Annotated in this window: 96 protein-coding genes and 1 tRNA gene; 47 read left to right on the forward strand and 50 right to left on the reverse strand. The window is 62.9% G+C overall.

Annotated elements, in window-relative coordinates:
* The 3 genes from hisH to hisB all read right to left on the reverse strand — a co-directional run.
* Window positions 1-515: imidazole glycerol phosphate synthase subunit HisH (gene hisH, locus Q8O80_RS10170; protein WP_305579355.1), on the reverse strand; the 515-nt coding region annotated here is incomplete at its 3' end.
* Complete coding sequence (locus tag Q8O80_RS10175; RefSeq protein ID WP_305579356.1) at window positions 512-859, reverse strand: DUF2628 domain-containing protein; 348 nt, start codon at window positions 857-859, stop codon at window positions 512-514. The genes Q8O80_RS10175 and hisH, both read right to left, overlap by 4 nt.
* Window positions 860-1023: 164 nt before the next feature.
* A complete protein-coding gene (gene hisB / locus Q8O80_RS10180; RefSeq protein WP_305579357.1) occupies window positions 1024-1611 on the reverse strand; it encodes an imidazoleglycerol-phosphate dehydratase HisB in 588 nt (195 codons plus the stop codon).
* 514 nt (window positions 1612-2125) lie between these two features.
* Here hisB and hslV point away from each other — a divergent pair.
* The 3 genes from hslV to hslU are packed head-to-tail and all read left to right on the forward strand — an operon-like array spanning window position 2126 to window position 4513.
* Entirely contained in the window at window positions 2126-2686 is a 561-nt protein-coding gene (gene hslV, locus Q8O80_RS10185; protein WP_305579358.1) for an ATP-dependent protease subunit HslV, read from the forward strand.
* The gene (locus Q8O80_RS10190; RefSeq protein WP_305579359.1) at window positions 2683-3201 is read left to right on the forward strand and encodes a GNAT family N-acetyltransferase; all 519 of its coding nucleotides are present in this window, start codon (window positions 2683-2685) and stop codon (window positions 3199-3201) included. The genes hslV and Q8O80_RS10190 overlap by 4 nt, the downstream gene beginning before the upstream one ends.
* Before the next feature lies 1 nt (window position 3202).
* On the forward strand, window positions 3203-4513 hold the full coding sequence (gene hslU, locus Q8O80_RS10195; protein WP_305579360.1) for an ATP-dependent protease ATPase subunit HslU: 1311 nt from the start codon (window positions 3203-3205) through the stop codon (window positions 4511-4513).
* Between the two features lie 83 nt (window positions 4514-4596).
* On the opposite strand, the gene Q8O80_RS10200 is transcribed toward hslU, so the two are convergent.
* The 3 genes from Q8O80_RS10200 to Q8O80_RS10210 are packed head-to-tail and all read right to left on the reverse strand — an operon-like array spanning window position 4597 to window position 6305.
* Window positions 4597-4965 carry a helix-turn-helix domain-containing protein gene (locus Q8O80_RS10200; protein WP_305579361.1) on the reverse strand — a complete coding sequence of 123 codons (369 nt, stop codon included), beginning with the start codon at window positions 4963-4965 and terminating at the stop codon, window positions 4597-4599.
* Entirely contained in the window at window positions 4962-5561 is a 600-nt protein-coding gene (locus tag Q8O80_RS10205) for a Smr/MutS family protein (RefSeq protein ID WP_305579362.1), read from the reverse strand. Before Q8O80_RS10205 ends, Q8O80_RS10200 begins: the two co-directional genes overlap by 4 nt.
* Window positions 5562-5591: 30 nt before the next feature.
* Complete coding sequence (locus tag Q8O80_RS10210; RefSeq protein WP_305579363.1) at window positions 5592-6305, reverse strand: Tim44/TimA family putative adaptor protein; 714 nt, start codon at window positions 6303-6305, stop codon at window positions 5592-5594.
* Between the two features lie 159 nt (window positions 6306-6464).
* Here Q8O80_RS10210 and Q8O80_RS10215 point away from each other — a divergent pair, with 159 nt between their 5' ends.
* Both Q8O80_RS10215 and secB read left to right on the forward strand, forming a co-directional pair.
* Entirely contained in the window at window positions 6465-6923 is a 459-nt protein-coding gene (locus Q8O80_RS10215; protein WP_305579364.1) for an FxsA family protein, read from the forward strand.
* A gap of 81 nt (window positions 6924-7004) precedes the next feature.
* Window positions 7005-7520, forward strand: a complete 516-nt coding sequence (gene secB, locus Q8O80_RS10220) for a protein-export chaperone SecB (RefSeq protein ID WP_305579365.1) — start codon at window positions 7005-7007, stop codon at window positions 7518-7520.
* Window positions 7521-7584: 64 nt separating this feature from the next.
* Here the strand turns inward: secB and dnaQ are convergent, their stop codons facing one another.
* From dnaQ to Q8O80_RS10240, 4 genes are read right to left on the reverse strand one after another with little or no spacing between them, the layout of a single operon-like run.
* Window positions 7585-8313, reverse strand: coding sequence for a DNA polymerase III subunit epsilon (gene dnaQ, locus Q8O80_RS10225; protein ID WP_305579366.1), 729 nt, complete (start codon window positions 8311-8313; stop codon window positions 7585-7587).
* The gene (coaE, locus tag Q8O80_RS10230) at window positions 8310-8906 is read right to left on the reverse strand and encodes a dephospho-CoA kinase (protein WP_305579367.1); all 597 of its coding nucleotides are present in this window, start codon (window positions 8904-8906) and stop codon (window positions 8310-8312) included. Before coaE ends, dnaQ begins: the two co-directional genes overlap by 4 nt.
* Window positions 8907-8908: 2 nt before the next feature.
* Window positions 8909-9736: a shikimate dehydrogenase gene (locus tag Q8O80_RS10235; RefSeq protein ID WP_305579368.1), complete on the reverse strand. Its 828-nt coding sequence runs from the start codon at window positions 9734-9736 to the stop codon at window positions 8909-8911.
* Complete coding sequence (locus Q8O80_RS10240; protein WP_305579369.1) at window positions 9733-10326, reverse strand: Maf family protein; 594 nt, start codon at window positions 10324-10326, stop codon at window positions 9733-9735. The genes Q8O80_RS10235 and Q8O80_RS10240 overlap by 4 nt, the downstream gene beginning before the upstream one ends.
* Window positions 10327-10765: 439 nt before the next feature.
* Here Q8O80_RS10240 and hemE point away from each other — a divergent pair, with 439 nt between their 5' ends.
* The 8 genes from hemE to Q8O80_RS10280 all read left to right on the forward strand — a co-directional run bounded on the left by hemE (window position 10766) and on the right by Q8O80_RS10280 (window position 19409).
* Entirely contained in the window at window positions 10766-11791 is a 1026-nt protein-coding gene (gene hemE / locus Q8O80_RS10245; protein WP_305579370.1) for a uroporphyrinogen decarboxylase, read from the forward strand.
* 30 nt (window positions 11792-11821) lie between these two features.
* Window positions 11822-12247 (forward strand): protoporphyrinogen oxidase HemJ, encoded by a 426-nt coding sequence (hemJ, locus tag Q8O80_RS10250; protein ID WP_305579445.1) that lies wholly within the window; start codon window positions 11822-11824, stop codon window positions 12245-12247.
* A 251-nt stretch (window positions 12248-12498) separates the two neighbouring features.
* Window positions 12499-13764, forward strand: a complete 1266-nt coding sequence (gene rho, locus Q8O80_RS10255; RefSeq protein WP_305579371.1) for a transcription termination factor Rho — start codon at window positions 12499-12501, stop codon at window positions 13762-13764.
* A gap of 51 nt (window positions 13765-13815) precedes the next feature.
* Complete coding sequence (gene mnmE, locus Q8O80_RS10260; protein ID WP_371136161.1) at window positions 13816-15108, forward strand: tRNA uridine-5-carboxymethylaminomethyl(34) synthesis GTPase MnmE; 1293 nt, start codon at window positions 13816-13818, stop codon at window positions 15106-15108.
* Window positions 15109-15191: 83 nt separating this feature from the next.
* On the forward strand, window positions 15192-17054 hold the full coding sequence (gene mnmG / locus Q8O80_RS10265) for a tRNA uridine-5-carboxymethylaminomethyl(34) synthesis enzyme MnmG (protein ID WP_305579372.1): 1863 nt from the start codon (window positions 15192-15194) through the stop codon (window positions 17052-17054).
* On the forward strand, window positions 17054-17701 hold the full coding sequence (rsmG, locus tag Q8O80_RS10270; RefSeq protein ID WP_305579373.1) for a 16S rRNA (guanine(527)-N(7))-methyltransferase RsmG: 648 nt from the start codon (window positions 17054-17056) through the stop codon (window positions 17699-17701). Before mnmG ends, rsmG begins: the two co-directional genes overlap by 1 nt.
* Before the next feature lie 24 nt (window positions 17702-17725).
* Window positions 17726-18526, forward strand: a complete 801-nt coding sequence (locus Q8O80_RS10275; protein ID WP_305579374.1) for a ParA family protein — start codon at window positions 17726-17728, stop codon at window positions 18524-18526.
* Window positions 18527-18536: 10 nt separating this feature from the next.
* Complete coding sequence (locus tag Q8O80_RS10280) at window positions 18537-19409, forward strand: ParB/RepB/Spo0J family partition protein (RefSeq protein WP_305579375.1); 873 nt, start codon at window positions 18537-18539, stop codon at window positions 19407-19409.
* Between the two features lie 91 nt (window positions 19410-19500).
* Here Q8O80_RS10280 and holA read toward each other — a convergent pair whose 3' ends face one another.
* From holA to leuS, 3 genes are read right to left on the reverse strand one after another with little or no spacing between them, the layout of a single operon-like run.
* Entirely contained in the window at window positions 19501-20523 is a 1023-nt protein-coding gene (gene holA / locus Q8O80_RS10285) for a DNA polymerase III subunit delta (protein ID WP_305579376.1), read from the reverse strand.
* Window positions 20523-21029 carry a hypothetical protein gene (locus Q8O80_RS10290; RefSeq protein WP_305579377.1) on the reverse strand — a complete coding sequence of 169 codons (507 nt, stop codon included), beginning with the start codon at window positions 21027-21029 and terminating at the stop codon, window positions 20523-20525. Before Q8O80_RS10290 ends, holA begins: the two co-directional genes overlap by 1 nt.
* A complete protein-coding gene (leuS, locus tag Q8O80_RS10295) occupies window positions 21016-23634 on the reverse strand; it encodes a leucine--tRNA ligase (RefSeq protein ID WP_305579378.1) in 2619 nt (872 codons plus the stop codon). Before leuS ends, Q8O80_RS10290 begins: the two co-directional genes overlap by 14 nt.
* A 130-nt stretch (window positions 23635-23764) precedes the next feature.
* On the opposite strand from leuS, the gene Q8O80_RS10300 reads away from it, so the two are divergent.
* The 3 genes from Q8O80_RS10300 to Q8O80_RS10310 all read left to right on the forward strand — a co-directional run bounded on the left by Q8O80_RS10300 (window position 23765) and on the right by Q8O80_RS10310 (window position 25866).
* Complete coding sequence (locus tag Q8O80_RS10300) at window positions 23765-24442, forward strand: YggS family pyridoxal phosphate-dependent enzyme (RefSeq protein WP_305579379.1); 678 nt, start codon at window positions 23765-23767, stop codon at window positions 24440-24442.
* 161 nt (window positions 24443-24603) lie between these two features.
* The gene (locus Q8O80_RS10305; protein WP_305579380.1) at window positions 24604-25287 is read left to right on the forward strand and encodes a response regulator transcription factor; all 684 of its coding nucleotides are present in this window, start codon (window positions 24604-24606) and stop codon (window positions 25285-25287) included.
* 114 nt (window positions 25288-25401) lie between these two features.
* Entirely contained in the window at window positions 25402-25866 is a 465-nt protein-coding gene (locus Q8O80_RS10310) for a cyclic nucleotide-binding domain-containing protein (protein WP_305579381.1), read from the forward strand.
* 7 nt (window positions 25867-25873) lie between these two features.
* Here Q8O80_RS10310 and Q8O80_RS10315 read toward each other — a convergent pair whose 3' ends face one another.
* From Q8O80_RS10315 to rimM, 4 genes are all read right to left on the reverse strand, one after another.
* Window positions 25874-26686, reverse strand: coding sequence for an exodeoxyribonuclease III (locus Q8O80_RS10315; protein WP_305579382.1), 813 nt, complete (start codon window positions 26684-26686; stop codon window positions 25874-25876).
* 186 nt (window positions 26687-26872) lie between these two features.
* A complete protein-coding gene (gene rplS / locus Q8O80_RS10320) occupies window positions 26873-27427 on the reverse strand; it encodes a 50S ribosomal protein L19 (RefSeq protein ID WP_305579383.1) in 555 nt (184 codons plus the stop codon).
* Window positions 27428-27616: 189 nt separating this feature from the next.
* The gene (gene trmD / locus Q8O80_RS10325; protein ID WP_305579384.1) at window positions 27617-28309 is read right to left on the reverse strand and encodes a tRNA (guanosine(37)-N1)-methyltransferase TrmD; all 693 of its coding nucleotides are present in this window, start codon (window positions 28307-28309) and stop codon (window positions 27617-27619) included.
* A complete protein-coding gene (gene rimM, locus Q8O80_RS10330) occupies window positions 28306-28845 on the reverse strand; it encodes a ribosome maturation factor RimM (protein ID WP_305579385.1) in 540 nt (179 codons plus the stop codon). Before rimM ends, trmD begins: the two co-directional genes overlap by 4 nt.
* A 116-nt stretch (window positions 28846-28961) precedes the next feature.
* Here rimM and Q8O80_RS10335 point away from each other — a divergent pair, with 116 nt between their 5' ends.
* Entirely contained in the window at window positions 28962-29261 is a 300-nt protein-coding gene (locus tag Q8O80_RS10335) for a hypothetical protein (RefSeq protein ID WP_305579386.1), read from the forward strand.
* A gap of 81 nt (window positions 29262-29342) precedes the next feature.
* On the opposite strand, the gene Q8O80_RS10340 is transcribed toward Q8O80_RS10335, so the two are convergent.
* The 10 genes from Q8O80_RS10340 to htpX form a co-directional block, all read right to left on the reverse strand.
* Complete coding sequence (locus tag Q8O80_RS10340) at window positions 29343-29648, reverse strand: hypothetical protein (protein ID WP_305579387.1); 306 nt, start codon at window positions 29646-29648, stop codon at window positions 29343-29345.
* A 179-nt stretch (window positions 29649-29827) separates the two neighbouring features.
* A complete protein-coding gene (locus Q8O80_RS10345; protein WP_305579388.1) occupies window positions 29828-30256 on the reverse strand; it encodes a metallopeptidase family protein in 429 nt (142 codons plus the stop codon).
* On the reverse strand, window positions 30247-31653 hold the full coding sequence (leuC, locus tag Q8O80_RS10350; RefSeq protein ID WP_305579389.1) for a 3-isopropylmalate dehydratase large subunit: 1407 nt from the start codon (window positions 31651-31653) through the stop codon (window positions 30247-30249). The genes Q8O80_RS10345 and leuC overlap by 10 nt, the downstream gene beginning before the upstream one ends.
* A gap of 89 nt (window positions 31654-31742) precedes the next feature.
* Window positions 31743-33098: a lipopolysaccharide biosynthesis protein gene (locus Q8O80_RS10355; RefSeq protein ID WP_305579390.1), complete on the reverse strand. Its 1356-nt coding sequence runs from the start codon at window positions 33096-33098 to the stop codon at window positions 31743-31745.
* A gap of 122 nt (window positions 33099-33220) precedes the next feature.
* Window positions 33221-34186, reverse strand: coding sequence for an endonuclease/exonuclease/phosphatase family protein (locus Q8O80_RS10360; protein WP_305579391.1), 966 nt, complete (start codon window positions 34184-34186; stop codon window positions 33221-33223).
* A gap of 74 nt (window positions 34187-34260) precedes the next feature.
* Entirely contained in the window at window positions 34261-35328 is a 1068-nt protein-coding gene (locus Q8O80_RS10365) for a hypothetical protein (protein ID WP_305579392.1), read from the reverse strand.
* 60 nt (window positions 35329-35388) lie between these two features.
* Window positions 35389-36975 (reverse strand): bifunctional phosphoribosylaminoimidazolecarboxamide formyltransferase/IMP cyclohydrolase, encoded by a 1587-nt coding sequence (gene purH, locus Q8O80_RS10370; RefSeq protein ID WP_305579393.1) that lies wholly within the window; start codon window positions 36973-36975, stop codon window positions 35389-35391.
* 68 nt (window positions 36976-37043) lie between these two features.
* Window positions 37044-38642: a heparinase II/III family protein gene (locus tag Q8O80_RS10375; protein ID WP_305579394.1), complete on the reverse strand. Its 1599-nt coding sequence runs from the start codon at window positions 38640-38642 to the stop codon at window positions 37044-37046.
* Between the two features lie 101 nt (window positions 38643-38743).
* Window positions 38744-40051 (reverse strand): RsmB/NOP family class I SAM-dependent RNA methyltransferase, encoded by a 1308-nt coding sequence (locus Q8O80_RS10380; protein ID WP_305579395.1) that lies wholly within the window; start codon window positions 40049-40051, stop codon window positions 38744-38746.
* 8 nt (window positions 40052-40059) lie between these two features.
* Window positions 40060-41043 (reverse strand): zinc metalloprotease HtpX, encoded by a 984-nt coding sequence (gene htpX, locus Q8O80_RS10385; RefSeq protein WP_305579396.1) that lies wholly within the window; start codon window positions 41041-41043, stop codon window positions 40060-40062.
* A gap of 94 nt (window positions 41044-41137) precedes the next feature.
* Here htpX and Q8O80_RS10390 point away from each other — a divergent pair, with 94 nt between their 5' ends.
* Window positions 41138-41341 carry a DUF1674 domain-containing protein gene (locus Q8O80_RS10390; protein WP_305579397.1) on the forward strand — a complete coding sequence of 68 codons (204 nt, stop codon included), beginning with the start codon at window positions 41138-41140 and terminating at the stop codon, window positions 41339-41341.
* A 7-nt stretch (window positions 41342-41348) separates the two neighbouring features.
* Here the strand turns inward: Q8O80_RS10390 and Q8O80_RS10395 are convergent, their stop codons facing one another.
* The 6 genes from Q8O80_RS10395 to ccmA all read right to left on the reverse strand — a co-directional run bounded on the left by Q8O80_RS10395 (window position 41349) and on the right by ccmA (window position 44323).
* A complete protein-coding gene (locus tag Q8O80_RS10395; RefSeq protein ID WP_305579398.1) occupies window positions 41349-41507 on the reverse strand; it encodes a Flp family type IVb pilin in 159 nt (52 codons plus the stop codon).
* A 73-nt stretch (window positions 41508-41580) separates the two neighbouring features.
* Window positions 41581-42117, reverse strand: a complete 537-nt coding sequence (locus Q8O80_RS10400) for a DsbE family thiol:disulfide interchange protein (RefSeq protein ID WP_305579399.1) — start codon at window positions 42115-42117, stop codon at window positions 41581-41583.
* Window positions 42114-42287 carry a heme exporter protein CcmD gene (gene ccmD / locus Q8O80_RS10405; RefSeq protein ID WP_305579400.1) on the reverse strand — a complete coding sequence of 58 codons (174 nt, stop codon included), beginning with the start codon at window positions 42285-42287 and terminating at the stop codon, window positions 42114-42116. Before ccmD ends, Q8O80_RS10400 begins: the two co-directional genes overlap by 4 nt.
* Window positions 42284-43045 (reverse strand): heme ABC transporter permease, encoded by a 762-nt coding sequence (locus tag Q8O80_RS10410; RefSeq protein ID WP_305579401.1) that lies wholly within the window; start codon window positions 43043-43045, stop codon window positions 42284-42286. Before Q8O80_RS10410 ends, ccmD begins: the two co-directional genes overlap by 4 nt.
* A gap of 22 nt (window positions 43046-43067) precedes the next feature.
* On the reverse strand, window positions 43068-43721 hold the full coding sequence (gene ccmB / locus Q8O80_RS10415) for a heme exporter protein CcmB (RefSeq protein WP_305579402.1): 654 nt from the start codon (window positions 43719-43721) through the stop codon (window positions 43068-43070).
* A complete protein-coding gene (ccmA, locus tag Q8O80_RS10420) occupies window positions 43718-44323 on the reverse strand; it encodes a heme ABC exporter ATP-binding protein CcmA (RefSeq protein ID WP_371136163.1) in 606 nt (201 codons plus the stop codon). Before ccmA ends, ccmB begins: the two co-directional genes overlap by 4 nt.
* A gap of 195 nt (window positions 44324-44518) precedes the next feature.
* Between ccmA and acnA the strand changes: the two genes are divergently transcribed.
* The 3 genes from acnA (at window position 44519) to Q8O80_RS10435 (ending at window position 48731) form a co-directional block, all read left to right on the forward strand.
* The gene (gene acnA / locus Q8O80_RS10425) at window positions 44519-47191 is read left to right on the forward strand and encodes an aconitate hydratase AcnA (RefSeq protein WP_371136162.1); all 2673 of its coding nucleotides are present in this window, start codon (window positions 44519-44521) and stop codon (window positions 47189-47191) included.
* A 130-nt stretch (window positions 47192-47321) separates the two neighbouring features.
* Entirely contained in the window at window positions 47322-48059 is a 738-nt protein-coding gene (locus Q8O80_RS10430) for a thioredoxin family protein (RefSeq protein WP_305579448.1), read from the forward strand.
* A 282-nt stretch (window positions 48060-48341) separates the two neighbouring features.
* Window positions 48342-48731: a DUF2794 domain-containing protein gene (locus tag Q8O80_RS10435; protein ID WP_305579404.1), complete on the forward strand. Its 390-nt coding sequence runs from the start codon at window positions 48342-48344 to the stop codon at window positions 48729-48731.
* A gap of 30 nt (window positions 48732-48761) precedes the next feature.
* Here the strand turns inward: Q8O80_RS10435 and Q8O80_RS10440 are convergent, their stop codons facing one another.
* Window positions 48762-49262: a GNAT family N-acetyltransferase gene (locus Q8O80_RS10440; protein WP_305579405.1), complete on the reverse strand. Its 501-nt coding sequence runs from the start codon at window positions 49260-49262 to the stop codon at window positions 48762-48764.
* A gap of 102 nt (window positions 49263-49364) precedes the next feature.
* Window positions 49365-50135 carry a Bax inhibitor-1/YccA family protein gene (locus Q8O80_RS10445; protein ID WP_305579406.1) on the reverse strand — a complete coding sequence of 257 codons (771 nt, stop codon included), beginning with the start codon at window positions 50133-50135 and terminating at the stop codon, window positions 49365-49367.
* A 200-nt stretch (window positions 50136-50335) separates the two neighbouring features.
* Here Q8O80_RS10445 and thpR point away from each other — a divergent pair, with 200 nt between their 5' ends.
* From thpR to Q8O80_RS10475, 6 genes are all read left to right on the forward strand, one after another.
* The gene (gene thpR, locus Q8O80_RS10450; protein WP_305579407.1) at window positions 50336-50875 is read left to right on the forward strand and encodes an RNA 2',3'-cyclic phosphodiesterase; all 540 of its coding nucleotides are present in this window, start codon (window positions 50336-50338) and stop codon (window positions 50873-50875) included.
* 219 nt (window positions 50876-51094) lie between these two features.
* A complete protein-coding gene (locus Q8O80_RS10455; protein WP_305579408.1) occupies window positions 51095-51616 on the forward strand; it encodes an invasion associated locus B family protein in 522 nt (173 codons plus the stop codon).
* Window positions 51617-51708: 92 nt separating this feature from the next.
* On the forward strand, window positions 51709-52212 hold the full coding sequence (locus tag Q8O80_RS10460; protein ID WP_305579409.1) for an invasion associated locus B family protein: 504 nt from the start codon (window positions 51709-51711) through the stop codon (window positions 52210-52212).
* Between the two features lie 123 nt (window positions 52213-52335).
* Window positions 52336-53541 carry a 23S rRNA (adenine(2503)-C(2))-methyltransferase RlmN gene (gene rlmN / locus Q8O80_RS10465; protein ID WP_305579410.1) on the forward strand — a complete coding sequence of 402 codons (1206 nt, stop codon included), beginning with the start codon at window positions 52336-52338 and terminating at the stop codon, window positions 53539-53541.
* Between the two features lie 64 nt (window positions 53542-53605).
* Window positions 53606-54283, forward strand: a complete 678-nt coding sequence (locus Q8O80_RS10470) for a DUF433 domain-containing protein (protein ID WP_305579411.1) — start codon at window positions 53606-53608, stop codon at window positions 54281-54283.
* Window positions 54280-54678: a hypothetical protein gene (locus Q8O80_RS10475; RefSeq protein WP_305579412.1), complete on the forward strand. Its 399-nt coding sequence runs from the start codon at window positions 54280-54282 to the stop codon at window positions 54676-54678. The genes Q8O80_RS10470 and Q8O80_RS10475 overlap by 4 nt, the downstream gene beginning before the upstream one ends.
* Before the next feature lie 6 nt (window positions 54679-54684).
* On the opposite strand, the gene Q8O80_RS10480 is transcribed toward Q8O80_RS10475, so the two are convergent.
* Window positions 54685-55332: a LysE family translocator gene (locus Q8O80_RS10480; protein WP_305579413.1), complete on the reverse strand. Its 648-nt coding sequence runs from the start codon at window positions 55330-55332 to the stop codon at window positions 54685-54687.
* Window positions 55333-55406: 74 nt separating this feature from the next.
* Window positions 55407-55874, reverse strand: a complete 468-nt coding sequence (locus Q8O80_RS10485) for an Lrp/AsnC family transcriptional regulator (RefSeq protein WP_305579414.1) — start codon at window positions 55872-55874, stop codon at window positions 55407-55409.
* A 130-nt stretch (window positions 55875-56004) separates the two neighbouring features.
* Here Q8O80_RS10485 and Q8O80_RS10490 point away from each other — a divergent pair, with 130 nt between their 5' ends.
* The 8 genes from Q8O80_RS10490 (at window position 56005) to Q8O80_RS10525 (ending at window position 64455) form a co-directional block, all read left to right on the forward strand.
* The gene (locus Q8O80_RS10490; protein WP_305579415.1) at window positions 56005-57231 is read left to right on the forward strand and encodes an argininosuccinate synthase; all 1227 of its coding nucleotides are present in this window, start codon (window positions 56005-56007) and stop codon (window positions 57229-57231) included.
* A gap of 169 nt (window positions 57232-57400) precedes the next feature.
* The gene (locus Q8O80_RS10495; protein ID WP_305579449.1) at window positions 57401-59539 is read left to right on the forward strand and encodes a bifunctional diguanylate cyclase/phosphodiesterase; all 2139 of its coding nucleotides are present in this window, start codon (window positions 57401-57403) and stop codon (window positions 59537-59539) included.
* Window positions 59540-59748: 209 nt separating this feature from the next.
* On the forward strand, window positions 59749-61563 hold the full coding sequence (gene typA, locus Q8O80_RS10500) for a translational GTPase TypA (protein ID WP_305579416.1): 1815 nt from the start codon (window positions 59749-59751) through the stop codon (window positions 61561-61563).
* A 92-nt stretch (window positions 61564-61655) separates the two neighbouring features.
* Complete coding sequence (locus Q8O80_RS10505) at window positions 61656-62264, forward strand: DedA family protein (protein ID WP_305579417.1); 609 nt, start codon at window positions 61656-61658, stop codon at window positions 62262-62264.
* A gap of 95 nt (window positions 62265-62359) precedes the next feature.
* On the forward strand, window positions 62360-62965 hold the full coding sequence (leuD, locus tag Q8O80_RS10510; protein WP_305579418.1) for a 3-isopropylmalate dehydratase small subunit: 606 nt from the start codon (window positions 62360-62362) through the stop codon (window positions 62963-62965).
* Window positions 62966-62969: 4 nt separating this feature from the next.
* Window positions 62970-63395, forward strand: a complete 426-nt coding sequence (locus tag Q8O80_RS10515; protein ID WP_305579419.1) for an N-acetyltransferase — start codon at window positions 62970-62972, stop codon at window positions 63393-63395.
* Between the two features lie 4 nt (window positions 63396-63399).
* On the forward strand, window positions 63400-63795 hold the full coding sequence (locus Q8O80_RS10520; RefSeq protein ID WP_305579420.1) for a RidA family protein: 396 nt from the start codon (window positions 63400-63402) through the stop codon (window positions 63793-63795).
* Window positions 63796-63810: 15 nt separating this feature from the next.
* On the forward strand, window positions 63811-64455 hold the full coding sequence (locus Q8O80_RS10525; RefSeq protein ID WP_305579421.1) for a type II CAAX prenyl endopeptidase Rce1 family protein: 645 nt from the start codon (window positions 63811-63813) through the stop codon (window positions 64453-64455).
* Between the two features lie 23 nt (window positions 64456-64478).
* Here Q8O80_RS10525 and Q8O80_RS10530 read toward each other — a convergent pair whose 3' ends face one another.
* Together Q8O80_RS10530 and Q8O80_RS10535 are read right to left on the reverse strand one after the other, a co-directional pair.
* The gene (locus Q8O80_RS10530) at window positions 64479-64748 is read right to left on the reverse strand and encodes a DUF1127 domain-containing protein (RefSeq protein WP_305579422.1); all 270 of its coding nucleotides are present in this window, start codon (window positions 64746-64748) and stop codon (window positions 64479-64481) included.
* Complete coding sequence (locus Q8O80_RS10535) at window positions 64723-65712, reverse strand: homocysteine S-methyltransferase family protein (protein WP_305579423.1); 990 nt, start codon at window positions 65710-65712, stop codon at window positions 64723-64725. The genes Q8O80_RS10530 and Q8O80_RS10535 overlap by 26 nt, the downstream gene beginning before the upstream one ends.
* A gap of 244 nt (window positions 65713-65956) precedes the next feature.
* On the opposite strand from Q8O80_RS10535, the gene Q8O80_RS10540 reads away from it, so the two are divergent.
* Window positions 65957-66598 carry a TetR/AcrR family transcriptional regulator gene (locus Q8O80_RS10540; protein WP_305579424.1) on the forward strand — a complete coding sequence of 214 codons (642 nt, stop codon included), beginning with the start codon at window positions 65957-65959 and terminating at the stop codon, window positions 66596-66598.
* 108 nt (window positions 66599-66706) lie between these two features.
* Window positions 66707-67807, forward strand: a complete 1101-nt coding sequence (gene leuB / locus Q8O80_RS10545; protein ID WP_305579425.1) for a 3-isopropylmalate dehydrogenase — start codon at window positions 66707-66709, stop codon at window positions 67805-67807.
* Window positions 67808-67864: 57 nt separating this feature from the next.
* Here the strand turns inward: leuB and Q8O80_RS10550 are convergent, their stop codons facing one another.
* The 6 genes from Q8O80_RS10550 to Q8O80_RS10575 all read right to left on the reverse strand — a co-directional run bounded on the left by Q8O80_RS10550 (window position 67865) and on the right by Q8O80_RS10575 (window position 74476).
* The gene (locus tag Q8O80_RS10550; protein WP_305579426.1) at window positions 67865-68212 is read right to left on the reverse strand and encodes a hypothetical protein; all 348 of its coding nucleotides are present in this window, start codon (window positions 68210-68212) and stop codon (window positions 67865-67867) included.
* A 301-nt stretch (window positions 68213-68513) separates the two neighbouring features.
* Window positions 68514-68954: a 30S ribosomal protein S16 gene (gene rpsP / locus Q8O80_RS10555; RefSeq protein ID WP_305579427.1), complete on the reverse strand. Its 441-nt coding sequence runs from the start codon at window positions 68952-68954 to the stop codon at window positions 68514-68516.
* 29 nt (window positions 68955-68983) lie between these two features.
* On the reverse strand, window positions 68984-70573 hold the full coding sequence (ffh, locus tag Q8O80_RS10560) for a signal recognition particle protein (protein ID WP_305579428.1): 1590 nt from the start codon (window positions 70571-70573) through the stop codon (window positions 68984-68986).
* Between the two features lie 215 nt (window positions 70574-70788).
* A complete protein-coding gene (locus Q8O80_RS10565) occupies window positions 70789-72216 on the reverse strand; it encodes a methyl-accepting chemotaxis protein (RefSeq protein ID WP_305579429.1) in 1428 nt (475 codons plus the stop codon).
* An 86-nt stretch (window positions 72217-72302) separates the two neighbouring features.
* On the reverse strand, window positions 72303-73523 hold the full coding sequence (locus Q8O80_RS10570) for a GNAT family N-acetyltransferase (RefSeq protein ID WP_305579430.1): 1221 nt from the start codon (window positions 73521-73523) through the stop codon (window positions 72303-72305).
* Window positions 73520-74476 (reverse strand): hypothetical protein, encoded by a 957-nt coding sequence (locus tag Q8O80_RS10575; protein WP_305579431.1) that lies wholly within the window; start codon window positions 74474-74476, stop codon window positions 73520-73522. Before Q8O80_RS10575 ends, Q8O80_RS10570 begins: the two co-directional genes overlap by 4 nt.
* 294 nt (window positions 74477-74770) lie before the next feature.
* Between Q8O80_RS10575 and dapF the strand changes: the two genes are divergently transcribed.
* The 4 genes from dapF (at window position 74771) to Q8O80_RS10595 (ending at window position 78871) form a co-directional block, all read left to right on the forward strand.
* The gene (gene dapF, locus Q8O80_RS10580) at window positions 74771-75622 is read left to right on the forward strand and encodes a diaminopimelate epimerase (RefSeq protein WP_305579450.1); all 852 of its coding nucleotides are present in this window, start codon (window positions 74771-74773) and stop codon (window positions 75620-75622) included.
* Complete coding sequence (mtaB, locus tag Q8O80_RS10585) at window positions 75622-76887, forward strand: tRNA (N(6)-L-threonylcarbamoyladenosine(37)-C(2))-methylthiotransferase MtaB (RefSeq protein WP_305579432.1); 1266 nt, start codon at window positions 75622-75624, stop codon at window positions 76885-76887. The genes dapF and mtaB overlap by 1 nt, the downstream gene beginning before the upstream one ends.
* 18 nt (window positions 76888-76905) lie before the next feature.
* Window positions 76906-78147: a signal recognition particle-docking protein FtsY gene (gene ftsY, locus Q8O80_RS10590; RefSeq protein ID WP_305579433.1), complete on the forward strand. Its 1242-nt coding sequence runs from the start codon at window positions 76906-76908 to the stop codon at window positions 78145-78147.
* A 91-nt stretch (window positions 78148-78238) separates the two neighbouring features.
* Window positions 78239-78871 (forward strand): septation protein A, encoded by a 633-nt coding sequence (locus Q8O80_RS10595; RefSeq protein WP_305579434.1) that lies wholly within the window; start codon window positions 78239-78241, stop codon window positions 78869-78871.
* Window positions 78872-78894: 23 nt separating this feature from the next.
* Here the strand turns inward: Q8O80_RS10595 and Q8O80_RS10600 are convergent, their stop codons facing one another.
* The 5 genes from Q8O80_RS10600 to tsaD form a co-directional block, all read right to left on the reverse strand.
* Window positions 78895-79299: a DUF1761 domain-containing protein gene (locus tag Q8O80_RS10600; protein ID WP_305579435.1), complete on the reverse strand. Its 405-nt coding sequence runs from the start codon at window positions 79297-79299 to the stop codon at window positions 78895-78897.
* 68 nt (window positions 79300-79367) lie between these two features.
* Window positions 79368-79802 (reverse strand): EVE domain-containing protein, encoded by a 435-nt coding sequence (locus tag Q8O80_RS10605; RefSeq protein WP_305579436.1) that lies wholly within the window; start codon window positions 79800-79802, stop codon window positions 79368-79370.
* Between the two features lie 4 nt (window positions 79803-79806).
* A complete protein-coding gene (locus Q8O80_RS10610; RefSeq protein WP_305579437.1) occupies window positions 79807-80100 on the reverse strand; it encodes a YciI family protein in 294 nt (97 codons plus the stop codon).
* A 7-nt stretch (window positions 80101-80107) separates the two neighbouring features.
* Window positions 80108-81094, reverse strand: a complete 987-nt coding sequence (locus Q8O80_RS10615; RefSeq protein WP_305579438.1) for an NAD(P)H-dependent glycerol-3-phosphate dehydrogenase — start codon at window positions 81092-81094, stop codon at window positions 80108-80110.
* The gene (gene tsaD / locus Q8O80_RS10620; RefSeq protein ID WP_371136164.1) at window positions 81084-82139 is read right to left on the reverse strand and encodes a tRNA (adenosine(37)-N6)-threonylcarbamoyltransferase complex transferase subunit TsaD; all 1056 of its coding nucleotides are present in this window, start codon (window positions 82137-82139) and stop codon (window positions 81084-81086) included. Before tsaD ends, Q8O80_RS10615 begins: the two co-directional genes overlap by 11 nt.
* A 70-nt stretch (window positions 82140-82209) precedes the next feature.
* Between tsaD and hemC the strand changes: the two genes are divergently transcribed.
* The 6 genes from hemC (at window position 82210) to Q8O80_RS10650 (ending at window position 87618) form a co-directional block, all read left to right on the forward strand.
* The gene (gene hemC, locus Q8O80_RS10625; protein WP_347944640.1) at window positions 82210-83157 is read left to right on the forward strand and encodes a hydroxymethylbilane synthase; all 948 of its coding nucleotides are present in this window, start codon (window positions 82210-82212) and stop codon (window positions 83155-83157) included.
* Window positions 83154-83885: a uroporphyrinogen-III synthase gene (locus Q8O80_RS10630; RefSeq protein WP_305579441.1), complete on the forward strand. Its 732-nt coding sequence runs from the start codon at window positions 83154-83156 to the stop codon at window positions 83883-83885. The genes hemC and Q8O80_RS10630 overlap by 4 nt, the downstream gene beginning before the upstream one ends.
* Before the next feature lie 28 nt (window positions 83886-83913).
* A complete protein-coding gene (locus tag Q8O80_RS10635) occupies window positions 83914-85245 on the forward strand; it encodes a COG4223 family protein (RefSeq protein WP_305579442.1) in 1332 nt (443 codons plus the stop codon).
* Entirely contained in the window at window positions 85242-86618 is a 1377-nt protein-coding gene (locus Q8O80_RS10640) for a heme biosynthesis protein HemY (protein ID WP_305579443.1), read from the forward strand. The genes Q8O80_RS10635 and Q8O80_RS10640 overlap by 4 nt, the downstream gene beginning before the upstream one ends.
* Window positions 86619-86631: 13 nt before the next feature.
* Window positions 86632-86704: transfer RNA gene (locus tag Q8O80_RS10645), tRNA-Thr, on the forward strand.
* 80 nt (window positions 86705-86784) lie between these two features.
* The gene (locus tag Q8O80_RS10650; RefSeq protein WP_305579444.1) at window positions 86785-87618 is read left to right on the forward strand and encodes a PCRF domain-containing protein; all 834 of its coding nucleotides are present in this window, start codon (window positions 86785-86787) and stop codon (window positions 87616-87618) included.
* The last annotated feature ends 38 nt before the right edge of the window (window positions 87619-87656 follow it).

An 87656-nucleotide genomic window follows, 5' to 3' on the forward strand; every position in this document is an offset into this window, starting at 1 on the left:
AGCAGCGTGTCCGGGCTGTCGGTGACCAGGTGATAGGAGTGCACGAAATAGGCGTGCAGCCCGTCGGGGCCATCGGGGATATTGTCGAACAGCTTGTGGGCCCTGGTGATGGAAATGGTGTTCCAGCCCATATGCGGCACCTTGAGCGCCGGGTCGGACGGGACAATCGCCTCCACCGCGCCGGGGATCCAGCCGAGGCCCGGGGTCACGGTCTTTTCGCGCCCTTCACTGGCCATCAGCTGCATGCCGACGCAGACGCCCAGAAATGGCGTGCCGCCGGCGATGACGGCCTCATCAAGCACCTCGACCATGCCGGGCACGGCGTCGAGCCCGGCCTTGCAGTCGGCAAAGGCGCCGACGCCGGGCAGCATGATGCGGTCGGCCCGGCGCACGCGCTCGGGGTCGGCGGTCACCTCGATGGTGATGCCGCCCAGCCCCTGGGCCATGCGCTCGAACGCCTTGGCCGCCGAGTGCAGATTGCCGGCGCCGTAATCGATAATCGTCACCAGGCTCATTGCATTGCCTCCAATTGGGCGAGATCGGCACTGGCGGCGACGCGGTCACCGCGATGGCGCCAGCCGCGCCAGGCCAGGCCATGGCGGCGCAGGCCGGGGGCGGCAAAGCCGAGCCAGAGGACCAGCAGCCCATAGAGCAGGAAGGCAGCGCCATCGCCGATGAACGGCGCGAGCAGGATCAGCGCGACCAGCTTGACGCAGAACACCACCAGCTCAAGCCAGAGCCCGTGGCACAGCAGAAACACCGGCGGCAGCAGGGCGGCCAGCCAGGAGAAGCGTTCCGGGATCGCCGCCGGCAAGGCGGGCTTGCCGGGCCTGGGATCGAAGATGGCGTAAAGGGTCACACTTTTCTCCAGCACCGCGATGTCATTCCGGCGCAGCCGGAATCCATCTTGAGATCTCGGGATGGCCCCGGCCTTGGCCTGTCTTTATGCATCACGCGACAGGCGGGCCCGGGGTGCCACCCTGGATGGGGACGATCTAGTGCAAAAGGCGCGAAAACAAAAGCCTAGAGCGTGCCCTTGGTGCTCGGCACCCGATCGGCCGCGCGGGAATCGATTTCCACGGCCTGGCGCAGCGCCCGGGCCACCGCCTTGAACATCGACTCGGCCAGATGGTGGTTGTTGTCGGTGTAGAAATTTTCGATATGCAGGGTGATGCCGGCATTGCTGGCAAAGGCCTGGAAGAATTCGCGGAACAGTTCGGTGTCCATCTCGCCGATCTTGTCGCGCGAAAATTCGGCCCGGAACACCAGGAACGGGCGGCCGGACACATCGAGCGCGGCGCGGGTCAGCGTGCCGTCCATCGGCAGATCGACCGAGGCGTAGCGGCGGATGCCCTTTTTGTCGCCCAGTGCCTGGCTCACGGCCTGGCCCAGGGCAATGCCGACATCTTCCACGGTGTGGTGGAAATCAATGTGCAGGTCGCCGCTGCAGGCCACATCCATATCGATCAGCGAGTGGCGGCTGAGCTGGTCCAGCATGTGGTCAAAGAACCCCACCCCAGTCGCCATGGCGTGCGCCCCGGTGCCGTCGAGGTTGATCGAGACCTTGATCTCGGTCTCGTTGGTCTTGCGGGCAATCTGGGCGGTACGCATGATCTGGCTCTTTCGAATGGTCGGCGCTGTCCTAGCAGATAAGCGCAAACGCATAAAGATAGCGTTGCCAGGGGTGGTTGACGGCAGCTTCAGTGCCGGGCGTACCAATTCGCAAGTCCGGCGCGCGCGAGGGGGTCGGCTTTGACACAAGAAAACCTGTCCATCTTGTCCCCGCCGACAGAACCGGCCGCATACTGCTGCCCATCACTCCGCACGGGCGGCCTGCAGGCGAACAGTGGCGGGGTGAGCCGGGTGTGGCTTTTGCCTGCCGCACAGGTTCCAGTCCGGCCGTGCGAGGGCGAGCGACCCCGTGCCGCCGTACAGTTCCAAAAACCGGCGCCCCGAGGCGGATACCGTCTCACTAATTTAACGTACCAGAGGCGGCAGACGCCTCGGGGCCCGCTCAGCTGCCTCAACCGTGCGGTCCGCCGACCGCGCGGCGCCGCGCCATGCATTGCAATCGCTGCCTCACCACCTAAATATCATGCAACGGTTCTGGAGTAATTTTCCCATCATGAGTGATTCAGCATTTCCCGGTTGGCACGGGACAACCATCGTTTCCGTGCGCAAGGGCAATAAGGTGGTGGTGGCGGGCGACGGTCAGGTCTCGATGGGCCAGACCGTGATGAAGCACACCGCCAAGAAGGTGCGCCGGCTGGCCGGCGGCAAGGTGATCGGCGGCTTTGCCGGGTCCACCGCCGATGCCTTCACGCTGTTCGAGCGGCTCGAAGCCCGGCTTGAGCAATATCCCGATCAATTGATGCGCGCGGCGGTGGAACTGGCCAAGGACTGGCGCACCGACCGCTATCTGCGCAAGCTTGAAGCCATGATGATCGTGGCCGACAAGAAGGACACGCTGGTGCTCACCGGCACGGGCGATGTGCTGACCCCCGACCACGGCGTCACCGCGATTGGCTCGGGCGGCAATTATGCGCTGAGCGCCGCCCTGGCGCTGCATCAGGGCACCGAGATGGATGCCGAGGAAGTGGCGCGCCGCGCCATGGCGATTGCCGAACAGATCTGCGTCTACACCAATGGCAATGTGACGCTCGAAGCCATCGAGCTCGATCCGTGAGCTGGGCCGTCCGCCGTCTGACGCGCAAGGACTTCGCCGCCTATCACGCCCTGCGCCTTGAGGCCCTGACCAACCATCCGGAGGCCTATGGCACCGCGGCGGAGAGCTTTGCGGCCCGGCCGGCGGCCGAGATCGAGGATTTCCTCAGCCTTCGGGCGCTGTTCGGGGTGGTGACAGAGACGGGCGAGCTGGCCGGGATCGTGCTCTACGACCGTGACAGTGGCGAGCGCGAGTCCCATCGCGGCTGGCTGCTGCAGGTCTACCTCAAACCCGCCATGCGCGGCACCGGCGCCGCGCTGGCCCTGCTCGAAACCGCCATCGCCCATGCCGGCAGCGAGGTGCTGCAGGTGCATCTGATGGTGGGCGTGCACAACCTGCCGGCCATCCGCCTCTATGAGAAGGCGGGCTTCAGGATCTACGGCACCGACCCCCGCCGCCTCTACGTGAACGGTCGCTATATCGACGAACACATGATGGTGCGCTTGCTCGACAAGGCACCAGGAAAGACAGACTGAAATGACTGAAACCAATTTCTCCCCGCGCGAGATCGTTTCCGAGCTCGACCGCCATATTGTCGGCCAGAACGACGCCAAGCGGGCCGTCGCCGTGGCGCTGCGTAATCGCTGGCGCCGGCAGCAGCTGCCGCCCGAATTGCGGCGCGAGGTGAGCCCGAAGAATATTCTGATGATCGGGCCGACCGGCGTCGGCAAGACCGAGATCTCGCGCCGCCTGGCCCGGCTGGCCCAGGCGCCGTTCATCAAGGTGGAAGCCACCAAGTTCACCGAGGTGGGCTATGTCGGTCGCGATGTCGAGCAGATCATCCGCGATCTGGTGGAAGCCGGCATTGCCGTGCTGCGCGACAAGCGCCGCGCCGATGTGCAGGCCCAGGCGCACCAGAATGCCGAAGACCGGGTGCTTGATGCGCTGGTGGGGACCTCGGCGACGCCGGCGACCCGCGACTCGTTTCGCAAGAAGCTGCGCAATAACGAGATCGATGACAGCGAAATCGAGATCGAGATGACGCCGTCCAGCAATACCGGCGGCTTTGAAATCCCCGGCATGCCCAATGGCGGCATCGGCATGATCAACCTTTCGGACATGTTCAAATCGGCCATGGGCGGGCGCGGCGTCAAGCGCAAGATCAAGGTCAAGGACGCCTATGAGCCGCTGATCGCCGAGGAAGCCGACAAGCTGCTCGATCAGGACCAGCTCAAGGTCGAAGCCATCGATCTGGTGGAAAACCACGGCATTGTCTTCATCGACGAGATCGACAAGGTGGCCCATCGCGAAGGCGGGGCGCAGGGCGGACCGTCACGCGAGGGCGTGCAGCGCGACCTGCTGCCGCTGATCGAGGGCACCACGGTCGCCACCAAATATGGCCCGGTCAATACCGACCATATCCTGTTCATTGCCTCGGGCGCCTTCCATGTCAGCAAGCCGAGCGATCTGCTGCCCGAATTGCAGGGTCGCCTGCCGATCCGGGTGGAGCTGAAGGCGCTGACGCGCGGCGATTTCATCCAGATCCTCAACGACACCGAGGCCAGCCTGATCAAGCAGTATATCGCGCTGATGGCGACCGAAGGGGTGACGCTGGAGTTCTCCCAGAACGCCATCGAGGCGATTGCCGACGCGGCGGTGCTGGTCAATGACAGTGTGGAAAATATCGGTGCCCGCCGCCTGATGACGGTGATGGAGCGGCTGGTGGAAGACATCAGCTTTGACGCGCCCGACAAGCAGGGCCAGACCATCGCCATCGACGCGGCCTTCGTCGCCGACAAGGTGGGCAAGCTGGCTGGCGATACCGATCTGAGCAAGTTTGTTCTGTAGCGAAACGCCTGCGTTTTCAGTCGACACCCTCCCCCTTGCGGGGAGGGACCAAGGGAGGGGGTCGCTCAGTGGGTGCGAGGGAACTAGCGCTTCTTGCTGCTGCGCCGCATCAGATCGTCGCGCAGAGCGCGCAGATCCTCGGCGTCGAGCTTGCCGATGGCGCCGGCCAGCCGGTTGGTCAGCTCGGTCGCCTCGGGGGCCAGCCCGCCGGTATCGATGGTGATCTTGGGATCGCTGATCTCGGCGAGGCGCTGCAGCTCCTCGGCCTCGTCCCAGATGACGTTGAAAAAGGCGATGATGCGGTGCAGCAGAAAGCCGGTCGGCTTGCCGCGCCTTCCATGCTCAAGCGCCGAGAGATAGGCGCTCGAGACATTGATGGCCGCCGCCATGTCCTTGAGGGACACGCCGCGCTCGGCGCGCATTTGCCTCATCCTGGCGCCCAGCGGGGTCATCGGCGGCGCAGGCGCACATACCACGCCCCCTCCCCACCATGACCGCGCGCCGCCGCCGACCAGCCCGAGACCAGGGAGGACAGCACAGGTTCATTGAGCCAGATCGGCAGCATGGTGCGCAAAATCCCCCTGCCGGTCATGGCGGCGATATAGTCGTCGTCGGATTTGAGGCCCTTGCCGGTAATCACCAGAATGGTGCGGGCGCCCTGGGCCGCCTTGGCCTGGACAAAGCGATGCAGCGCGTCCCGCGCCTGCGACTGCGTCATGTCGTGCAGGTCGATCCTGCCATCGATGTCGAGCCGGCCGCGGCCCAGCTTCTTGCGGATCGAGGGGTCAACTGCCTTGTCGGGCCGCTGGGCGTTTGGCGCCGGGGCCTGATAGGGCGGCAGGAAAGGCTGGCGCGGCGGCAGGCGGCGGGGCGCCGGCTTGACGCCGGCCTGGTCGTCGGGCGGCGCGGACCGCTCCTCGCCCGGCAGCGGCAGGGGGCCGGTCCCCAGCTTGAGCAGCCCCTTGCGACGCAGCGGATCGACCGTCGCGGCGACGGTCGTCCAGAGGTGGAAATCGTGCGGCAGGCGCTTGGGATCACGCTTGGACATGGCAATGAACCGGACGCTTGGGACCGTGGATCAGTCGAGCTGGCTGGTGGTGATGACTTTCCAGTTCGGATCGCGCGATTTCGGATTGCGGGCGAAGGTCCATTCATCGGCGATGGTCTGGACCTGATCGGCATTGCCTTCCACCAACTCGCCATCCTTGTCGCGGGTGGCCGACACCACTTCGGCATGGAAGCGGACGGTCACCAGCACATTCTTGCCGTCGAATTCGGCGTCGGCATATTCCACCTTGGGCAGGCCGACAAAGGTGAAATCGACGGTCTGGCCGGCCGCTTCGCGCTCGGTGATGGCGCGCTGGAAGCCGTCAAACACGTCCTTCTCCAGCAGATTCTTCAGCATCGGCCGATCGCCGGCGGCGTAGCCGGTGACGATCATCTCATAGGCCTGCTTGGCGCCATCGAGGAAGGATTTGGGGGTGAAGCTGGCATCGGCCTCGGCCACCGCCTTGAAGCCGGCGGCCAGTTCGGCATCGCCATGGGCAAATTGTTCGATCTCGGCCTCGAGCTTGCGGGCGCGGCGCTCATCGTCGAGTTCGGGTGCCGGTGCGCCGCGCGGGCGGAGCGGCACGACGGTGTCTTCATTGGCGGGGGCATTGCTGGGCTTGCGCCGTTCGAGCGGCGGCCGTTCCGTGCCGGTGCGGGTGCCGAGCACCGAGCGCAGCCGGAACAGGACAAAAACCGCGACGGCGATCACGATGAGAGTGGGCAGATCGAAGAATTCGTCCATTGGGCAGGTACCTTACGGTCGGCTAGGATGGAAAATATCACGGCAGCGCTCGCGGCGCGCCCGATTTGAACTATATATAGGCAAAGCCTCACCCCAAAACCAGTTCACGTTGGGGTAAACGCCGTTTTGCCGCGCTTTGTTCGAGAAGGATACCCAGTTTTGGCCCGTTTTTTTGCTCTCGGCCTGCTTGTGCTGCCCATTATCGAGATCGCCCTGTTCATCAAGGTGGGTCAGAGCATCGGCCTGTGGCCCACCCTGGCGCTGATTATCGGCGCGGCGCTGCTCGGTGGCCTGCTGCTGCGCCAGCAGGGCCTGCAGATCGTCGGCCAGTTGCGCAACAATATGAGCAGCGGTCAATTGCCGGGCCGTACCATTGCCGAAACCATGATGATCGGGCTGGCGGCCCTGTTGCTGGTGCTGCCCGGATTTCTCAGCGATATCGTGGCGCTGGCCCTGCTGCTGCCGCCGGTGCGCGGCTGGATCTATGCAGGCCTGGCCAGCCGCCTGACCGTGGTCAGTGCCAGCGCCAGCTATCGCAGCACAAGGCAGGCCGAAAACCCCCGCATGGGGGGCCCCGGCACCATCGATCTGGACGAGGATGACTATCGGCCGCAGTAACCGTTGGGGCCGGGGTGTGCTTGTGGCTCCAGCACAAAGATGGTAGCCAGCAACAACGCTTTTTCGACAAAGGAACCGTCTATGAGTGACGAGACCCAGGGCGACGCAACAGCCCAGGAAAACACGCCTTCCATGAACATGGTGGGTCAGTATATCCGCGATCTGTCGTTCGAGAATCCGGGCGCACCGGGCTCGATCATGGCAGGCGGCGCCAATCCGGCCTTCAACGTCTCGATTTCGGTCGCCGTCAAGAAGCAGACCGAGGAGGTCTATGCCGTTGAGCTGACGCTCAATGCCAAGGCCAATCGCGAGCAGACCGTGCTGTTCAATGTCGAATTGATCTATGGCGGCGTGTTCCGGCTCAAGAATGTCCCCGAGGCGACGCTCAGCCAGCTGCTGATGATCGAGTGCCCGCGCCTGATCTTCCCGTTTGCCCGCCAGGTGCTGGCCAGCGTCACCCAGCAGGGCGGCTTCCCGCCCCTGATGATGGAACCGGTCGATTTTGCCGCCATCTATCGGCAGAACATGGCCAAGCTGGCTGCCCAGCAGGGCGCTACCGCGCCGGCAGCGCCCGATGGCACGGGCAAGCCGAACTGATCGGCGAGCCTTGCCCGTCAGCAAGAACCCCGGAGCGATCCGGGGTTTTTTTATTGGCTGGTGCTCAGGAGCCGGCGGCACGATAGCGCTGCCAGATCGACTCCTCGCCCAGGGTGGCAATGAAAGCGGCATGGGCCGCGGCCTCGTCCGGGGTCAGCCGCTGGGGCAGGGCATGGGGGCGCTGCGAGGCGGTGACGCGCGTGGCAATGGCGTCGACGCCCGAGACGGTCGTTTCGGCGATGAGGGCCAGGCTGACCTGCTTGCCGCCGAGCAGCTCGAGATAGACCTCGGCCAGGATTTCGCTGTCGAGCAGGGCGCCATGCAGGGTGCGACGGGTATTGTCGATGCCATAGTGCTTGCACATGGCATCAAGGCTGACCCGGGCGCCGGGATGCTTCTGGCGCGCCAGCATGACCGTATCGATCACCTTGTTGGCCAGCGGCCTGTGGCCGGCCCGTTCGAGTTCGGCATTGAGAAAGCCCATATCGAAGGAGGCATTGTGGATCACCAGCGTCGCGTCGCCGATAAAGGCGCGGAAATCCTCGACCACGGCGCCAAACAATGGCTTGTCGGCCAGAAATTCCTCACTCAGCCCATGCACACGAAACGCCTCTTCAGGCATGGAGCGTTGCGGATTGACGTAAACGTGGAAGTGCCGGCCCGAGGGAATGTGGTTGATCAGCTCGACGCAGCCGATTTCGACCAGCCGATCGCCGGCAGCGGGCGACAGGCCGGTGGTTTCGGTATCCAGCACGATTTCGCGATTGAGGGCGGGATCGGCGGCAGGGTTCATGGTTTGACGTCCTTGGCGCGAATGCGGGCGACCAGCGCCGCCACCATCTCTCGTATCCTGGCTTTGGGCAGGCCAGTATCAAACAGATAGCTGGCCCGAGCCTTCTTGTCGGCCTGAGGCAGCTGGCGGGCAAGCATGGTATCGAGCTTTTCCCCGCTCATTGCCGGCCGCGCCAGGGCCCGCTGCCGCTGGATGGCGTCATCGACCCAGGTCACGGCAATGGCGTCAAAGCCATAGTCAAAGCCGCTTTCAAACAGCAGCGGCACTTCGACAACGGCCAGGGCGTGCCCCTGTCGCTCGGCGCTATCAAGGAATTCTGCAATGCGGGCACGCACCAGCGGGTGGACAATGGCCTCGAGCCGGGCAAAGCCGGCCGGGTCCGCGGTGAGGGCGCGCGACAGCGCCGCCTTGTCGATGACGCCGTCGGGCGCGGTACCGGGGAACGCTGCCTCAACCGGCCCAACAGCTTCGCCGGCATAGAGTTCGGCGACTGCCTGATCGGCGGAAAACACCGGCACGCCGAGATCGGCGAACGCCTGCAAGACGGTGGATTTTCCGGTTGCGATGGAGCCGGTCAGGCCGATACGCCACATGCTCAAGGCTCCAGCGATGCTTCAACGGCGCGGCGCAAGGCGGGCGTCACCTGCGGGGCTACGCCGAACCAGGCGGCAAAGCCCGGTACCGCCTGATGCAGCAACATGCCCAGACCATCAACAGTGCGCAGGCCGCGCGCCTTGGCATCGGCCAGCAAGGGGGTCAACAGGGGCGCATAGACGATATCGGTGACCAGGCCATTGTCGGGCAATCGGCCGAGGTCAAAGCCCTCAAAGCGCGTGCCATGCAGGCCAATGGAGGTGGTGTTGACCACGAGGCCCGCGGCTGGCGCCAGCGCATTGAAATCGCTCAGGGCACCGGGCGTGATGGCGCCGCCAATGTCAGCGGCCAGGCTTTCGGCCGTGGCGAGGGTGCGATTGAGCAGGTGTACCGGGATCTGTCGGTTCTGCAGCGCGACCAGTATGGCCCGTGCGGCGCCGCCGGCACCCAGCACGATGGCGGGTTGAGCCGATCGCTCCCACTGCGGCGCACCGGCATCAAGATTGCCCAGAAAGCCCAGATAGTCGGTATTGCTGCCCAGGACCTTGCTGTCGCGCACCACCAGCGTATTGACCGCCCCTATGGTGCGCGCCAGCGGGTCGACCTCGTCACACAGCGCAAAGACGGTCTGCTTGTGTGGAATGGTGACATTGCCGCCGGCAAATTCGCCGCTGCGCAACCGATCAAAAAATGCAGGCAGGGCGTCGGGCGGCACATCGATGGGCTCGTAGCTGCCATCAATGCCATGTTCAGCCAGCCAGGTGCGATGGATCAGCGGGGAGCGTGAGTGATTGATCGGATGGCCGATGACAAAGGCTTTGATCGTCACCTGAGCGTCTCGGGCGCAATGGCGCGCAGGGCAGCCAGTAGCGGCAGCAGCGGCAGGCCCAGAATGGTGAAATAGTCGCCGACGACCTTTTCGAACAGGTGAATGGACGGACCTTCGAGGCGATAGCCGCCAACCGAGCCAAAGACGGCGTCGCCCTCCCGGTCCAGCACGTCATCGCGCTCGCTCGGCGTGAAGTCGCGCATGGTGAGCTCGGCCGTCTGAATATCGGACCACAGCACGCTATCGTCACGCACCAGGGTCACCGCTGCATGCAGGCGATGGGTCTTGCCGCGCAAGTGCTCGAGCTGGGCGGCAGCATCGGCGCGATCGACCGGCTTGTGCAGCAGCGTGGTGCCCAGGCTCAAGGTCTGATCGGCGCCAATGACAAGAGCACCGGGATGACTGCGGGCCACCGCTTCGGCCTTGTGCCGGGCCAGTAACAGGGCCACGTCGCGCCCGTCGCCGCCAGCGGCAACAGCATCGGATTCCAGCGTCCGCTCGTCGATGCTGGCGGGGACGGTGACAAAACTCAATCCGGCCTGCTCCAGCAGGGCTTTGCGGGTGTTACTCTGTGAGGCGAGGATCAACATGAAGACATGTTTTCCACACTGTCATGCACAGCTCAAGCCCAAGCTGTGACAATGACTCATGACTTTGACCAAAGGGCAAACTTGTTCGACCTGGTTACCAAATTGTTAACACGCCGACTTCGAACCCCGGCGCGGCTGGCCTTGCATAGCTCTGGGGATAACCCGGTCAGGCGGCAATCGGCTTACCAAGCGGTTGTACACATGGCGCAGCGAATCATTGACTCCGGAGTCGGCCTGTTAAGCTTTCGTTAAGGAGTGTTAAGGACCGGTTACCATCAGCCCGCCGCGACAGAGTTAACATAGTGTTAACCATCACGCTGCGCGCTTGTGCCACGAGCCATGGTGATTGTGGAAGCGCGTGAATTGCCGCAAAACACCGTCATGATAATACAAATACGAAGTCAGAAAGACTCTTTAGGGGTTTTGGAAGGAGTCAAACGTGACCGGTAAGCCTTTGCTCGACACCGTGCTCGGCCAGCGTCAGGCACGGCCACCCATCTGGATCATGCGCCAGGCGGGACGCTATCTGCCCGAGTACCGGCAGACCCGGATCAAGGCCAAGAGCTTTCTCGAACTCTGCTACAATCCAGAGCTGGCGATTGAAGTGTCGCTGCAGCCACTGCGCCGGTTCGATCTCGACGCAGCGATCATGTTTTCCGATATTCTGGTGATCCCCGACGCACTGGGCCAGAAAGTCCGCTTTGAACAAGGCGAAGGACCGATCCTGGATCCAGTGGATGAAACCATCATTGCCTCGTTGCAGCCGGAGCGCGCCCTCGATCATCTGGCGCCCGTGCTGGAGACCCTCAAAGGGCTCAAAGCGGCGCTGGCACCTGAAAAGACCCTGATCGGCTTCTGTGGCTCTCCCTGGACGGTGGCGACCTATATGATCGGCGGTCGGGGCTCGACCGATCAGGCGGCGGCGCGATTGTTCGCGGTGCGGTACCCCGAAGCCTTTGCGCAGCTGATGGATACTTTGGTGCAGACCAGTATCGACTATCTGGTGGCTCAGTTTGCCGCCGGCGCCGATGTGGTGCAATTGTTTGAAAGCTGGGCGCTCAATCTGGACGATGCCGCTTTTGACGAGCGGGTGATCGATCCCAATCGACGGATTGTCGAAGGGGTGCGGGCCAGGGTGCCCAATGCGCCGATCATCGGCTTTCCACGGGGTGCGGCGGGTAACCTGGCACGCTATGCGGCAGTAACCGGGGTCAATGCGCTGGGGCTTGATTATGCGACGCCGCTGGATTTTGCCAGCAAGCAGCTGCCAAAGGAGTTGCCGGTGCAAGGCAATCTTGATCCGCTGCGCCTGGTGGTCGGCGGGGCGCAGATGGATGCGCGGGTGGACAGGATTGTCGACGCGTTCAGCGATCGACCGCATATTTTCAATCTGGGCCATGGCATTGTGCCGGAGACCCCGATTGAGCATGTGGCGCAGCTGATTGCCCGGGTAAAGAACGGCTAGAGCCTTGCAACTGCTGAGGAGTTTTTGGTGATGGAATGGGTCAAGGCGGCGCATGTGCTCTCGGTAATCGCCTGGATGGCGGGGCTGCTCTATCTGCCGCGGCTGTTTATCTATCACGCCGGGGTGGCCGTTGGTTCGGAGGCGTCCGAGACCTTCAAGACCATGGAGCGCAAGCTCTATCGCGGCATCACCACCCCGGCGATGATCGCCAGCTGGATCTTTGGGCTGTGGCTGGCCTTTGGCTATGGGCTGGTGGATTTTTCGCAGGGCTGGATGTGGGTCAAGGCGCTGACTGTGATCGTGCTGACCGGGGTGCAAGGGTTCTATGGCTCGCTGCGCCGGGCTTTTGCCGAAGACCGCAACAGGCGCAGCCATAAATTCTTCCGGGCAATCAACGAAATTCCGTTCGTGCTGGCGATCATCATCGTCATCATGGTGATCGTAAAACCGTTCTAGGCAATTGCCGTTCGAACATTGCCGGGCTCTCGGAGAATCGCGCCGCTGCTGCGGTTTTGCTCTGGCCCTGTCGCTGTTTCACGTGAATCTGCGCTTTGGATGGCGGTTCATCCTTGAAACGGCGCCCGGATCGCGTTATGTGGCGTGCAACGCATCCCATTCACAAGCCGACCCGCCCGGGTCGCTGCGCGGTGCCTACCCCTCCCAGATCGACTACACGTCCAGATTTCCCTCAAGGGTTTATCGATTACATGCAGAATATGAAGCTCAGCGAGCTCAAGGCCAAATCTCCGGCCGAATTGCTGGTGTTCGCCGAAGAACACGAGGTCGAGAATGCCTCGACCATGCGCAAACAGGAATTGATGTTTGCCATCCTCAAGGAACTGGCCGCCCAGGAAGTGGACATCACCGGCGAAGGCGTCGTTGAGATCCTGCCGGACGGTTTTGGTTTTCTGCGTTCGCCGGATGCCAATTATCTGCCGGGTCCCGACGACATCTATGTCAGTCCCAGCCAGATCCGGCGCTTTGGACTGCGCACCGGTGACACGGTCGAAGGCCAGATTCGCTCGCCCAAGGATGGCGAGCGCTATTTTGCCTTGCTCAAGGTCAACACCATCAATTTCGAAAATCCCGAGGCGGTTCGCCACAAGGTCAATTTCGACAATCTGACGCCGCTCTACCCCGAAGAACGCCTGCGCATGGAAATGCCCGATCCGACGATCAAGGATCGTTCGGCACGGCTGCTCGACCTGGTGGCGCCGCTCGGCAAGGGTCAGCGCGCCTTGATTGTTGCTCCTCCACGTACCGGTAAGACGGTACTGTTGCAGAATATCGCACAATCAATCGCTGCCAATCACCCCGAATGCTATTTGATCGTGTTGTTGATTGACGAACGGCCCGAAGAAGTGACCGATATGCAGCGCTCTGTGCGCGGCGAAGTCATTTCCTCGACCTTCGACGAACCCGCCAGCCGCCACGTGCAGGTTGCCGAAATGGTGATCGAAAAGGCCAAGCGCCTGGTCGAGCACAAGCACGACGTGGTGATCCTGCTCGATTCGATCACGCGTCTCGGCCGCGCCTACAACACCGTTGTCCCCTCATCGGGCAAGGTGCTGACCGGTGGTGTTGACGCCAATGCCTTGCAGCGCCCCAAGCGCTTTTTCGGTGCCGCCCGCAATATCGAGGATGGCGGCTCGCTGACCATCATTTCGACGGCGCTGATCGACACCGGTTCGCGCATGGACGAAGTGATCTTTGAAGAGTTCAAGGGCACCGGCAACTCGGAAATCATTCTCGATCGCAAGGTCGCCGACAAGCGCATCTTCCCGGCCATCGACATCACCAAGTCGGGCACACGCAAGGAAGAGCCGCTGATCGAGCCCGACATCCTCAAGAAGATGTATGTGCTGCGCCGTATCCTCAATCCAATGGGAACGATCGACGCCATGGAATTCCTGATGGACAAGGTTCGTCAGACCAAGACGAATTCCGACTTCTTCGATTCGATGAACACCTAGAACTATGGGCGCGCCGCTGTTTGCTGCCGCCCGTATTTCGGCCTGATCGAGATGCGATCGGGCGATACCATTGTGGCGCTGTCCTCCGGGACACCGCCGTCCGGTGTGGCCGTGATCCGGCTGTCCGGACCCAGAGTTCCAGAGATTCTGCAGGCCGTATGCGGCGGCGTTCCAGAGCCGCGCCGCCTGGTTTTGCGCCCGATTGGCCAGGACTCGCTGCTTGACCGTGGCCTGGTGGCCTATTTCCCGGCGCCCCACAGTTTTACCGGCGAAGACAGCGCCGAATTGCAGGTGCATGGCTCGCCCGCCGGCGTCCGCGCTATTCTGCGCCTGCTGACCAAACTGGGCGCGCGACTGGCAGAGGCGGGCGAGTTCACGCGGCGCGCCTTCGAAAACGGCAAGCTCGATCTGGTGGAGATCGAAGGGCTGGGCGACCTGCTGGATGCGGAGACCGAGAATCAGCGCAAGCAGGCGCTGGCCCGTTTTGAAGGCGGCCTGAGCCAGCGCATCGACGCCTGGCGCCACCAATTGCTGGATCTGCGCGCGGAAATCGAGGCCAGGCTGGACTTTTCCGATGAAGGCGACGTTGCCGACACACTGCCGGACAGCTTTGGCGACAATATTCTGGAACTACAGGCCGATATTGCCGCAGCCCTGGCCTCAGCCGAGCATGGCCGGATTGTGCGCGAGGGCATCAGGGTAGCGCTGGCCGGTGCCCCCAATGCCGGCAAGTCCAGCCTGCTCAATGCGCTGGCCCGATCCGATATTGCCATTGTTACCGACGAGGCAGGGACGACGCGCGACGTGCGCGAAGTGCCGCTTGATATCAACGGGCAGCTCTACGTGCTGCTCGATCTGGCCGGGTTGCGGGATGCCGACAGCAAGGCCGAGGCCGAGGGCGTGCGGCGGGCCCGGCTGGCGATTGAGCAGGCCGACATTGTGCTGTGGCTGAGTGCGCCCGATATTGCCGAAGAAGATGACGCATTGCGGCGCAAGGCCAGTCTGCGTATTGGCACCAAGGCCGATCTCGGTGTGAGCGAGGACGTCGACTTGGCTGTTTCCGCCCGCAGCGGTAGTGGCCTTGATGCGCTGCTGGCGGCAATTGAGCGTCTGGGGCAGGAGCTTGCCGGTGGCGAACCTGCACTGATCAGTCGCGAACGGGATCGCCTGGCGCTGGCGGCAGCGATTGCGGCGTTGACAGCGGCCCAGCAGCAATTGGCGGCCCCGGAGCTGGCCGCCGAGAGCCTGCGCATTGCCTCGCAGGCACTAGAACGGCTGATTGGCCGGATCGACGCCGAGCGCGTGCTGGACCGGCTGTTTGCCAGCTTCTGCATCGGCAAATGATTCACGTGAAACAGTGTTGTGAGCAGCGCGGAATTGATTCACGTGAAACATTGGCCTATTGAGCGCGTCTGGAGATCAGAGCCATGACTGACTATGCAGTGATCGTCGTTGGCGGCGGGCACGCTGGCTGTGAGGCAGCAGCGGCCGCCGCGCGCCTGGGTGTTCCGACCGCCCTGATCACCCACAAGATCGCGACAATCGGCGAAATGAGCTGCAATCCGGCCATTGGCGGCCTCGGCAAGGGCCACCTGGTGCGCGAGATCGACGCGCTGGACGGGTTGATGGGCCATGTCGCCGACGCTGCCGGCATCCAGTTCCGCGTGCTCAATCGCCGCAAGGGTCCCGCCGTTCGTGGCCCGCGGGCCCAGGCGGATCGCCAGCTCTATCGCCAGGCCATGCAGGCGGCCATTGCCGGGCAGAGCAATCTCGAGGTCATCGAAGGCGAGGTGGACGATATTGAGGTGACCGATGGCGTGGTCAGTGGCGTGCGCCTGCTGGACGGCAGGCGGTTCAGCAGCAAGGCGGTGGTGCTGACCACCGGCACCTTCCTGCGCGGTCTCATTCACAGTGGCGATCACAGCTATCCCGCTGGCCGCCTTGGCGAAAAGCCCGTGCTGGGTCTGTCGACACGGCTGGAGACGCTTGGCCTGACGCTGGGACGCCTCAAGACGGGGACGCCGGCGCGCCTCGACCGGGATAGCATCAATTACGCCGTGCTCGAAGAGCAGCCCGGGGACAATCCGCCTGAGCCCTTTTCCGCGCTGACCACGGCCATCACCACGCGGCAGGTGCCGTGTCATATCACCCGCACAACGGCGGCAACCCACGCGATCATCGCGGCCAATGTGCATCGCTCGGCGATGTATTCGGGGCGCATCCAGAGCCGGGGCCCGCGCTACTGCCCGTCCATCGAGGACAAGATTGTCCGTTTTGCCGACCGCGACAGCCACCAGATTTTCCTTGAGCCCGAAGGGCTCAATGACCAGACCGTCTATCCGAATGGCGTTTCGACGTCGCTGCCGGCGGAAGTGCAAGACGAGTTCCTGCGTACCATGCCCGGGCTGGAGAATGTCCGCATCATCCAGCATGGCTACGCCATCGAGTATGACTATGTCGATCCGCGCGAGCTGCGGGCCACGCTGGAGCTGAAGCGGCAACCGGGACTCTATCTGGCGGGCCAGATCAATGGCACGACGGGCTATGAAGAAGCCGGGGCGCAAGGCCTGCTGGCCGGCGCCAATGCGGCACTGGCAGCATTGGGCCGCGATGTGCTGGTGCTGTCGCGCACCGAGAGTTATCTCGGCGTCATGATTGATGATCTGGTGACCAGGGGGGTCAGCGAGCCCTACCGCATGTTCACCTCGCGTGCCGAGTTCCGGCTGCATCTGCGCGCCGATAATGCCGACCAGCGGCTGACACCGCTGGGGGGGGCTACTGGCCTGGTAGGACCACAACGCCAGGCGCTGTTCGGGGAAAAGTCGGCTGCGCTGGGGCAGGGCAGAAGCCTGCTGGGCAGCTTGACGGTCACACCCAATGTGGCGCGCAAGGCGGGGATCGCGGTTAATGAGGACGGCAAGTCACGGTCGGCGTTCGATCTGTTGTCTTATCCGGATGTGGGCATTGCCGATGTGACGCGCCTGTGGCCGCAACTTGCCGCGTTGAGCGCCCCCGTGGTCGAGCAATTGATGGTTGACGCGCAATATGCGGTCTATCTGGAGCGGCAGCGCGACGATATCGCCGCGGTGCGGCGCGATGAGCAGAAGCCGATCCCGGACGGCATTGACTATGCGGCCATTCCGGGTCTGTCGATGGAACTGCGCCAGAAACTGCAGCAGTTCCGGCCGCAGACCATCGCCCAGGCCCAGGCCATGGACGGCATGACCCCAGCCGCCGTCACCCTGTTGCTGGCGGTGATTCGTCGCGGCGAACTGCGCAAGGCCAGTTAATGAACGACCACGCCGCCATTGCGCCCTACGCGCCTTACTTCACCCGGTCATTCGAAGCCGTGGCCGCCGATCTGGAATCCTATGCTGCTTTGCTGCGAAAATGGCAGGCAGTGCAGAATCTTGTTTCACGTGAAACACTCGATGAGGTCTGGACCCGGCATTTTGCTGATAGTTTGCAGGTGTTGAAGCTGCTGCACGACGACGATCAGTCCTTTCTGGATATTGGCAGCGGCGGCGGCTTGCCGGCGATTCCACTGGCCATTGCGCTCAAGGGCTCGAATCGCCACTTCACCCTGATAGAGCCCAACGGCCGCAAGGTCAGCTTTCTGCGCACGGTGGCGCGCGAGCTCGAGCTGTTGATCACGGTAGAAGGCCGCCGCAGCGATCAGGTTGATTCACGTGAAACACCGGCGCCGGACGTCATTACCTGCCGTGCCCTGGCATCCCTGCCGCAACTCTGCAGCTGGATGGCGCCGTTCGTGACCCCCAAAACCCGGGCGATTCTGCACAAAGGGGGGGAACATGTTGAAGAAGTCGCGGAAACGCTTACGCGCTGGGATGTTAACGTGGTATCAACACCTAGTGACACTGATCGAAGCGGTGTCCTGCTCACGCTCACAAATTTGAGCGCGAAATCAGTAAGTTAGCGGCGAACGAGCTGGAGGCCGATAGTGGCGCCCCGTATCCTGACACTGGCCAATCAAAAAGGTGGCGTGGGTAAGACCACGACCGCCATCAACCTGGCGACCGCCCTGGCGGCGGTGGGCGAGCGCGTGCTGATCGTGGACATCGATCCGCAAGGCAATGCCTCGACCGGGCTGGGCATTTCACGCAATGACCGCGACGTCTCCTCCTATGATCTGCTGGTCGGTGAAGCGACCGTCGCTGAGGCGGCGATCATGACCAGCGTCCCCAATGTGGCCATCGTCCCCTCGACCATGGACCTGCTGGGCGTGGAGTTGACGATTGCCGAGCACGGCGACCGCGCCTTCAAACTGCGCAATGCCTTCAAGCAGATGGGCGATCTGACCATCAATGACAAGCCGGTCAGCTATATCCTGATCGACTGTCCACCCTCGCTCAACCTGCTGACAGTCAATTCGCTGGTGGCCGCTGATGCGGTGCTGGTACCGCTGCAGTGCGAGTTTTTTGCGCTCGAAGGGCTCAGCCAGTTGCTGCAGACCATCGAGCAGATCCGGTCGACGCTCAATCCGGGCCTGTCGATCCAGGGCGTGGTGATGACCATGTTCGACAAACGCAATAATCTGAGCGAACAGGTGCTCAACGACGTGCGCCATGAGATGGGTGCGCTGGTTTATGACACCGTCATTCCGCGCAATGTGCGCTTGTCGGAGGCGCCGTCCTATGGCAAGCCCGCTTTGCTGTATGATTTGAAATGTGCCGGCAGCCAGGCCTATCTGCGGCTGGCGACCGAAGTGATCCGCCGTGAGCGGCAGCTCAACGCGGCATAGGAGCCCGTCCATGAACGAAAAACCCACACGTCTTGGTCGCGGGCTGGCCGCCCTGATTGGCGACATGGCTATTGTCGAGGGCGCCCGCGTCACCGAATCGGGTGGCGTCAAGCGCCTGGCGGTGGATTTCATCATTGCCAATCGCGCCAATCCGCGGCGCACGTTCAATGATGAGCAGCTTGAGGAACTGACCAACTCGATCCGCGAAAAGGGCGTGATGCAGCCCTTGCTGGTGCGGCCGAGCCAGGACCCCAATATATTCGAGCTGATCGCGGGTGAACGGCGCTGGCGCGCGGCGCAGCGCGCCGGCCTGCATGATGTGCCGGTGATCGTGCGCGATGTGGACGACAAGGAAGCGCTCGAGCTTGCCATCATCGAGAATGTGCAGCGCGCCGACCTCAATCCGCTGGAAGAGGCCATGGGCTATGGCCAGTTGATCGAGCAGTTCGACTATACCCAGCAGGATCTGGCCCAGGTGATCGGCAAGAGCCGCTCGCATGTGGCCAATACGCTGCGCCTGCTGCGCCTGCCCGAGGATGTGCGCGAAATGGTGGCCAGCGGCACGCTGACCGCCGGCCATGCCCGCACGCTGATCACTGCCGAGGACCCTGCCACGCTGGCGCGCCAGATTGTGGCGGGTGGTCTATCGGTGCGCGACGCCGAGGCGCTGAGCCAGCAGCGCGATATTGCCGGCACCAAAAAGCCGAGTGGCGCGGGCAGCGAACGCGATGCGGATACGGTGGCGCTGGAACGCCGTCTCTCCGATGCGCTGGGGCTGTCGGTGTCGCTGGCGCATGGCGAGCGTGGTGGCAAGCTGGAAATCCGCTACAAGACGCTGGAACAGCTCGATGGCATCTGTCTCAAGCTGACCGGCACCAACTGATCATCACGCATCTTCGGACGCGGTGAGCCTTCTATAGCTGTCTCGGGTGATTTGCTGTGGCGGCGTTTCACGTGAAACGCTGCCGGGACACTCAATGGGCAGCTGCCATCATGCAGATTGCCAGCAGGGCGCGTCGCAGGCCCGCATCTGCCAGAGCGGGGCGGCGCCTGGTATCGCCCGTGGTCTGCAGAATACGGGCACTGGCGGTGGCCAGGGCATTATCCGACCATAGCCGCAATTGCTGCTCAAGGGCACCGGCGCGGGAGAAGTGCGGCTTGGGCCGCTGCCCGTCGAGCACGGCGCGCGGCGACTTGCCGGCGTCGACTTCGGTGCGCCAGCGCCGCAGATTGGCGAAGTGAATGGTGGACATCGCCAGCAGGCGCTGCGGGTCAACGCCAGAGGACAGGGCGCGATTGAGCGCCAGTTCCAGCTTTTCGGCATGCCCCCCGGCGGCGGCGTCGATAATGGCGTCAATCACCATCATGCCGTTGTCAGCGCACAGCAGGAGCACCTCTTCATGGGTCAGTTGCTTGCTGGTTGCTGCGTAAAGGCTGAGCTTTTCCAATTCGCGGCGGGTGATTTCGCGGTCATTGCCGAGAATTTCGCGCAAGAGCGCCACCACATCGGCGTCGACGCGAATGCCTTGCTGGTTGAAGGTCTCGCGAATAAGGGTCTGCAGCGCTTCGTCGCTGTCGGGATAGCAGGGCAGGGCCCGGCCGTTCCTGGCGGCTTCCACCAGGGCCCGCAGGGCGTCTCTGGGAGGGAGATTGCCGGCTTCAAGCACGATGGCCGCGCCCTGCAGGTTGTCGCGCAGTTCGGTTAGCGTCATCACCAGGGATTTGCCAGCGCCGCGTACCCGGACAATGCGTTTGCCGCCAAACAGCGAAATGGTCTTGGCTTCGACAGCCAGAATGGAGGGATCGGCGTCGACCGTCGCGCCATCGAGGGTAACGATGCTGGCCGCGTCGGGGTCGTCGCCGCTCAGCCTGCGAATCAGCCGCTGCGCGGTCTCGCGGACCAGGCCGGCGTCGGGCCCATAGGCGAGAAAGATACCGTCGGCGATATCGGGACGCGTGATAAAGCGCGCCACCTCATGGGCCTTGAGCGCCGCCATCAGCGGCTCAGCGCTGCCAGCAGGGCCAGTCGCAGTGATTCGGCCGCACTCCTGGCGGCGCGCTCGGCCGCATTCTCGGCGGCGGCATTGTCTGCCATCACTTGGCCTGAGCGCGTGTAGTCCGCGGTGGCGCTGCGGGTGAAGCTTCTGGGCGGGGTATCGCTGCCATCGCGCGCGGTGATTGTCAGCGTGGCGGTGACGGTGACCATGAGTGGCTTGGCCGGGTTGGTGGTGGGTGTCACCATCATCTCCGCAGCGCTGCCGGTGGCGCTGACGGTCACCAGGGGCGCGGTTTCGCTATCGGAGCGGCCGAAGCGCAGCGCCAGCTCCTGATAGATGATCTGCTGCAGCCGGCTGGTGGGCTTGGCATAGGCCAGGTTGAGGCCCGGCTGGGCGGCCAGAGTGCCGCTATAGACCGGCGAAAAGCTGCAGGCGCCGAGGGCGACCGGCAGGCTCAGCATAATTCCGGCCAGTACCGAGTGACGGAGCGCTTTAGACCACGACATTGACGATCCTGTCCGGGACGATGACGATCTTTTTGGGAGCCTTGCCGTCCAGCATGCGGACAATCTCGTCCATAGACAAGACCAGATTCTCGACTTCGGCGGCCGCCATGCCCTTGGCAAGGGTAATTTCGCCGCGGCGCTTGCCATTGACCTGGATCGGCAGGGTTACCTCGTCGTCAACCAGCATGACCGGATCAACCTCCGGCCAGCGGGCGTCGGCCACAAGGCCGGGCTGACCCAGCGCTTCCCAGCAGGTTTCCGCCAGGTGGGGCATCATCGGGGCGATCAGCTGGATCAGGTGGGTGACACCCAGTTCCAGCGCGGCCAGGCGGCTGGCCGGGGCCACGGCGCAGATGCCGGACGCGCGCACCAGGGCATTGGTCAGCTCATAGATCTGGGCGACGGCGCGGTTGAAGCGCAGGCCCTCGATCTCGTTGCCGACATTGTGCACGGCGCGATGGATGATCTTGCGCAGCGCCAGGCCTTCATTGTCGTCTTTTTCACGAACAACATCAGAAGACTGTTTGATGATTTCGATGGTGTCGCCCACTAGGCGCCAGATGCGTTGCTGGAAGCGACTGGCCCCCTCGACGCCCGATTCAGTCCACTGCACATCGCGCTCCGGGGGGGAGTCCGACAGCATGAACCAGCGCGCGGTATCGGCGCCATAGGTGGCGACGATCTCGTCAGGATCGATGACGTTCTTCTTGGATTTGCTCATCTTTTCTATCGAGCCGATGGTGATCGGGGCGCCCGATTTCAGATGCCGGGCGCGACGCCCTTCGCCAAACGTCTCCACGGCCACGTCGACCGGGGCGACCCAGTCGCCCGTGGGTGACTTGTAGGTTTCGTGGGTTACCATGCCCTGGGTGAACAGGCCCTTGAACGGCTCGTCGAGCCCGACATGGCCGGTCGCCTTCATGGCGCGGGTGAAGTAGCGCGAATACAGCAGATGCAGGATCGCGTGCTCGACGCCGCCAATATACTGGTCCACCGGCAGCCAGCGATTGGCGATCGCGGGCACGGTCGGGGTGGCGGCATGTGGTGCGGTAAAGCGCGTGTAATACCAGGACGAATCGACAAATGTGTCCATGGTGTCGGTTTCACGCCGCGCCTCGCCGCCGCATTGGGGACAGCGCACATGCTTCCAGGTCGGGTGGTGGTCCAGCGCATTGCCGGGCTTGTCGAAGCTGACATCCTCGGGCAGCACGACGGGCAGGTCCTTTTTGGGCACGGGCAGCGTGCCGCAGACCTCGCAATGGATCACCGGAATGGGACAACCCCAATAGCGCTGGCGCGACACGCCCCAGTCGCGCAGGCGGTAGTTGATCTCGACCTTGCCTTGCGGCTGGCCATCAACCGTGCGGGCCGCAAAATGGCTGGCTGCCGCCTGCTTGGCCGCATCAATGCTCAAACCATCGAGAAAGCCGGAATTGAAGATGGTGCCAGCATCGGTAAAGGCCTCGTTGGTCACCGCAAAACTGTCCGCATTGGCGTCGGGCGGCAGAACGACCGGCTTGACCGGCAAATCATAGCGGCGCGCAAAGTCCAGGTCGCGCTGGTCATGTGCCGGGCAGCCGAAAATGGCGCCCGTGCCATAATCCATCAGCACAAAATTGGCGACATAGACCGGCAGGGTGGCGCCCTCGATCGCTGGATGCTGGACCTGCAGTCCCGTGAAAACGCCCTTTTTCTCGGCCTTTTCCAGGGTTTCGGTGGCCGTGCCCTGGGCATGACACTCGGCAATGAAGTCGGTCAGCGCCGCATTGGCGTTGGCCAGCTGGGTCGTCAGCGGATGGTCCGCTGACAGGGCGATAAACGAGGCGCCAAAAATGGTGTCAGGCCTGGTGGTGAACACCTCAATGGCTGTCGCGTCGGTGCCCTTGCTGTCGACCAGGGCAAATTTCAGGCGCAGGCCCTCGGATTTGCCGATCCAGTTGCGCTGCATGGTGCGCACTTTATCGGGCCACTCGGTCAGCGTGTCGAGGCCGGCCAGCAGATCCTCGGCCATGTCGGAAATCTTGAAGAACCATTGCGTCAGCTCGCGCTGTTCCACCGGGGCGCCGGAGCGCCAGCCCCTGCCGTCAATGACCTGCTCATTGGCCAGCACGGTCATGTCGATGGGGTCCCAATTGACCTTGGACTGCTTGCGGGTGACCAGGCCAGCTGCCATCATGTCGATGAACATGGCCTGCTGATGCTGGTAGTATTCAGGTTCGCAGGTGGCGATCTCGCGGGTCCAGTCGATCGCCAGACCCATGGATTGCAGCTGGGCCTTCATCGAGGCGATATTGGCCCGGGTCCAGGTGCCCGGATGGGTCTTGTTCTCGATGGCGGCGTTTTCAGCCGGCAGGCCAAAGGCATCCCAACCCATGGGATGCAGCACATTCTTGCCCCTGGCGCGATGGTAGCGCGCCACCACATCGCCCATGGAATAATTGCGCACATGGCCCATGTGAATGCGCCCCGACGGGTAGGGGAACATTTCGAGGACGTAATAGGGCTCGCGCGGGTCATCATCGCTGGTGACAAAGCTCTTGGCCTGATCCCAGACCTGTTGCCATTTGGGTTCCATTTCGCGCGGATTGTAGCGTTCGACGCTCACTTAACTCGTCCTTGGGTCACTGTCGCCAGGCGCGCGGGAAAGTCCGGAGCGGCTTGCGTTTATAGGGGATTTTGTCTACCGGACCATCACCAGAAATACCCCGCTAGGTCAACAGCAACAGGGCCAAAGCATGTCAACCAATGCCGTCAGCAAACTCGCCGCCATCCGGGAGCGGATCGCCAAGGCCCAGGAGCGCTTTGGCCCACCGCCCGACCAGGTGACGCTGGTGGCGGTGTCCAAGACCTTTCCGGCGGCCGAGATCGAGCCGTTTCTGGATGCCGGGCAACGCGTGTTCGGCGAAAACCGGGTGCAGGAGGCCAAGGAAAAGTGGCCGGCCCTGCGCGAGCGCTACGGCGATATCGAACTGCATCTGATCGGGCCGCTGCAGACCAACAAGGCGCGCGAGGCGGTGGCGTTGTTTGACGTCATCGAAACGGTCGACCGCGAGAAACTGGCCGGCATGCTGGCAGCAGAAATGCAGCGGGCCGGGCGAAGGCTCGCCTGCTTCGTGCAGGTCAATATCGGGCTCGAGGCGCAAAAAGCCGGCATTGCCCCGGCGGAAACCGTCGCCTTTGTCGAGCGCTGCCGGGCCGAACATGGGCTCGATATCGTCGGGTTGATGTGCATTCCCCCCGATGGTGTGCCGCCGGGCCCCTATTTCGCCCAGATGGTGGCCCTGGGGCGGGCCGCCGGTGTTGGCAAACTGTCGATGGGCATGAGCGGCGATTTCGAGATTGCCATCGGCATGGGCGCCACCCATGTGCGGATCGGTTCGGCGCTGTTTGGCCATCGCCCGGCCCCGGTTTAGCCGGCAGCGGGGAAATTATCGCTTCGCGAAAGGGTTGGGTGCAACTTCTCCGGGGCCGCGTTCGTTGTTGTTATCTATAACGCCGTTGTGATTGGCAGGCCAAAAACCGGTCGCATTAATGTGACCGTTCGGCAGGTCGGTGCAAAAGACTGGAGATATCAATGAACAAGCGACGCATCCTGCTGGTAGATGATGATGCAGACCTGCGGCAAACTCTGGTCGAGCAACTGCAAGCCCATCCAGAATTCGACATTCTGCAGGCCGATACGGCCAATGATGCGATCAAGTCGACGCGGGAAAACAATATTGACCTGACCATCCTCGATGTCGGTCTGCCCGATATGGATGGCCGCGAGGTCGTCAAAATGCTGCGGGCGGAAGGCTATAACAGTCCTATTCTGATGCTCACCGGGCATGACAGCGACGCCGACCAGATCCGCGGGCTCGATTCTGGCGCCAATGATTACCTGACCAAGCCGTTCCGCTTCCCGGTGCTGCTGGCGCGGATCAACTCGGCCCTGCGACAGCACGACCAGAGCGAGGACGTGGTGTTCACCATCGGCCCCTACAGCTTCCAGCCATCGGCGAAGCTGATGGAGACCAAGGACGGCAACAAGGTGCGGCTGACCGACAAGGAAACGTCCATCTTGAAGTATCTCTATCGCCAGGGCCCCAAGACGATCTCCCGCGATATCCTGCTCAAGGAGGTTTGGGGCTACAATAACCGGGTCACCACCCATACGCTGGAGACCCATATTTACCGCCTGCGCCAGAAGATCGAGCGGGACCCCTCCAATGCCCGTCTGCTGGTCACCGAAGAGGGCGGCTACCGCCTGGTGGCCTGAAAGCCGTGGATGGCGGGGCGCAAACGCAAAATCGGGTATAAAAGCGCGCCAAATGCCCTATAGGATGGCAAGACTCCGCTGTGGCGGAGTCAAATTGCTTTCGGATTGGGGCTTATGATCAGGGACGAGGCGGACGCCGCTTTGGCGCAGGCCGAATTTTTCGACATCTGCGACGAGCAGCAGCGCCGCCTGTTGGCGTTTGCTGGTGATCGCCGACATTTCGAGCCCGACGCGGTCATTTACCAGGCCGGCGACACGCCGCAGGGCGCCTATGTGCTGATTTCGGGCACACTGAAGGCCAAGCCAGCAGGCAAGGGGGCCAACAAGCCCTACGCCATCTCCGAGCCGGGTAGCGTGGTGTCTGCAATGGCGCTGATCCTGGACAAGCCGCGGCAGGTGACCTTCACCGCCGTTACCGACTGCGACATGCTGTTCGTACCCCGTCAGGCCTTCCTCAAGCTGGTGCAGCAATCGCCTGACCTGGCGCAGCGGGCGGTTGAGCGTATCGAGCGCGATCTGGGCAGCTATCTCGGGGCGATCGAGCCCATTGGCCGCCGGATGCGGGCCAACGAGACCTAAACGACAGCTAGACGCCGGCGAAACGGGCGATGACGGGCACGTGGTCGCTGGGCTTTTCGGTCCAGCCGCGCGCCGGCCGGATGATTTCAGCACCAATGCAGTGCGCGGCAACATCGCCGGTCGACCAGATATGGTCGAGCCGCCGGCCACGATCGGACGTTTCCCAATCCTTGCCGCGATAGCTCCACCAGGAATAGAGCTTCTGGTCGTGCGGCAGGTGCTTGCGCACCAGATCAGTCCAGCCATGACCGCCATTGAGAATGGCGTCCAGGGTTTGGGTCTCGAGCGGGGTGTGGCTGACGACCTTGAGCAGCTGCTTGTGGCTCCAGACGTCATTCTCGTGCGGCGCAATATTGAAGTCGCCGGCAATCAGATGGCCACGCGAAAACGCCGGCTCCTGAAACCAGCTGGTCAACTCGTTGAGGAAGCCCATCTTGTGCTTGAATTTGGGGTTGATGGCGACATCCGGCTCGTCGCCGCCGGCGGGAATGTAGAAATTATGCACGGTAAGCGGGCCGCGCCCGAAATCGAGCACCGCCGAGACATGGCGCGATTCCTCGATTTCGCAGAACACGCGGCTGGAGATGTCGGTCAGCGGAAATTTCGAGATGGTGGCGACGCCGTGATAGCCCTTCTGGCCATGCACGGCCTGATGGGGGTAGCCGGCATCAGCAAAGGCCTTGGCCGGAAACTGGTCATTGGTGCACTTGATCTCCTGCAGCATCAGCACGTCGGGCTGATACTGGGCAAGAAAATCGAGCACCATGGGCAGGCGCAACCGAACCGAATTGATGTTCCAGGTGACGATCGAGACGGTCATGGCGGGCCTTTGATGCAAGCGGAGCCTTCTTATCGCGGAGGCATGCGGCGAGGTAAAGCCGGAATTGGCCCGATCATGGCGAAGGTTTCACGTGAATCGGTGACGGCCAAACAGCAAAAAGCCCGACGCCTTGCGGGGTCGGGCTTCCAGATTTTGCGTCACGCCAGAGCGGCGACAGGCGAAAGCCTATTCGGCCTTTGGCTCAGCGCTTGCTTCTGCGGCGGCGGCGGCCTCAGCGGCAGCTGCCGTCTCGGCGGCTGCAGCGGCTGCTGCTGCTGCGTCCTTGGTAGCCTGGGCAGCTGCGATCTTCTCGGCTTCGCGGGCTTCCTTGGCAGCGAGAGCTGCTGAACGCTCGGTCGCCTCGATCTTTTTGGTACGCGAATTGGTCGATTCGACGATACGGGCCGATTTACCGCGACGATCGCGCAGGTAATACAGCTTGGCGCGACGGACCTTGCCGCGCTTGAGAACTTCAACCGACGCCACGTTGGGGGAGTGGAGCGGGAATACGCGCTCAACGCCTTCGCCGTAGGACAGCTTGCGCACGGTAAAGGATTCCATCAGGCCGCCGCCATTGATGGCGATCACGACGCCTTCATAGGCCTGCAGACGTTCCTTGGCGCCTTCAGTGATACGGACCCACACCTTGACGGTGTCGCCGTGGGTAAATTCGGGAAGCTGACGCTTTTCAGCGATGGCTGCCATCTGCTCGGCTTCGAGCTGCTGAATGATGTTGGACATGTCGATTCCGTTCTGAATCTTTTCAAAGGAGCGTTTATTCGGACCTTGCAGCCCGATCGCCCGGTCTTGGTTGGTAACGGAGTTTGGTCGTCTTTTTATTGGTGCGCACCAGGTCCGATCAGCCCGACACGCAGATAGTGGCGCGGCTATAGGCGAAAACCGCCCCAGAGTCTAGAGATTGTCGGCGTTTTATGGCTTGGGCGGGGCCAGAAGATCGGGGCGGCGCAATCTGGTCAGTGCCAGGCTCTGTTCAGCGCGCCATTTGGCAATCTTGCCGTGATCGCCCGAGGTGAGCACCGGCGGAATCTCGCGGCCTTCAAAACTCTGGGGGCGGGTAAACTGGGGGTATTCGAGCTGGCCATGCTCAAAGCTCTCATCGGCATGGCTGTCGGCGCCGCCCAGCACGCCCGGGATCAGCCGAACCACTGCTTCGAGCAGCACCATGGCGGCCACTTCGCCGCCGGCCAGCACATAATCACCGATGGAGATTTCCTCCAGCGCACGGGCGTCGATAACGCGCTGGTCGACGCCTTCAAAGCGGCCGCAGACGATTACCGCGCCAGGACCCAGGGCCAGTTGACGCGCACGCTGCTGCGTCAGTGGCTTGCCACGCGGTGACATCAGAATGCGGGGTCGGGGATCGCCTTGCGGGGACACGTCATCAATCGCCCGGGCCAAGACATCGGCTTTGAGCACCATGCCGGCGCCGCCACCCGAGGGGGTATCGTCAACCGTGTGGTGGCGATCAGTGGCGAAGTCGCGCAGTTGGGTGGCGTGCAGTGCCCACAGGCCGTCGGCCAGGCCACGGCCCAGTACCGAGGCCCCAAGGGGGCCCGGAAACAGTTCGGGGAAGAGCGTGATGATCGATGCGGAAAAACTCAATCGGCCTCTTCCTCACCTTCGGGGGCATCGAGTGGTACGTCGATGACGAGATAGCCCTGGTCGATATGGATTGTCGGCACGACTGCCTTGGTGAAGGGATAGAGGAAGGTGTCGCCACTATTGGGGTCGCGGACTTCGATGAGATCGCCAGCGCCAAAATTGGGCAGGGCGGAAACCTGGCCGATGATCTGTCCCGATTGCAGCCGCGCCTCCAGGCCGATCAGGTCGGCGTGATAGAAGTCGTCGGCGTCATCGGGCTCGGGCAGGCGGCTGCGATCGACATAGAGTTTGACGCCATTGAGCGTCTCGGCGGTGTTGCGATCCGCAATGCCCTTGATGTGAGCAACGACCACATTCTTGTGCAGGCGCAATTTGTCGATGGTGATCGTCAGGTCCGCTCGATCGGTGTCGAGCGGGCCGTAGCTGCCGATGGCCAGCGGGTCCTCGGTATGCGCCGCGATCCGGACGGCGCCCTTGATGCCGTGCGCGGCGCCGATCTGGCCCAGCAGGATACGATTGGTGTTCTGGGTGGTCATGGCAGCTCCGAGCGGTCTAAGGTGCTCTTAGCAGGCAAAGCGCGGATTGGGAATTGCCGCGCAACCCACCGCAGACTAAGCGTTTGCCGGGTTACATCAGACAAGGAAACGATTCGATGGCCAAGATTTTGACTGACCAAAACGATATTCGCCAGTGGGTCGCAGCGCGTGGTGGCAGTCCTATGGCGATGGAAACGCCCGACGGTACCGGGACGCGGACGCTGCTGCAGCTGACCTTTGGTCAATACGAGATCAACACCGACGGCAATCAGGGTCCTGACCGGCTTGGCGGATTTCAGCTGGTGAGCTGGGATGAATGGTTTGCCGCGCTCGACGCCAATAATCTGGCCCTGCGCGTTTCCGATGATCCGTCTGGAGGCAATGAGGCAGAATTCGAGTTTGTCGAAAAAGTCTAAAATTTGGATCGAAATCAAATCAGGCTTTAGCAAGCAGGCTCGGATCGCGGTGGGTCACCGCCTCCAGAGGGGTCAGGCGGTTCACTCGGGTGTCGCGAGCGAGTTGAGACCAGCTTCGTACAGGCGCATCGTGGCTTCGATGTCGGCGATATGCATGGACAGGCCCTGCTCGACAGCTTCTGCCTGACGACGAACGAGGTCGCGACGCGACAGCAGTTCAAAGCGTTCGCTTTCGAGTTCCTTGACCGCCAGGTCAATGCGGTCGCGGTGGGCGGCCAGGCGCTGGACCATTGGTGCGGTCTGCTTGGCAGCCTCCTGCATGACGGCCTCCATCTGCTCAATTTCGGGTTGCACAATCTTGAGATTGGTCTTGGCTCGGGTGGTCATTTGTTACTTTCCACAACATTGCAATTGCGCGCCGTCCTGCCTTCTTTCGAGGCCGCCGGGCGTCAACAGGCAGTCATAGAGGTATTGTGGGAAATCCCAATGTTTACCTGCTATTTACCTTAACAACAGCGCGTGTGTACTGCGACAATTCAAGTAAAATTGAAACGAACCGGTCCCAATCAGGGGCTGTCAGCCTGTGCCTCAATGGCGTCCATGTCTTCGTCTGAGAAGCCGAAATGATGGCCCAGCTCGTGCACCAGAACATGGGTCACCACGTCACCGAGCGTGTTGTCGTCATGCTCGGCCCAATAGTCTAGAATGGCCCGACGATAGAGAAAGACTGTGTTTGGCAATTGTCCGGTCTGCGGCATGGCGCCGTCTTGAGCCAGGCCAATGCCTGAAAACAGGCCCATCAGTTCAAACGGGCTCTCCATGCCGAATTCGGCCAGGATGTCGTCCTCGGCAAATTCGGCAACGGCGCAGGTCACGTCAGCAGCAAGGGATTTGAAAGGCTCCGGCAAGTCGGCCAGGGCCTGACTTGCCAGCGCTTCAATGTCGTCCAGGGTGGGCGCCAGCCGCGCGCCCCAGTCGGGGTGGCTTACTGCCACTCGCGGATGTCGACGAAGTGGCCAGTGACGGCCGCGGCGACGGCCATGGTGGGGGACACCAGATGGGTGCGGCCCTTGAAGCCCTGGCGGCCCTCGAAATTGCGGTTCGAGGTAGAGGCGCAGCGTTCATGCGGCTTGAGCTTGTCATCGTTCATGGCCAGGCACATCGAGCAGCCGGGCTCACGCCAGTCAAAGCCGGCATCCTTGAAGATCCGGTCGAGGCCTTCGGCTTCAGCCTGCGCCTTGACCAGACCCGAGCCGGGCACGACCATGGCGCTGACCGAGGCATGCACCTTCTTGCCGTCGAGCAGCTTGGCGGCGGCGCGCAGATCTTCGATGCGGCCATTGGTGCACGAGCCCAGGAACACCCGATCAACCGTGATGTCGGTGATCTTGGTGCCGGGCTTGAGACCCATATAGTCCAGCGCCCGCCATTTGGAGGCACGCTTGTTCTCGTCGGCGATATCGTCCGGGTTCGGCACGGTTCCGGTCACCGAGATGACGTCCTCGGGCGATGAGCCCCAGGAGACGATCGGCGGCAGTTTGGCGGCGTCCAGGATCACGACCTTGTCGTAAACGGCGCCTTCATCGGTATAGAGGGTCTTCCAATAGTCGAGCGCCATATCCCAGGCCTTGCCGGTAGGCGCGCGGTTGCGACCCTTGACATAGTCATAGGTGGTCTGGTCAGGGGCAATCAGGCCGGCGCGGGCGCCGCCTTCAATGGTCATGTTGCAGACCGTCATGCGGCCTTCCATCGACAGGGCCTCGATGGCTTCGCCAGCAAATTCGATAACGTGGCCATTGCCGCCGGCAGTGCCGATCTCGCCGATGATGGCCAGGATGATATCCTTGGCAGTGACATGGGCCGGCAGCTTGCCGTCCACCCGCACCAGCATGTTCTTGGCCTTTTGCTGGATCAGCGTCTGGGTGGCCAGAACGTGTTCCACTTCCGAGGTGCCAATACCGTGCGCGAGTGCACCAAAGGCGCCATGGGTCGAGGTGTGGCTGTCGCCACAGACAATGGTCATGCCGGGCAGGGTGAAACCCTGCTCGGGGCCGACGATGTGGACGATGCCCTGGCGCCTGTCGAGCTCGTCGAAATATTCGACGCCGAACTCGCGCGCATTCTCGGCCAGGGTATCGACCTGCAGCTTGGATTCGGGATTGTCGATGCCGTGCGTGCGGTCTGACGTGGGGACGTTGTGGTCAACCACCGCCAGGGTGCGCTCGGGGTGGCGCACCCGGCGCTTGTTCAGGCGCAGGCCTTCAAAGGCCTGCGGGCTGGTCACTTCGTGCACCAGATGCCGGTCGATATAGAGGAGGGATGTGCCATCCTCATTATTCTGGACCAGATGGTCGTCCCAGATCTTGTCGTAAAGCGTGCGAGCCTTGGTCATGGCAGGATTCCGGCAGGTAAAGTTTGGAGTGGTTCTAAGCCGCTGCGCCATGAGGGTCAAGCGTTAGCGTACTCTCGGGTACGGTTTGCTCAACCGGGCAGACGGTCGGTGGCGCTTCTGACGGTCAGAAAGCCGAGCAGGCTGGTATCCAGGCCGATGCGCAGGCGGCACCACAGCGCTATCGCCAATTGGGCGAGGATGCGGGCGCCCATATTGGCGGCAGCGGCGCCAACAATGCCATAGGCCGGGATGACCACGATCTGGACGAGGAAACCCAGCGCCATGATGGTCCCGAAAATCATGGCATAGGCCCGTTCATGGCCGGTCATCATCATGACGATCTTGGAGGGGCCGGTGGCCGCGTCAAACAACAGGCCCAGCGAGAGCAGCACCAGCACCAGCCAGCCCTCGGCATAGGCGGGGCCGAAAAAGCTCAGGACCCAGTCGCCCCAGCCAAAAAAGGCGACGAAAACCAGCAGCGAGAAGGCGAACCCCGCCGCCGCGCCCATCGCCGTTATGGCCTGGGCCTTGCGCATTTCGCCGGCATGGAAATGCTGGGCGATCATGGGGGCGATCACCAGCTCGATGGCAAAGGTGAACAGGGTCATCAGACCGGCGGTGCGGAAGGCATTGAAGTAGAGCCCGGAGCTTTCCAGGTTCAGCATCAGTCCGACCAGGATCACGTCAGCATTGAGGGCGGCAGTCTCGATGAGGGCCCCCAGCAGCAGCCAGCGACTAATGCCGCCCCATCGCTGCCAGTATTGACGGGTGACGCCGGCTACCGGGCTGAGCACATAATGCCGGCGCAGGGCATTCCAGAACTGCAGCGCCAGCATGCCCGCCAGCAGGGCCGCCGAAAGCACCAGGGCATCGGGACCGCTCAGCACCACGCCGAGACCAAACAGCACCAGCACGCTGGCCGGCAGGGCAAGGCGCCACAGGATGTCGCGCGGCACCAGAGCGGTCCATAGCGAGCCCTGGGCGCGCAGGGCCGAGGAATTGTATTCGGCCAGTGCCATCGGCAGCACCAGAAAGGCGGCGCCATAGATGTGGTTGATGCTGCCCTGGCTGGGCAGGAACAGGTGCCAGAGATAGGCCAGCGCGCATACTGCGAGGGCGATGGCGATACTGGCCAGGATGGTCAGAACCGAGCCGGCCTGTGCGGCCCTGACGGCTGCAGGCTGGCGACCGGCGACGATCTCCTGCGACCAGACGCGCAGGATGGCGGTGGGCTGGCCGATTCCGGCAGCGATGGCCAGCACGGTGGCGAGCGCCAGACCAAAGGCAAAACGGCCGTATTCGTCGGCGCTCATGGTGCGTGAGAGCACCACATAGGTGAGATAGGTCAAGCCGGCGGTCGCCACCTTGATGCCCAGCGAGCCGGCGGAGCGCCACAAACCAGTGTGCAGCAAGCTGGATAGATCGGAAGGAATGGTAAGCCGCATCGATTGCCTCAGGATCGCGCCGTCTGCGCGACTCCGATAATGTGACACGGCAAAGTCAAGAAGGGATTACCTTCCGCGGCGGCGGGGAGTTGCAATGCTGTAATCTGGCGCTGGTCCAGCGCCTAATCGAGATTGAATACGCTGGTCACCGGTTGATGATCAGAATGGGCGAAGCCAAGGTCGCGCGTGGCGACCGAAACGATGGAAACGTTGGGTGACACCAGGAACCCGTCAATGCTGGTGGTGTAGTTCTCACCGGCCACATAGGGTTTGTAGAGGGTGCGAACGCTGGGCGTTGCGGCATCTGAAGCGATTGTCCACCCAGCCGGCAGCGTGTCGCGCGGAAATGGGTGGATCCAGAACAGGTATTTTTCCGCGGTCGTGCTTGGCCAGGCTGGATCGGAAAGAACCATGTTCCAGTCGCCGCCGATAACGACATGGTTACCCTTGGCGAATTCGGCCTGGGCGAATGCCAGGACGGCGCTGATCTGGGCCTGCCTGGTGGTGCCCCCATCGTCAAACGCCGACAGGTGAATATTGCCGACGACCAACTGGCCGGGGCGCTCCGCCAGGGCGAAACGCGCCACCTGAATGGCATAGCGCCGTTTCAGGAATCCGAGCATGGCGCCCGGTTCGGGCGGCAGGGGCACTGTTTCAACGCTGAGTGGATTGTAGCGCGCCACCAACATGGTGCCGTGATCGAGCGCCAGCGGAAAAGGGATAAATCGGGTCGCGACGTCTGGCCGGTAAAAGACCTGCCAATCGGAGAACTGCGCGCTTACCTGGTCGCGAACGGGCGCCCAGTAGCTGAGCGGGCTCTTGCTGGAGACTTCCTGAAACAGCCGGATTTGAGCCTTGTCGTCCTTGATGGTCTGGACAATGCCTGCCAGGTTCTCATCCACCACGGACCGCGAGGGCGGCAGCAGCGCCTGGCCGCCATCAGCGATGAAATTGGATCCGGCGCCCAGTCCGGCATAACCGAGGTTCCATGTACTCAGCGTGATCTGGTTGCCAATGGCTGAAGGCAGGGTCGTCCGCGCAGTCGGGGTTGTCACATCTGCGACAGGCTGCAAGTTGGAATTGATCACGTAGGCTCCGACCAAATAAAACGCCACGATGGCTGTCGCGGCCACGAAGGCAGTACGAATGGGTCTTTTCAAGGTCACTTGCTTGCCAGGTTGGACTTTTGATGCTGGCCACCCTTGTGGGACAACAGGCTCTGCAGGAAATAGCCGGCAACAGGGGTCACAAGGATCAGCCCCCCACGGCCAGTCGTCAGGGCAACCAGAAACCCGAATATGCCGCGCTGTCTGGACAGTTCCGCTATCAGCTCATGATAGCGCTGTGTGACGCTCCATGGCCCGTCGTTCATGCGCGCCTCATAAAGCGCCAGCTGGCTCAGCAATTTGTCGACGAAGCCGATATGGAGCGTGAAGAATATCGTGCAGCCATAGATCAGGCTCAATGCCACCAGAATCGCGACGATAATCCTGAGGACATGCAGTGCTTCTTCGGCGAACACCTGGCGGATGCTCGTGCCATAGACAATGGAATAGGCCAGCATGACGCATAGCAACAGCATCAGCAGGCTGTTGACCTGATCGAGAATGTAGCCCTCCGCTACCCGCTGGGTGCCGAACAGGACTTCAAACCTGGTCTGCAGGGTTTCACCGGCGACGTCTCCCATGCCCCCCAATTCCCGCAGGATCGCGTCGACCTTCAAGTTGACAAGCTGGAAGCGGTCAAAGTCGATGAAAATCTGATGGATGGTAATGGCAAAAATGGCGATGATCAGCAGCGAAATCGCCGCCCCATAGCCGATGTAAAAGCGGTAGCCCAGGGCAAACAGGCGAAGGTTGTGCTCGGTCTTCTTGATCCCGGGCCGGAAGCTGGCGCGCCGCACCTTTCGAACCGCAACGACGCTATACACGGCAACACCGACCACCACGATCAAGGCGACGACTGCCGCGTACAGCCAATTCAGACCAATCAGGTCGAGCAGATTGGCGTCAGGCGTCAGCACCAGAAGTATCAGCAGAATTGCCGCAATCAGCCCGAGATTGGCCAACTCGCCGACTTCGCCGCTGCTCAGGCTGGGGAGTGTCGGCAGCGTGGTGGCAAACTGTTTCGGCCACACCGGTGCGCCAAAACCGTAGGCCAGCTTGAAGCACAGCACCCCGAACAGACACAGGGCCGCGATTATGGCCAGATCATATCCAAAATTGGCCAAGCTCGTCCCCCCATGCTCAGGGTGTCAGTTCACCCAGATTTGCCTCTGCACACAAGGCCCCTAGTGCCGGAAGTGGCGCATCCCGGTCATCACCATGGCGATGCCGGCCGCGTCGGCGGCGGCAATCACCTCGTCATCGCGCATCGAACCGCCCGGCTGGATCACGGCAGTGGCGCCGGCGGCGACCAGAGCTTCGAGCCCGTCGGCAAACGGGAAAAAGGCATCCGAGGCGGCGACGGAACCGGCCGTCAGGGCGCCTTCGATTCCAGCGGCCCTGGCGGCGTCGATGGACTTGCGGTGGGCGGTGAGGGCGGAATCGACCCTGGACATCTGGCCGGCGCCGATGCCGACGGTCGCACCGGCTTTGACATAGACGATGGCATTGGACTTGACGTGCTTGGCAACCTTGGCGGCGAGGCGCAGATCGGCCATTTCGGCTGCGGTCGGGGCCCGCTTGGTCACGATCTTGAGGTCGCAATCGTCGACATTGCGATTGTCGCGCGATTGCACCAGCAACCCGCCCGCAACCGATTTCACGGTAAGGCCATCGGCCTTGGCATCGGCCAGACCGCCGGTGAGCAGCAGGCGCAGGTTTTTCTTGGCAGCGATGATGTCCTGCGCCTCCTGGGTGGCGGACGGCGCTACGATCACCTCGGTGAAGACCTTGACGATTTCGGTGGCGGTGGCAGCGTCGATCTCGCGGTTGGTGGCCACAATGCCGCCAAAGGCCGAAACCGGATCGGTGCGCAGCGCCTTGGTGTAGGCGCTCAACAAATCGCTGGCGACAGCGACGCCGCAGGGATTGGCATGCTTGATAATGGCGACGGCCGCTACCTCAGCAGCATCGAACTCGCTGACCAGTTCAAAGGCGGCATCGGTGTCGTTGATATTGTTGTAGCTCAGGGTCTTGCCCTGCAGCTGGGTGGCGGTGGCGACGCCGGGACGGTCTTCGCCATTGGCGTAAAAGCCGGCCCATTGATGGGGGTTTTCGCCATAGCGCATGACTTCGCGCAGTGTGCCCGCGAAGCTGCGATAGGGAATCTCGGGATAGTCGATGGCTTTGGCAAACCAGGTCGAGATGGCGCTGTCATAGGCTGCCGTGCGGGCATAGGCCTTGGCCGCGAGCCGCTGGCGCATGGCGAAGGGGACGCCACCGGTTTCGGTGATGGCGGAAAGAATGGCGGGATAATCGGCCGGATCCACCACGACGGTGACAAAGGCATGGTTCTTGGCCGCCGAGCGGACCATGGCCGGGCCACCAATATCGATGTTCTCAATGATGTCATCGTAACCGGCGCCCGAGGCGACGGTCTTTTCGAAGGGATAGAGATTGACCGCCACCAGATCGATGGCGTCGATGCCATGCTCGGCCATGGAGGCGACGTGGTCGGGCTTGCCGCGCACCGCGAGCAGACCGCCATGCACTTTGGGGTGCAGGGTCTTGACCCGGCCATCCATCATTTCGGGGAAGCCGGTGAGGTCGGCGATTTCGCGCACCGGCAGGCCGGCGTCCTTGATCAATTTGTGGGTACCGCCGGTGGAGACCAGCTCGACGCCCGCCGCGCTCAACCCGCGGGCAAAATCGGCCATGCCGGATTTGTCAAATACCGAAAGCAGTGCCCGACCGACCTTGACCGTCTTGCCCATGAGGTGTGTGCCCTAATTGTGATGAATTTGCGCGCTCGCTAGCACGAAGCGGGACGAACGCCAACCGGCTATTGCTGTTCGAGCGTGAAGATCCAGGCGATCTCGTTGCCCGCAACCACATTGGTTTCGAGCACCAATTGCCGGGTCTTGTGCAGGCCGACATAGGCCGATTGGCGGACGCTTTCTTCCTCGCGGCAGGTCGCACCTTCCCAGAGAAAGTTCCAGACCGCGCCATTGGGCAGCACCAGGCGGACCATGCCTTCGGCATGATGGCGCTGCAGCTGCACGCCAGGCGCCAGGTGGAACCGCACTGCCAGCAGGCCCGAGGTCTTGCCGTGGCCGATCATCCGGTCCTGACCGACCAGCGTGGTGCCGCCCGAAAGCAGGGTGATGCGACGCTCAAGATCAATACCGAACCGCTTGGCGTAGCCGGGACTGGTCAGGGTCAGCAATTGGTCGGCCGGCGTCAGGGCCATAATGGTGGGCGGCAGGCTGGCGGCGTCTTCGGCATCGATTGTGGGGGCAGAGTGCGCGACGCCCTGCTGGAACAGGGCCTTGCTGGCGGCCAGATCGGCGGGTGCGGGTCCGCAGCTGCCCAGGATCAACTCGCTGCCATGGGAGAATTCAAAGGCCAGGGTGCTGGCATGGGCATTGCGGGCAAATTCGGGTGGCGGCCGCCGTCCGGAATCGGCGATCACGACGGCATCGCCGGCGCGCAGAATGCCATAGCCACCGAGCAGCTTGGAGCGCCGTTGATGACCGGGGGTATTGGCCTGGATGGCGATCAGCACGTCATGGGGCAAGTGGCCGCCGCCGTTGAAATAGGCCGGCTCACCGCTCGACAGCGTCAGCGCATCCAGACTGTCGTGCATGCGTTCAATCTGTGCCACCAGTTCATTGGAGGCTTCGGTCTTGAGGTGGGCGGCAATGCGGCGAATACTGACCAGTTCCACCAGCAGCTGCAATTGCAGCTTGGGATTGCGTGAGCGATGCAGGCCATCGGTATCGAGCTGGCTGGCCAGAATGCGGTTCAGGCGTTCGACCCGAAGCGCAATATCGGTCTTGTCGCCCAGTTCACAATATTCGGCGCCGAGCAGGGCAATGGCGGCAAACAGGGCATCGGTGGGATCTGCGGCCAGCAGCCCGCGCACACGCAGGCTCTGGATCTGGGTCCCCAGCACGCGCTGGATGGTCTTGGCCTGTTCGGGGGTAGCGCCGTCGAGCAGCAGGGGCAGATGGCGCAACCAGTTGAGCACGCGCTGGGCCGTCAGCCCGGGTGCCCAGGTGGCGCGTGCAAAGCGGCCTTCCCGGCCGATCCAGTCCAGCACCAGCGTGCGGGCGAAATAGCGTTCGCCGGGGTCGCGAATATCGCGAAAATGGCGCAACCAGGAGAAGCCGTGCAGGTTGAACCACCAATCGGCGTGGTCAACGTCGAGGCCGAAGGGCGAGGCACCGTGGGTTTCCATCAGCTTGCTGGCCAGCACGTAGCGACCGGCCATCATGTCGCGCACGGCTTCGCGGTCAGCGGGACGGAATTCATGCAATTCACCAGCAAAGGCGTCATCGGCCAGGCCGCGCCAGGTCCAGCGCAGAATGGGCAGGGTCACTATCGTATCGGCCAGCCCGCAGGCGAAGCGCCGCGCGGCGAAACCAAGCCGAGACGCCATTGTGTTACCAGCGTCCGCCGCGGCCAAGACCTGCGTCGTTGTTTGTCTGCCCGTCAATAACCAGTTCCTAGTTTGGCGCCTTCCCCCTCAGCGCCCGTCGATCACCCTATCTCACTACGGCGAAAGCGTGCCACGAAGAAGCCGTCCATACCGCCGGATCGTCCACCGGGCATCATGCCGGGATGGGTCCGCACCAATCCCCGAGGCGATACGGCGGACTCCAGTCCGGGCAATTCTTCGCTGGTCACGGGCCAAAGCTCAAGACCGGGCAGGGATTGGAGTGCCCAATCGACCTGCTCCTCGCCCTCGGCTGGTTCAAGTGAACAGACGCAATAGATAAGAACCCCGCCCTGATCCAGGCAACGTGCTGCGTTGGTCAGCAGGGACCGCTGCAGCCGCACGCGCCCGGCCACGTCGCCCACCGAGCGATGCCAGATCACCTCAGGATGGCGGCGGAAGGTGCCGGTCGCCGAGCAGGGGGCGTCGAGCAGGACGCCCTTGAACGGCGTCTCAGGCGTGAAATTACCCGCGTCGGCGACGATGGTTTCGGCGGCATAGTGCAGGCGCTCAAGATTCTCCTTGAGGCGCTCCATGCGTTTGGCGTCGGCATCAAGGGCGGTCACGGCATAGCCGGCCTTGACCAGTTGGGCGGTCTTGCCGCCAGGGGCAGCGCAGAGGTCCAGTACGCGCGCACCGGGTTCCAGGCCCAGCAGCCGTGCGGGAATGGAGGACGCAGCGTCCTGCACCCACCAGCGACCCTCGGCAAAGCCGGGCAGGGCCTCAACCGGGCGGTCGCGCTGCTCAATCCGCACGGTATCGGCCATCACGGGCTCGGCGCCCAAGGCATCGATCAGCTCGGGATCATTGTCCTTGAGTGTCAGATCGAGGGCGGCGCCGGCCAGAAGGGCGTCGGAAAAGCCATCAATGGCCTCTTCGCCATAGGCTTCGAGCCAGGTGTCCCCGAAAGTATCGGGAATCAGCAGATCGTCGCTGAGCATGCCGAACTTGGCCGAATTGGCCTGGGCATTGCGCAGCACGGCGTTCATCAGGCCGGACAAATGGCGGGCCTTGGGGTCGCGCTTGGTGGCCTCCACGGCCAGAAACAGCGCGCTGTGCGCGCCCAGATCGGGCAGAAAGACCAATTGCGCCAGGCTCAGGCGCAGCACAGCTTCAAAGGTGCCGGATTTGCCCGGCATGCCCTTGTCGAGCAGGGCATGAATCATGAAATTGAGCTGACCCTGCCGGCGCAGGGCGGTGGTGATCAGGCGATTGGCCAGCGCGCGATCACGTCCGTCGACGAGGTCGGTGGCCCCGAGCGGCACGAAATTGTCGCCCGCCAGCACGGATTTCAGCCGCTGGGCGGCAACGAGGCGGAGCTTGAGCCCAGCCGGTTCAGGTTTGTACGCCACGCTTAATTCTATCCCCAGGGACCGGGTTGTCCGCCATCCTCGTCGGTTCGTCCGACGGTCGGCACGCGCCAGCCACCACCCGTATCGCGACCGGTGCTGGTCGGGGCAGGGCGAAGCTGAGGCCTGCGGCCCTTATCGTCCACATGGGCGGAAGCTGCAAGCTTGCGCAGCGCCTCAATGCGATTGCCGGTGTCGGGGTGGGTGGAGAACAGATTGTCCATGCGCTGCCCCGAGAGGGGATTGATGATGTACATATGCGCCATGGCCGGATTGCGCTCGGCCGCCATATTGACCCGCTGGCCGGCCAGGGCGGCGATCTTTTGCAGGGCTGAGGCCAGCGCCAGCGGATCGCTGGAAATCTCGGCGCCGATGCGGTCGGCTTCATATTCGCGGGTGCGGCTGACCGCCATTTGCACCATCATGGCCGCAACGGGGGCCAGGAACACCATCAGCAAGGCCCCGACGCCGCCCAGCGGATTGTCGCGATTATTGCCGCCGCCAAAGAACAGGCCAAACTGGGCCAGCGCCGAAATGGCGCCGGCAAAGGTGGCCGTGATGGTCATGGTCAGGGTATCGCGGTTGCGGATATGGGCCAGTTCGTGGGCGACCACGGCGGCCACTTCGCGGGTTTCGAGATGCTTGAGCAGGCCTGCCGAGACCGCGACCACGGCGTTTTGCGGGTTCCGGCCCGTGGCGAAGGCATTGGGCTGGTCGGACTGGATCAGATAGACCGCCGGGGTGGGAATCCCCGCCTTGCGGGCGAGAATATCGACCATGTCATAGAGCTCGGGCACGCGGCTGCGCTCAATGGGCACGGCGTTCTGCATGCGCAGCACCAGCTTGTCGGCGTTCCAGTAGCTAAACAGATTGGTCGCCAGGGCAAAGACCAGAGCGATCATCATGCCGCCGCTGCCGCCGATAAAATAGCCGACCACCATGAACAGGGCTGTCAGGCCCGCCAGTAGGACGAAAGTGCGCAGCGTATTGAACATCAGCAGCTCTTGGGTTCGAGGTCTTGCGCATCTATGTTGGGTCGGACTGGCTCGGCTGCAAGCGGCATGAGCAAAACGCAGGATGGATATGACCATGAGCGATGACAAATTTGTGGCAGAAGCGCCACGACCCCCCTTGAGCCCCGCGGCCAAGCGCGCCCTGGCAGAGGCAGATGCCCGCCGTCAGGCCATCGACGCCAGGAACGTCGCGACGCAAGACGAGCAGGGTGGACGGGGTGGTCTTGAACCGGGGCGCTATGGCGACTGGGAAATCAAGGGGCTGACCAGCGACTTCTAGCCAAAGCTCAGTTCTGGCGCGAATTGCCGATCAGGTCGTGGATATTGTAGCCAGCGGCCGACACCACCATGGTCGCGGCGACCACGACAATGGCCGCGATCAGGCCATACTCCACCGGGGTGATACCGGTCTCATCGCGGGCAAATTTCTGGATCACGCTCAACATGGTACGCTTTCAACACAACAACTATGCCGACAGTGTGGCATTGGCTGGCTGAACCCAGGCTGAACGGGGTTGTTCAGTCGCCGGCCTTGGCGATGGCGGGGAGCAGCTCGGTCTCGAAAGTCTCGGGCGTGAGCGGACCGACATGCTTGAAAGTGATGATGCCATCGGCATCGACCACGAATGTCTCGGGCACCCCGTAAACACCCCAGTCAATCGAAACGCGCCGATCGCGATCGGCGCCAACGGCGTCGTACGGGTTGCCCAGCTCGGCCAGGAAGGCGCGGGCATTTTCGGGGGCGTCGTTCTGGTTGATACCGAGCAGGCGCACCTCGGCAACATCCCTCAGGGTCATCAGCAAGGGGTGTTCGTCACGGCAGGGAATGCACCAGCTGGCAAAGACATTGACCACGCTGACCTGACCCTTGAGCGTATCGGTGTCAAAGCCGGGCACGCCCAGCTCGGGCACGGCGGCCAGAGCGAAACTGGGGGCGGGCTTGTCGATCAGCACGGACCGGACGAGTCCAGGATCGCGATTGATCGAGAAGGCAAAGACCGAGACCAGCGCGATCAGCGCCAGTAGCGGCAGGCCAAACAACACATAGCGCATCATAGGGTTGACTCCGGGGTGCGCCGGGGCGCCTTGCGGGCCTCGAGCGCAGCCAGTTTTCGGGCGGTGGCGCGGGCGTCGAGCAGCGTCCAGCCAATCAGGCCAAACACGCCAAGCGCAACGCCGAAATAGGCCCAGATGATGAAGATGGCGTGGGGTCCGAGATCGATCATGCGGAAGCTCCCTGTGCCAGTTTGCGCTGCAGGGTCATGACGCGGCGGCGTTTGATCTCGGTGTGCATCGCCTTGAGATGGAGCACCAGGAACAGCAAAGTGAAGGCGAAAAACATCATGAATAGCGGCGTCAGGATGGAGCCGGGCATGGTTGGTCCATCGGGCCGGAACACGCTGGCGGGCTGGTGCAGCGTGCTCCACCAGTCGACCGAGAACTTGATGATGGGGATGTTGATGGCCCCGACCAGGGTGAAGACAGCAATCACCCGGGCCGCGCGCAGCTGATCGTCAAAGGCGCGCCAGAGCGCAATGATGCCCAGATAGATGAACAGCAGCACAAGGGTCGAGGTCATGCGACCGTCCCATTCCCAGAACGTGCCCCAGGTAGGGCGGCCCCACAGGGCGCCGGTGAACAGGGCCAGCGCGGTGAACAAGGCACCCAGCGGGGCAGCGGCTTTCATCGACACATCGGCCAGGGGGTGACGCCAGACCAGCGTGCCCAGGGCTGACACGGCCATCATCGCGTAGACGAATTGGCTGAGCCAGGCATTGGGCACGTGGACATACATGATGCGGACGGTGTCGCCCATCTGGTAATCCTGGGGCGAATTGAAAAAGGAGAACCACAGGCCCAGGGCAAACAGCACCGCAGTCAGGAGCGTCAGCGGCCAGAGCAGGGGTGCACTCCAGGCGACGAACTGCCCTGGATGGGCAATCCGCTGCCACCAGGCCTGCGGGCGCGTCGTGTCATTGCTCATGGGGGCGTCACCTGGGTCATCTTCAGTCTTCGGCCGAACGTATCGCAAACGCAGCAACAAAGGGAGCCAGGGCCACGGCCATGAGGCTCAATGCCGCAAGAAACAGCGCTGCCGCCCCCGATTGGGGAGAGGTGATGGCGCCAACCCCGAAGATCAACACCGGCACCGATAGCGGCGCAATCAGGATGGGCGCGATCAGGCCGCCGTGCCGGATGGGGACCGTCACGGCGGCACCGATGGCGCCAAAAGCCGCCAGGGCCGGGGTTCCCAGGCTCAGTGAGATAAGGGTGCGCCAGAATGAAGCCAGATCCATGGCCAGCAGCAGGGCAAGGATCGGGCTGGCCAGCAGCAGCGGCAGGGCCGTGACCAGCCAGTGGGCGATCAATTTTGCGGTAATGGCGGCGCTGAGCGGCAATTCGGCGTGCCGCAGCAGGATCAGCGAGCCATCCTCATGGTCGGGGCGAAACAGGCGTTCGAGCCCGAGCAGCATCGCCAGGAAGGCAGCAATCCAGACGATGCCGGGGGCAATGGAGGCCAGCAGGGTCTGGTCGGGACCGACGGCAAAGGGAACGATGGCCCCGACAATCACGAAAAACAACATCAGGGTCAGCACATCGCCGCCGCCGCGCAAGGCGAGGCGCAGTTCGCGCTGCAGCATGGCCAGGAACGCGCTCATGGTGCGCCCGCCAGGAGCAATGTGCTCAGGCTGCTCGGGTCGGGCAGGCTGATCGGGTCGTGCGTGGCGGCAATGGCCAGACCACCGCGCGCCAGATGGTTGGCGAGCAGGCGCGTCACCAGTTGATGGCCCGGCTCGTCGAGCGCGGCGGTCGGTTCATCAAGCAGCCAGAGCGGGCGCAGGCTGACCAGCAGCCTGGCCAGGGCGAGACGGCGCGACTGGCCGGCCGAGAGGTAGCCGGCGTCCAGCCCGTCGAGGTCGCCGAGGCCGACTTGGTCCAGCGCGGCCTGGGGTGTCATGCCGGTCGGTCCATTGACTTTGGCCCAGAAGGTCAGGTTTTCCCGGACGCTCAGCCGGGGTTTGCTGGCGTTGCGGTGGCCGCAATAGTGCAGCAGGGGCAGTTCGGCGCCGGCGTCGGGGGAACCGAAGCGGCCGGAAAATGGCGCGATGATGCCGGCCAGGGTCAGCAATAGCGTGGACTTGCCGGCACCATTGGGGCCGCGCAGCAACAGGGTCTGGCCATTGCGCAGGGAAAAGTCGAGCTGGTCGGTCAGCAGCATGCCGCCGCGGCCACAGCTCAGGCCGGTCGCGCGCAGGTGGATCGGGGGATAGACTTGCTGATCGGTCATGGCCCCTTCTCGTATTGAACGAAAGGTCGGGCTGGCAAGCCCAATCGTCTTTCTCTATAAGCCGTTGTAGATTGGAGTCATTCCAGGAAGGGCGGCGCTATTGAGTGGATTCGGGGAGCTTTCCTGAACCCGAGCGCCTGCCGCAACACGAGATGACGGGCGGACATAGTGACCTCAAAAAACAGCTTCAAGTCGAAATCGACCCTGGTGGTCGGCGGCAAAACCTACACCTATTACTCGATAGTGGAAGCCGAGAAGAACGGCCTGGCGGGCGTTTCCAGCCTGCCGCACTCGATGAAGGTGGTGCTCGAAAACCTGCTGCGGTTCGAAGATGATCGCACCGTGACCAAGGCCGATATCGAGGCTGTTGCCACCTGGCTGAAGACGCGGACCTCGGAGCAGGAAATTTCCTATCGTCCGGCCCGTGTGCTGATGCAGGACTTTACCGGCGTGCCGGCCGTGGTGGACCTGGCCGCGATGCGCGACGCGACGGCCAAGCTCGGCGCCGATCCGCAGAAAATCAATCCACTGGTGCCGGTCGATCTGGTCATCGATCACTCGGTGATGGTGGACAGCTTCGGTACGCCGCAGTCGTTCGGGCAGAATGTCGAGCTCGAATATGAGCGCAATGGGGAACGCTATGAGTTCCTGCGCTGGGGTCAGTCGGCCTTTGACAATTTCCGCGTGGTGCCCCCCGGCACCGGCATCTGCCATCAGGTGAACCTGGAATATCTGGCGCAGACCGTGTGGACCAAGGAAGAGAATGGCGAGACCGTTGCCTATCCCGACACCCTTGTGGGCACCGATTCGCACACCACCATGGTCAATGGTCTGGCCGTGCTGGGCTGGGGCGTGGGCGGCATCGAGGCAGAGGCCGCCATGCTGGGCCAGCCGATCACCATGATGATCCCCGAGGTTGTCGGCTTCAAGATGACCGGCAAGATCAATGAAGGCATCACCGCGACCGATCTGGTGCTGACCGTCACCGAAATGCTGCGAAAGAAGGGCGTGGTCGGCAAGTTTGTCGAGTTCTACGGCCCGGGCCTTGATTATCTCAGTCTCGAAGATCAGGCGACGATCGCCAATATGGCGCCCGAATATGGCGCCACCTGCGGCTATTTCCCGGTCGATGCCGATACGCTGAAATATCTGAGCACATCGGGTCGCGATGCCGACCGCGTGGCGCTGGTGGAAGCCTATTCCAAGGCGCAGGGCATGTTCCGCGAGACCACTTCGGCCGATCCGGTCTTTACCTCGACCATCGAACTCGATCTGACCACTGTCGTGCCGTCGATCTCGGGCCCCAAGCGCCCGCAGGACCGGATCGCGCTCGACAATGCCAAGCCGGCCTTTGCCGCAGCTTTGCCCAAGGAATTCGGCAAGACCGACAATCCCAAGATTGCCGTTGAGGGCACTGACTACGCCATTGGTCACGGTGATGTGGTGATCGCCGCCATCACCTCGTGCACCAATACCTCCAATCCATCGGTGCTGGTGGCAGCGGGTCTGGTGGCCCGCAAGGCGCGGGCCCTGGGTCTGGACTCCAAGCCATGGGTGAAAACCTCGCTGGCGCCCGGCTCGCAGGTCGTCACCGATTATCTCGATAGCGCCGGGCTTTCGGCCGATCTTGACGCCATCGGTTTCAACCTGGTCGGCTATGGCTGCACCACCTGTATCGGCAATTCCGGTCCGCTGCCGGCGCCCATCGCCAAGGCGGTGCAGGAGGGCGATCTGGTTGCCGCTTCGGTGCTTTCGGGCAACCGCAACTTTGAAGGCCGTGTGAACCCGGACGTGAAGGCCAACTATCTGGCGTCCCCGCCGCTGGTGGTGGCCTATGCCATTGCCGGGTCGATGAATATCGACATCACAAGGGACCCGATCGGCACCTCCAAGGATGGCCAGCCGGTTTACCTCAAGGACATCTGGCCCTCCAATCACGAGGTTGCCGAGATCGTGCGCACGCATGTGACCAAGGAAATGTTCCAGGGCCGCTATTCGGACGTCTTCAAGGGCGACGAAAACTGGCAGGGTATTGCGGTGGATGGCGGCGAGACCTACCGCTGGAACGCCAGCTCGACCTATGTTCAGAATCCGCCCTATTTCGAGGGCATGACGATGGACCCCAAGCCCATCACCAATGTCGCCAATGCCAAGGTGCTGGCGCTGTTCCTCGATTCGATCACGACCGACCACATTTCGCCGGCGGGCTCGTTCAAGTCGACGACACCGGCTGGCAGATATCTCGAAAGCCATCAGGTCGCACCCAGGGACTTCAACTCCTATGGCGCGCGTCGCGGCAACCATGAAGTGATGATGCGCGGCACATTCGCCAATATCCGCATCAAGAACCAGATGCTGCCCGGCGTTGAAGGTGGTTACACCAAGGGCCCGGACGGCTCGCAGATGGCCATCTATGACGCCGCCATGGCCTATCAGGCCGCCGGCACGCCACTCGTGGTGTTTGCCGGCAAGGAATACGGCACCGGTTCAAGCCGTGACTGGGCGGCGAAGGGCACCAATCTGCTGGGTGTCCGCGCCGTGATCGCCCAGTCGTTCGAGCGGATTCACCGCTCCAATCTGGTTGGCATGGGCGTTATCCCGCTGCAGTTCAAGGATGGCGAGAGCTGGCAGACGCTCGGGCTTGATGGCACTGAGACCGTGGACATTGAGGGTGTGACCGAGATCGCGCCGCGCGCCATGGTCACCGTCAAGATCACCCGTGCCGATGGCTCGGTGCTCAATATCGAAACCCGCTGCCGCATCGATACCGCCAACGAGCTCGACTATTACAAGCATGGCGGCATTCTGCACTACGTGCTGCGTAGCCTGGTCGCTGCGTAAGCGATCGGCGACCTTGTCTCGACATGGCGGCCCGATGGGCCGCCATTTTTATTGGGGGCAGCAGGTGGTTTTGAGCTCTCACCCTCTTTTGACTGGCGGGGGCGGGTGGCGGCGGACTACAACCGTGGCCATGAGACTTGCAAGCTGGCTGACCACCCTGAGTGCCATTGTTGTTCTGAGCGCGCTGGCCCAGCCAGCTGCGGCTGATGGCGTAAGCCTGCGGCCCAAGGCGGTGGTCGAGTTGTTCACCAGCCAGGGCTGCTCGTCGTGTCCGCCTGCCGACGCGCTGTTGACCAGCCTGGCTGATCAGGGCGATGTGCTGGCACTGGCCTACCACGTTGATTATTGGGACTATGCGGGCTGGAAGGACACGTTCGGCGCGGCTGACTATTCGGACCGCCAGCGTGCCTATGCCCAGAGCTGGGGCTCATCGCGCATCTATACGCCGCAAATGGTGGTCAACGGCACCAAGGGCGTGGTCGGGTCGCGGCGCCCGGACGTATATCGGGCGATTGATCGGGCCCAGCTGCCGCTGCACATCGACGTCACCGAAGTCGGCGACATGCTCAGGATCGCCATTCCGGCCGATACCACGCTGAAAGATGCGGTGGTCTGGCTAGTGACCTATTCGGACCGCGCCGATGTCACTATCGAACGGGGCAATAATGCCGGCAAGACCATGGTCTACACCCAGATCGTTACCGGCAGGCAAGTGCTGGGGCTGTGGGAATGCGCCACGGGTGCCGATATCAAGCTGCCGATCCCGGAGGTGCTGGCGGACAGAAGTACCGGCATTGCAGTGATTGTACAGCAGGAGAACGACGGCTTGCCCGGGCCAATTCTGGGTGCTGCCGCCTTCGAGCGCTGAACTTCCCACCAGCAGCAACGAAAAACCCCGTCCTTGGGGGCAAGGACGGGGACCAGTCGGGTCAACTCAATTTGAGAAGCTGGCACCCGGGCTTCAAGGTTTGGGGGCTCATTCGGCCCGGGCGCCAACCACTGGAGGCAATGGTCAGACTATGTCCGCCCAATTGGGCAGGTTCAGGGACAAATTGTGGCCGGATTGGGAATTGTTCGTTCCCGAGGGGCCTTGCATCGCGGGCTGAATGCCCCGATCATGACGTCACGGTGACACGGAGTATTCGGAGCAGTGCAAAAGCGCACACCGAACGGCAACAACGGATCGCTCATGCTGGTGCATGCCAGCGAGCCTGCGGCAAATGCCAGCAATGCCAAGGTTCCCGTCAGCGTCGTGTTCGATCGAAAAGAGTTGGCGCTGATCCTGTCTGTCTATGGACGCAAGGTGGGGCAGGGGGAGTGGCGCGATTACGCCATGGATTTCCTGCGCGAGCGGGCGATGTTCTCCATCTATGCCCGGGTGTCGGAGCGTCCCCTGTTCATCATCGAGAAGACCCCGCGCCTGCGCAACAAGCAGGGGCAATACACCGTCACCAATCAGCAGGGCCGCATTCTCCGGCGTGGCCATGACATCGCCCAGGTCTTGCGGGTGCTGGACCCGCATCTGGCGGTGGTCGGCTAGACGATCACCCTGCGGCCGAACATCACCTGACTACAGCGCGAGCTGCATGTGGACGATGTCGAGCCAGCGGTCGAACTTGAAGCCGAGTGCCTCGTGCCGGCCGATATGGCGGAAGCCGAGCTTTTCGTGCAGCCGGATCGAGCCGCTGCCTTCGGCGGTGATGACGGCAACCATCTGTTTGAAACCAAAGTCCCGCGACTGGCGGATGATCTCGTCCATCATCGCGGTGCCCAGGCCGCGCCCCATGGCGTCCGGGGCACAATAGACCGAGTTCTCGCAGGTGAAGCGATAGGCGGGGCGGGGGCGGTAGACCGAGGCATAGGCATAGCCCAGCAGTGCGCCATCGGGCTTCTGCGCCATGACGATGGGGTGGCCGGCGGCCAGCATGTGGCCGAATTTTTCGCCCAGCACCGCCTCGCCGGGGGCTTCGAGATCGAAGGTGGCCACCGAGTGCTCGACATAATGCTTGTAGATGGCGGTGATGGCGGGAATGTCAGCCCACTGGAAAGGGCGCAAGGAGAATTCGGACACGGCATGCACTCGGACAAAAGAAAAGGACCGCAGCCTTTGTAGACTGCGGTCCGATTTGTCGTCCAACCAAATTGCTGCCTGTGCAATCAGGAAGGCTGCTGGCTACTCGCGATTGCCGAACAGGCGCAGCAGCATCAGGAACAGGTTGATGAAGTCCAGATAGAGGCGCAGCGCGCCCATGATGGCACCCTTGGCCAGCACTTCCGTGCTGTGGCTTTCGGAGTATTCTTCCTTGATCTTCTGGGTATCGTAGGCGGTAAGGCCCACGAAGATCAGCACGCCGACCACCGAGATGATGAATTCCATCATCGAGGACTGCATGAAGATGTTGACCACCGAGGCGATGATCAGGCCGATCAGGCCCATCATCAGGAAGCTGCCCATGCCGGTCAGGTCCCGCTTGGTGGTGTAGCCATACAGGCTCATCGAGCCGAAGGTCGCGGCGGTAATGAAGAACACCTTGGCGATGGACGCGTCAGTATAGACCAGGAAGATCGAGCTCAGCGACAGGCCCATGATCGCGGCAAAGCCCCAGAAGGCGCCCTGTGCGGCCGGGACGGAGAGCTTGTTGATGCCAAAGCTCAGCACCAGCACGAAAGCGAGCGGTGCCAGCATGACAACCCACTGCAGCGGGCTGGCGAACAGCAGATAGCCCCACTGTGTCAGCATGGTGCCATTGGTCATGGTCGCGACAGCAGCGTCGGGATTGGTGGTGACGGCAGCGGCGGCAGCAAACCAGGCCGCCAGGCCGGTTACCACCAGGCCAATGCCCATGTAATTGTAGACGCGCAGCATGTAGCTGCGAAGGCCCTCGTCGATGGCAGCGGCCGAGCCGGCCCGCGCACCAAGGGTCTGACGGTCATATTCAGCCATGTATTCGGTTCCTTTCCCAGATAAAGCGGTGTTTCGCACCGCCGGTGGGCGTTTATTGCCACTTGATGGTCAATATGGATGGGGCGCCAAGCGTTTACAAGGGTTCTCGGCTTGTTGCGACGATAAGACTGGCCCGGCAGGTCGGCTGTGCTACGGTCGAGCTGCGAATCGACTTGATCTGAGTATAAGAGGAGGGCCCCATGCCCCGGCTCTTCACCGGTCTGGAAATCCCCGAGGACGTGGGTTTTGCCCTGTCCTTGAAGCGGGGCGGGCTCTCCGGCGCACGCTGGATTGATGTCGAAAACTATCACATCACCCTGCGGTTCATCGGCGATGTGGATCATCCCATGGCCGAAGAGGTGGCCGACAGCCTCGACCGGCTGGCAAACTCGATGCGCTTTGATGTCCGGCTGACCCATCTGGGCAGTTTTGGGGGCGACAAGCCCCGCTCGCTCTATGCCGGCATCGAGCCAAGCGAGACGCTCAACCGCTTGCAGGCGGCCCAGGAGCGGGTGCTGCAGCGGGCCGGCCTGGCGCCGGAGGGTCGAAAATTCGTGCCGCATGTGACACTGGCCCGACTGCGCGGCAGCACCGCGCTTGATGTGGCGCGGTTCATCGCCGAGGCGGGCCGGTTCGAGCCGCTCAGTTTTCCGGTGGGGCGATTCGTGTTGTACTCGAGCAGGGATTCGGTGGGCGGTGGTCCCTATGTGGTGGAGCAGCACTATCCCCTGGCGGCTTGAAGCGGCGCAGTCACGAGCCTGTTAGCGCGATATTAACCCTGGCAGCGCAAACCGGTCTGCAATTGTGCTCACTGCCAAACTGCTGCCGCGTTTGGCAGGCAGTTGAAGCAAATTCGATCGAATGCGGCGGCATTTGACACCTTGGTAACCATGTCGGGGGCAGAGTCGGCGGGTGGCTCACCTCGATAACGGACCTTCAAGATGAGGAAAAAATTGGCGATGACGAGTAAAACCGGAAGCCTAGCAGTCGGGCTCGCGGTCGGCGTGATCATGGCTCTGGCGCCAGCCGCGCAGGCGCAGCAGGCGACCGAGTTGGGGACCTTCAATGCCTGGACCGCCTGGCAGGCGACTGACGCGAGTGGCTTGATCTGCTATGTTTCGGCAGCGCCGCAGTCCAGTGAGCCGGCCGGGGCGAACCGCGACCCGATCCATTTTATGATCATCCACCGCAAGGGCATGGGTACCAAGAACGAGGTGCAGACCATTATTGGCTACCCGTTCAACACGACCGATGCCAAGGCCAGCGCCACTATCGATGGCAAGTCCTATCCCATGGTCACCGAAGGTTCTGCCGCCTGGCTGGCCTCGACCGGCGATGAAGGCGGCTTCGTGCAGGCGTTCAAGGCGGGCACCAATCTGACCGTCAAAGGCACCAGCCAGCGCGGTACCGAAACCACGGACAGCTATTCGCTGAGCGGCGCAACGGCCGCCGTCAACGCCATTGACGCTGCTTGTCAGTAGGCATCAATTACGGGTTGCCCGGTCCGGGTAATCCGCCCTAACTGGGCGGCGGGCTTGCTGAGCCCCCGCCCCTTATCGTCTTGAGGCCCTCGATGACCAAGTCCGCCATGGCGCTTGCCCTTGCTGCAACGCTCTTTCTGACCAGTGCTGCCAGTGCGCAGCAGGTTCGGCTGCTGGGCGAGCATCGGGCGTGGTCCAGCTATGGCGCCACCGATGCGACGGGCGAAGTCTGCTTTGCCATGACCAAGCCGGAAAGCGTGACGCCGGCGCCGGACGGCTACACCCAAGCCTATATCTATATTACCAACCGGCCTGCCGAGAACGTCACCACCGAGTTCAATCTGGTGGCCGGCTTCACCTTCCAGCCCGATAGCAAGGCCACGCTCACTGTGGACGGGCAGGTGTTCAACCTGTTCACCCAGAACGATGCCGCCTGGCTCGATGATGCCAGCCAGGCCAGCGAGCTGGCCAGCGCGATCCGTGCCGGCTCGAGCATGTCGGTTGAGGGCACCAGTGCCGCCGGTATCAAGGTCAGGCAGGCCTATTCGCTTTCGGGCGCCACTGCAGCGCAGCAATCGATCGCCGCTGCGTGCTAGCAAGGCTGCCGGGCTCGGCGTGAGCGCGGCGCATCCCTGCTGTCGGGTCTGTGACTTTGCCTAGAACGCGCCTATATGCTATTGGCCGCGCCAATCCCGCAGTTTCCGGACCTTTCGCACGCCATGAGCATAGCGCTGAACCTTGACCATTCGTCTGCCATCCGGCCGGCTACCAGCAGCCGGCCGTCGCTGATTGGTCTGAGCAAGCCTGAGCTGGCAAAGGCCCTGACCACGGCCGGGCTGGCCACCGACAAGGAAGCGCGTATGCGCGCCAGCCAGTTGTGGAACTGGCTCTATGTGCATGGCACCACCGATTTCGAGCGCATGACCAATGTGGCGGCGCCGTTCCGGCAGAAGCTGGCGGACGTGTTCAACCTCGATCGCCCCGAGATCGTGTCCGAGCAGGTGTCGACTGACGGCACGCGCAAATGGCTGTTCCGCTTCCGCGACCCGGCCAATCCGAACTATCCTCCGGTCGAGGTGGAAACCGTCTACATTCCTGAAGAAGATCGCGGCACGCTCTGCGTCTCCTCGCAGGTCGGCTGCACGCTGACCTGCTCGTTCTGTCATACCGGCACGCAGAAGCTGGTGCGCAATCTGACCGCCGGGGAAATCCTCGGTCAGATCCTGATGGCGCGCGAACAGCTGGGTGATTTCCCCGGCGGCGTGCGCCCGGATGATGGCGGGCTGGTGCCCGCAGCTGGCACACGCGCCATCACCAATGTGGTGATGATGGGCATGGGCGAGCCGCTCTACAATTACGACAACGTCAAGCAGGCGCTCCTGATCGCCTCGGCCGGTGACGGTATGAGCCTTTCCAAGCGCCGCATTACCCTGTCGACCTCGGGCGTGGTGCCGTTCATCGAGCCGACCGGGCGCGAGATCGACGTGATGCTGGCCATTTCGCTGCATGCTACCAATAATGATCTGCGCGACGTGCTGGTCCCGATCAACAAGAAGTGGCCGCTTGAAGAGCTGCTTGAAGCCTGTCGCACCTATCCCGGCGTATCCAATTCGCGGCGCATCACCTTTGAGTATGTGATGCTCGACGGTATCAATGACAGCGATGCCGAAGCGCGCGAACTGGTGCGGCTGCTGGCCGGCATTCCGGCCAAGATCAATCTGATCCCGTTCAATCCCTGGCCGGGCGCCAATTACGGCACCTCGCCATCAAGCCGGATCGAACGCTTTGCCGATATCGTCAACAAGGCCGGCTATGCCAGCCCGGTGCGCACGCCGCGCGGCCGCGATATTTTTGCCGCCTGCGGCCAGCTCAAGAGCGAAAGTGAACGGCTGAGCAAGAAGGACCGCGAGGCCCTGGCGGGATAGGAACTCGATTCCCAAAACGTCTCACGTAGGCTATCCTCACATTATGTATCACGACGCTAGCCAGTTGAAGATTGTTGGCACGGGCACCTACACGGTGGCCGACGCTGCGAGTTTGTCTGGTGTGCCTGCCACCAGAATTAGGCGCTGGCTGCAGGGTCGGACACGCGAGTATTGTGGCGAGACGGTTTTCGATGAGGCTTTGTGGACATCTCAGCTGCCCATTATTGATAACGGTCTTTATCTGGGATTTAGAGACCTTATAGAGTTGAGGATGGTTGACGCGTTTCGAAGACAAAAACTGTCTCTGCCGTATCTTCGAAAAGTCGTTCAAGCTGCTCGCGACATTGTTGGTGACTCTCATCCATTTTCGACGTCTGCCTTTAAAACTGATGGGCGCCGTCTGTACCTAGAGGTTCTTTCCAAGACGGAAGAACCTAAACTGATCGAAGTGTTGAATGGACAGCATGCTTTCCATTCAATTGTGTCAGTGGGACTAAAGGACGTTAAATTTACAGCTGGAGTCGCTTCGCAATGGGTGCCCGAGACAGGTAAGGGCGAGGTTGTAATCGATCCTGCCAGGTCATTCGGGGCACCAGTGTTGCTTCGATATGGAATTCCAACGAGAGTAATTTCAGAAGCAAACAGGAATGGGCGAAGTTCGGCACAGATCACTTCCGACTATGAAGTTGATCTGAAGGCTGTACGTGCCGCACTGGCCTTCGAAGGCGAACTCGTGGCGTGAAATTGCTATTTGATCATAATGTTTCGCCCAAAGTTCCTAGGGCAATTCATGAGCTGATCAAAGCAGACTTTTCTGAGGCTGCCGCTCTCGGTGATAAGTTTCCCCCAGACGCAGCCGATGTGGATTGGATAGATCAGCTTGGCCGGGAAGGTGGCTGGGCCGTCGTTTCGGGAGACAGGCGAATTACCAAGAACAAGGCGGAGCGAGCAGCTTGGCTTCAAACAGATTTGGTTGGCTTTTTCATGGAGCCCTCGCTCACGGCACTTGATCCATGGCAGCAGACCGCGCGGCTCATTTTTTGGCTTCCAGCTATTCAGGCGCAATTGAAGCTAATTAGTGGTCCAGCCCTTTTTACCCTGCCGCTCAAGGCCTCATCTCGACTTAAGGTACTGTGATGACGTTCATTTCCGGCCTTCAGCGAGCAGGATCGTGGCCGCAAAGGCCATGAAGACTGCGGCAAAGCTCCAGTTCAGCGCCTTGCTCACCCAGGCATTGTCGCGCAGCGTCGTGGTCAGCCATTGCGCGAACAGCACGATGGCGATGACAACCGGCAGCGACACCAGCACAAATTCGACGCCCAGGAACAATAGCTTGCCCACGGCGTCGGGATCTTGCGCCGAGACGAATTGCGGCAGGAAGGTCACGAAGAACAGTGCCACCTTGGGATTGGTCAGATTGATGCCCAGCCCGGTCATGTAGCTTTGCGCCAGCCTGGGGGGCTTGCCGCCCGCCTTGCTGACCAGAATGCCGCCACCGGAGCGGACGGCCTGAATGGCCAGCCAGACCAGATAGAGCGCGCCGACGATCTTGAGCACCCAGAAAGCGGTGGGCGCCGCCACGATCAGCATGGAAATGCCGAAGGCCACCAGTGCGGTATGCACGGCAATGCCGGTCAGGGCGCCCAGCACAGTGGCATAGCCATGCAGGCGGCCAAAATTCATGGTGCGCGAGACGAACAGCGCCATGTCGGGGCCCGGGGTCACCGCGAGCACGAAAGCGGCCAGGGCAAAGGCCAGGATGACGGACAGATCAGGCAGAAAGGCGGGCATGGTGGCTCCCGGCGCGCAGAAATCAGTGACAGATCTAACGCAGTGCGCGGCGCCAGGCCAGCGCATTGGCGGGCTCAGAGCAGGGGCAGTCCGGTGCTGGCCTTGATGGTTTCCATCGGCACGTCGGTCTTGACGCTCTGCACGCTGGGGATGCGGGTGAGATGGTCGGACTGGAAGCGCCAATAGGCATGCAGGTCCGCGGTCACCACCCGCATGATGGCGTCGCATTCCCCCGTGGTCAGATAGCATTCCACCACTTCGGGGAATTTCCGCACGGTGTCGGCAAATTGCTGGGTGACGGCGGCATCCTGGGTCTTGAACCAGACGCGGACGAACACGGTCAGACCGAGGCCGACCCTGGCCGGATTGAGCACGGCGATATAGCGGTCGATGATGCCGGACTCCTCGAGCAGCCGGACCCGGCGCAGGCAGGGCGAGGGCGACAGGCCCACCTGATTGGCCAGCTCGACATTGGAGATGCGGCCATCGTTCTGCAGCACGCGCAGAATGCGGCGATCGATGGCATCGAGCACTAGCGGCATTTAATGCTTCCTGGTTGGCGTGTAGTGGCAGGTTATGCCGCAAACGAAACCATGTGTGAAGTTTTGGCAAGATTATTGCGTTTGAGCTAGTCTATCCTCCCACATCACTATGTTAACAAAGACAGAGCTCATGGCAAAAGATATCAAAAAGGTCGTGCTGGCCTATTCGGGCGGTCTGGACACCTCGATCATCCTGAAATGGCTGCAGGAGACCTATCAGTGCGAAGTGGTGACCTTCACCGCTGATCTGGGGCAGGGCGAAGAACTCGAGCCGGCGCGCAAGAAGGCCGAACTGATGGGGATCAAGGATATCCGCATCGAGGATCTGCGCGAGGAATTCGTGCGCGATTTCGTGTTCCCGATGTTCCGCGCCAATGCCGTCTATGAAGGCGTCTATCTGCTGGGCACCTCGATTGCGCGGCCGCTGATTACCAAGCGCCTGGTCGAGATTGCCCAGGAAGTGGGGGCTGACGCCATTTCCCATGGCGCCACCGGCAAGGGCAATGACCAGGTGCGGTTCGAGCTGACCGCCAATGCGCTCGACCCCTCGATCAAGGTGATTGCGCCCTGGCGCGAGTGGGATATCTCGTCGCGCACGCAGTTGATCGATTACGCTGAAAAGCACCAGATCCAGGTGCCCAAGGACAAGCGCGGCGAGGCCCCGTTCTCGGTCGACGCCAATCTGCTGCACACCTCTTCGGAGGGCAAGGTGCTGGAAGACCCGGCCCAGGTGGCGCCCGAATATGTCTATCAGCGCACCACTGATCCCGAGCAGGCACCCAATACGCCTGAAATCATCACCATCGGCTTCGAGCAGGGCGATGCGGTTTCGGTCAACGGCATCGCGCTGTCCCCGGCGGCACTGCTGACCAAGCTGAACGAACTGGGCGGCAAGCATGGCGTGGGTCGGCTGGACCTGGTGGAAAACCGCTTTGTCGGCATGAAGTCACGCGGTGTCTATGAAACCCCCGGCGGGACAATTCTGCTGGCGGCGCATCGCGGTATCGAATCGATCACGCTTGATCGTGGTGCGGCCCATCTCAAGGACGAGATCATGCCGCGCTATGCCGAGCTGATCTATAATGGCTTCTGGTTTGCGCCCGAGCGCGAAATGCTGCAGGCGCTGATCGACAAGAGCCAGGAATTCGTTACCGGCGAAGTCACCATCAAGCTCTACAAGGGCAGCGCCAGTGTGATCGCCCGCAGCTCGCCCCTGTCGCTGTATTCGGAAGATCTGGTGACCTTTGAAGAGGGTACTGGCAGCTATGACCATCATGATGCCGAAGGTTTCATCAGGCTCAGCGGTCTGCGGCTGAAGACTTATGCTGCCCGCAACAAGCAAATCGGGCGTGGTTAGTCCGTCCACACACTAATAGAGGCTCGCGTTCATTGCGCGGGCTTCATCCCCGCCACCGCTTTAATCCGTCGTTAAGCCATTCGAAATACTCTTGCGGGCGGCGCCATATTAGCGCGCCATTGAGGGGACTCGTCGAGTGCGCACAGTGGAAACTGGCAACTTGAGCGAAATGGCTGAAGCATTGCTGCTTGATGCCGCGCTTGAAAACATTCCATACGGGTTTTGCGTTTGGTCATCGCAATTCCGCCTCGTCATGTGGAACCAGCACTACAGCGATTTTTACGGCTTTGCCGAAGGCGTCCTGCATCGTGGCATGAGCCTTGAAGATGTGGTGCAACTGAGCTTCAGCCTGGGCAATCATCCCGGCCGCACTTCTGCGGAGTTTTACGAAACCTATACCGACGAATTGCTGGCCAATCGCGATGGGGCGCAACGCAAGTCCCAGGAGGAAGTGCGGGGCGGCCGCACCATTCAGTCCTCCCATACCTATTCGGCGGCTCTTGGCTGGGTGGTGACCCATGAGGACATCACCGACGAAGTGGCCCGCACCGAGGTCGTGGAAAAGCGCAAGCTGGAGCTGGAGCGGCAAAACATTCGTCTCGATGCGGCGGTCAACAATATCAGCCAGGGCCTGTGCATGATGGACGCCCGCGGGCGCTTGATCATCTGCAATGAGCCCTATGCCCGCATTTACGGCCTGCCCGAACACCTGCTGCGGCCAGGCACCCAGCTTGACGATGTTCTGGGCCATCTGTTCGACATGGGGATGAGCACAACCGGCACGCGCGAGGAGTATTTTATCTGGCGCCGGGCGCTGATTTCCCGGCGCGAATACGGCAAGACCGTCCATGAGCTCAATAACCGCACCATCATGATGCAACACCATCCCATGAAGGATGGTGGCTGGGTGTCTACCCATGAGGACATTACCGAGCAGAAGCAGAATGAAGCGCGCATCCAGCACCTGGCGCGCCATGATGCGCTGACCGATCTGCCCAACCGGATCGAGTTTCTCGACCAGATGGCCAAGGCCGAGGCGGCGCTCAATCGTGGTGAGATCGCTGCGGTGCTCTATATCGACCTGGATCATTTCAAGGCGGTCAATGACACGCTGGGCCATGCGGTGGGCGACGAGGTCATCAAGCAGGCATCGGCCCGGCTGTGGGGCGCCACGCGTGAGACCGATGTGCTGGCCCGGCTGGGTGGCGACGAGTTCGCGCTGCTATTGCGCCCCATCGACGGGGCCGATTCGGCTGCCAGGGTGGCCGACCGCATTATTCGCTCGATCAGCGCGCCGATGCTGATTGGCGGGCAGCATATCGAGATCGGCGCCAGTATCGGCATTGCGGTGGGCCCCGGCGACGGGGTCAAGACCGACACGCTGGTCAAGAACGCCGATCTGGCGCTCTACAAGGCCAAGAGCGAAGGCCGCTCGACTTACCATTTCTTTGAGACCGGCATGGATGCGGACCTCCAGCAACGCCGCACCATCGAGGCGGGGTTGCGACTGGCCCTGCAGCGCGATGAACTGCGGCTGGTCTATCAACCGCTGCTCGGACTGCAGCAAAACCGCGTCATCTGCGTCGAGGCCCTGCTGCGCTGGGACCATGAAGATCGCACGGTCTCGCCAACCGAGTTCATTCCCATCGCCGAAGAAACCGGGCTGATCGTGCCGATTGGCGAATGGGTGCTGCGCGAGGCCACCAAAACGGCCGCCAAATGGCCCGGCGATGTGCGGGTGGCGGTCAACCTGTCGCCCATGCAGTTCAAGACCCGGGATCTGGTCGGTCTGGTGAAATCGGCGCTCGCCGACGCCCTTCTGCCCGCGTCGCGCCTTGAGCTGGAGATTACCGAGTCGCTCTTGCTGGCGGACAATGAGGCCACGCTCAACGTGCTGCACGAGTTGCGGGCCATGGGGGTGCGCATTTCGATGGACGATTTTGGCACCGGCTATTCCTCGCTGAGCTATTTGCGCAGCTTTCCCTTCGACAAGATCAAGATTGATCGCTCCTTTATGCGCGATCTGACGGACCGCAAGGATAGCCAGGCCATCATGGAGGCGGTGATCGGGCTGGGCCGCTCGCTGGGCATGTCGACGACAGCCGAAGGGGTGGAAACGGAAGAGCAACTGGCCATGGTGCGGGCGCAGGGCGCCACGGAAATCCAGGGTTTCCTGTTCTCGCCGCCCTTGCCACCGGCGGCGCTGCTCAGCCTGCTGCGCGCCCAGGTCAGAAAGGCGCCGGAGCCGGACAGGCCGGCCGCTCGGCCACCGGCAAGCGCCGACGCCGTTCTGGGTCTGGCCCGGTAACCATCCGACACGGTTTGGACGGGCTGCAACCCACCTGTGCATTGGCTGCGCTTGTAGAAAAGGCCATCTTCCTGTAAGGCAGCGCTGAAAGTGCCAGTCCTCCCATTGTCGGAGCATTGGCGCATCTTTATTCCTGCATGGTTCAGCCGTTTGTTGCCGCCCCTATCGCGGCCCGAGGTTTTGGGATCATGCCAACAGGCCGGATCCATATGTCCTTGCGTAATATCGCCATCATCGCCCACGTTGACCACGGTAAGACCACCCTGATCGATGTCCTGCTCAAGCAGTCGGGTTCCTTTCGCGAAAACGAACGCGTCGAAGAGCGCGCCATGGACAGCAATGATATCGAGCGCGAGCGCGGCATCACCATTCTGGCCAAGGTCACCTCGCTGCTGTGGAAAGATACCCGCATCAACATCGTCGACACCCCCGGCCACGCCGACTTCGGCGGTGAAGTCGAGCGCATCCTGTCCATGGTCGATGGCGTGGTGATCCTGGTCGACGCGGCCGAAGGCCCGATGCCCCAGACCAAGTTCGTGCTCGGCAAGGCGCTGGCCCAGGGCCTGCGGCCGATCGTGGCGATCAACAAGATCGACAAGTCCGACGAACGGCACCTTGAAGTGCTCGAAGAAATCTTCGACCTCTTCATCGCGCTGGACGCGACGCCCGATCAGCTCGATTTCCCCGTGCTCTATGGCTCGGCCAAGCAGGGCTGGATGGCCCTGGAGCCCGAGGGTCCCAAGGACGACCTGGGCCCGCTGCTCGACAAGGTCATCGAGCACGTGCCCGAGCCGACCGTTGAGGAAGGCCAGTTCCGCATGCTGGTGACCACCATCGAGCGCAACCCCTTCCTGGGCCGTATCCTGACCGGCCGCATCACCTCGGGCACCGTCAAGTCGAACGATCCGATCCACACCCTCAACCGCGAGGGCAAGGAAGTCGAAAAGGGCCGCGTCTCCAAGGTGCTGGCATTCCGCGGCCTCGAGCGTACCCCGGTGGACCTCGGCGAAGCGGGCGACATCGTCGCCATTGCCGGCCTTGTGACCTCCACCGTGGCCGACACCATCTGTTCGCCGCAGGTCACCACCCCCATCGCTTCCAAGCCGATCGATCCGCCAACCCTGTCGGTGACCTTCCGCATCAATGACGGCCCGCTGGCCGGCCGTGAAGGCGACAAGGTGCAGTCCCGCGTGATCCGTGAACGCCTGATGCGCGAAGCCGAAGGCAATGTGGCCATCCGCGTCACGCCCGGCGAAGACAATGACAGCTATGACGTGGCAGGCCGCGGCGAATTGCAGCTGGCCGTGCTGATTGAAAACATGCGCCGCGAAGGCTTTGAGCTGACCATTGGTCGGCCCAAGGTGCTGTTCAAGGAAGAAAACGGCGTCAAGATGGAGCCGATCGAAGAGGTCATCATCGACGTCGATGATGAGTTCACCGGCACCGTGGTGCAGAAGCTGACCGAGCGGAAGGGCGAATTGACCGATATGCGCCCGTCCGGCATTGGCCGCACCCGCATCCAGCTGCTGGTCCCGACCCGCTCGCTGATCGGTTACCAGCCTGAATTGCTGAGCGATACGCGCGGCACGGCGATCTTCAACCGCCTGTTCCACTCCTTTGTGCCGTTCAAGGGTGAACTGCCCGGTCGCCGCACTGGCGTTTTGATCTCCAATGGCACCGGCCAGTCCGTAGCGTTCGCGCTGTGGAATCTGGAAGACCGTGGTCAGATCATGATCGACTCGGGTGTGGACATCTATGAGGGCATGATCATTGGCGAGCACAGCCGCGAGAACGATCTCGAGGTCAATGCGCTCAAGGGCAAGCAGCTCACCAATATCCGCACCACCTCCAAGGACGAAGCGGTGCGGCTGACTACACCCAAGAAGCTGACGCTGGAGCAGTCGCTGGGCTATATCGCCGAAGACGAATATGTCGAGGTGACGCCCAAGTCCCTGCGCCTGCGCAAGATCTGGCTCGACCCCAATGATCGCAAGCGCATGAGCCGGACCTCCAAGGCCAGCTAAGAAATCCAAGGGCTCCTGCGAATTCGTTGGGGCCCTTACTCTTTCTTGGCAGTTTGCAGTGAAGGTCCGGGCTGGACCAATTGGGGCGAGCAATGACGGCGTGGATTATTCAGACGATTTCGGATCTGGGCTATCTCGGCATCTTTCTGGTGATGCTGGCGGAGTCGCTCTTTCCGCCGATACCGTCCGAACTGATCATCCCGTTTGCCGGTTTTGCTGCCGCCAATGGTGATCTCAACTTTTTTGCGGTGATCGCCACCGCCACGCTGGGCGCCGTGGTGGGCATGCTGCCGTGGTATTATGCCGGTCGGCTGTTCGGGCTCGCCCGGGTGCGCTGGCTGGCCGACAAGTTCGGCCGCTTCATGGCTTTCAATGCCGAGGAGATCGATATTGCCGTCGGCTGGTTCGTCCGCTTCGGGCCGATCATCGTGCTGTTCGGCCGGCTGGTGCCGCTGATCCGCACGCTGATTTCCATTCCGGCCGGTCTGTCCCGGATGCCATTGCCCGTGTTCCTTGTCGCTTCGAGCAGTGGCGCACTGATCTGGAACACCATTTTGACCTCGGCGGGCTATGTGCTGCATGAGCACTATGAGGTGGTCGAGGTGATCGTGGATCCGCTGAGCTATATCGTGCTGGCGCTGGTGGTCCTGATCTACGCCTATCGCGTCATCACCTGGCGGCCGAGCCAGCAGGCCCGCTAGGCCCGAGCCCGCCCTCGGCGAACGGTTTCAGCCATTCCCGGCTTGACCCCAGGCGGGGTTTTGCGCCAAGACCTGTGGCAAAGCGAGGTTTCCTGATGGACAAGTTCACTACCCTGACCGGTGTCGCGGCGCCCCTGCCGTTCATCAATATCGACACCGACATGATCATCCCCAAGCAGTACCTCAAGACCATCAAACGGACCGGGTTGGGTTCGGCGCTGTTTTCCGAGATGCGCTATAATGATGATGGCAGCGAGAACGCTGATTTCGTGCTCAACAAGCCGGCCTATCGCCATGCCCAGATCATCGTGGCGGGCGACAATTTCGGCTGCGGCTCCAGCCGCGAGCATGCGCCGTGGGCGCTGCTGGATTTTGGCATTCGCTGCGTGATCTCGACCAGCTTTGCCGACATTTTCTACAATAACTGTTTCAAGAACGGCATTCTGCCGGTGGTGGTGAGCGCCGAGCAGCTCAAGCTGCTGATGGACGACGCCGAGCGCGGCTCCAACGCCACGCTGACGGTGGATCTGGCAGCCCAGACCATTCGCGGTCCTGACGGCGGCACGATTTCGTTTGATATCGATCCGAGCCGCAAGCAGATCCTGCTCGAGGGCCTTGATGACATTGCCGGCACGCTGAAGTCGGCCCCGGCCATCACCTCGTTTGAGACCGCCATGGCGGCTGACCGCCCCTGGCTCTGAGGCGATGACGACAATCGTCTTCGAGCCCGAGCTGACGCCGGAAAGCCGGGCTGGCGTGGTCGATGGTCTGGTTGCGTTCAACCGCAGCCAGGTCCCTGACGCTGCGCCATTCGCCACGATCGGCCTCGTGCTCAAGAACCCGGTGACCGGGGTCACCGATGGCGGGCTGACTGCCCGCATCAGCTTTGGCTGGATGTTCGTTGAATTGCTGTTCGTGCCGGAACGCCTGCGCGGCCAGGGCGTCGGACGGCAATTGATGGAACGGGCGGAAGCCGTGGCGCGCCAGCGTGGCTGCAGTGGCATCTGGCTTGATACCTTCACCTTCCAGGCGCCGGGGTTTTACAGCAAGCTCGGCTATGCCGTGTTCGGCGAAATCAGCAATTATCCACCCGGCAACAGCCGCTTCTTCCTCCAGAAACATTTGAGCTAACCACATGGTCCAGCGCGTCTCTACCGGTTCACCCTTCGAGGCTACCTTCGGCTATTCCCGCGCGGTGCGGCACGAAGACACCGTCTATGTGTCGGGCACGACCGGCTATGACTATGCCAGCATGACCATGCCCGACGATGTCGGCGCCCAGGCAGCCAATGCCCTGGCCACCATCGACAAGGCACTCAAAGAGGCCGGCTCGTCCATAAAGGACACCGTGCGGGTGGTGTATTATGTCGGCGACCGCGCCGACATCGATGCGGTGGTCAAGGCTGTCGGCCCGGTGTTCAGCGATATCCGTCCGGCCGCCTCCATGCTGATCGTGCAGATGATCGAGCCCGGCATGAAGATCGAGATCGAAGTCACCGCCCGCATCGGTGCGGCCGGCAGTCCCGCCTGATTGGCGGGCGGGGCGATGAACGGCAGACAAATCGCCCTGCTGGTCCACGCAGCGCTCCTCATCGGAGCGCTGTTTTTCATCGTACCCCGGCTCACGGGTTGGGACGCAAGAGCGGGCTATCTGTTCACCCTGGGGTTTTACTGGCTGGCCTTCTGCCTACCGGTCATCGGTCTGCATGCCCTGCCGGGCAATGACGGGCGCCTGTTCTCGGAAAAACTCCCCTGGCGCGACTGGTGGATCCTTCCCCTGCTGCTGGTGCAGGCCGGGCTCGTGGCCCTGATCAGTTTCATGCCCAACACCACCATACTCAGCCATGGCGCCCTGTGGCTGGCCATACTGATTGCCGCCATCAATGCGCCGCTCGAAGAACTCGCCTGGCGGGGCGGCTTTATCGGCACGTTTCACGACCGGCCGCGCCTCGGCTTCTGGCTTGGCTGGGGCTTGTTCACCGCCTGGCACATTCCCCTGGTGCTCAGCGTGGGGATCGTCTTCGACGGTGGCGCCGCGGCGCTGATCGGGGGCGCCACCGCACTGGGGCTGATGTGGAACTGGATCGCCTGGCGCACCGGCTCGGTGTTCTATGTCGGCCTAGCCCATTTCATCACCAATCTTTTCACCTTCTGGGTGCTGTTCGCCCGCAATGGTTTTGCCGGCGCCTGAGGTGACGCCGGCAATAGGATTGTTCAGCGGTGCCGGACCTGGGTGGTCCCGGGCTGCAGGGGGCGTGACCGGCGTATCGGCTCGATCAGCTCGAGCGGATCAAGCCCGATGTCGTAGAGCAGCCGTTCGTCGAGGCTGTGCAACATCAGCACCGTCTGGCGATGCAGCCGGTGGCGACCCAGTCGCTGCCGCAGGCTGGCGAGGCTCCGGCGCAGCGGCCAGGAGAGCTGCCAGGGCAGTTGCCAGGCGCGACGGTGCGACCGCCGCTCAGGCTGAATGGCGAAGTCGCTCATGCTGCACCTCCTGATCGCGCTGCCCGGGCAGGCAGTGGTGGCAAATGGCGCCGATATGGCGGTGATCGGTACCGCAGCAGCCGCCGATAACCCGGATATTGGGCAATAGGGGCAGCAGGCGCTGATAGCGCTGGGCCAGGTCCTGCCAGTCGCCGATATCGAGGGTCTCGCTTTCGTCGAGCTCGGCATGGCTTTTCATCGAGGCGTTGACGCGCAGGCCGCCGATGCGGTCGACCCAGGCGCCGGCATGTCGGATGGTGCTGGCGAAGTGGATGGGGTGCACGCAGTTGATCATGTAATAGGCCGGCGACCCGCCGGTTGCGGCCTCGACCTCCCCGATAGCAGTGCCAAGGCTCTTGCCGCCGGGCAGGTGCCCGTCGGTTTCCAGCGTGAACGAGAGCACGCAGGGCAGGCCGGCCGCCTCGGCCAGCCTGGCAATGCCGATGGCCTCGGGCGTATTGGTCAGCGTATAGGCTGTCACCAGGTCCGCGCCGGCCGCGGCGAAGGCGGCTACCTGGTCTGCGTGATAGGCCATGGCCTCGTCCACGCTCATGGCATCGTCATATTGCCAGGCATCGCGGCGGGGCCCGATGGCGCCGCTGACCACCGTCGGCACGCCAGCGAGATGGAAGCCCTCAGCCACCGTGCGGGAGAAGCGTATGGCAGCCATATTGACCGCCCGCAGGCGCGCTGCGTCATATCCCACCAGCGCACCCCAGTCGGGATTGGCGCGCCAGGTATTGGTGTCGAACAGGAAGCCCTGTCCAGCCTTGGCAGCAATCTCGACATAGGGCTGATAGTATTCACGCATGGCCTGCCGCCCCTGTTCGCTGTCATTGAGCTGAAAGACGGTGAAATTCGGCAGGTCATGACCCTGGTTGAAGATCATGTGGGTTTCGATACCACCATCGGTGACGAACATCTGTCCGGAATTCTGTGGCAGGGTCCTGTTCTGCTTTGCCATTGTGGCCTCCATTAGCGCTTGATCTGGTCGGCGGGCAGCGTTACATCTGGGTCGCCGGTGGCCGAAGTGATGCCCCGGAACGGCAGCGCACATCCAGAGGACTTGCGGTTCAGTCCCGGGTGCAGCGCTGGTTTTTGTTTTTTATCAATGGGTTGCCGTGGCCGAGGTCACGCGCGCAGGCGGTCGCGGCGCAAGCGACGCGCACAAAACTGTACCGGCGGTACAGTGCAGCAGGGGCAGGGCCATGTTCAGGAAAGCGAGCAAGGGGCAGGAAACGCGGGAGAGACTGCTGGCTATTGCCGAGGCGTCCGTGCTGGCCAAGGGCTTTGCCGCCACCTCGATCGAGGAGGTGATCGCCGAAGCGGGGATCACCAAGTCCGGCTTTTTCTACCACTTCAGCGACAAGAACGCCCTGGCCCATGAAATGCTGCAGCGCTATGTGGCGGCCAATGATGAAATCTTCGAGGCGCTGTTCGGCCGCGGCGCCGAGCTGTCCGATGACCCGCTGCAGGGTTTTCTCATCGGCCTCAAACTGCTGGCGGAAACCATGGCCGACCTGCCCAATGGGCATCCGGGATGCCTGATTGCCAGCGTCTGCTACCAGGAGCGCCTGTTCGACAACACCGTTCGCCAGCTTACTGTGGATTCCGTGCGCCGGTGGAATGCATTCTTTCGCCAACGCCTCGACGCCATTGCCGCCGTGCATCCGCCGGTCGAGCCGGTTGATCTCGAGCAGCTGGCCGCCATGATGAGCTGCATGGTGGACGGCGCCATCATCATGAGCAAGGCGCTGGGTGATCCCGGCATTCTGCCACGGCAGATCCTGCTGTTTCGCAGCTATATCCGGCTTCTGTTCCAGCCGGGCCGGTTGGCATTGGCGGGATGATCTCGCAACAGAACGGACGTTTTTATGCGCCGCCGCCTTGCGCGGCGCCGACAATTGCCGCTATGTGGCCAGCCATAGGCGTAACCACCAGTACGGCAAGGACCCATCATGGCCAGTCATTCCCTCTTCCTGCTCCCCGGCGACGGCATTGGTGCCGAGATCATGCTCGAAGTGGACAAGCTGATCGCCTGGACGAATAGCGAGCAGCTCACCGATTTTTCGACCGATCGCGGTCTGGCCGGCGGGGCTGCCTATGATGCCCACCAGGTGGCGATTACCGATGAAGACACCGAAAAGGCCAAGGCGGCCGATGCGGTGATCTTTGGCGCGGTGGGTGGACCCAAGTGGGACAATGTCCCCTATGAGCAGCGTCCCGAGGCAGCGCTGCTGCGGTTGCGCAAGGAAATGGCGGTATTTGCCAATCTGCGCCCCGCCATCTGCTATCCGGCGCTGGCCGACGCTTCCTCGCTCAAGCGCGAGCTGGTGGAAGGCCTCGATATCCTGATCGTGCGCGAACTGACCGGCGGCGTCTATTTCGGCGAACCCAAGACCATTACCGATCTGGGCGATGGCCAGAAGCGCGCCGTCGATACCCAGGTCTACGAGACCTATGAAATCGACCGCATTACCCGCGTCGCCTTCGATCTGGCGCGCACCCGTAACAACAAGGTGCATTCGGCCGACAAGAAGAACGTGATGAAGTCGGGCGTGCTGTGGGATGAAGTGGTCCAGGGCATCGCCAAGGACTATCCCGATGTCGAACTGCATCACATTCTGGCCGATAACGCGGCCATGCAACTGGTGCGCAATCCCAAGCAGTTCGACGTGATGGTCACCGACAATCTGTTCGGCGATATTCTGAGCGATGTGGCGGCCATGCTGACCGGTTCACTGGGCATGCTGCCCTCTGCGAGCCTGGGGGCGCCCGACCCGGTCACCGGCAAGCGCAAGGCGTTTTACGAGCCCGTGCACGGCTCGGCCCCCGACATTGCCGGCCAGGGCATTGCCAACCCGATCGCCATGATCGCCTCGGTCGCCATGGCGCTGCGCTATTCGTTCGGCATGATCGAGCTGGCAACCAATATCGAGAACGCCATTTCGGCCGTGCTCAGCGATGGTCTGCGCACCGGCGACATCGCCCAGGACAATCGCCGGACGGTGGGCACCGAGGAAATGGGCGCGGCGATCCTGGCCAAGCTCAAGGCCTGATTCAGAAGTCAGATTTAACTGAGAACACCCGTGATCACCGTCGCGGGTGTTTTTGTGTCATGGCTTGTCGAGACCATAAAAGCGCTGGTCGTCGCCAATCAGTTCATCGCGCGCGCCTTTGGGCAGCGGAAAGCCATAGCCGACCCATGGCTTGAGCCACCACATGGCACGTTCGTGATGAAATCGGCTCATATGGAGTTCCATTCCCACTTTTTCGATGGCGGCATGCAGTGCTGCAATCGCGTCATTGCCGCCGGCAAAGCTCTCAATGGGGGCGTCTGGCCAGTCGATAGAATAACGGCAATTCCAGTTTGGGCCGACCTGCTCGGGGAGAAATATCTGTACCAGGACCGGGTGCTCGCGCCCGGCGTGGCGCACGGTCAGCGTTCTCTCTGCAGCAATCATCAGCGTCGTCCGACATGAAAGAATGGTGGGATTGGGTCGCCCTTCATACAAGCGGTCATGCTTGATCGTGCCTGATCTTCACAGAACCGGTTCCAAGGCATCATTCTACATTGAAAGATGTCGCTCTGGTACTGAAGCTCGCATTCAGCACGTCGGCCTTCGTTCCACTTGCCCGCTACACGATTGATCCCAACCCATTGGTGACCAGAGCGGCACTCAGTCTGCGGCTGCGGGGAGCGTGGACAAAACAAAAGCCCCGGTGTTTCCACCGGGGCCTTTGTCATTCAGTGCTGTGCCAGACTTACTCGGCAGCAGTCTCTTCAGCAGCAGGCGCTTCCTCGGCAGGAGCGGCTTCTTCAACAGGCGCCTCTTCAACCTTTGGCGCGTTCTTGAGTTCTTCGGCGGCGGCGGCCTTGGCAGCCTTTTCTTCAGCGCGCTGGGTGGCCTTTTCGCCGGGCTTGCCCTTGTCAGGGTTGTTGCGGGCTTCGCGGTTCATCACGCCGGCAACGTCGAGGAAACGCAGCACGCGGTCGGTCGGCTGGGCGCCAACGCTCAGCCAATGCTTGGCGCGCTCGATGTCGAGCACGACGCGGCCTTCATTGTCCTTGGCCAGCAGCGGGTTGAAGGTGCCGAGCTTTTCGATGAAACGGCCATCGCGGGGCGCGCGGGCGTCAGCAACGACGATCTGATAGAATGGGCGCTTCTTGGTGCCACCACGGGCCAGACGGATCTTGAGGGACATATTGGTATCCTGGGGTTTGGTTGAAACGATTACTTTTTCTTGCCCAGGCCTGGCAGGCCGGGGAAACGGGGAGCCCCGCCGAAGCCGGGCAAAGCCGGTCCGCCGGAGGATTTGAGCAGGGCGCCAACATCGCTGGGCAGCGCCTTGGGTGCTGGCGTATCGGCGCCGGGCAGGCCCTTGAGCTGGTTGGGGTCGATGCCGGCCTGACGGGCCATTTGTTCGAGCTGAGCGGGGTCCATCCTGGAGAGGTCCGGCATGCCGCCCCCGCCCATCATCTGACCCATCTTGCCGCCCATCATGCCACCGAGCGCGCCCATGCCACCCTTGCCGACCTTTTTCATCATGTCGGCCATCTGGCGGTGCTGCTTGGCGAGCTTGTTGATGTCGCTGACGTCAACGCCGGCGCCGGCGGCAATGCGCTTGCGGCGGCTGGCATTGAGCAGGTCGGGGGCGGCGCGCTCTTTCTTGGTCATCGAATTGATGATGGCGATCTGGCGGTCAAACACCTTCTCGTCAATATTGGCGCCGGCCATGGCCTTTTTCATCTGGCCCATGCCGGGCATCATGGCCATCAGGCCACCCATGCCGCCCATCTTCTTCATCTGCTGCAGCTGGCTGCGCAGATCGTCGAGGTCGAAGGAGCCCTTTTTGAGCTTCTTGGCCATCTTCTGGGCGTCTTCGGCCGAAACATGTTCGGCGGCCTTTTCGACGAGGCTGACGATATCGCCCATGCCCAGGATGCGGTCGGCAATGCGCGATGGATGGAAATCTTCCAGCGCATCCATTTTTTCGCCGACACCGATCAGCTTGATCGGCTTGCCGGTGGCGGCACGCATCGACAGCGCCGCGCCGCCACGGCCATCGCCGTCAACGCGGGTCAGCACAATGCCGGTGATGTCGAGGCGCCCGTCAAAGGAGCGCGCCACATTGATGGCGTCCTGACCGGTCAGTGCATCCACGACCAGCAGGATTTCATGCGGGTTGGCGACATCCTTGATGCTGACGGTCTCGGCCATCAGCTCGTCGTCGATATGGGTGCGGCCGGCGGTATCGAGAATGAGCACGTCATAGCCGCCCAGACGGCCTTCGCGCTCGGCGCGGCGGGCGATCTCGACGGGGGTTTCGCTGGCAATGATGGGCAGGGTGTCGACGCCGACCTGCTCGCCCAGCACGCGCAGCTGCTCCATGGCAGCGGGGCGGCGGGTATCGAGCGAGGCGAGCAGGACCTTTTTCTTCTGGCGGTCCTTGAGGCGCTTGGCAATCTTGGCCGTGGTGGTGGTCTTGCCCGAGCCCTGCAGGCCGACCATCAACAGGGTGACGGGGGCCTTGGCATTGAGGTCGATGCCGACACTGGTCTCGCCGAGCACGGCGACCAGCTCGTCATGGACGATCTTGATGACCTGCTGGCCGGGGGTTACCGAGCGGGTGACCTCGGCGCCGATGGCGCGGTCCTTGACCTGTTCGACAAAGGCCCGCACCACTTCGAGCGACACGTCGGCTTCGATCAGCGCGCGGCGGATTTCGCGCAGGGCTGCATCGACGTCGTCGGCGCTCAGCGCGCCGCGGCCGCGTAGTCCATCAAAGATTTTGCCAAGCCGGTCAGAAAGGCTCTCGAACATGGTTTTGGTCCTTCGCTGCGGAATAGTCCGCCAGACATAGGATCCATCAGTCCAAACGCCAAGCACACCCACGGGCGCAACGCGCTGGCGGGTGGTGGCCTCCGGGATCGTCGATACCCTTGCGGGGTCCCGGTCGGCTGGTCAGGGGCAAAGCCTGATGAATGGGCTGGCTGTAGGGGAAAGCGGCGGGCGAGTCAAGAAAAACGCGGCGGCGTTCAGACCTTGAAGGCAACGCGCAGGCCACCCCAGTGGCGGCCATTGACGGTAATGGGGGCCGAGCAATCCTTCATCAGCGCAAACTGGCTGCCGCCCATGTCGCGCCGATAAGTCTGCAGCAGGAACGGCTTGGTCGAGCGCCCCGCCGACAGCCCGGTGCGATCGTTGAACATCCGCCGGTTGCGGCAGTTGGCCATGTTCCACACCGGGTCACTGCCCTGAGGCCGCGAATAGATGATGTTGTGGGTCGGCAGATAGCCATTGCGATCCACCGCGGCGCAGAAGGCAATGCGCTGGTCAAACTCCAGGACCGGCTCTTGCACCGCCGGCAGGACCTGGTCGGTGAAAGCCGTGAACCGGGTCAGCACCTGCTTGGGATCGCTTCCGGCGACCGGGCGATAGTCTTCATCAAACAGATCGGCCATGCTGATCTGCCCGCGTGCCACCGCCGTGGTGAACAGCTCGGCAATCTCGTCCGCCTTGGTCCGCGCCAGATCGATGAAGTCGGCATCGGCGGTCTCAAAGCCGCTTTCGACCAGAAACAGCATGAAGTCTTCCGAGATCGACAGGATCGACTGCGTGCGCTGTTCGGCCTTTTCGAGATGGCCGCGGCCGGCCGCAACACCTTCGGCCAGCGCCGACAGTTCGGTCTGGATGGTGGCAAAGCCGGCGATGGACTGCTCAACGGGTTGGCTCATGGCGTCGATATCGGTGATCAGCCGATCCACCGAACCCACCAGGGCCTCCAGCGTTGCCGTTGCCTCGGCGGCAGCCTGGGCATCGGCGATGGTTTGTTCGGCCGCCTGCGAATTGCCCTTGGCCTGGGTCCGCAGGGCGCCGAGGGCCTGGCTGAGATGGGCCATATTGCTGGTGGTCTGGCCGGAAAATTCATGGATCTGATCGGCCAGTCCCTTGACCGCATTGGCGATGACGGCAAAGCCGCGCCCGGCGTCACCGGCGCGCGCGGCCTCGACCGATGCGTTGAGCGCCAGCAGTTTGGTTTCCCGGGCAATCTGGGCGATGGCGGTACTGGCGGCTTCCACATTGCGGACCGAGCCAGAGACGCCATCGAGCGTGGTCTGGATGTGCATGGCGCCATCGGCCATCATGGCCATGGTCTTGGCGGTGCGCTGCACGGTACCGGCGACCGCCGAAGCACTCTGGTCGAGCACGGCCCGTACATCGGCTGCCGCCTGCCGGCTGACGCCCATGGTCTGGCTCAGTTGTGCGGTTGCCACATTCATGCTGGCGGCAGCATCCTGGGTGGCCTCGGCCTGGGTCGCCTGCTGCAGGCTGATTTTGGAGAGATCGGCAATCAGCCCGGCGACGTCGGCGATTTCGACACCCAGACGCCCGGCGCGGTCACCAATATCGGACTGTGCTCCCGTTGGATGGGTTGGCACGGTGCTGGCAATGATTGCTGACATTTTTTCCCCCGCAGCCAGCTTAAAGGGGAAAAGGTAACGAATACTTAACCGTGCTGGGGGCAGGCGGGCGGCGGTAGAATCAGGCGCTAGAGACGGCGGCCGGCCGCTCTCATCAGCGGGCCACGCCATTGCGCCGGCATGGCCAGCACCAGCTTCTTGATGGCCGGGCGCAACAAGCGGTCCCAGACGTTGAGGACCAGCAGACCACGCCGGGTCACCGGCAGGGCGAAGTCCCTGACCGTGACCGTTTCGGTCGCCCAGGTGAGCTTGTAGGGCATGACCGGCACCATCAGATCGGCACCCCTGAGGCCCTGATCGGCGCATACGTGGATGACTTCACCCAGATGCAACTTGCCCGGGCTTTCATCGGAGTTGGAAAAATCGCGGCTGGCGACAAAGGCATAATAGCGCTGGTTGTGGACAAAACCCCATTGCTCGGCAATGGCTTCGCCCTTGTGCCGCAGCGACATGGCAAGCACGGGCAGGTCGTCACGGCTGGCCAGGGACTGGCAGAATTCGGTGAAGGCGGTGTCGCCAAAAGCGCGGGAGGTCAGGCCCTGGTCGTTGAGCCGCTCTGCCCGCCCCTTCAGGGTGCGGTTGATGACGCCCAGGCGGTCCTGGGTACTGGCAGCGACGTGATGGGTGACGGGGCCGTCGCGCTCAAGGCGATTGCGGGCATTGCGCATGTTCTTGCGCGTCTTGTGATTGATGGTGGCGAAATAGCCGGCAAAATCGGGGAAGGCGTCGAGCGCTATATAGGGCGCGCCTTCCTGGGTGCCGGTCAGCATGTGGTCAACGGGCATGCCGCTGGCCAGCATGCTGTCGCCGCGCACCTTGAGAAAGCTCACAGCATCGCAGGGTGCTGCCTTGATGGCGGCGTGCAACAGGCGCGATACGGCATCACCGGGCTGGATGCCGGGGGCGAGCATGACATCGGAATATTGGCTGAAGGCATGACCGAGCGCGGTCAGCACGGTGCGCGCCCGGGTGCGGATGCGCTCCAGGGGCAGCACGGCGACCAGGCGCGAGCCATCCCTGAGGGTGACGATCACCGGATCAAACCGGACATTGCCGCGCGCCGCCTCGAAGTCGAAGACAGCGCGGGCCCAGGCGCAGCTCTGAAACAGCACGGCGCCGTCGAGCCGGGCTTCCAGCTCGTGCCACTGCGCGGCAATGAGGTCCAGTGCCGCCCGTGTGCGGACAATGTCGACATGCAGTGCGGACCGCGCCACCGCAATGCCCGCCGCCTGGGTGGCGGGGGCGGGCTGGTGCGTTTGTGCCCTGATGGCGGCGGTGCCTGACGTCATTTGCTGAAGCTATAGGCTTCGATGTCGCGAATGCCTTCGGGGGCCGTGGGATCCACGCGGAAGTCGACCGTGTAGACCTTCTTCTTTTGCGGGTTCAGCGGGGTGAACTTGACCACGCCGGCCAGCGCCAGCTTGGCCAGGTAGGACAGACCGCTGACATTCTGGTCCAGCTTGTGCAGGCCCATCTTGCGCAAGATGCCATTGGCATAGTTGACGGCGTAATGGCGGCGCAGCCCGTCCGTCCAGTGTTCGGTCGTGAAGCTGACATTGAGCATGTTTTCATTGACCACGCGGTGCGGCCCGTTGAGCGGCCAGTGCGCCATCTTGCCCGCTTCGAGCATGTGCACTTCGGCGTAATCATCAAACCAGGCTTCAAACGGCATGTCGGTTTCGCGGGCCTGCCCCAGGATCAGGTTCTCCAGTGCGGGCTGGGACAGGAAGGGCGGGGTGTTCGGGTAAATATAGACCTTCTTGGTGCCGCGCACCTGCCACAGACACTGGCCGGGCACATCGGCGTGATACTTCACCGAAACATTGGGCGACGAGATCAGCAGGGTCATATTGCGCTTGTAGCTGATGAAGCCGGGCACGCGCGCCTCGAACTCGTCATAGAGTGCATTGAGCATCTCGCCATAGGCGGGATCGGTCCGGCCCGGTCGGGTCAGGTTGACCCAGATATTGCCGGTGCGCACAATCTCGAGCACCTCGGCGCCGGAAAGGTCCTTGATCTCGCCTTCGCGGCGCTTGGGCGGATTGCCCGGAGTCTTCTGCGAGTAATTGACGTGATAGTCCTCGCGTGGCGCGGCATCAATCAGGCGCGCCAGTGCCTCGTCGGTGAACAGCGGTGAGTTGGCCAGGCTGTGACTGAGGGCCAGAGTGTGCTTGCCAAACAGCGCGGGAAAATGCGGCTGCCAGTCGGTAATGATCTGATCGGTACGCATGGGCATGTTCATGGGCGGCTCCAGGATGTGCAAGGCGGGCGCCGTTGCCTGTCCGGGCCGCAGTTAGCGCAAAACAGCGGCTCTGGCGCGCTCGGATTGGTGCGCTAGTTAAATACCCATGAAAGAGGAAACCGTTAACAGGCGTGGTCAAATTCTTACATTGGCGGCGTGAAAACCGCCCGCCCGGAATGGCCTGCCGTCTGCTGGCCAGCGGGCCACTGGCAATTTTTGGCGGCTTGCGCCATATAGGGATATTCCTTCCAATCACGGGCGAGGCAGACTGTGAGCGGCGTGCCGTTTCTCAAGATGAACGGGCTGGGCAACCAGATCATCGTAGTCGATATGCGCGGTCGCGCGGATCGGGTGACGCCGGCTGCGGCCATCGCCATCAATGGCACCGAGGGGACCAGGTTCGACCAGATCATGGCCATTCATGATCCGCGCACACCGGGCACCGCCAATTACATCGAGATCATCAATTCCGATGGCAGCCGCGCCCAGGCCTGCGGCAATGGCATGCGCTGCGTGGTGCAGGTGCTGACTGCCGAGCAGGGCGCGCAGCGCTTTACCTTCGAGACGGTGGCGGGACTGTTGTTCGGCGAGGCGCAGGCCGACGGCATGATCACTGTCGACATGGGCACACCCAAGCTGGCCTGGTACGATATTCCGCTGGCCGAAGAATTTGCCGATACGCGCAAGATCGAGCTGCAGATCGGGCCCATCGATGCGCCGGTGCTGCATTCGCCTTCGGTGGCCTCGATGGGCAATCCGCATGCCACCTTCTGGGTGGCCGACGATGTGTGGAGCTACGCGCTGGAGCGGTTTGGGCCGATGCTGGAGAACCATCCCATTTTTCCCGAGCGCGCCAATATTTCGCTGGCCCAGGTGGTGGCGCCGGACAAGATCATCCTGCGCACCTGGGAGCGGGGCGCCGGGCTGACCGAGGCCTGCGGCACGGCGGCCTGTGCGGCGGTGGTCAATGGCGCGCGCACACGGCGTACCGCCCGGGCTGCTACCGTGACCGTGCCGGGCGGCGATCTGCATGTCGCGTGGCGCGACGATGACCATGTGGTGCTGACCGGCCCGGCCGAACGGGAATGGACCGGCACGCTCGATCCGGCCACGGGCGCCTGGGTGCGCGACGAGGTTGCGGCCTGATGGCGGTGGAGACACTGACATTTGGCTGCCGGTTGAATGCCTATGAGGCTGAGGTGATGAAGGTCGAGGCCGAAAAGGCCGGGCTCGACAATGCCATCATCATCAATACCTGCGCGGTGACGGCCGAGGCCGTGCGCCAGGCCAGGCAGGCGGTGCGCAAGGCACGGCGCGACAATCCGGCGGCCCGTATCATTGTTACCGGCTGCGCCGCCCAGACCGAGGCGCGCAGCTTTGGCGAGATGGCCGAGGTCGATCTGGTGATCGGCAATCATGACAAGATGCAGGCGGCCAGCTACGCACCCATGGTGTTCGGCACCCCGCTCAACGACAAGGTGCAGGTCAACGACATCATGAGCGTGCGGGAAACCGCGGGCCATCTGATCGAGGGCATGGATGGACGCACGCGCGCCTTTGTCCAGGTGCAGAATGGCTGCGATCATCGCTGTACCTTCTGCATCATTCCCTTTGGCCGCGGCCCGTCGCGCTCGGTGCCGATGGGGTTGGTGGTCGAGCAGGTCAAGAAGCTGGTCGGCAATGGCTATGGCGAGGTGGTGCTCACCGGGGTCGATATTACCTCCTATGGCCCCGACCTACCGGGCGCGCCGACGCTGGGCAAGCTGACCCAGTCGATCCTGCGCCACGTCCCCGATCTGCCACGGCTGCGGATTTCCTCGATCGACAGCATTGAAGCCGATGAGGCGCTCTATGACGCGGTGGCCAGCGAGCACCGGCTGATGCCGCATATGCATTTGTCACTGCAATCGGGCGATGACATGATTCTCAAGCGCATGAAGCGCCGGCATAGCCGCGCCGATGCCTTGGCCATCATGGCCAAGCTGCGGGCCCTGCGGCCCGATATGGTGTTTGGCGCCGACATCATTGCCGGCTTTCCCACCGAGGACGCGGCGATGTTTGCCAATACGCTGGCCATTGTCAGCGAGGCCGATCTGACGCATCTGCATGTTTTTCCCTATTCGCCGCGCCAGGGCACACCCGCCGCGCGCATGCCGCAGGTCAGCCAGACGGTCGCCAGGGACCGTGCGAGGCAGTTGCGGGCCGTCGGCGCGGCGCAGTTCCGGGCGCTCTGCGCCAGCCGCGTTGGCCAGATCGAACAGGTGCTGATAGAGCATGACGGGCTGGGCCGCAGCGAGCAGTTCGTGCCGGTCAGCGTGCCGGGGGCGCAGCCGGGAACACTGCTGGCGGTGCGGGTTACCGGTGTGGCCAGGGATGGTCTGGTCGGCGAAGCGGTGCGTGACGCTGCCTGAAAGTTAAGAAAGTCCACGATGACCGACAAGAAGCCGGGATTTTTCAAGCGTCTGTTTGGTAGCGATGCGCCAGCGCCTGTTGAGCCAGCAGCGCCAGCCGACGATACCATTGCGCCCGCCGTGCCGGCGGTGACGCCGGATGCGGTCGCGCCGGAGCCGGCACCCGAGCCAGTACCCGAACCCAGTGCAACGCCTGAGCCGGATCCTGTCGCCGCTCCCGACCATGTGCCGCTGCCGGGCCCGCCGGAAACGACGCCTGACTATGTCGAAGCGATTGAAGAGAAGGCGGCGCAGGCGGCGAGTGTCGCCGCCATCGAGACACCAGCGGATTCCCCGGCAGAGGCAAAGGGCTGGTTCGCGCGGCTGGCTTCGGGGCTGAAGCGGTCGTCCGATCAGCTGACGGGCTCGATCACCTCGGTGTTCACCAAGCGCAAGCTCGACAATGCGACGCTCGAAGAGCTTGAGGACGTGCTGATCCAGGCCGATCTGGGCATTGAAACCGCAACCACCATCACGGACACGCTGCGGCGCGACCGGTTCGACCGCGATGTGTCGGGCGAAGATGTGCGCGCGGTGCTGGCCGCCGAAGTCGAAAAAGTGCTGGGCCCGGTGGCCCGGCCGCTGGAGATCGACGCCAGCCAGAAGCCCTTCATCATCCTGATGATCGGGGTCAATGGCTCGGGCAAGACCACGACAATCGGCAAGCTGGCGCAGAAATTTGCCAATGAGGGCAAATCGGTGATGCTGGCGGCAGGCGATACCTTCCGGGCGGCAGCGATCGAACAATTGCAGATCTGGGGCGACCGCACCGGCGCGACCGTGGTGTCACGGCCAGCCGGCTCCGATGCGTCGGGGCTGGCCTTTGACGCGGTGACCCAGGCGCGTGCCGAAGCGCGGGACGTGCTGATCATCGACACGGCCGGCCGCTTGCAGAACCGCGACGAGCTGATGAATGAGCTGGAAAAGGTCATTCGCGTCATCAAGAAGGTCGACCCGGGCGCGCCCCATGCCACGCTGCTGACGCTGGACGCCACCACCGGGCAGAATGCGCTCAAGCAGGTGGAGATCTTTGGCCAGCGCGCCGGGGTCACCGGGCTGGTGATGACCAAGCTCGACGGCACGGCACGCGGCGGCATTCTGGTGGCAATCGCCAGCAAGTTTGGCCTGCCGGTACACTTTATCGGCGTCGGCGAAGGGGTGGGTGACCTCGAGGCTTTTACCGCCGCCGAGTTTGCCCAGGCCATTGCCGGGCGCGACTAGCCCTAATCTGACCACGCTTGGTGCCTAGCACACCTTGCATGCCGGGGCCGCTACCCTCACATTGCCCCGACGCTGAACCGAGAAAATGTCCATGTCCGAAAAAGCCAAGACCGAGCACGCTGAACCCGAGGTCAATTGGGATGAACTGCGTCCGCAGCTGATCAAGATGGCGCTCGAGCTTGGGCCCCTGGTGGTGTTCTTCATCGTCAATGCGCGGGTTGATATTTTCGCTGCGACCGCCTGGTTCATGGGCGCGATGGTGATTTCGCTGGTCTTGAGCAAGGCGATCCTGAAAAAGATCGCCGTGATGCCGCTCGTGACCGGCGCCGTGGTGCTGGTGTTTGGCGGGCTGACACTGTGGCTGCAGGACGACACCTTCATCAAGGTCAAGCCGACCATCACCAATGGGCTGTTTGCCGGCGTGCTGCTGGGCGGGCTGCTGTTCAAGCACTCGCTGCTGAAATATGTGTTTGGCGATGTCTACAAGCTCAAGCCCGAGGGCTGGAGCAAGCTGACCCTGAACTGGGGCCTGTTCTTTGTGGCGCTGGCCATCATCAATGAAGTGCTGTGGCGCAATTTCTCGACCGATTTCTGGGTGACGTTCAAGGTGTGGGGCGTGATGCCGCTGACCATAGCCTTTTCGATCAGTCAGCTGTCGCTGCTCAACAAATACGCGCCCCCCGATGAGCCGCACCACGTGCCGCCGATCGTCGTCGATAGCTGAGGCCTGTCAGCCACCGGCAGCAATCAGCCGAACAGGCCGATGACCGCGCCGGATATCAGCAGGACGCCGAGCAGATAGCCGCCATCAATGAAGGTGCGCATCCAGGGGGCGCCCTCATAGCGATGGTTGAGCACCATGGATGTCAGCACAAAGCCCAGCCACATGGTGGCGCCAACGATCAGGCCATTGGTCAGATTGGTTGCGCCGGTCACCGCCGGCGTCAGCAGGGCAATGAAATAGGCCATGACGAAGATGCACAGCACCGACCACAGATAGGGCGCGACGTCAGAGCGGTCGATATCGTCCATCTCCTTGCCGATGGAAGCGACCCACTGCCTGGCCAGCACCATGTACCAGGCGGCACCAAAGGCCCAGGCGACGACAGTGGCCAGAATGACGGCCAGCCAGTTTACCTCGAGATATGACATCGATTTTCTCCCCCAGAGTGAACGCTGCCGGCAAGCCTAGCGCTGGCTTGTCCGCTTGGGTAGGGGGCTCAGAGCCCGCCCATCTTGCACAGCAGCGCCCATTCTTGGGGGCTGACCTTGGAGACCGAGAGGCGCGAGAGCTTGACCAGTTCAAGCTCGGCCAGCTCGGGCGTCGCCTTGATCGTGGCCAGGGTGACCGGCCTGGGCAGCGGCTTGATGGCGGCGACGTCGACACAGTCCCACACCACCTCGCCCTTGGCGTTGCGCTCGCCGGTGCTGTCGGGGTGGGCGGCGGCGACCACCTGCATGATGCCGACGATCTCCTTACCGATATTGGAGTGATAGAAAAAGGCTTCATCGCCCAGGGCCATGGCGCGCATATTGTTGCGCGCCGCGTAATTGCGCACGCCGGTCCATTCCTCGGGCTCGTTGCGGGCGGTCTTGGCCTGCAGATCGGCAAAGGAAAACACGTCCGGCTCGGACTTCATCAGCCAATAGGCCATGGCTTTAGTCCTTCGTGACCATGTGGTTGATGGCCAAGTTCCAGTGCTTGACCTCCCAGGAGGCAAATACCCCTTCGGTCACAAAGGGATCGGCGGCAAACAGGGCCTTGGCCTGTTCCAGGCTGTCGGCTTCAAGCACCATGACCGAGCCTTCGGCCTGGTCGTTCTCGTCCCAAAGCGCGCCGGCCAGCCGGAGCTTTTCCCCCAGGGAGGCGAGGTGTTCGAGATGGGTGGGACGGACCGCAAGGCGGTGTTCGAGGCCGCCTGGCTTGTCCTTGCCGATAAATACAAACAGCATGTTTTCTCTAGTCCTCGCGTTTGAGCGGACGGGCCATCAGGCCCGCAACCACGGTAGCTATATTGGCTTGGCCGCTGAGCACAGCGTGCACGGCGGCAATCAGGGGGGCATCGACATGAAGGCTATTGGCCAGCGCGTCGGCGACCGGGGTGGTGGCGACACCCTCGGCCAGCTTGGCGCCCGACGCAATGATCTGTTCGACCGATTGACCGCGGCCCAGGGCCATGCCGAACTGGTAATTGCGCGACTGCACCGAGGTGCAGGTCAGCGTCAGATCGCCCAGGCCGGCCAGCCCGGTCAGCGTGGTGGCCGAACCGCCCATGGCCTTGACCATGCGGGCCATTTCGGCAAAAGCGCGGGCGATCAGGGCGGAGCGGGCCGAGGCGCCGAGGCCGGCGCCCTCAATGGCGCCGCAGGCCAGGGCATAGACGTTCTTCAGCGCCCCGGCGACTTCCACGCCAATGCGGTCGTCGCTGGCATAGGGGCGAAAGCTGGGACCGGCCAGCGCGGCAGCCAGTTCGGAGGTATGATCGGCGTCATCGCCGGCCAGGGTGACGGCGGTGGGGCGACCGGCAGCAACGTCGGCAGCAAAGCTGGGCCCGGACAGGACATAGGGAATGGCGTCGGGCGCCATATCGATCAGGATTTCGCTCTGGCGGTCCAGCGTACCGGTCTCCAGCCCCTTGGCGGAGAGGATAACCGGCCGGTCCGCCAGCAATGCCGGATCAAGCGCACCCAGCGCGGCGCGGGTCGATTGGGCGGGCACGGCCAGAATGATGATATCGGCTGGCGCTGGCTGGGTGCTGGCCGTGATCGCCTCGTGCAGGATCTGGCCACCGAGATAGCGCTGATTGGTGTGGGCTATATTGATCTCGTCGGCCTGCGCCGCATCGCGGACCACAAGGCGCACCGTGCGGCCCGCCATGGCCGCAGCCTGCGCCAGCGCCGTGCCCCAGGCGCCGCCGCCAATCACCAGAACCGAATCAAGCGACATCGGGCACCTTCATGTCGGGCAGGTCGAGCGGCCAGCGTGGCCGGGCGGCGACATCAAGCGGGTCACGGACCCCCAGGGCAAAGCGCTCGGCGCCAGCCCAGGCGACCATGGCGCCATTGTCGGTGCACAGGGCAATGGGCGGCACAATCAGCGTGGCCCCCGCCGTTTCGCAGACATTGGCCAGGGCGGCGGCGATGCTGCGATTGGCGGCAACGCCGCCGGCCACGACCAGGACTGGCCTGGTCCCAGGCAATTCGGCCTTGAACCGCTCCAGTGCCTGGCTGGCCCGCACCGAAACAATTTCGGCGACAGCAGCCTGAAAGCTGGCGGCGATATCGGCGACGTCCTGATCGCTGAGCGGGGCCAGCGCCTCGGCCTGCAGCCGCACGGCGGTCTTGAGACCGGAAAAGGAAAAATCCAGCCGGGCCTCGCGCAATAGCGGGCGCGGGAATTTGAACCGCTTGGGGTCGCCTTGCACGGCAATGGCTTCCACGGCCGGTCCGCCGGGATGGCCCAGACTGAGCAGCTTGGCCACCTTGTCAAAGGCTTCGCCCAGCGCATCGTCAATGGTGGTGCCCCAGCGCTGGTAATCGCCGACGCCGCGCACCAGCACGAACTGGCTATGGCCGCCCGAAACCAGCAGCAGCAGATAGGGGAACGCCGCCTTGTCGGTCATGCGCGCGGTCAGGGCGTGCGCTTCGAGATGGTTGATGGCCAGCAGGGGCTTGTCCAGGGCGGCGGCCAGCGCCTTGGCCGTGGTCAGACCCACCAGCACGCCGCCGACCAGTCCGGGGCCGGCGGTGACCGCGATGGCATCGACATCGGCCAGGGTGAGTTCGGCCTCGCGGCAGGCCTGGGCAATGATATGGTCGAGATAGGTGACATGGGCGCGCGCCGCCAGTTCGGGCACCACGCCGCCGAATGCCGCATGTTCATCGAGCTGACTGCGGACCACATTGGACCGAATCGTTGAATTGCCTGATTGGTCTCGTACAACGATGGCTGCGGCGGTTTCGTCGCAGCTGGTCTCGATGCCAAGGATAATGGCTGGCGCTTGCCCGGTCACGATGAACTGGTTACTCCCTGAAGGGTCTCTCTGCCTACTATAGGACCAAATGACTTTGCAATCTCCCCAAGCCTTTGCCCGGATCGGAACGCGCGGCAGCCCGCTGGCGCTGACCCAGGCGCGCCTGGTGCGCAGCCTGCTGGCCCAGACCCATGGTGTCAGTGAAGACGACATCACCATTGAGGTGCTCTCGACCGGCGGCGACCGCAGTCAGGCCAGCAATGCCAGCCTGAGCGATATTGGTGGCAAGGGCCTGTTCACCAAGGAAATCGACGAGGCCATGCTGGCCGGGCGCATCGATATCGGCGTGCATTCGAGCAAGGATGTGGCGACCCGGCTGCCGGACGGCCTGGCGCTGGTGGCGTTTCTCGAGCGCGAGGATGTGCGCGACGCCTTCCTGTCGGTGAAGGTGCAGAGCCTTGATCATCTGGCCGAGCGCGCCAAATTCGGCACCTCATCGATTCGGCGGGCGGCGCAGGTACTGCGCCAGCGCCCGGACCTGCAGATCGTGCCGTTTCGCGGCAATGTCGGTACCCGCCTGCAAAAACTGATCGAGGGGGTGGCTGACGCCACGCTGCTGGCCATGGCCGGGCTCAATCGGCTGGGCGAGGGCCATCGCGCCACCGGCCAGATGGATCCGGAGATTTTTCTGCCCGCGCCGGCGCAGGGCGCCATCGGGCTGGCGGTGCGCAGCGACGACGCGCGGATGGCCGATCTGGTGGCGGCGCTCGACCATGCCCCGACCCATCGGGCCATTGCGGCCGAGCGGGCCATGCTGGCGGTGCTCGATGGTTCCTGCCGCACCCCGGTGGGGGCGCTGACCCGGCTCGACAATGGTACGCTGACCCTCAAGGGACAGATTCTCAGCCTTGATGGCCAGACCGCCTTTGACAGCACTGCGAGCGGGACGGATCCGCTGGCGCTGGGCCGCGGGGTGGGCGAGGATCTGCTGGCGCAGGCCGGGACGGATTTTCTGGCGCAATGGGCCGCCACATGACGCGGATGCTGGTGACCCGGCCGGAGCCGGATGCGCAATCCTCGCTGGCGCGGCTGCTGGCCCTCGATATCGACGCGGTGGCGGTGCCGGTGATGGAGCGCGTGAGTCTGGATGTCAGCCTGCCGCCTGCCGATGGCTTTGCCGCCGTGGTGCTGACCAGCGCCAATGCGGTGCGCACGCTGGTGGAGCGCAATGTCGTCGGCGACTATGCGCATCTGCCGGTGCTGGCGGTGGGTGACCGTACGGCGCGCGACGCCGAAATGGCCGGCTTTGCCCATGTCAGCAGTGCAGCCGGGGCGTTTGCCGATCTGGTCAATGCCATCAGCCTGTCCGGCCTCAAGGGGCCGCTGTTCTACCCCACCGGCAAGCATCAGAGCGCCGATCTGGCCAAGGCCGTGGCGCCGCTGGGCGTGATGGTAGCCACGGCGAAAATCTACGACATGGTCGCCATTGCCGCGCTGCCCAGAGCCATTCTGGCCGAGCTGGGCGATGGCCGCATCAATGCCGTGCTGGTCTATTCACGCCGCACCGCCGAAATCTTCGCCGATCTGGCGCAAAGTCTGAATCGTACCCAGCGGCAGGCGCTGGGCATGCTATGCATGAGTGAAGCGGTGGCCGAGCCGCTGCTGGGCGCCCATTTCAACCGCATCAGCCTGGCCGATCGCCCGGACGAAGAGGCAATGATGGCCATGGCGCTGGGTTTTGCCCGCGCGCAAACTGGGCCATAGTCGATTTTGAACATGAGGATTCCCGGATATGGCCGATAGCAAGGGCAGTGATCCCAAGCCGAGCGAGACCAAGGCGAACCAGACCAAGCCTGGTGCAGTCAAGCCGCCCGTGCTCGATCTGACGGCGCGTCCGGTTGGCGCCGAGGCCAGCAAGGCCGATGCCGGCACGGCCGGGGCCGGGACAACCGCCAGCGCCGGCAAGCCTGTGGACGCGCCAGCCTCAGGCGCCGGGGCCACTGACAAGCCCAGGCCAGCCGACAAGCCGCCAGAAAAGCCTTCAGAAAAACCCTCAGAGAAGCCCTCAGACAAGCCAAGGCCGGTGCCGGCCGCGCCGGCATCATCGGGCTTCGGTTTTGGCGCGGCGCTGCTGGGTGGCCTGCTTGGGCTCGGGGCGGCCTATGGGCTGGCCTATGCCGGCTGGTGGCCGGCGCCGGCAGCGCCAGTGGCCGTGGCCGATCCGCGGCTGGCCGAGTTCGGCAAAGCCATTCCCGAGCTGGAAACCGTGACCCGGACCACGCAATCGGAACTGGCCACCCTCAATCAGCGCATCGGGGCGCTGGAGCAGGCCGAGCCTGCCGCCACCCCGAGTGCTGCCGCACCGGTTGATCTGGTGGGGATCGAAGGCGACATTGCGGCGCTGGCCGCCCGGGTCGACACACTGGCGGCAGCACCTCCGCCGGTGGCCGATACGGACGCGCTGGACCGGCTGCGCGGCGATTTTGCCACGCTGGGCACACGGATTGATGAACTGGCGGCCCGGCTGGGCAGTGCCGAAGCCAATCTGCGCACGCTCGACAGCAGCGTCAGCCAGACCAGCGCTGCCCTGGCGTCGCAGCCCAGCGATATCGGCGCTGTTCTGCAATTGCCCCTGATCCTGTCGGGCTTTGAAACCGCCTTTGCCACGGGCCGCCCCTATGAGACCGAGCTGGCGGCGCTGCGCGCCGCCGCGCCCAAGGCCGATATTCCCACCCTGATCGCCAACAGGGCGCCGCAGGGCCTGACCCGTCCCGACGTCATTGCCCGGCAGTTTGACGCCGTGCTGCCGGCCATTCTGGCCGGCCGGCCGGTCGATCCCGATGCCCAGTGGCAGGATGGTGCGCTCGACTGGTTCGCCGGAGCCATCGCGCTGCGGCCGACAGGAGAAATCGCGGGCGATACGCCCCAGGCCATTGCCTCACGGCTGATCGGCGCGGTGGAGCGGCGTGATTTCGCCAGTGCCCAGACCCTGCTCAAAAGCCTGCCCGCGCCCATGCAGGCGGCGGCCGGTGCGGTGCCGGCGCTGTTTGCCGAGCAGGCGGCGGGAGAGGCTTTTCTGCAAGAGCTGCGTGATGCGGCCCTCAGTGGCGAGGTCGCCCGATGATCCGTCTGGCGTCCTGGATCGTGGGCAGTCTGGTCATCGCGGCGCTGGCCGCCTGGATGATTTCGCTGCCCGGCACGCTGACGCTGGAGGTGGCGGGCTATCGCATGCAGCCGCGGCTGGGCGTGGCGGTGTTCATGTTCATGGTGATCGCCATTGTGGTGATTTTCATCTGGGCCATTGTCCGGCGGATCATCTCGGCGCCGCGCGCCATGGCCCGGCGCCGGCGTGAACGGCGTCGCGAGCAGGGTGTCGAGGCGCTTGGTGCGGCGATGATTGCGCTGCAGGCCGGTGATCCGGGCCGGGCGCGGTCGCTGGCGCGTGACGCACAGGCGCGTCTGCCGTCCAATGCCGCCGCCCGATTGCTCGAGGCGCGGGCCGATCTGGCACTGGGCGACATGGCTGCAGCGCGCGAACACTACCGGGCGCTGATTGCCAGCGACCAGACCGCGCTGGCCGCGCTGACCGGACTTTATGACCAGGCGCGGGCCCAGCAGCGGCCGCAGGCGGCGCTGACCTTTGCCCGCAAGGCCCTCAATCTGGCGCCCGACAGTGCCTGGGCGGCTGAAGCGGTGTTCAACGATCTGGCGCAGCGCGGGCAATGGGCCGAGGCGGTGGCGATGGTCAATGCCGAACAGGCCGGCAGCCGCGAGCAGCGCGCCCGCAAGCGGCGCCGGCAGGCGGTGATCGAGACTGCCCGGGCCCGCGAGAGCGAAACCAGCGAGCCCCTGTCGGCGCTGGAACATGCCTTGACCGCGCTCCGGCTGCTGCCCGATTTTGTGCCCGCAGCGCTGATTGCGGCGCGCATCCACATCAATCGGGGCGAGACGCGCAAGGCGATGAGCCTGCTGCGCCGGATCTGGCGCGCCACCGGGCATCCCGACATTGCCGCGCTCTATGGCCATGCCCAGCCGGGCGCTTCGGCCGTCGATCGGCTCAAGCGCATGGGCGAGATCATCGAGATCCCGCCGCCACACCGGGCGGCCGGCATGGCCCTGGCCCGCGCGGCCATTGATGCCTATGACTGGGTGCTGGCGCGCCAGGCGCTGGCGCCGTTTGCCGGCCCCGATGCGACCCAGGGCGTGGCCAGCCTGATGGCCGAGATCGAAGAAGGCCAGCATGGCGATCAGGGCCGGGCTCGCGAATGGCTGGCGCGCGCCGTGCGGGCGCCGCGCGATCCGGCCTGGACGGCCGATGGCATGGTGAGTGACGAATGGGAGCCGGTGTCCCCGGTCACCGGTCGGCTGGACGCCTTTGAGTGGAAGGTACCAATGATCGCCACCATGACGGCGACAACGCCGCCCGATGGCGGGCTGCTGGCACAATCATCCCCCCAGCCCGCCTTGCCTCTTGCACCCGCCCCCAACCCAACGTAAAAGCTCACCCGTTGCCGCATTAGCTCAGTTGGTAGAGCACATCATTCGTAATGATGGGGTCCTCGGTTCAATCCCGAGCTCCGGCTCAGAAATATCTTGGTATACTCGTTTGATGGATGAGCCAAAAGGAGACAGTAGTCGGCGCTTAAAAGAATTGGAGGCGCTAATGGCGTCGGCTGACTTTTGGAATGATAAAAATGAGGCCCAGCGACTCGTGCAAGAGTATCAGGCGCTGAAAGAGGGCGGAGGAGGCGACCCGCACGATGCGGGTAGCGCGACGCTCGCCATCCTCGCGGGCGCTGGCGGAGACGACGCGGAAGACTTTGCGCGGATGCTACGGCGCATGTACGAAGGATATGCCGCGCAAAAAGGGTGGGGGGTGCGCGAGCTCCACGCGCACGAAAGCGAGCACGGCGGGTACCGGAATGTCTTGCTTGAAATTACCGGCAAGGGCGCCTACGGGCGCCTGCGGCACGAAGCGGGCGTGCACCGGCTCGTGCGGCAGTCGCCCTTTAACGCGAACGCCAAGCGCCAAACGTCGTTTGCGCTCGTCGAGGTGCTGCCGACGCTTGTCGCCAGCGACAAGGTCGAACTGAAACCAGACGAGCTCGATATCCAGTTCGCCAAGTCCGGCGGAGCAGGGGGCCAGAATGTGAACAAGCGCGAGACGGCGGTGCGCATTGTGCACACGCCGACCAATCTCTCGGTGCATGTCTCAAGCGAGCGCAGCCAGCTCGCGAACCGCGAGAAGGCGCTCGAGCTCCTCGCGGCGAAGATTTTCGCGGCTGAAGAGGCGAAGCGGGAAGCGGAGGCGAAGGGGCGCTCGATAGCCGCCACGACCGCAAACGAGTGGGGGAGCCAGATCCGCTCCTACGTGCTCCACCCCTACAAGATGGTGAAAGACCACCGCACTGGTCACGAATCGTCGAATCCAGAAAAGGTTCTGGAAGGTTATTTAGATGATTTTATAAACGCTGTCGCAGCGAACGGGGATATATAGCCAAGTTTAGAAAAAGTGCTAATGTGTCACCGGGTCAC

Origin of the sequence: Devosia sp., assembly GCF_030689745.1 — a bacterium.
Taxonomy (GTDB): domain Bacteria; phylum Pseudomonadota; class Alphaproteobacteria; order Rhizobiales; family Devosiaceae; genus Devosia; species Devosia alba.

Bases quoted from the DNA above. Each gene is read 5' to 3' on its own strand.
- leuC (WP_305579389.1), bottom strand. From the start codon at position 31,653: ATGACCAAGGCTCGCACGCTTTACGACAAGATCTGGGACGACCATCTG.
- leuD (WP_305579418.1), top strand. From the start codon at position 62,360: ATGGACAAGTTCACTACCCTGACCGGTGTCGCGGCGCCCCTGCCGTTC.
- Q8O80_RS10650 (WP_305579444.1), top strand. From the start codon at position 86,785: ATGGCGTCGGCTGACTTTTGGAATGATAAAAATGAGGCCCAGCGACTC.
- Q8O80_RS10540 (WP_305579424.1), top strand. From the start codon at position 65,957: ATGTTCAGGAAAGCGAGCAAGGGGCAGGAAACGCGGGAGAGACTGCTG.
- hslV (WP_305579358.1), top strand. From the start codon at position 2,126: ATGAGTGATTCAGCATTTCCCGGTTGGCACGGGACAACCATCGTTTCC.
- Q8O80_RS10575 (WP_305579431.1), bottom strand. From the start codon at position 74,476: ATGAACATGCCCATGCGTACCGATCAGATCATTACCGACTGGCAGCCG.
- Q8O80_RS10410 (WP_305579401.1), bottom strand. From the start codon at position 43,045: ATGAGCAATGACACGACGCGCCCGCAGGCCTGGTGGCAGCGGATTGCC.
- Q8O80_RS10290 (WP_305579377.1), bottom strand. From the start codon at position 21,029: ATGTCGTGGTCTAAAGCGCTCCGTCACTCGGTACTGGCCGGAATTATG.
- Q8O80_RS10610 (WP_305579437.1), bottom strand. From the start codon at position 80,100: ATGCTGTTTGTATTTATCGGCAAGGACAAGCCAGGCGGCCTCGAACAC.
- ftsY (WP_305579433.1), top strand. From the start codon at position 76,906: ATGACCGACAAGAAGCCGGGATTTTTCAAGCGTCTGTTTGGTAGCGAT.
- Q8O80_RS10310 (WP_305579381.1), top strand. From the start codon at position 25,402: ATGATCAGGGACGAGGCGGACGCCGCTTTGGCGCAGGCCGAATTTTTC.
- Q8O80_RS10550 (WP_305579426.1), bottom strand. From the start codon at position 68,212: ATGATTGCTGCAGAGAGAACGCTGACCGTGCGCCACGCCGGGCGCGAG.
- Q8O80_RS10515 (WP_305579419.1), top strand. From the start codon at position 62,970: ATGACGACAATCGTCTTCGAGCCCGAGCTGACGCCGGAAAGCCGGGCT.
- Q8O80_RS10485 (WP_305579414.1), bottom strand. From the start codon at position 55,874: ATGCCGCTAGTGCTCGATGCCATCGATCGCCGCATTCTGCGCGTGCTG.
- Q8O80_RS10495 (WP_305579449.1), top strand. From the start codon at position 57,401: ATGGCTGAAGCATTGCTGCTTGATGCCGCGCTTGAAAACATTCCATAC.
- Q8O80_RS10445 (WP_305579406.1), bottom strand. From the start codon at position 50,135: ATGGCTGAATATGACCGTCAGACCCTTGGTGCGCGGGCCGGCTCGGCC.
- Q8O80_RS10605 (WP_305579436.1), bottom strand. From the start codon at position 79,802: ATGGCCTATTGGCTGATGAAGTCCGAGCCGGACGTGTTTTCCTTTGCC.
- thpR (WP_305579407.1), top strand. From the start codon at position 50,336: ATGCCCCGGCTCTTCACCGGTCTGGAAATCCCCGAGGACGTGGGTTTT.
- hslU (WP_305579360.1), top strand. From the start codon at position 3,203: ATGACTGAAACCAATTTCTCCCCGCGCGAGATCGTTTCCGAGCTCGAC.
- rpsP (WP_305579427.1), bottom strand. From the start codon at position 68,954: ATGTCCCTCAAGATCCGTCTGGCCCGTGGTGGCACCAAGAAGCGCCCA.
- Q8O80_RS10565 (WP_305579429.1), bottom strand. From the start codon at position 72,216: ATGTCAGCAATCATTGCCAGCACCGTGCCAACCCATCCAACGGGAGCA.
- Q8O80_RS10535 (WP_305579423.1), bottom strand. From the start codon at position 65,712: ATGGCAAAGCAGAACAGGACCCTGCCACAGAATTCCGGACAGATGTTC.
- Q8O80_RS10400 (WP_305579399.1), bottom strand. From the start codon at position 42,117: ATGATGCGCTATGTGTTGTTTGGCCTGCCGCTACTGGCGCTGATCGCG.
- Q8O80_RS10430 (WP_305579448.1), top strand. From the start codon at position 47,322: ATGAGACTTGCAAGCTGGCTGACCACCCTGAGTGCCATTGTTGTTCTG.
- Q8O80_RS10505 (WP_305579417.1), top strand. From the start codon at position 61,656: ATGACGGCGTGGATTATTCAGACGATTTCGGATCTGGGCTATCTCGGC.
- Q8O80_RS10635 (WP_305579442.1), top strand. From the start codon at position 83,914: ATGGCCGATAGCAAGGGCAGTGATCCCAAGCCGAGCGAGACCAAGGCG.
- purH (WP_305579393.1), bottom strand. From the start codon at position 36,975: ATGGGCAAGACGGTCAAGGTCGGTCGGGCACTGCTTTCGGTATTTGAC.
- rho (WP_305579371.1), top strand. From the start codon at position 12,499: ATGCAGAATATGAAGCTCAGCGAGCTCAAGGCCAAATCTCCGGCCGAA.
- Q8O80_RS10525 (WP_305579421.1), top strand. From the start codon at position 63,811: ATGAACGGCAGACAAATCGCCCTGCTGGTCCACGCAGCGCTCCTCATC.
- Q8O80_RS10600 (WP_305579435.1), bottom strand. From the start codon at position 79,299: ATGTCATATCTCGAGGTAAACTGGCTGGCCGTCATTCTGGCCACTGTC.
- htpX (WP_305579396.1), bottom strand. From the start codon at position 41,043: ATGTTCAATACGCTGCGCACTTTCGTCCTACTGGCGGGCCTGACAGCC.
- ffh (WP_305579428.1), bottom strand. From the start codon at position 70,573: ATGTTCGAGAGCCTTTCTGACCGGCTTGGCAAAATCTTTGATGGACTA.
- Q8O80_RS10520 (WP_305579420.1), top strand. From the start codon at position 63,400: ATGGTCCAGCGCGTCTCTACCGGTTCACCCTTCGAGGCTACCTTCGGC.
- Q8O80_RS10615 (WP_305579438.1), bottom strand. From the start codon at position 81,094: ATGTCGCTTGATTCGGTTCTGGTGATTGGCGGCGGCGCCTGGGGCACG.
- Q8O80_RS10280 (WP_305579375.1), top strand. From the start codon at position 18,537: ATGAACGAAAAACCCACACGTCTTGGTCGCGGGCTGGCCGCCCTGATT.
- rimM (WP_305579385.1), bottom strand. From the start codon at position 28,845: ATGACCACCCAGAACACCAATCGTATCCTGCTGGGCCAGATCGGCGCC.
- Q8O80_RS10395 (WP_305579398.1), bottom strand. From the start codon at position 41,507: ATGTTGAGCGTGATCCAGAAATTTGCCCGCGATGAGACCGGTATCACC.
- mnmG (WP_305579372.1), top strand. From the start codon at position 15,192: ATGACTGACTATGCAGTGATCGTCGTTGGCGGCGGGCACGCTGGCTGT.
- rsmG (WP_305579373.1), top strand. From the start codon at position 17,054: ATGAACGACCACGCCGCCATTGCGCCCTACGCGCCTTACTTCACCCGG.
- Q8O80_RS10595 (WP_305579434.1), top strand. From the start codon at position 78,239: ATGTCCGAAAAAGCCAAGACCGAGCACGCTGAACCCGAGGTCAATTGG.
- mnmE (WP_371136161.1), top strand. From the start codon at position 13,816: ATGCGATCGGGCGATACCATTGTGGCGCTGTCCTCCGGGACACCGCCG.
- Q8O80_RS10240 (WP_305579369.1), bottom strand. From the start codon at position 10,326: ATGTTGATCCTCGCCTCACAGAGTAACACCCGCAAAGCCCTGCTGGAG.
- Q8O80_RS10640 (WP_305579443.1), top strand. From the start codon at position 85,242: ATGATCCGTCTGGCGTCCTGGATCGTGGGCAGTCTGGTCATCGCGGCG.
- secB (WP_305579365.1), top strand. From the start codon at position 7,005: ATGAGTGACGAGACCCAGGGCGACGCAACAGCCCAGGAAAACACGCCT.
- leuB (WP_305579425.1), top strand. From the start codon at position 66,707: ATGGCCAGTCATTCCCTCTTCCTGCTCCCCGGCGACGGCATTGGTGCC.
- Q8O80_RS10355 (WP_305579390.1), bottom strand. From the start codon at position 33,098: ATGCGGCTTACCATTCCTTCCGATCTATCCAGCTTGCTGCACACTGGT.
- holA (WP_305579376.1), bottom strand. From the start codon at position 20,523: ATGGCGGCGCTCAAGGCCCATGAGGTGGCGCGCTTTATCACGCGTCCC.
- Q8O80_RS10390 (WP_305579397.1), top strand. From the start codon at position 41,138: ATGAGCGATGACAAATTTGTGGCAGAAGCGCCACGACCCCCCTTGAGC.
- Q8O80_RS10490 (WP_305579415.1), top strand. From the start codon at position 56,005: ATGGCAAAAGATATCAAAAAGGTCGTGCTGGCCTATTCGGGCGGTCTG.
- Q8O80_RS10335 (WP_305579386.1), top strand. From the start codon at position 28,962: ATGGCCAAGATTTTGACTGACCAAAACGATATTCGCCAGTGGGTCGCA.
- Q8O80_RS10375 (WP_305579394.1), bottom strand. From the start codon at position 38,642: ATGGCGTCTCGGCTTGGTTTCGCCGCGCGGCGCTTCGCCTGCGGGCTG.
- Q8O80_RS10210 (WP_305579363.1), bottom strand. From the start codon at position 6,305: ATGGACGAATTCTTCGATCTGCCCACTCTCATCGTGATCGCCGTCGCG.
- Q8O80_RS10200 (WP_305579361.1), bottom strand. From the start codon at position 4,965: ATGACCCCGCTGGGCGCCAGGATGAGGCAAATGCGCGCCGAGCGCGGC.
- Q8O80_RS10530 (WP_305579422.1), bottom strand. From the start codon at position 64,748: ATGAGCGACTTCGCCATTCAGCCTGAGCGGCGGTCGCACCGTCGCGCC.
- rplS (WP_305579383.1), bottom strand. From the start codon at position 27,427: ATGTCCAACATCATTCAGCAGCTCGAAGCCGAGCAGATGGCAGCCATC.
- rlmN (WP_305579410.1), top strand. From the start codon at position 52,336: ATGAGCATAGCGCTGAACCTTGACCATTCGTCTGCCATCCGGCCGGCT.
- Q8O80_RS10455 (WP_305579408.1), top strand. From the start codon at position 51,095: ATGACGAGTAAAACCGGAAGCCTAGCAGTCGGGCTCGCGGTCGGCGTG.
- hemC (WP_347944640.1), top strand. From the start codon at position 82,210: ATGACTTTGCAATCTCCCCAAGCCTTTGCCCGGATCGGAACGCGCGGC.
- Q8O80_RS10205 (WP_305579362.1), bottom strand. From the start codon at position 5,561: ATGTCCAAGCGTGATCCCAAGCGCCTGCCGCACGATTTCCACCTCTGG.
- Q8O80_RS10630 (WP_305579441.1), top strand. From the start codon at position 83,154: ATGACGCGGATGCTGGTGACCCGGCCGGAGCCGGATGCGCAATCCTCG.
- dnaQ (WP_305579366.1), bottom strand. From the start codon at position 8,313: ATGAACCCTGCCGCCGATCCCGCCCTCAATCGCGAAATCGTGCTGGAT.
- Q8O80_RS10315 (WP_305579382.1), bottom strand. From the start codon at position 26,686: ATGACCGTCTCGATCGTCACCTGGAACATCAATTCGGTTCGGTTGCGC.
- dapF (WP_305579450.1), top strand. From the start codon at position 74,771: ATGAACGGGCTGGGCAACCAGATCATCGTAGTCGATATGCGCGGTCGC.
- Q8O80_RS10340 (WP_305579387.1), bottom strand. From the start codon at position 29,648: ATGACCACCCGAGCCAAGACCAATCTCAAGATTGTGCAACCCGAAATT.
- typA (WP_305579416.1), top strand. From the start codon at position 59,749: ATGTCCTTGCGTAATATCGCCATCATCGCCCACGTTGACCACGGTAAG.
- hemJ (WP_305579445.1), top strand. From the start codon at position 11,822: ATGGAATGGGTCAAGGCGGCGCATGTGCTCTCGGTAATCGCCTGGATG.
- Q8O80_RS10300 (WP_305579379.1), top strand. From the start codon at position 23,765: ATGTCAACCAATGCCGTCAGCAAACTCGCCGCCATCCGGGAGCGGATC.
- Q8O80_RS10480 (WP_305579413.1), bottom strand. From the start codon at position 55,332: ATGCCCGCCTTTCTGCCTGATCTGTCCGTCATCCTGGCCTTTGCCCTG.
- coaE (WP_305579367.1), bottom strand. From the start codon at position 8,906: ATGTGGCGTATCGGCCTGACCGGCTCCATCGCAACCGGAAAATCCACC.
- hisB (WP_305579357.1), bottom strand. From the start codon at position 1,611: ATGCGTACCGCCCAGATTGCCCGCAAGACCAACGAGACCGAGATCAAG.
- Q8O80_RS10570 (WP_305579430.1), bottom strand. From the start codon at position 73,523: ATGACGTCAGGCACCGCCGCCATCAGGGCACAAACGCACCAGCCCGCC.
- mtaB (WP_305579432.1), top strand. From the start codon at position 75,622: ATGGCGGTGGAGACACTGACATTTGGCTGCCGGTTGAATGCCTATGAG.
- ccmB (WP_305579402.1), bottom strand. From the start codon at position 43,721: ATGAGCGCGTTCCTGGCCATGCTGCAGCGCGAACTGCGCCTCGCCTTG.
- ccmD (WP_305579400.1), bottom strand. From the start codon at position 42,287: ATGATCGATCTCGGACCCCACGCCATCTTCATCATCTGGGCCTATTTC.
- Q8O80_RS10305 (WP_305579380.1), top strand. From the start codon at position 24,604: ATGAACAAGCGACGCATCCTGCTGGTAGATGATGATGCAGACCTGCGG.
- Q8O80_RS10460 (WP_305579409.1), top strand. From the start codon at position 51,709: ATGACCAAGTCCGCCATGGCGCTTGCCCTTGCTGCAACGCTCTTTCTG.